Annotated in this window: 107 protein-coding genes and 2 pseudogenes (1 of these 109 cut by a window edge); 52 read left to right on the plus strand and 57 right to left on the minus strand. The window is 71.2% G+C overall.

Annotated features, from left to right (window positions below):
• Positions 1-185: 185 nt before the first annotated feature.
• The 4 genes from ACGFNH_RS28310 to ACGFNH_RS28325 form a co-directional block, all read right to left on the minus strand.
• On the minus strand, positions 186-371 hold the full coding sequence (locus ACGFNH_RS28310; protein WP_393658470.1) for a CsbD family protein: 186 nt from the start codon (positions 369-371) through the stop codon (positions 186-188).
• A 498-nt stretch (positions 372-869) separates the two neighbouring features.
• Entirely contained in the window at positions 870-3,971 is a 3,102-nt protein-coding gene (locus ACGFNH_RS28315; RefSeq protein ID WP_393658472.1) for an AAA family ATPase, read from the minus strand.
• Complete coding sequence (locus tag ACGFNH_RS28320) at positions 3,968-5,131, minus strand: exonuclease SbcCD subunit D (RefSeq protein ID WP_393658474.1); 1,164 nt, start codon at positions 5,129-5,131, stop codon at positions 3,968-3,970. The genes ACGFNH_RS28315 and ACGFNH_RS28320 overlap by 4 nt, the downstream gene beginning before the upstream one ends.
• 326 nt (positions 5,132-5,457) lie before the next feature.
• Positions 5,458-5,871, minus strand: a complete 414-nt coding sequence (locus ACGFNH_RS28325; protein WP_393658476.1) for an organic hydroperoxide resistance protein — start codon at positions 5,869-5,871, stop codon at positions 5,458-5,460.
• Positions 5,872-5,975: 104 nt separating this feature from the next.
• Here ACGFNH_RS28325 and ACGFNH_RS28330 point away from each other — a divergent pair, with 104 nt between their 5' ends.
• Complete coding sequence (locus tag ACGFNH_RS28330) at positions 5,976-6,467, plus strand: MarR family winged helix-turn-helix transcriptional regulator (RefSeq protein WP_393658478.1); 492 nt, start codon at positions 5,976-5,978, stop codon at positions 6,465-6,467.
• Positions 6,468-6,597: 130 nt separating this feature from the next.
• Here the strand turns inward: ACGFNH_RS28330 and ACGFNH_RS28335 are convergent, their stop codons facing one another.
• Complete coding sequence (locus ACGFNH_RS28335; RefSeq protein WP_393658480.1) at positions 6,598-7,224, minus strand: YigZ family protein; 627 nt, start codon at positions 7,222-7,224, stop codon at positions 6,598-6,600.
• Positions 7,225-7,283: 59 nt separating this feature from the next.
• Between ACGFNH_RS28335 and ACGFNH_RS28340 the strand changes: the two genes are divergently transcribed.
• Positions 7,284-7,691, plus strand: a complete 408-nt coding sequence (locus ACGFNH_RS28340) for a CoA-binding protein (protein ID WP_393658482.1) — start codon at positions 7,284-7,286, stop codon at positions 7,689-7,691.
• A gap of 65 nt (positions 7,692-7,756) precedes the next feature.
• On the opposite strand, the gene ACGFNH_RS28345 is transcribed toward ACGFNH_RS28340, so the two are convergent.
• From ACGFNH_RS28345 to ACGFNH_RS28365, 5 genes are all read right to left on the minus strand, one after another.
• Positions 7,757-8,866 carry a methyltransferase domain-containing protein gene (locus ACGFNH_RS28345; protein ID WP_393658484.1) on the minus strand — a complete coding sequence of 370 codons (1,110 nt, stop codon included), beginning with the start codon at positions 8,864-8,866 and terminating at the stop codon, positions 7,757-7,759.
• Between the two features lie 584 nt (positions 8,867-9,450).
• Positions 9,451-9,690 (minus strand): hypothetical protein, encoded by a 240-nt coding sequence (locus tag ACGFNH_RS28350; protein WP_393658486.1) that lies wholly within the window; start codon positions 9,688-9,690, stop codon positions 9,451-9,453.
• A gap of 129 nt (positions 9,691-9,819) precedes the next feature.
• Positions 9,820-10,824 carry a transcriptional regulator gene (locus tag ACGFNH_RS28355; RefSeq protein ID WP_393658487.1) on the minus strand — a complete coding sequence of 335 codons (1,005 nt, stop codon included), beginning with the start codon at positions 10,822-10,824 and terminating at the stop codon, positions 9,820-9,822.
• Positions 10,825-10,852: 28 nt separating this feature from the next.
• Positions 10,853-11,059, minus strand: a complete 207-nt coding sequence (locus ACGFNH_RS28360; RefSeq protein ID WP_393658488.1) for a helix-turn-helix transcriptional regulator — start codon at positions 11,057-11,059, stop codon at positions 10,853-10,855.
• 90 nt (positions 11,060-11,149) lie between these two features.
• Positions 11,150-11,410, minus strand: a complete 261-nt coding sequence (locus ACGFNH_RS28365; protein ID WP_393658489.1) for a hypothetical protein — start codon at positions 11,408-11,410, stop codon at positions 11,150-11,152.
• A 261-nt stretch (positions 11,411-11,671) separates the two neighbouring features.
• Between ACGFNH_RS28365 and ACGFNH_RS28370 the strand changes: the two genes are divergently transcribed.
• A complete protein-coding gene (locus ACGFNH_RS28370) occupies positions 11,672-11,896 on the plus strand; it encodes a hypothetical protein (RefSeq protein WP_393658491.1) in 225 nt (74 codons plus the stop codon).
• A gap of 215 nt (positions 11,897-12,111) precedes the next feature.
• On the opposite strand, the gene ACGFNH_RS28375 is transcribed toward ACGFNH_RS28370, so the two are convergent.
• Together ACGFNH_RS28375 and ACGFNH_RS28380 are read right to left on the minus strand one after the other, a co-directional pair.
• Positions 12,112-12,666 (minus strand): YbaK/EbsC family protein, encoded by a 555-nt coding sequence (locus tag ACGFNH_RS28375; protein WP_393658493.1) that lies wholly within the window; start codon positions 12,664-12,666, stop codon positions 12,112-12,114.
• Positions 12,667-12,744: 78 nt separating this feature from the next.
• Positions 12,745-13,317: a helix-turn-helix domain-containing protein gene (locus tag ACGFNH_RS28380; protein WP_393658495.1), complete on the minus strand. Its 573-nt coding sequence runs from the start codon at positions 13,315-13,317 to the stop codon at positions 12,745-12,747.
• A gap of 109 nt (positions 13,318-13,426) precedes the next feature.
• Between ACGFNH_RS28380 and ACGFNH_RS28385 the strand changes: the two genes are divergently transcribed.
• A complete protein-coding gene (locus ACGFNH_RS28385; protein ID WP_393658497.1) occupies positions 13,427-14,293 on the plus strand; it encodes an EamA family transporter in 867 nt (288 codons plus the stop codon).
• 308 nt (positions 14,294-14,601) lie between these two features.
• On the opposite strand, the gene ACGFNH_RS28390 is transcribed toward ACGFNH_RS28385, so the two are convergent.
• From ACGFNH_RS28390 to ACGFNH_RS28475, 18 genes are all read right to left on the minus strand, one after another.
• A complete protein-coding gene (locus tag ACGFNH_RS28390) occupies positions 14,602-15,378 on the minus strand; it encodes an acyltransferase (protein ID WP_393658499.1) in 777 nt (258 codons plus the stop codon).
• A 267-nt stretch (positions 15,379-15,645) separates the two neighbouring features.
• Positions 15,646-16,050 (minus strand): gas vesicle protein K, encoded by a 405-nt coding sequence (locus ACGFNH_RS28395; protein WP_393658860.1) that lies wholly within the window; start codon positions 16,048-16,050, stop codon positions 15,646-15,648.
• Positions 16,051-16,209: 159 nt separating this feature from the next.
• A complete protein-coding gene (locus ACGFNH_RS28400) occupies positions 16,210-16,443 on the minus strand; it encodes a gas vesicle protein (protein ID WP_393658501.1) in 234 nt (77 codons plus the stop codon).
• Complete coding sequence (locus ACGFNH_RS28405) at positions 16,433-17,287, minus strand: GvpL/GvpF family gas vesicle protein (RefSeq protein WP_393658503.1); 855 nt, start codon at positions 17,285-17,287, stop codon at positions 16,433-16,435. Before ACGFNH_RS28405 ends, ACGFNH_RS28400 begins: the two co-directional genes overlap by 11 nt.
• A 6-nt stretch (positions 17,288-17,293) precedes the next feature.
• Positions 17,294-17,713: a gas vesicle protein gene (locus tag ACGFNH_RS28410; RefSeq protein ID WP_393658505.1), complete on the minus strand. Its 420-nt coding sequence runs from the start codon at positions 17,711-17,713 to the stop codon at positions 17,294-17,296.
• 29 nt (positions 17,714-17,742) lie between these two features.
• Positions 17,743-18,993 carry an SRPBCC family protein gene (locus tag ACGFNH_RS28415; protein WP_393658507.1) on the minus strand — a complete coding sequence of 417 codons (1,251 nt, stop codon included), beginning with the start codon at positions 18,991-18,993 and terminating at the stop codon, positions 17,743-17,745.
• Positions 18,986-19,618, minus strand: a complete 633-nt coding sequence (locus tag ACGFNH_RS28420; RefSeq protein ID WP_393658509.1) for a hypothetical protein — start codon at positions 19,616-19,618, stop codon at positions 18,986-18,988. Before ACGFNH_RS28420 ends, ACGFNH_RS28415 begins: the two co-directional genes overlap by 8 nt.
• A 54-nt stretch (positions 19,619-19,672) precedes the next feature.
• Positions 19,673-19,930, minus strand: coding sequence for a gas vesicle protein GvpG (locus ACGFNH_RS28425; RefSeq protein ID WP_393658511.1), 258 nt, complete (start codon positions 19,928-19,930; stop codon positions 19,673-19,675).
• A 15-nt stretch (positions 19,931-19,945) separates the two neighbouring features.
• The gene (locus tag ACGFNH_RS28430) at positions 19,946-20,659 is read right to left on the minus strand and encodes a GvpL/GvpF family gas vesicle protein (RefSeq protein ID WP_393658513.1); all 714 of its coding nucleotides are present in this window, start codon (positions 20,657-20,659) and stop codon (positions 19,946-19,948) included.
• A 3-nt stretch (positions 20,660-20,662) separates the two neighbouring features.
• On the minus strand, positions 20,663-21,118 hold the full coding sequence (locus ACGFNH_RS28435; RefSeq protein ID WP_393658515.1) for a gas vesicle structural protein GvpA: 456 nt from the start codon (positions 21,116-21,118) through the stop codon (positions 20,663-20,665).
• A gap of 86 nt (positions 21,119-21,204) precedes the next feature.
• A complete protein-coding gene (locus ACGFNH_RS28440) occupies positions 21,205-21,519 on the minus strand; it encodes a gas vesicle protein (RefSeq protein ID WP_393658517.1) in 315 nt (104 codons plus the stop codon).
• Positions 21,520-21,857: 338 nt separating this feature from the next.
• The gene (locus tag ACGFNH_RS28445; RefSeq protein ID WP_393658519.1) at positions 21,858-22,028 is read right to left on the minus strand and encodes a hydrophobic protein; all 171 of its coding nucleotides are present in this window, start codon (positions 22,026-22,028) and stop codon (positions 21,858-21,860) included.
• 288 nt (positions 22,029-22,316) lie between these two features.
• A complete protein-coding gene (locus ACGFNH_RS28450) occupies positions 22,317-23,267 on the minus strand; it encodes a YihY/virulence factor BrkB family protein (RefSeq protein WP_393658521.1) in 951 nt (316 codons plus the stop codon).
• 130 nt (positions 23,268-23,397) lie between these two features.
• The gene (locus ACGFNH_RS28455; RefSeq protein ID WP_393658523.1) at positions 23,398-23,934 is read right to left on the minus strand and encodes a hypothetical protein; all 537 of its coding nucleotides are present in this window, start codon (positions 23,932-23,934) and stop codon (positions 23,398-23,400) included.
• Positions 23,935-24,024: 90 nt separating this feature from the next.
• Positions 24,025-24,570, minus strand: coding sequence for a gamma carbonic anhydrase family protein (locus ACGFNH_RS28460; RefSeq protein WP_393658525.1), 546 nt, complete (start codon positions 24,568-24,570; stop codon positions 24,025-24,027).
• 334 nt (positions 24,571-24,904) lie between these two features.
• Entirely contained in the window at positions 24,905-25,555 is a 651-nt protein-coding gene (locus ACGFNH_RS28465) for a class I SAM-dependent DNA methyltransferase (RefSeq protein WP_393658527.1), read from the minus strand.
• 153 nt (positions 25,556-25,708) lie between these two features.
• Complete coding sequence (locus tag ACGFNH_RS28470) at positions 25,709-26,380, minus strand: DedA family protein (RefSeq protein WP_393658529.1); 672 nt, start codon at positions 26,378-26,380, stop codon at positions 25,709-25,711.
• A gap of 372 nt (positions 26,381-26,752) precedes the next feature.
• The gene (locus tag ACGFNH_RS28475; protein ID WP_393658531.1) at positions 26,753-27,205 is read right to left on the minus strand and encodes a DUF4442 domain-containing protein; all 453 of its coding nucleotides are present in this window, start codon (positions 27,203-27,205) and stop codon (positions 26,753-26,755) included.
• A gap of 241 nt (positions 27,206-27,446) precedes the next feature.
• Between ACGFNH_RS28475 and ACGFNH_RS28480 the strand changes: the two genes are divergently transcribed.
• Entirely contained in the window at positions 27,447-28,751 is a 1,305-nt protein-coding gene (locus ACGFNH_RS28480; protein ID WP_393658533.1) for an MFS transporter, read from the plus strand.
• A gap of 31 nt (positions 28,752-28,782) precedes the next feature.
• On the opposite strand, the gene ACGFNH_RS28485 is transcribed toward ACGFNH_RS28480, so the two are convergent.
• The 3 genes from ACGFNH_RS28485 to ACGFNH_RS28495 all read right to left on the minus strand — a co-directional run bounded on the left by ACGFNH_RS28485 (position 28,783) and on the right by ACGFNH_RS28495 (position 33,322).
• A complete protein-coding gene (locus ACGFNH_RS28485; protein WP_393658534.1) occupies positions 28,783-29,640 on the minus strand; it encodes a spermidine synthase in 858 nt (285 codons plus the stop codon).
• 420 nt (positions 29,641-30,060) lie between these two features.
• On the minus strand, positions 30,061-30,903 hold the full coding sequence (locus tag ACGFNH_RS28490) for a patatin-like phospholipase family protein (protein ID WP_393658536.1): 843 nt from the start codon (positions 30,901-30,903) through the stop codon (positions 30,061-30,063).
• 1,156 nt (positions 30,904-32,059) lie between these two features.
• Entirely contained in the window at positions 32,060-33,322 is a 1,263-nt protein-coding gene (locus ACGFNH_RS28495) for an MFS transporter (protein ID WP_393658538.1), read from the minus strand.
• Positions 33,323-33,422: 100 nt separating this feature from the next.
• On the opposite strand from ACGFNH_RS28495, the gene ACGFNH_RS28500 reads away from it, so the two are divergent.
• On the plus strand, positions 33,423-34,508 hold the full coding sequence (locus ACGFNH_RS28500; RefSeq protein WP_393658540.1) for a DUF5937 family protein: 1,086 nt from the start codon (positions 33,423-33,425) through the stop codon (positions 34,506-34,508).
• Between the two features lie 196 nt (positions 34,509-34,704).
• On the opposite strand, the gene tuf is transcribed toward ACGFNH_RS28500, so the two are convergent.
• The 3 genes from tuf to ACGFNH_RS28515 form a co-directional block, all read right to left on the minus strand.
• A complete protein-coding gene (gene tuf / locus ACGFNH_RS28505) occupies positions 34,705-35,877 on the minus strand; it encodes an elongation factor Tu (protein WP_393658542.1) in 1,173 nt (390 codons plus the stop codon).
• 91 nt (positions 35,878-35,968) lie between these two features.
• On the minus strand, positions 35,969-36,193 hold the full coding sequence (locus tag ACGFNH_RS28510) for a hypothetical protein (protein ID WP_393658544.1): 225 nt from the start codon (positions 36,191-36,193) through the stop codon (positions 35,969-35,971).
• A 98-nt stretch (positions 36,194-36,291) separates the two neighbouring features.
• Positions 36,292-37,041: a DNA alkylation repair protein gene (locus ACGFNH_RS28515; protein ID WP_393658546.1), complete on the minus strand. Its 750-nt coding sequence runs from the start codon at positions 37,039-37,041 to the stop codon at positions 36,292-36,294.
• Positions 37,042-37,090: 49 nt separating this feature from the next.
• Here ACGFNH_RS28515 and ACGFNH_RS28520 point away from each other — a divergent pair, with 49 nt between their 5' ends.
• From ACGFNH_RS28520 to ACGFNH_RS28550, 7 genes and pseudogenes are all read left to right on the plus strand, one after another.
• On the plus strand, positions 37,091-37,876 hold the full coding sequence (locus ACGFNH_RS28520; protein WP_393658548.1) for a TVP38/TMEM64 family protein: 786 nt from the start codon (positions 37,091-37,093) through the stop codon (positions 37,874-37,876).
• A 144-nt stretch (positions 37,877-38,020) separates the two neighbouring features.
• Positions 38,021-38,893 carry an undecaprenyl-diphosphate phosphatase gene (locus ACGFNH_RS28525; protein WP_393658550.1) on the plus strand — a complete coding sequence of 291 codons (873 nt, stop codon included), beginning with the start codon at positions 38,021-38,023 and terminating at the stop codon, positions 38,891-38,893.
• A gap of 258 nt (positions 38,894-39,151) precedes the next feature.
• Positions 39,152-39,334: a hypothetical protein gene (locus tag ACGFNH_RS28530; protein ID WP_393658552.1), complete on the plus strand. Its 183-nt coding sequence runs from the start codon at positions 39,152-39,154 to the stop codon at positions 39,332-39,334.
• Positions 39,335-40,083: 749 nt separating this feature from the next.
• Positions 40,084-40,827 (plus strand): ATP-binding cassette domain-containing protein, encoded by a 744-nt coding sequence (locus tag ACGFNH_RS28535; RefSeq protein ID WP_393658554.1) that lies wholly within the window; start codon positions 40,084-40,086, stop codon positions 40,825-40,827.
• A gap of 6 nt (positions 40,828-40,833) precedes the next feature.
• Entirely contained in the window at positions 40,834-42,066 is a 1,233-nt protein-coding gene (locus ACGFNH_RS28540; RefSeq protein WP_393658556.1) for a hypothetical protein, read from the plus strand.
• On the plus strand, positions 42,063-42,647 hold the full coding sequence (locus ACGFNH_RS28545; RefSeq protein ID WP_393658558.1) for a hypothetical protein: 585 nt from the start codon (positions 42,063-42,065) through the stop codon (positions 42,645-42,647). The genes ACGFNH_RS28540 and ACGFNH_RS28545 overlap by 4 nt, the downstream gene beginning before the upstream one ends.
• Positions 42,648-42,737: 90 nt before the next feature.
• A pseudogene (locus tag ACGFNH_RS28550) lies at positions 42,738-42,939 on the plus strand (sugar phosphate nucleotidyltransferase); the annotation flags it as partial.
• 166 nt (positions 42,940-43,105) lie between these two features.
• Here ACGFNH_RS28550 and ACGFNH_RS28555 read toward each other — a convergent pair.
• Together ACGFNH_RS28555 and ACGFNH_RS28560 are read right to left on the minus strand one after the other, a co-directional pair.
• On the minus strand, positions 43,106-43,732 hold the full coding sequence (locus ACGFNH_RS28555) for a flavin reductase family protein (protein ID WP_393658560.1): 627 nt from the start codon (positions 43,730-43,732) through the stop codon (positions 43,106-43,108).
• An 80-nt stretch (positions 43,733-43,812) separates the two neighbouring features.
• Positions 43,813-44,760, minus strand: coding sequence for a LysR substrate-binding domain-containing protein (locus ACGFNH_RS28560; RefSeq protein ID WP_393658562.1), 948 nt, complete (start codon positions 44,758-44,760; stop codon positions 43,813-43,815).
• A 128-nt stretch (positions 44,761-44,888) separates the two neighbouring features.
• Between ACGFNH_RS28560 and ACGFNH_RS28565 the strand changes: the two genes are divergently transcribed.
• The 15 genes from ACGFNH_RS28565 (at position 44,889) to ACGFNH_RS28635 (ending at position 60,723) form a co-directional block, all read left to right on the plus strand.
• Positions 44,889-46,076, plus strand: a complete 1,188-nt coding sequence (locus tag ACGFNH_RS28565; RefSeq protein WP_393658564.1) for an ABC transporter substrate-binding protein — start codon at positions 44,889-44,891, stop codon at positions 46,074-46,076.
• Positions 46,073-47,503: a 2-hydroxymuconic semialdehyde dehydrogenase gene (locus tag ACGFNH_RS28570; protein WP_393658566.1), complete on the plus strand. Its 1,431-nt coding sequence runs from the start codon at positions 46,073-46,075 to the stop codon at positions 47,501-47,503. Before ACGFNH_RS28565 ends, ACGFNH_RS28570 begins: the two co-directional genes overlap by 4 nt.
• Positions 47,504-47,515: 12 nt before the next feature.
• The gene (locus tag ACGFNH_RS28575; protein ID WP_393658568.1) at positions 47,516-48,313 is read left to right on the plus strand and encodes a 2-keto-4-pentenoate hydratase; all 798 of its coding nucleotides are present in this window, start codon (positions 47,516-47,518) and stop codon (positions 48,311-48,313) included.
• Positions 48,310-49,077: a 2-keto-4-pentenoate hydratase gene (locus tag ACGFNH_RS28580; protein WP_393658570.1), complete on the plus strand. Its 768-nt coding sequence runs from the start codon at positions 48,310-48,312 to the stop codon at positions 49,075-49,077. The genes ACGFNH_RS28575 and ACGFNH_RS28580 overlap by 4 nt, the downstream gene beginning before the upstream one ends.
• On the plus strand, positions 49,074-49,580 hold the full coding sequence (locus ACGFNH_RS28585) for a RidA family protein (protein WP_393658572.1): 507 nt from the start codon (positions 49,074-49,076) through the stop codon (positions 49,578-49,580). Before ACGFNH_RS28580 ends, ACGFNH_RS28585 begins: the two co-directional genes overlap by 4 nt.
• A gap of 5 nt (positions 49,581-49,585) precedes the next feature.
• Complete coding sequence (locus tag ACGFNH_RS28590; RefSeq protein ID WP_393658574.1) at positions 49,586-50,158, plus strand: 3-hydroxyanthranilate 3,4-dioxygenase; 573 nt, start codon at positions 49,586-49,588, stop codon at positions 50,156-50,158.
• Positions 50,159-50,237: 79 nt separating this feature from the next.
• Complete coding sequence (locus tag ACGFNH_RS28595; protein ID WP_393658576.1) at positions 50,238-51,239, plus strand: amidohydrolase family protein; 1,002 nt, start codon at positions 50,238-50,240, stop codon at positions 51,237-51,239.
• Positions 51,236-52,225 carry a branched-chain amino acid ABC transporter permease gene (locus ACGFNH_RS28600; protein ID WP_393658578.1) on the plus strand — a complete coding sequence of 330 codons (990 nt, stop codon included), beginning with the start codon at positions 51,236-51,238 and terminating at the stop codon, positions 52,223-52,225. The genes ACGFNH_RS28595 and ACGFNH_RS28600 overlap by 4 nt, the downstream gene beginning before the upstream one ends.
• Positions 52,226-52,227: 2 nt before the next feature.
• A complete protein-coding gene (locus tag ACGFNH_RS28605) occupies positions 52,228-52,992 on the plus strand; it encodes an ABC transporter ATP-binding protein (protein ID WP_393658580.1) in 765 nt (254 codons plus the stop codon).
• Positions 52,986-53,696 (plus strand): ABC transporter ATP-binding protein, encoded by a 711-nt coding sequence (locus tag ACGFNH_RS28610; RefSeq protein WP_393658582.1) that lies wholly within the window; start codon positions 52,986-52,988, stop codon positions 53,694-53,696. The genes ACGFNH_RS28605 and ACGFNH_RS28610 overlap by 7 nt, the downstream gene beginning before the upstream one ends.
• A complete protein-coding gene (locus tag ACGFNH_RS28615) occupies positions 53,696-54,604 on the plus strand; it encodes a branched-chain amino acid ABC transporter permease (protein WP_393658584.1) in 909 nt (302 codons plus the stop codon). Before ACGFNH_RS28610 ends, ACGFNH_RS28615 begins: the two co-directional genes overlap by 1 nt.
• A gap of 112 nt (positions 54,605-54,716) precedes the next feature.
• A complete protein-coding gene (locus ACGFNH_RS28620) occupies positions 54,717-55,628 on the plus strand; it encodes an acetaldehyde dehydrogenase (acetylating) (protein ID WP_393658586.1) in 912 nt (303 codons plus the stop codon).
• A complete protein-coding gene (gene dmpG / locus ACGFNH_RS28625) occupies positions 55,625-56,674 on the plus strand; it encodes a 4-hydroxy-2-oxovalerate aldolase (protein ID WP_393658588.1) in 1,050 nt (349 codons plus the stop codon). The genes ACGFNH_RS28620 and dmpG overlap by 4 nt, the downstream gene beginning before the upstream one ends.
• 346 nt (positions 56,675-57,020) lie before the next feature.
• Positions 57,021-57,782, plus strand: coding sequence for a DeoR/GlpR family DNA-binding transcription regulator (locus ACGFNH_RS28630; RefSeq protein ID WP_393658590.1), 762 nt, complete (start codon positions 57,021-57,023; stop codon positions 57,780-57,782).
• A gap of 757 nt (positions 57,783-58,539) precedes the next feature.
• Entirely contained in the window at positions 58,540-60,723 is a 2,184-nt protein-coding gene (locus ACGFNH_RS28635; protein ID WP_393658592.1) for a BREX system ATP-binding domain-containing protein, read from the plus strand.
• 89 nt (positions 60,724-60,812) lie between these two features.
• Here ACGFNH_RS28635 and ACGFNH_RS28640 read toward each other — a convergent pair whose 3' ends face one another.
• Both ACGFNH_RS28640 and ACGFNH_RS28645 read right to left on the minus strand, forming a co-directional pair.
• Entirely contained in the window at positions 60,813-62,102 is a 1,290-nt protein-coding gene (locus ACGFNH_RS28640; protein ID WP_393658594.1) for an AAWKG family protein, read from the minus strand.
• The gene (locus tag ACGFNH_RS28645; RefSeq protein WP_393658596.1) at positions 62,099-62,539 is read right to left on the minus strand and encodes a hypothetical protein; all 441 of its coding nucleotides are present in this window, start codon (positions 62,537-62,539) and stop codon (positions 62,099-62,101) included. The genes ACGFNH_RS28640 and ACGFNH_RS28645 overlap by 4 nt, the downstream gene beginning before the upstream one ends.
• Before the next feature lie 664 nt (positions 62,540-63,203).
• On the opposite strand from ACGFNH_RS28645, the gene ACGFNH_RS28650 reads away from it, so the two are divergent.
• From ACGFNH_RS28650 to ACGFNH_RS28680, 7 genes are all read left to right on the plus strand, one after another.
• Positions 63,204-63,872 (plus strand): hypothetical protein, encoded by a 669-nt coding sequence (locus tag ACGFNH_RS28650; RefSeq protein ID WP_393658598.1) that lies wholly within the window; start codon positions 63,204-63,206, stop codon positions 63,870-63,872.
• A gap of 809 nt (positions 63,873-64,681) precedes the next feature.
• On the plus strand, positions 64,682-65,716 hold the full coding sequence (locus tag ACGFNH_RS28655; RefSeq protein ID WP_393658600.1) for an aminotransferase class I/II-fold pyridoxal phosphate-dependent enzyme: 1,035 nt from the start codon (positions 64,682-64,684) through the stop codon (positions 65,714-65,716).
• Positions 65,717-65,786: 70 nt separating this feature from the next.
• On the plus strand, positions 65,787-66,809 hold the full coding sequence (locus ACGFNH_RS28660) for a polyprenyl synthetase family protein (RefSeq protein WP_393658602.1): 1,023 nt from the start codon (positions 65,787-65,789) through the stop codon (positions 66,807-66,809).
• Between the two features lie 3 nt (positions 66,810-66,812).
• Positions 66,813-67,856, plus strand: coding sequence for a UbiA family prenyltransferase (locus ACGFNH_RS28665; protein ID WP_393658604.1), 1,044 nt, complete (start codon positions 66,813-66,815; stop codon positions 67,854-67,856).
• A gap of 10 nt (positions 67,857-67,866) precedes the next feature.
• Positions 67,867-69,552 (plus strand): prenyltransferase/squalene oxidase repeat-containing protein, encoded by a 1,686-nt coding sequence (locus ACGFNH_RS28670; protein WP_393658606.1) that lies wholly within the window; start codon positions 67,867-67,869, stop codon positions 69,550-69,552.
• Positions 69,553-69,649: 97 nt separating this feature from the next.
• Positions 69,650-70,939, plus strand: a complete 1,290-nt coding sequence (locus ACGFNH_RS28675) for an FAD-dependent oxidoreductase (protein ID WP_393658608.1) — start codon at positions 69,650-69,652, stop codon at positions 70,937-70,939.
• Positions 70,940-70,990: 51 nt separating this feature from the next.
• Positions 70,991-71,851, plus strand: a complete 861-nt coding sequence (locus ACGFNH_RS28680) for a TauD/TfdA dioxygenase family protein (protein ID WP_393658610.1) — start codon at positions 70,991-70,993, stop codon at positions 71,849-71,851.
• Positions 71,852-72,216: 365 nt separating this feature from the next.
• Here ACGFNH_RS28680 and ribA read toward each other — a convergent pair whose 3' ends face one another.
• Entirely contained in the window at positions 72,217-72,867 is a 651-nt protein-coding gene (ribA, locus tag ACGFNH_RS28685) for a GTP cyclohydrolase II (protein ID WP_393658612.1), read from the minus strand.
• Between the two features lie 224 nt (positions 72,868-73,091).
• Here ribA and ACGFNH_RS28690 point away from each other — a divergent pair, with 224 nt between their 5' ends.
• Entirely contained in the window at positions 73,092-73,877 is a 786-nt protein-coding gene (locus ACGFNH_RS28690) for a creatininase family protein (protein ID WP_393658614.1), read from the plus strand.
• Positions 73,874-74,587 (plus strand): annotated as a pseudogene (locus ACGFNH_RS28695) (RibD family protein); the annotation flags it as partial. The gene ACGFNH_RS28690 and the pseudogene ACGFNH_RS28695, both read left to right, overlap by 4 nt.
• Before the next feature lie 99 nt (positions 74,588-74,686).
• Here ACGFNH_RS28695 and ACGFNH_RS28700 read toward each other — a convergent pair.
• From ACGFNH_RS28700 to ACGFNH_RS28720, 5 genes are all read right to left on the minus strand, one after another.
• On the minus strand, positions 74,687-75,685 hold the full coding sequence (locus ACGFNH_RS28700) for a lysylphosphatidylglycerol synthase transmembrane domain-containing protein (RefSeq protein ID WP_393658616.1): 999 nt from the start codon (positions 75,683-75,685) through the stop codon (positions 74,687-74,689).
• Positions 75,685-76,551, minus strand: a complete 867-nt coding sequence (locus ACGFNH_RS28705) for a methyltransferase domain-containing protein (RefSeq protein WP_393658618.1) — start codon at positions 76,549-76,551, stop codon at positions 75,685-75,687. Before ACGFNH_RS28705 ends, ACGFNH_RS28700 begins: the two co-directional genes overlap by 1 nt.
• Positions 76,548-77,669, minus strand: a complete 1,122-nt coding sequence (locus tag ACGFNH_RS28710) for a glycosyltransferase family 4 protein (protein WP_393658620.1) — start codon at positions 77,667-77,669, stop codon at positions 76,548-76,550. The genes ACGFNH_RS28705 and ACGFNH_RS28710 overlap by 4 nt, the downstream gene beginning before the upstream one ends.
• The gene (locus ACGFNH_RS28715; RefSeq protein WP_393658862.1) at positions 77,666-78,064 is read right to left on the minus strand and encodes a 6-pyruvoyl tetrahydropterin synthase family protein; all 399 of its coding nucleotides are present in this window, start codon (positions 78,062-78,064) and stop codon (positions 77,666-77,668) included. Before ACGFNH_RS28715 ends, ACGFNH_RS28710 begins: the two co-directional genes overlap by 4 nt.
• Positions 78,065-78,186: 122 nt before the next feature.
• Positions 78,187-79,182, minus strand: a complete 996-nt coding sequence (locus tag ACGFNH_RS28720; RefSeq protein WP_393658622.1) for a zinc-binding alcohol dehydrogenase — start codon at positions 79,180-79,182, stop codon at positions 78,187-78,189.
• Positions 79,183-79,292: 110 nt separating this feature from the next.
• Between ACGFNH_RS28720 and ACGFNH_RS28725 the strand changes: the two genes are divergently transcribed.
• The 13 genes from ACGFNH_RS28725 (at position 79,293) to ACGFNH_RS28785 (ending at position 99,829) form a co-directional block, all read left to right on the plus strand.
• Positions 79,293-80,078 (plus strand): CDP-alcohol phosphatidyltransferase family protein, encoded by a 786-nt coding sequence (locus ACGFNH_RS28725; protein WP_393658624.1) that lies wholly within the window; start codon positions 79,293-79,295, stop codon positions 80,076-80,078.
• A gap of 393 nt (positions 80,079-80,471) precedes the next feature.
• Complete coding sequence (locus ACGFNH_RS28730) at positions 80,472-81,062, plus strand: carbonic anhydrase (protein WP_393658626.1); 591 nt, start codon at positions 80,472-80,474, stop codon at positions 81,060-81,062.
• A gap of 71 nt (positions 81,063-81,133) precedes the next feature.
• On the plus strand, positions 81,134-82,615 hold the full coding sequence (locus ACGFNH_RS28735; RefSeq protein WP_393658628.1) for a SulP family inorganic anion transporter: 1,482 nt from the start codon (positions 81,134-81,136) through the stop codon (positions 82,613-82,615).
• Between the two features lie 698 nt (positions 82,616-83,313).
• A complete protein-coding gene (locus ACGFNH_RS28740; RefSeq protein ID WP_393658630.1) occupies positions 83,314-85,122 on the plus strand; it encodes a BTAD domain-containing putative transcriptional regulator in 1,809 nt (602 codons plus the stop codon).
• A gap of 5 nt (positions 85,123-85,127) precedes the next feature.
• Positions 85,128-87,428: a TOMM precursor leader peptide-binding protein gene (locus ACGFNH_RS28745; RefSeq protein WP_393658632.1), complete on the plus strand. Its 2,301-nt coding sequence runs from the start codon at positions 85,128-85,130 to the stop codon at positions 87,426-87,428.
• A 118-nt stretch (positions 87,429-87,546) separates the two neighbouring features.
• Complete coding sequence (locus ACGFNH_RS28750) at positions 87,547-89,550, plus strand: TOMM precursor leader peptide-binding protein (RefSeq protein WP_393658864.1); 2,004 nt, start codon at positions 87,547-87,549, stop codon at positions 89,548-89,550.
• Positions 89,551-89,564: 14 nt separating this feature from the next.
• On the plus strand, positions 89,565-91,193 hold the full coding sequence (locus ACGFNH_RS28755) for a SagB family peptide dehydrogenase (RefSeq protein ID WP_393658634.1): 1,629 nt from the start codon (positions 89,565-89,567) through the stop codon (positions 91,191-91,193).
• 31 nt (positions 91,194-91,224) lie between these two features.
• On the plus strand, positions 91,225-93,915 hold the full coding sequence (locus ACGFNH_RS28760) for a lantibiotic dehydratase (protein WP_393658636.1): 2,691 nt from the start codon (positions 91,225-91,227) through the stop codon (positions 93,913-93,915).
• Positions 93,912-94,994, plus strand: a complete 1,083-nt coding sequence (locus ACGFNH_RS28765; RefSeq protein ID WP_393658638.1) for a lantibiotic dehydratase C-terminal domain-containing protein — start codon at positions 93,912-93,914, stop codon at positions 94,992-94,994. The genes ACGFNH_RS28760 and ACGFNH_RS28765 overlap by 4 nt, the downstream gene beginning before the upstream one ends.
• Positions 94,991-96,127 (plus strand): metalloprotease, encoded by a 1,137-nt coding sequence (locus ACGFNH_RS28770; RefSeq protein WP_393658639.1) that lies wholly within the window; start codon positions 94,991-94,993, stop codon positions 96,125-96,127. Before ACGFNH_RS28765 ends, ACGFNH_RS28770 begins: the two co-directional genes overlap by 4 nt.
• A gap of 5 nt (positions 96,128-96,132) precedes the next feature.
• Entirely contained in the window at positions 96,133-97,086 is a 954-nt protein-coding gene (locus ACGFNH_RS28775; RefSeq protein ID WP_393658640.1) for an ABC transporter ATP-binding protein, read from the plus strand.
• Between the two features lie 38 nt (positions 97,087-97,124).
• Positions 97,125-97,880, plus strand: a complete 756-nt coding sequence (locus ACGFNH_RS28780; protein ID WP_393658641.1) for an ABC transporter permease — start codon at positions 97,125-97,127, stop codon at positions 97,878-97,880.
• The gene (locus tag ACGFNH_RS28785; RefSeq protein WP_393658642.1) at positions 97,877-99,829 is read left to right on the plus strand and encodes a TOMM precursor leader peptide-binding protein; all 1,953 of its coding nucleotides are present in this window, start codon (positions 97,877-97,879) and stop codon (positions 99,827-99,829) included. Before ACGFNH_RS28780 ends, ACGFNH_RS28785 begins: the two co-directional genes overlap by 4 nt.
• 139 nt (positions 99,830-99,968) lie before the next feature.
• Here the strand turns inward: ACGFNH_RS28785 and ACGFNH_RS28790 are convergent, their stop codons facing one another.
• Positions 99,969-100,145 (minus strand): thiazolylpeptide-type bacteriocin, encoded by a 177-nt coding sequence (locus tag ACGFNH_RS28790; protein WP_003968635.1) that lies wholly within the window; start codon positions 100,143-100,145, stop codon positions 99,969-99,971.
• A 202-nt stretch (positions 100,146-100,347) separates the two neighbouring features.
• On the opposite strand from ACGFNH_RS28790, the gene ACGFNH_RS28795 reads away from it, so the two are divergent.
• The gene (locus ACGFNH_RS28795) at positions 100,348-101,577 is read left to right on the plus strand and encodes an amidohydrolase (protein ID WP_393658643.1); all 1,230 of its coding nucleotides are present in this window, start codon (positions 100,348-100,350) and stop codon (positions 101,575-101,577) included.
• 279 nt (positions 101,578-101,856) lie between these two features.
• Here the strand turns inward: ACGFNH_RS28795 and ACGFNH_RS28800 are convergent, their stop codons facing one another.
• Together ACGFNH_RS28800 and ACGFNH_RS28805 are read right to left on the minus strand one after the other, a co-directional pair.
• On the minus strand, positions 101,857-102,849 hold the full coding sequence (locus tag ACGFNH_RS28800) for a helix-turn-helix transcriptional regulator (protein ID WP_393658644.1): 993 nt from the start codon (positions 102,847-102,849) through the stop codon (positions 101,857-101,859).
• A gap of 211 nt (positions 102,850-103,060) precedes the next feature.
• Positions 103,061-104,101 carry an AraC family transcriptional regulator ligand-binding domain-containing protein gene (locus tag ACGFNH_RS28805; RefSeq protein WP_393658645.1) on the minus strand — a complete coding sequence of 347 codons (1,041 nt, stop codon included), beginning with the start codon at positions 104,099-104,101 and terminating at the stop codon, positions 103,061-103,063.
• Positions 104,102-104,258: 157 nt separating this feature from the next.
• Here ACGFNH_RS28805 and ACGFNH_RS28810 point away from each other — a divergent pair, with 157 nt between their 5' ends.
• Positions 104,259-105,938: an FAD-binding oxidoreductase gene (locus ACGFNH_RS28810; RefSeq protein ID WP_393658646.1), complete on the plus strand. Its 1,680-nt coding sequence runs from the start codon at positions 104,259-104,261 to the stop codon at positions 105,936-105,938.
• Here ACGFNH_RS28810 and ACGFNH_RS28815 read toward each other — a convergent pair.
• From ACGFNH_RS28815 to ACGFNH_RS28850, 8 genes are all read right to left on the minus strand, one after another.
• A complete protein-coding gene (locus ACGFNH_RS28815; protein ID WP_393658648.1) occupies positions 105,913-106,359 on the minus strand; it encodes an SRPBCC family protein in 447 nt (148 codons plus the stop codon). The two genes, ACGFNH_RS28810 and ACGFNH_RS28815, sit on opposite strands and share 26 nt — an antisense overlap.
• Before the next feature lie 196 nt (positions 106,360-106,555).
• Positions 106,556-107,983, minus strand: a complete 1,428-nt coding sequence (locus ACGFNH_RS28820; protein ID WP_393658650.1) for an aminobutyraldehyde dehydrogenase — start codon at positions 107,981-107,983, stop codon at positions 106,556-106,558.
• Positions 107,976-109,289, minus strand: a complete 1,314-nt coding sequence (locus ACGFNH_RS28825) for a flavin monoamine oxidase family protein (RefSeq protein ID WP_393658652.1) — start codon at positions 109,287-109,289, stop codon at positions 107,976-107,978. The genes ACGFNH_RS28820 and ACGFNH_RS28825 overlap by 8 nt, the downstream gene beginning before the upstream one ends.
• A gap of 135 nt (positions 109,290-109,424) precedes the next feature.
• Complete coding sequence (locus ACGFNH_RS28830; protein WP_393658654.1) at positions 109,425-110,495, minus strand: ABC transporter ATP-binding protein; 1,071 nt, start codon at positions 110,493-110,495, stop codon at positions 109,425-109,427.
• Positions 110,496-110,500: 5 nt separating this feature from the next.
• Positions 110,501-111,412, minus strand: coding sequence for an ABC transporter permease (locus ACGFNH_RS28835; protein WP_393658656.1), 912 nt, complete (start codon positions 111,410-111,412; stop codon positions 110,501-110,503).
• On the minus strand, positions 111,409-112,323 hold the full coding sequence (locus ACGFNH_RS28840; protein ID WP_393658658.1) for an ABC transporter permease: 915 nt from the start codon (positions 112,321-112,323) through the stop codon (positions 111,409-111,411). Before ACGFNH_RS28840 ends, ACGFNH_RS28835 begins: the two co-directional genes overlap by 4 nt.
• A gap of 1 nt (position 112,324) precedes the next feature.
• Positions 112,325-113,452 (minus strand): spermidine/putrescine ABC transporter substrate-binding protein, encoded by a 1,128-nt coding sequence (locus tag ACGFNH_RS28845; RefSeq protein WP_393658660.1) that lies wholly within the window; start codon positions 113,450-113,452, stop codon positions 112,325-112,327.
• Between the two features lie 149 nt (positions 113,453-113,601).
• A protein-coding gene (locus ACGFNH_RS28850; protein WP_393658661.1) for an SRPBCC family protein crosses the window boundary here: on the minus strand, positions 113,602-113,908 show its end. Its footprint extends 839 nt past the window's final position; the window shows 307 of its 1,146 coding nt (coding positions 840-1,146); its start codon lies beyond the right edge, outside the window; the stop codon is at positions 113,602-113,604.

A 113,908-nucleotide genomic window follows, 5' to 3' on the forward strand; every position in this document is an offset into this window, starting at 1 on the left:
GGCTGGGGGGGGGCGGGGTGGGCCGGCCCGCGTGGGTGTTGGCGTGGGCCGGGGTGTGCGGCCCCCCCCCCCCCCCCGGGCGCCGGGGGGGGGGGGGGGGGGGGGGCCGGGGGGGGGCCCCCCGCCCCCCACGACTGACGCGACAGCTTTCCGTTCCGGCGCGTCCGGAGTGGACGGAGTGTGCGTCAGTCCTTGAAGACGTCCTTGGCGGCGTCCTTGGCCTTCTCGATCGCCTCCCGGGCGTCACCCTTGGCCTGGTCGCCACGGCCTTCGGCCTCCAGGTCCTCGTCGCCCGTCCCGCGCCCGACGGCCTCCTTGGCCTTGCCCTTCATCTGCTCGGCCTTCGCTTCGGCCTTGTCCTGCCCGCTCATGCCGGCACCTTTCGTCAGCGTTCGGTCTCTGCCAGGCACATGCCCGACATTTCCTTACGGAAACACACATTTACGGCAGGTGCACTCCAGGGCCGAGGCGACTGCCGACCGGCCTCGTGCCGCTCGCCTCGGCGGCTGAACCGGCGCAGCAGACGGCTGCCATCCGGCCCCCGGGTGGGCACCACCGCACCTCCCGGGCGGGGTGCCGCGCACATGACGGGTGCGCCGCGGCGGGCACCGCGGGCGGGGTTGTGCAGGCACCCGCCGGAAGGACCGTGCAGACCCCGGCCGGAAGGACCGTGCATGCCCCCGCCACAGCGGACCCTGCCCCGCACCGAGTGCCCCAAGTCCCCTCCCTCACTCCTCCGTCAAGGAAGCTCGCGCGCGAACCGCTGTGGTACGGGCCCACGCGACGAACCCGGCGCCGTGCGGGAACCCGGCGTCGTGCGGGCGGACCCTTGAGCCGTCCTGCGCAGCGGGGATCGCCGCGTTCCGCGATCAGCCCGCTGTGTGATGGCCCGCTGTGTGATGGCGCAGGGCCGAGCCCGTGCGGGTCTTCGTGACCTCGAGCTGGGCCGGGATCCTCATACGGAGGTCGGCCACGTGACTGACGATGCCGACCGTACGATCACGCTCGCGCAGGGAGTCCAGTACGTCGAGGACGTCATCGAGCGTCTGCTCGTCCAGGCTGCCGAACCCCTCGTCGATGAAGAGCGTGTCGAGCCGGGTGCCCCCCGCCTCCTCGGTGACCACATCCGCCAGGCCCAGGGCCAGGGACAGCGAGGCGAAGAACGTCTCGCCGCCGGAGAGGCTGACGGTGTCGCGCTCACTGCCCGTCCAGGCGTCGATCACGTGCAGGCCGAGGCCGGACCGGCCGCGGCCGCTCGTCCTGGCGTCGGAGTGGACCAGGGTGTACCGCCCGGAGGACATGCGCTGGAGGCGGGCGCTCGCTGCCGCGGCGACCTGTTCGAGACGCGCTGCGAGGACGTAGGACTCCAGGCGCATCCTGCGCTCGTTCTCGGCGGAGGTTCCGGCGGCGAGTCCCGCGAGGCGCGCCACCCTGTCGTACTCGCGCCGCAGCGGGGCGAGTCGGCGTGCGCCGGCTTCTGCCTCGGTGCCGATGGCGTCGAGTTCGGTGCAGCGCGTCGCGGCGGCCGACTCGGCCGCGGACGCGGTGCGCAACCGGCGTGTGGCGGCGTCGACCGCGGCCTGGGCGGCGGCGGTGTCGGCCGGCGGGCGGTCCGCGGCCGATGCGAGACGATGGTCGGCCAACTCGGCCATGACGGAGGCCTTCTCGGCCTGCCATTGGTCGAGGCGGTGCTGCAGCTCCCGCCACTGGGCTCCGTCGAGCACGGCCGCGGCCGCCGCCGCCGGCGTGTCGAACTTGGCCCGGTAGGCGACATCGGCGAGTCGCGCGTCGGCCTCCTTCAGCCGCCGCGCCGCGCTCTCGGCGGTGCGTACGGCCGTGGCGGCTTCGCCCATCAGCGCCGCGCGTCGCTCCAGCCGGGCCGCGCGGTCGGCGACGCTCGATGCGTCGCCCCGCGCGCGCTTCACCTCGCCTTCCGCCTCGGCGAGTTGAGCGTCCAGCACCTCGCGCCGGGACGCCCGCGCGGAGGCGCGGCGCCCGGCCTCCTGCTGCGCGGCACGCCGGAGTTCGTACTCCCGCTCGGCGCGCGCAAGGGCTTCGCGGGCGTCATGCGCGTCGGCGGCGGTGGCCCGCGCGTCCGCGTGGGACCGCCGCAGGGCCTGGACCTCGTCGCGGAGTCCGGCCACGGGGGTGTCGCCCGCGGCCGACCGCGCGGCGGTCAAGGACTCGCGCAGGGCCCGCACCCGTCCGTCGGCCACTTCCCGGTCCGCGTCGGCCTGTTGGTACATCTGGAGGGCGTGGTCCTCGGCGGCACGGTCCACATGGTCGTCGGCGGCGCGCGCCGGCTCGGGGTGCTCGGTCGCACCGCAGACCTTGCACGCCTCCCCCGACCGCAGTCCGGCGGCGAGTTCGGCAGCGATCCCGGCCAGGCGCCGTTCCTTGAGGTCGAGCCAGTGTTCCCGCGCGCCGGACGTACGGCTCCTGGCGCGCTCCATCTGTTCCTCCGCACGGCCCAGCCCGGCCGCGAGGCGCTCGTGTTCCTCGGCGGCCTCCAGCCGTTGGACGGCCTGGGCGACCTGGCCGCCGAGCTGTTCGGCACGGGTGGCGGCTTCCTGCGCGCGGTCGATACGCTGCCGGAGGCGGTCGCGCACCGGCTCCCACGCGGCGAGCCAGCCCTCGGCCTCCCGCAGGACGCCGTCGTCGGACCGTGCCTCGCGGTCGAGTCCGGCACGCTCGGCCGCCGTGCGGGCCGCCCGCTCCTCGGCGCGCCGCCCCGCGGCCAGTCCACCCAGCTCTTCGCGGAGTTCGCGTTCCAGGGCGGCGAGCCGGTCGGCACCGGCGTCGGCGAGACCGGTCGGGAGCGCATCGGCTTCACGGGCCGTCGGGAGCGCATCGGCTTCACGGGCCAGTGCCGACCGGCATTCTTCCAACACCGCGGCGGCGGACCGGTGTTCGCGCTCCGCCGCGTCGCGCAGTTCGAGTGCGGGGACGACCTTCTCCGCCGAGCGGGCCCGGTCCATCCGGGCTCGCACCCGGTCGGCCTCGTCCCGGTGCGTCTCGAGCACCGCGGCCCTGCGCCGGGCCTCGGCGTGTCGTTCTTGAAGCGCGGCGAGTTCCCGGACGCCTTCGGCGTGTCGCTGGGCCTGCCCATGGTCGACCTCGGCGGCGCGCACCGCCGCTCCGGCGATGGTGTCACGCTCGCGCGCGCTCGTACGGGCGATGGCCGCCCACTGCAGGACGGCTTCCGCCAATCCCGGTTCACCGGGGGCCAGTTCGGGCAGCGGGTGGTCGCGGAGGTCAGGGCTGTCGCCCGCGGCCTGCGTCATGCGGTGGGCGAGCGCGAGGAGGCGTTCGTCGCCGCTGCTCACCTTCTTCTCCGCGGCGCGCCGCAGCTCCGCGAGCCGCTCCTCTACGGCGGCGAAGCGGCGCGTGTCGAAGAGTCTGCCGAGCAGATGGGCGCGTGCCTCGGCGTCGGCCCGCAGGAAGCGCGCGAAGTCGCCCTGCGGCAGAAGGACGACCTGGCAGAACTGCTCCCGGCTCATGCCGAGGAGCTGCCCGATCTCCTCCCCCACCTCCTGGTGGGAGCGGCTGAGAGCCTTCCATTCCCCGCCCGGCCCGCCCGACCCGCCCGACCCCTCGGTTCCGGGGGCGATGCGCTCGCGAAGCCACGTCTGGGCCTTGTCCCGGGTGAGTCCCTCCCCCCGCTTCTTGGGCCGCAGCTGCTCGGGACGGCGCGTGATCTCCAACCGCCGCTCCCCGACGGTGAGTTCGAGCATCACCTCGGTGGGCGTGTTCGGGTCGGCGTGGTCGCTGCGCAGGGACTGCCCGCCCTGCCGGGCTCCGGGCACACCGCCGTACAGCGCGAAGCAGACGGCGTCGAGCACGGAGGTCTTGCCCGCACCCGTCGGACCGTGGAGCAGGAAGAGGCCGGCCGCCGACAGGTCGTCGAAGTCGACGTCCTCGGTGCCCGCGAACGGACCGAAGGCGGTGATCCGCAGGCGGTGCAGCCTCACCCGGCCACCTCGTTCAGCGTGTCGTCGGCGCGTACATCGTCCAACGCGCCGTGGAGTACGGCCCGTTCACATGCATCCGGATCCGCACCGCGCACATGCGCCACGAAGTCCTCGGCGATCTCACGGTCGTTACGGCCCTTGAGTCGCTCCGCATAACCGGTGTGCGGGTCCTCGGCGGACCGCTCGGGCGCGAACACAAGGCTGAGGACGTGCGGGAAGCGCTCGGCGAGCCGGGCCATCGGCTCGTGCGGGCGGACGGGGTCGGTGAGCGTCGCCTCGAGCCAGGCCTGTTCGTACGGTGCATACCGCGCGTCGGCGAGGAGTTCCTCGACGCGGCCGCGGATCCGGGCGAGGGGGCGGGGTACGGGACAGTCGATCCGCTCGGCCGTGAACGCGTCCCCGGCCCCGAGGTCGACGAGCCACATGCCCTTGCTCTGCTCACTCTCCGAGAAGGAGTAGGCGAGGGGCGAACCGGAGTAGCGGATGCGCTCGCTGATGGTCTGACAGCCGTGGAGGTGCCCCAGCGCCACATAGTCGATCCCGTCGAAGAGCCCGGAAGGGACAGCCGCCACCCCGCCGACGGTGATGTCGCGTTCGCTGTCGCTCGGCGCGCCGCCCGCGACGAAGGCGTGGGCGAGGACGATCGAGCGGGTGCCGGGCGGGCGGGCATCGAGGTCCGCACGCACGCGTTCCATGGCGGCGCCGAGGACTGCGGTGTGTCCGGCCTTCCCGGCCCCCAACGCCTCGCGCACCAGGGCGGGTTCGAGGTAGGGCAGGCCATAGACGGCGACGGCGCCGTGCTCGTCGTTGAAGACGACCGGCTCGGCGCACCGGGCCGGGTCGGTCCGCAGGTGGATACCCGCACGCACCATCAGGCCGGCGCCGACGCCGAGACGGCGCGCCGAGTCGTGGTTGCCGGAGATCATGACCGTGGGTACGCCGAGTTCGGCGAGACGATGGAGTGCGCTGTCGTACAACTCGACGGCGGACAACGGCGGTACGGCCCTGTCGTACACATCACCCGAGACCAGTACCGCATCGACACACCGGTCCCGCGCTGTCTCGACGAGGTGGTCGACGAACGCCTCTTGCGCGGCGAGGAGGGAGGCCCGGTGGAAGGACCGGCCGAGATGCCAGTCGGATGTGTGCAGCACTCTCACCAGCGGACACCGACCTGCACGCGCTTCCTTTCTCCACCCCTGCGGCCGGCACCGCCCGTTCGGGCCCGGGAACCGGCACCGACCACCGTAACCCGGCGGGACCCGCGCCGATCACCGACCTCGGATTTTCACCCGCGGCCGCACCGTCCGGCGCCCTCTCGCCCTGGCCGAACACGAGGGGCAACAGGGCCGGAGCCCGGCCCGTGTCGGCAGGACAGGGGGCCGGGCTCCGGAGGGTGTGGAGCGGATGGGGCGGCGCGGCGTCACGCGCGCCCGAGGGGAGAGGCACGCCCGAGGGGATACGCACGCCCGAGGGGAGATGCGGCCTACTCGATGACGAGCCGGACGTCGATGTTGCCCCGGGTGGCCTTGGAGTACGGGCAGTAGGCGTGGGTCTTCTCGACCAGGTCGCGGCCCGCCTCGCCCTGGAGGTGCTCGGGCAGCTCGACGCGCATGACCACGGCGAGACCGAAGCCACCGTCGGTGTCCTTGCCTATGCCGACCTCGGCGGTCACGGAGGCGTCCTTGACGTCGATCCGCTCCTCGCGGCCGACGGCCCCCATCGCGCTGGCGAAGCAGGCGGCATAGCCCGCGGCGAAGAGCTGCTCGGGGTTGGTGCCCTGTCCGTTGCCGCCGAGCTGAGCCGGGAAGGCGAGCGGGAGGTCGATCTGGCCGTCGGAGCTGACGGCACGACCTTCGCGGCCGTTGGCGGTGGCGACAGCGGTGTACAGCGCGTCCATGAGTTCCATCCCTACTTGTCACGAGTCCGTGGAAACCGACTGGGATGACTACAGCACACAATTAAATTGTGCGCAACTCAATGACGCGCGGTAGTCTGGTCGCCATGGAGACGCCGCCCACCGCACCCGAGGAGGAACTCCTCCGCCTCGACAACCAGATCTGCTTCTCGCTGCACGCCGCCTCACGCGCCTTCAACAGCGTGTACCGCACCGTGCTCAAGGATCTCGGCCTCACCTACCCTCAGTACCTGGTCATGCTGGTGCTCTGGGAGCACGGCGAGCTTCCGGTCAAGAGGATCGGCGAGCATCTGCGCCTGGACTCCGGGACGTTGTCCCCCCTGCTCAAGCGCCTGGAGTCGGCGGGATACGTCGAGCGGCGGCGCAGCGCCGACGACGAGCGCTCGGTCACGGCCCGCCCCACGGCGTCGGGGACCGAGCTCCGCAAGCAGGCGCTGGACGTACCGCGCAGGATCGCGGCGGCGACGGGGTTCTCGCTGGACGAGATGCGCGAGGTGCGCGCGCGGCTGCGTGCGCTGACGGAGACGCTGGACGCCGCGGACCTGGACGCGGTGTCCGGCGACTGCGCCGGCCTCTGACCGGACGCGCCCGGCCGCCGGTTCGTACGCGACCGGGGAGAACGCCATGCCTGATACATACGGGACCGCACGCGGATGCCTACGTATTCGGCAACTCAGTACCCCCCGGGCTCCCCGCACGGCGGGGGCGTCAGACCGTTCCGTAGGCCTCGCCGCCGAGTTCGAGGACCGCCGTGCCCGATGTGCTGTCGGCGAGCCAGGACCGGAAGGCGTCGACCTCCGCCTCGGGCAGCCCGACCTCGATGGCGACCTCGTTCGTGTACCGGACGTCCCGCACCTCGCGACCGGTCGCCCGCAGATCGTTCTCCAGCTTTCCCGCCCGCTGGTGGTCCACGGTGACGGTGGCCAGCCGGAAGCGCCTGCGGGTGATGGTGCCCAGCGTGTCGAGCGCCTCGCCCACAGCGCCGCCGTATGCCCGGATCAGCCCGCCCGCGCCGAGTTTGACGCCGCCGTAGTACCGCGTCACGACCGCGACGGCGTACCGGACTTCGCGGCGCAGCAGCATCTGCAGCATGGGAACCCCCGCGGTGCCGCCCGGCTCCCCGTCGTCGCTCGCCTTCTGCAGACCGGCGTCGGCGCCGATGACGTACGCCCAGCAGTTGTGCGACGCGGTCGGGTGTTCCTTGCGGATGCGCTGGATGAGGTCCTGCGCCTCGCGCTCGGTCGCGGCCGGGGCGAGCGTGCAGAGGAAGCGCGACTTGTTGATCTCGATCTCGTGCACGCCCTCGCGCGCCACCGTCCGGTACTGCTCCTGCATCTCCTCACCCTATGCCGGGCGCCGGGAATGGCGTCGCCGGGCCGTCTGTTGACGGGGGCATGTACGCAGACGCAGCGACGATCCGCAGGATTCTGACCGCCTCAGGCGACACCTGGGCGGTGGTCGGGCTGTCGACCAATGAGCACCGCGCCGCCTACGGGGTCGCCCGCGTGCTCCAGCGTTTGGGTAAGCGCGTGGTACCGGTGCACCCGAAGGCGGAGACGGTGCACGGGGAGCAGGGGTACGCCTCGCTGGCGGACGTCCCGTTCCCGGTGGACGTGGTCGATGTGTTCGTGAACAGCGAGCTGGCCGGGGCGGTGGCCGACGAGGCGGTCGCGATCGGCGCGAAGGCCGTCTGGTACCAGCTCGGGGTCGTGGACGAGGACGCGTACGCGCGCACCCGCGCCGCCGGGCTCGACATGGTCATGGACCGCTGCCCGGCGATCGAGCTTCAGTCCCTGGGTTAGCGGAACGAAGAAGCCCCGGCCATCCTCCACGGAGGGGAAGAGGACAGCCGGGGCGGTTCGAGGGGTTACACGTTGCAGGGCTGGATCACGCGTTCCGGCGTGCTCAGCCACACGCTGTGTCCGTCAGGGCCCACAGTGAGGCCGAACTCCTTCACGTCCGGGGCTCCGATGTCGACATATTCCTTAAGAGACCTCTCGACGTCGGCCCACAGGTCCCGCGGACCGTACAGCCACACAGGCTCTCCGGATCCGATGGTGGCTCCTGACCCCTGTCCGTCGTCGAGCCAGACGCGGACGCCGATGTCTTCCCGCTGACGCACCATCGACACGCCCGGCATGCGGGCGCCGGCGTAGAGCGTGAACGGCAGGGCGGCGATGCGCCCGGGGTCGAGTTCCGTCGACCTACAACGGCCGGTGGCCTCGTCGATCGGTGCGCCTGCCTGTGCCCGGTGGGAGCGCATGGGCATGTACGAAGCGCCGCCCCGGAATGGGCCTACAGCGGCGCCGTCCGATTGGACAGTCAGCTCCACGAGAGCGCCGCTCCCGAACTCTCGGATGAGCGGTGCGACCAGGATGCCTCCGGGCCGCAGTTGCTCGATGAGGGCGGACGGTACGTGTCGCAGCGCACACGTCGCGATGACCCAGTCATACGGTGCTCCCTCCGGCCAGCCCTGCTCGCCGTCAGCCTGCACTACGGCCGGCGCGTAGCCGGCTGCCGCGAGGTTCTTCCTGCCGGTCTCTGCAAGGGCCGGATCCAACTCGACGCTGAACACCTGGCCCTCACCGAGACGCTCGGACAGGAGCGCCGCGACGAACCCCGATGCGGTGCCGATCTCCAGAACCCGCTGCCCGTCCCCCACGGCGAGCAGTCCCAGCATGCGCGCGACCATGGACGGCATCGAGTTGGACGACGTAGCGATCCCGGGCCCGTCCTCCTGTCCGTCGTCCACCCGGATGACTACGGGCTCGTCGCTGTAGACCAGCTCCCACCACGCGGCGTCGGTCTTGACCGGCTCGCACCGGGTCGGACGCTGCCGCCAGATCTGCGGCGGGATGAACAGGTCGCGCGGGACCGCGTCCCACACGCGCCGCCACGGGTCGTCGAGTAAGCCGCGCTCATCGAGGTTCTTGACCAGCGATCGGTGACCGGTGGCCCGCTTCTCGGGGTCCGTCATGACGTCAGTCTCCTATCAGGATCCGTCGCCGTCAGGGGACGGCGGGTTCGGCGGCGGAGTCCACGGCTTGATGGGTGCGGGGCTACCGCCGTGCTTGCCGTCATCCGTGCTTGGCATGCCTACTCCTCTGTGTGAGCTGCGGTGCGAGACTTCCCCGCACCGTTGTTGCCTCGCTGACGGGAGCCCTGACCGCCGACCTCACCGGAGGCCGGGGCCCCGCCCTCACCGTCCGCCGCCCAACAGCGGCGGGACACGGGAGCTATGTGGTGGCCGGCTCCGACGTGTCGTCGGTCAGCTCGTCCATCCGGTCTTCAAGCGCCTCCAGCCGCTCCCTGCGGTTCTCCGCCACGCGGATCACATCCTCCAGGGCCATCAGGGCACTGCCGGCGGTCGCCAGGATGGTAGGCGGCAGCCACCGTGGGTGGGGGCGAGCGTTACGCGAGCCTCCGTCAGAGCCTCCTGAGCCATGGTGACTTGGGCCTCCTCGATCTCGTCAGCGATGGCTGCGAGCGCACTGTCCGGGCCGGCGTTCAGGAAGGACTCCTGACCTGCCGGGCCCTTCCAGGGGAGTCGGCGCATGTCCTTCATGCCTCGCTCCCCTCGGGCAGTTCCCGGATGAACTCCGACGGGGCTTCCCATTCGGGGCCGCCGTGGAGGGGGCGGATGTACGTCCTTCCCCAGAGTTCACCCATGACGTGGCCCTTCGTCGACGACCGCACGTCGACCGCAACGGGGCGTTCCGCGTCGGGCACCCGGAGCTGGTCCAAGGCGTCGGACAGCTCACGGCGCCGCTCGGATTGCTCCTCTGTTTGCCTCGTGGCCATGGGGACCCCTGCGGGTTTCGTCGCTGTAGCGGACACGAATGACCGTACGGCGATGACGAAACGTCAGGCCAGGCACGCAGCATGGCAGTTCGCGACTCTCTGCCGCGGAACTGCCACGGTACGTAGTAGCTAGCCGGTGATCCCCAAGTGAGCCGCCATGGTGCGCATGTCCTTCGTCAGGGTGCGCTTCCTGTGATGCAGGATGTCCGCCATGACGTAGCGGGCCATCGCCTGGTGCTTCAGCCACTCCGGCGACGTACGGAGCATCAGGTTCAGCTCATGCATGGCGTCCTGGTGAGAGCCCAGAGAGACGTGGGCCTTCGCGACGTCGAGACGGTGGCGGTCCCAGTTGTTCGCGCTGGGCTTCCCGACGTTCTTCAGCGCCTTCCGGCCCAACACCCCGTCGTCCGCGTGCCGCAGGACGCCCCGGGCATCGCCGATCAGGGACAGGTCTTCCACGGCCTTGATGCCGGCCGTCACGGGCCCGAACGTCGACCAGTGCGCCCGAAAGTCCACGTGTTCCATGTCCAGGGCACTGGCGGCCGTTGCAGCCATGCGCCGGGCCTCCTGCGCGGTATCGGATCGATTGTTCCGGATCGATGCGGAGGCGACACGGAGCGACAGCTCTCCCCAGAGGGCCAGTTGCTCCGGCGTGGAGGAGGAAACGCGAGGTTCGATCTCATCGGCTGTCGACGTCGCCAGGTGCTCGCACTCGTCGAAGCGGTCCTGACGGAGGAGGAGCCAGCTCATGCCGACAACGCCGTAAGCAGCCATGAGCCTCTGCCCGGTCTCCCGGGCGTCCTGAATGCCCCGCGAGATCGCGTGGTAGGCCAGGTCGTACTGCCGGACCTGAGTCAGGTACTTGCCGGCCAGGAAGTACGCCTGAGCCCGGACCGTCAGGGCGACCCGGCGGGCCTCGTCGTCCCCCGCCACTGCCGTAGCAGCCTCCACGCCGCGGAGGATCTCGGGCAGCCTCTTCGCCACCGAGTCGTAGCGGTCCGACTGATACAGCGCATGGGCGTCGTCGATGTCTCGTTGAGCGGTACTGAGGTCTGCCGCCTCCCCCGCGTCCGCCACGGTGTCGGCAAGTCCGACGGGCGGCATGAGCGCGCGGCGTAGCTCCACCAGCCGCATGCGGGATCCCTCTGCCTCCCGCACGGGTTCAGGCGCGCCGGAGGCGAAGAGGTCGGACGTCGGGATGCCCAGCGCGCGGAGCGAAAGCGTAGAGCGTCTCGACGCGAGCACTGCCGCCCTGCTCGACTTTCCGGACGACGCCCGGGGAGACGTCGGCAGCAGTGGCCAACTCCTCCTGCGTCATGCCTGCGCGGCGTCGGTGGGCGCGTACGTTTTCCGCCAGTTCCGAAGACATGGGCTCACCTACCTCTCAGCCAGAGTACGCCTTGCCGGGAACGCAGAAAGCCCCTGCCGTATGTTCCCGACGGGGGCTCTCGTGGCTGTGCTAATGGACCTTCTGCGCGGTGATCTCGATTGGGTAGGTGTTCAGGGTGTCCCCCGAGTGATGACGGTCGTGCCAGTTGCGATAGTTCTCGTGGTCGACGACCTCCACTTCCGTGTCGTAGGTGGTGCCGCTCTTGTACTGCTCCAGCGCCCCCATCTGTCGACGGCCACCACGAAGGCAGGTCCGATCACTTGCTGAGCGGTGATCTTCATGCGTTCCCCGCTCCCCTCTCAGATCGGGCTTGAAGAAGCGCAGCCCCACACACGGGAACTTTCCTCCGCGGCGGGGCTGATGTCTGAACTACGCCCTGTTGCATACGAGTTGACGCACACTAAGGTGTTGCTTTCTGACTCCTCTACCTTCGGAGGCTCCATTGCATTTTCGCCACTCCGACGCGGACCAACTGCCAACCGGCCGGTTGCGGGCTCCATAGCCCGACTGCGCGTCGCTGCTGCCGCATCCCCACTCACCATCATCGGGTCGTGGGCTGCCTCAGCGGGCGAATTTGATAATGGAGGAACGGTGTCGGTCAACTCGACCCATCAGGCGTGTGACCATCCGGCGCGTGATATCGCCATCGTCGCTCTGGGCTCCATCGTGGTGGCCCTCGTCGCCGCCGTCGTCATGGTTGCGTTCAATGCTCGTGCGCTGGCTGTCTTCGCCGCCAGCGGTACCAGTCTCGCCGCTTCACTGGGCGTCGGGATGAACATCCTTAGCCACGTGAAGCGCGGCGCCCAGCCCAAGTAGGGCGGTCCTTCCTGGGCCGCCCTACTGGCTTACCCAGCGATCTTCTGGCGTCCTTCAACCCCTTCGCGGTGAGGCACATGCGGGAGGAATCGAACCTCTGTGGAGGGTTTTCGAGGCCGCTGCTCCAACACGAGCTGGGGACTTGGCCCTTTGCTCTCCGGCCATCGAGATCCCGCTGCTGCACTGAGCGCGGCTGCGCCCGCCGGCGTGGGTGATCAGCCGGCCAGGCCGTCGAGCACGGTCGCACCGGGGAGGGCGGCGAGCGCCTTGCCCGGGACGAGCAGCTTGCCGCGACGGCTCCCGCTGCCGATGACGACGTACGGCACGTCGACGACCGCGGCGTCCACCAGCACGGGCCAGTCGCCGGGCAGTCCGATGGGCGTGATGCCGCCGTACTCCATGCCGGACTCCCCCACCGCCGTGTCCATGGGCGCGAACGACGCCTTGCGCACGCCGAGATGGCGGCGCACCGCACCGTTGACGTCCAGGCGCGTGCTGGAGAGCACCATGCATGCGGCCAGGGTGACGGTCTGGCCGCGCTTGCCCGCGACGACGACGCAGTTGGCCGACGCCTCGTGGAGTCCGGGCCCATAAGCCTCGGCGAAGACGGCGGTGTCGGCCTTCTCCGGATCGGTGTCGACGTACAGGAGTTGCCCCACGGGGACCGCGCCGCTCCAGGAGCGGATGCCTTCGGCGACGGCCGGGTTGAGCTCGTCAAGCGTCTCGGCAGCGGGCCGGACGGAGTCGAAGTTTCCGATGGGAGCGCGCATGTCCGCCACGCTAACAGCCAACTGTGACGGTTTCCGAGACCATGATCACGGGCCGCGGCGCCACAAGGGAGGGCTGCCTCAGCGCATCGGCGGGACGGAGACCGTCATGGTCATCTCCAGCGGTTCCTCCCCGTCGTTGCGGTAGGTGTGCGAGCCGCTGGCCTCGAAGCTGGCCGAGGCACCCATGGGCACGTGGTACTCCTCCGCGTCGACGACCAGGGTCAACTCCCCCGCCGTCACATGCACCATCTCGAACGTGCCGCTGGGGTGGGGATCCGAGCTGCTGCCCTCACCGGGCATGATGCGCCAGACCCAGAGCTCGAGCGGGCCGGGGTCCTGGGTGCCGGCGAGCAGGGAGACCGAGCTGCCGGCGTCGGTCGACCACATCCGTACGGCCTGCTCGGCGGGGACGATCCGGACCCTGGGTTCCTCGTCGTAGTCGAGGAGGGTGGTGATGCTGACGCCGAGGGCGTCGGCGAGCTTCACGGTCGTCCCGACGCTCGGGTTCGTCCGCGCCTGCTCGATCTGGATGATCATGCCCCGGCTCACTCCGGCACGGGACGCGAGCGCTTCCAGGGTGAAGCCCCGCTCGGTGCGCCAGTGCTTGAGATTGCGCGCGAGGGACTGGGTGAGGTGGTCGAGGTCCGTCACGTGTCGCCGCTCCACCGTTCCGTTCAATATTCTGGATGACAGAGTCCACTGTGCTGTACTACCGTGTGCTGTACCCCGGCGTTCACTCCACTGTACTGCGAGGTTTCCGATGACAGCCGTCTTCGCCCTGGCCACCAGCCTCCTGTGGGGACTGGCCGACTTCGGCGGCGGGCTGCTCACCAAGCGCATCCCGGCCCTCACCGTGGTCGTCGTCTCGCAGATCCTCGCCACGGGCGTGCTCGGCGCGATCGTCGTCGCGACCGCCGCGTGGCACGAGGCCGGGCCGCAGTTGTGGTTCGCCGCCGCGGCGGGCGTCGTGGGCCCGGTGGCGATGCTGTGCTTCTACCGCGCCCTGGCGCTCGGCCCGATGGGCGTCGTCTCACCGCTCGGGTCGCTGGGTGTCGCGGTCCCCGTCGGGGTCGGGCTCATGATCGGCGAGCGGCCGGGGCTGCTGCAGGTCGCCGGAATCCTGGTGGCCGTGGCGGGTGTGGTGCTGGCGGGGGGTCCGCAGCTCCGGGGCGCGCCGGTGCAGCGCCAGGCCATCCTGCTGACGCTGGTCGCCGCCTTCGGGTTCGGCTCCGTCATGGCACTGATCGCGGAGGCCTCGACCACCGTCACAGGCCTCTTCCTCGCGCTCTTCGTGCAGCGGGTGACCAATGTGGTGGTCGGTGGCACGGCGTTGTACGCATCCGTGCGGCGCGGGGGCAGGGCTCTGCCGGAGGACGGCGGCTGGCAGGCGATACGCACCTCGCTGCCCGCGCTCGGATTCGTCGGGCTCGCGGATGTCGCGGCCAACGGCACCTATGCCATGGCGGCCGGCTATGGTCCGGTCACCGTCGCCGCCGTGCTCGCCTCCCTCTACCCCGTGATCACCGCAGTGGCGGCGCGCGGCTTCCTCAAAGAGCGGCTGCGGATGGTGCAGGCAGCGGGTGCGGGGCTGGCCCTTTTCGGCACTTTGCTTCTGGCGGCGGGCTGAGCGAAGCCGGGGGCGCCGGCGTCGGGACACTCGCCGAGGTGGGTGGGCGGCCGGTGCGTCGCCGGACGGTGGGCACGCCGGGTCGGGTCAGCCGGGGCGGGTCGGGTCAGCCGGGGCGGGTCGGGTCAGCCGGGCCAGCCAGGCCGGGGTCGCGTGGTGGACCGGGACCCCGCACACCCTCGTGCGGTCACAACTGCCGTACGGCGTACACCGCCAGGGCGATGCCCTGGATCACCACGGCGATCGCCAGCAGGATGCGCAGGTTCCGGTTGCTCATCGCCCGCATCTCCTCGCCCGGCCCCGCAGCCTCAGCGGTCGGCCGACAGATCCAGTGTGCCCGGGTCCGCGGGCAGCCCGTCCAACTCGGTCAGCGCGATGAGCTGCTCCGGCGTGATGCCTTCGGGGATCGGCACGGGCGGCGGGGTGCGCAGTGGGGGCTGCCAGCCCGACTCGGGGTCCCAGCGGCGGACGACGCGGGCGGGTGCCCCTGCGACAACGGCGCGGGCGGGCACATCACCGCGGACCACCGCACCGGCCGCGACGACCACATTGCGGCCGAGACGGGCACCGGGGAGTATCACCGCTCCCGCGCCGAGCCAGCTTCCGGACCCGATCTCGACGGGGGCGGTGCGCGGCCACTGCCGGCCCACCGGCTGATCGGGATCGTCGTAGCTGTGGTTGTCGCTGGTGACATAGACGTACGGGCCGCAGAACACGTCATCGCCGAAGACGACGGCCCGGGAAGCCACGACATGGCTGCCGCGACCGAGGACGACTCCGTTGCCCAGTCGCAGCACCGGATCCGGACCGAGATCGACCCCCGGCATCATCCCGGCGGTCAGCGTGACCTGCTCGCCGATGATGCAGTGATCTCCGAGATGGATCCACGGCTCGCCGAAGAGCGTCCCCTGCGGGAAGGCGAGCCGGGTCCCGTTGCCTATCCGGCCGAAGCGGTGGCGTCCCGGACGCTCGGCCGTCACCGCTCCCGCGTTCTGCATCCAGCGCCAGCCGCGGTGCACCGCACGCGTGACCACGCGTCGGCGCCAGGCGGCAAGCGATGAGAACGTGTTCCGGTTCTTCGGCACCCGCTCACGGTACTCAGCCACGCGTCGGGCGGCGTACGCGCTGTGCTGTGATCTTCGCCCCATCCGGGGCGCGCGGTGCACAGGCCCAGGCGTTCGGGACGCCGGGCTCAAGGACGCGGTCCCCCGCCGGGCTCAAGGGCCCGGGTCACCCGCCCGGCAGGACTCGGTGGCGCCGTTGCCCGCCGCGCTCTCCGACGCGGGGCCGGGGTCGGCCAGGGGGGCGCCCACCTGTCGCGCGCCGGCCGGCGGTGTCAGGACTGCGGGATGTCAGGACTGCGGGAGCAGGGATCCCAGGGGGCCCAGGTCCAGATTCAGATCCTCGAGCGTCAAGTCGTACCGGTCGCAGAGCGCCGACATCCGGTCCTGAAGCGTCATCAGCGTCATACCGATGCGCTCTTCCTGCTCATCCGTCAGATCGCCCTGGTCCACACGGTGCAGAGCCGTCCGCTCCATCAACTGCCGGAGCAGTTCCACGATGGTGAGCACCAGCTTGAGGAGGTCCCGCTCGACGGTGTCGGGATCGGTCTTCAGCCGCTGCGCCACACCGCCCCCACCGCGGTCGTCGGGACCGGCGGGCAGCAGGTCGAACGCCCGGGCAGCGGCAGTGGCGACCTCATCGAGCCGGGCGATACCAGTGCCCTCGGTCGCGCCTGTCAGCTCAGAGGTGTCCATCACGATCTTGTCCCTTCGTCGTTCCGCTCGCGGTCCAACGGCACCTGTCGCACGCCCCGTTCGCCATCCCGGCGGCATCGCATCCGTGGGCCGCCGAGCAGGGCGCCGCCGGGCAGCTCCTCCTTGCCGGACTGCCGCCGTCACCAACGGTCACCGCGGTCACCATGGCGCCGGGCCGTCCTCGGTGACCGAACGGATCACCGCCCGCAGATTGATATGGACGAGATCCACATCCGCCACGGACAGCACCAGGTCCCCGGTCAGCACGGCCCCGCCATTGAGGAGCCGGTCCAGCAGGTCGATGAGGGCCACCTGCGGACCGGCCGGGTCGCGCTCGAACCCGGAGCCCGCCTCGATCCCGGAACCCGCGGGGAAGGTGAGGTCAGCGGACATGTCCATCCCCTGCCCCGCCACCGTCCACCGGAGTGGCGAACGAGTACGGCGCCCACGGTCCGGTCACATCGACGCGCGCCCCGGACAAGGTCCTGCCTTCCTCCGCGACCGCCGCCCGGAACTCCTCGCTGCGCTCCAGCGGCACCAAGTACGCGTCATTGGCGATGTTCTCGCCCGCTCCCTCGGCGAGTGCCCCCTGCTGGGGACGGTGCGCCACCCGGCCCGCCGCGAACGACGCAGCGACGGCGGCGACGCGGTTCGCCGCTTCTCCCGCGGCGCGGTACGCGTCCTTCCGGCTGCTGCGTTGCGCCCGGCGCCGCTGGAGGTAGGCGCGGCCGGGGCTCACCCGGCTCTCCGCTTCGGAGCCGTTCGTGGGCGCGGAGGCCGGTGCGGCCGTCTCCGTCCGCGGCTCGACCGGTTCCGCGTACACCTTGACGCCCCACTCGACATGCCCCTCCAGCCGTTCCAGTGTGGCGGCGAAGGCGTCCCTCGACTCCTGGAGCATCCCGGCCACCCGCGCGTCGTCGCGGTAGACCGTGGCCAGGCGCAGTGGGAGGACCGCCGTGCGCTCCACGAGCGCGCCGACGACAGCGTGATGGGAGCGCGCGATCGCCTCCAGCCGGCTCAGGTCCTCCAACTGGGCCTTGAGACCGGCCTCGTCGAATTCGACCGCCGGGACGCTGCACACCACGGCCGTCAGACCGTCCGCGCCGACCGTCCGCATCGCGGCGCCGCCGTGCCCGGTCAGCCGGGACGCCGCGTCCTCCAGCTCCGGAACGGTTCGGCCGACCGCGTAGACATAGCTGAGAAGGTCCGGGCCGGCGGCGGGTACGTTGCTGCTCATCGCGCGTCAGCTCCCCTGCTGCGGTTCCGCGGCCTGGAGCCGAGCGATCTCCGCACGCAGCCGCTCGTTCTCCTCGGCGAGCGAGGCGCCGTTCCCGGCTCCGCTCTCCACCTGGGGCTTGGCCCCGCCCTCCACCTTGCGCTGCCCGGTGCGGGCCCGGGAGGAGAGGGACGGGTCGTGCTCCCACCAGTCGATCCCCATCTCCTTCGCCTTGTCGACGGAGGCGACCAGGAGCCGCAGCTTGATGGTGAGCAGTTCGATGTCGAGCAGATTGATCTGGATGTCACCGGCGATGACGACACCCTTGTCGAGTACCCGCTCGAGAATGTCGGCGAGGTTGGCCGACGAGCCTCCCCCGCCGTAGGGGGCAGCCGCGCCCCGGGCGGGGGACGGCCCCATACGGCCGGCCAGAGAATCGGACGCCATGAGAGGTCAGCCTCCTTTCGTGCTCGGGTTCATCGGCGGGCCGCGGCGGTACGGCGGCGGCGGCGCGGCGGCTCGGGGTCGGCCTCGGGTTCTTCGTCCTCGTCCGCCTCGGCCTCCTCGTGCGCGTCGTCCTCGTACGCGTCCTCGGATTCCGGTTCGTCCTCGAACTCCTCGTCATCGGCGTCGGCGTCGGCATCGGCATCGTCCGCCTCGTCCGCCTCGTCCGCCTCGTCCTCGTACGGCTCCTCGTACGCGTCCTGCTCGACCCGCTCGTCGTCGGAGGGTTCGTCGTCCTCCGGCTCGTCGTCCTCGTGGGAACCTTCCGGCGAGTCCTCGTCGAGGTCGTCGTCCTCGGTGAACTCCTCGCCGTCCTCGTCCTCTTGGGTGTGTTCGTCGTCCGCCTGCCCGTCCGGCTCGTCCTCGGTCTCCTCGGCGCGCTCCTCGTCCTCGACCGCTGTCTCGTGGTCGACGACGACCTCGCCGTCGCGGATCTCGCCGCGCCAGCCGTCGGTGGCCTCGCCGCGCATCATGATGAACTTGCGGTAGAGCTTGAGGTCCAGCCGGGCCCGCCGCCCCTGGGCGCGCCAGATGTTGCCGGTCTTCTCGAAGAGTCCCTTGGGGAAGTACTCCAGCACGAGCAGCACGCGGGTGAGGGAGTCCCCGAGGGGATGGAAGGTGACGACCCCCTTGACGGTGCCCTTGGCCCCCTCGGTGGTCCACACGATCTTCTCGTCGGGGACCTGCTCGGTGACGTTCGCCTGCCAACTCCGCGTCGACTTGGCGACCTTCACCTTCCAGTTGCTGGTGGTGTCGTCGGACGCCTCGACGCTGACGACTCCCTTGGCGAAGGTGGAGAACTCCTGGAACTGGGTCCACTGGTCGTACGCCTCGCGCACCGGCACGCCGACGTCGATGTCCTCGACGATGACGACGCTCTTGGACTTGCCTCCGCCGCTCTTGCCGCGGCCCTTGCCGAACAGCCCCTTGACCTTCTCCTTCAGGGCGTCCTTCACATGGGAGGTGCCGACCTTCAGCGCCGCCTGGGCCGGAGACTTGCCCTCCGCGAGGGCCTGCCCGCCCTTGGCGAGGCCGCCTACGAGGGAGCCCGGCCCCTGGGTGGGGTCACCGGCCTTCCGGATGGTGTCGCCGAGTTTGTGGCCGAGTCCGGCGACCGCGTGCTCGGCGCGGGCCTGCAGATAGCCGCGCAGCTCTTCCTTGAGCCGGTCGGTCGCGGGGCTCTTCACGATTTCGTCCCGCATCTTGCCGAGGGTGTCACTCATTGCGGCTCCCACGGGACTTGGCCGCCTTCTTGGCTGTGCCCGAGGCGGTCTTGCGGGCACCGCTCGCCGCCTTGCGGGTTCCGCCGGAGGCGGTCTTTCCCGCGGTGGAGGTTGCGGTGCTCTTACGGGGCCGGGGGGCTGCCGCCGCCTTGCGGCGCGGCGTGGACTCCCGCTCTCGGCGCGGCTCTTCGTCGTGTTCGGCGCGCCGCGTCTTCTTGCGCGCGGCGCCGCGGTCGTCCTCGTGCCCGGCGTCCTCGTGCTCGGCGTCATCGTCGTCGTACGCAGAGTCGTCGTCCGCCGCGTCGTCGTCCGCCGCGTTCCCGCCGCCGACGTCGCGCAGACTCAGCGTCCGCTGGTGCAGCGACTCGGCCAGGCTGTTCGCGCGGCTGGTCAGCGCCGTGGTGGCGGCCGACTTCGTGGCGTCGAGAAGTTGCTGCCGCGCCTGGCTGCTCAGACCGCTGAGCGCGGGTGAGTTGGCGAGCAGCTTGCCGAGCTGCTGCGGATCCAGGCTGAGCTTCTTCCCGGCCAGGAACATGCCCAGGCCGATGGCGAGTTTCGCTTTCTTCGTACGCCCGAGGAGGTAACCCCCCACGAGCGCAACGGCTATCTTTCCGTTGGTCATCATGTTTCTCATCTCTCCTTCTCCGGCCCTGGTTCGGGGGGGTGGTGGCCGGAGTGGTCAGGAACGGGCGTCCAGCTCTCGACTTCGTGCCTCGAGCCACTCCAGGTGGTCGAGCAACTCGTCCTCACGCCGGTCGAATTCGGCTTCGTCGATGCGGCCTTCCGCCAGCTCCTGCACCAGTTCCCGCAGTTCCCGCTGCACAGGGGCCGGATCGTAGTACTCGCGCTCCGCCGCGAGGATCACCTGGTCCATCACCCATCCGGCGCCGCGTACGGGCGCGAACGGGAAAGTCAGGATCTGCGTGATGAGTCCCATGGCCCCGGCCTCCGGTCAGACGAAGCTGTACGGAGGCAGCGGCCCGTGCAGCGTGAGGTCGTAGGCGGAACCCCGGCGCTGGGCCTCGTCGGCCACTGCCTGGGAGAACTCACCGGCGCGCTTGCGCTGCACCAGGAAGGACACATTGAGGAAGTGTTCGCGGGTCGGCTCACCGGCGGTGTAGGTGACGGCGGCCGGCGCCGCCGCGTCCACGACCTCCAGTGCGGCGCTGTCGTTGCGCCGCTCGACCTCCTGCGAGATCAGCTCGCCGAGGGCGACCTTGTCGTCGTGCGCGTCCGGGTGCTGCCGGGTGCGCTCGTTGAGCGCCTGGATCTCCTCGGACTCACCGACGATCTCGCGCAGCAGTTCGTCCTCGTCACGGGCGACCTTCAGGTTGTACTCGACGCAGCCGTCGAGCTGCTGGAGACGTTCGGCGTAGCCGGCGGCGTTCTCCTCCAGCGCCTCGGCCACGGCCTCCTCGTCGGGGGCCACGAGGCCGAAGCGCATGGGGAGGACGGCACCGTCTTCGAGCAGGCGTTCCTGGACCGCCTGGTGGGCGACCAGGTCACGCCGCTTGGCCCGCAGCTCCTCGGGCGCTTCGCTCACCACGGCCCGGTGCGAGCCGGAGCCCAGCGTCCTGACCTCGCCTCCCGACTCGCCCACGCCGTTGAGTCCGTCGAGGCGCAGCGGGTGGTCGGCCGCGGTGATCGCGTAGATGTAGACGGCCATGGCTTATGCGTCCTCTTCCTTGCGACGGGGGGTGCGGCGGCTGCTGGAGGACTTGGTGGTGCGGCGCGCCGGGCGCTCCTCTTCCTCGGAGTCCTTGCCGCCCTGGAGCGAATCGGTGATCGCCTCGACGGCACCGGTCAGTGCTCCTTTCGACTTGCCCTTGGCGCCGCTCTCGGTGAGCTGGCCGGTCAGGTCGGTGAGCTGGCTCGGGGCCTTGCGTCCGGATTCGAGGTCGAGTCGGTTGCACGCCTCGGCGAAGCGGAGGTAGGTGTCGACGCTGGCGACGACCACCCGTACATCGATCTTGAGGATCTCGATGCCGACGAGGGAGACCCGGACGAACGCGTCGATGACGAGGCCTCGGTCCAGGATGAGTTCCAGGACGTCGTAGAGGCCCGATGTGCCGCCGCCGCTGCCGGTCGTCGCCGGGGTGGAGCGGGATTGCTGCATGACGGTCACGGTTCTTCCTTTCGTTGTGGGCTTGTCCTGCCGCACTGAACGGGTTGTCCGTGTGGTGGATGTCTGTCTTGTCGCGGTCTGTCTGCCTAGCCGCGTCGGCTCTCGCGGTCGAGTTGGCCCCGCGCGTACCGTCGTACGCGCTCGTATCCCAGAAGCTCGCCGCCGGGGTCGAGCAGAACATGGTAGGTGGCCATGACACTCGTGGTTTCGGGGATGCGCTCGATTTCCACGACCTCGACGTCCACGGCCCAGCCGTCGTCGTTGGGCTTCAGGGCCGATATCGAGTCGGGCACCATCCCGAGGAGCTCGGAGAGCTGTTGCGCGGCTTTCCGCATCGCGACAGCAGCCGAGGCACGTTCACCCTCTTTTCTTTCGCTGCTCTTCCGCTCGGCGGTAGGCATAAGGACCTTCCTTCACGTCGGCCGGAATACGGCCTTGCGGTCTTCTCTGTTGGAGTCCGCCTGCCCGCCACCGCTGCGCGTATGCGTTCGAGTCCATAATCCTCGGAACGCAAGGTCACAGTCGCTGCGCGCGGACCGGCGTAGGCTCAACCATCCGGCGTGCCAAGGGCGTTGGCGGCGCCGGCCTTGAACCGGGAATGCGCGGAACATACACCGGGAATGGCCTTCCGAGTGCGCTCGTCCGTGTCATGGGTTTCACCAGAAATCAATGCGCCAGGGCTGGCGCACGGAAATATCGCTCTCCGAGCACCAGCCCCGGCCGATGACGATACGCAGTTCTACCAGCGGTACCAACGGCCCCTGCGACCACCGGCCGCAGTGGGCCGGACCACAAATCCGAGCAGCCATACCACAAGCACGATGACCGCAATCCACCACAGGGCCTTGAGCGCGAATCCTGCCCCGAAGAGGAGCAGGGCCAGTAGAAGAACGAGAAGAAGCGGGACCATGTGTATCAACCTCCGGCACTCCGAGTGCCCTGCGATGAGTTACCCATGCATACGATCAAGAAATTGTTCCTCCGGGTAATGCGGGCATGATCCGGGTGCGGAATACCAACGCTCAGCCACGGCGGCGTGATTGATGGTGACCTGCGTCACATCTGTGACGCTCCTCACCGAGACCGCTCACCGGCTCGGTCCGAAGTCCCGGGCAGGCAAGGGCCCCAGGTCACGTCAGAGGTCCCGGGCGGACAGAGAACAGGCGCGGCCCGGCATCGCGAGTCGGGCAAACGGCGGTCAGCGCCGGCTGAGCTTCGCCAGCTCGGCGTTGAACTGAGCGCCGGTCAGGAGCGCCAGATGGGACACCCAGAGCCACACCAGGAACACGACCATCCCCGCGAGAGCTCCGTAGAGGCGGCTGTAGGTGTCGACGTGCGTGGCGTAGAGGGCGAATCCCGCCGAGCAGACGAGCCACAGCACGACGGCGAGTGCGCCGCCCACGGCGCGCCGTCGTACGCCGCGCGTCTCGGCCGGCCCCGTGCGGAACAGCACCAGGACCAGAACTGCCGCCAACCCCACCAAAAGCGGCCATTTCACTACATTCCATGCCGCACCTCCGGCGCCTTCCACGCCGGCGGACCGGCCGAGCACACCGACAACCTCGTCCGTCAGCATCAGCACCATCGCGCTGGAGATGAGCAGCGCCAGCAGGACGACCGCGGTGATCACGACGCGTGGTGCGGTCTTCCACACCGGACGCCGGTCCTCGACCCCGTGCATGGAGTGCAGGGCGCGCCGGAAGACGGCGAGATAGCTGCAGGCGGACCAGAGGGCGCCGATCGCGCCGAAGGTGATCAGCAGCCAGAGGGCGGAACCGCGGTCCGCCATCCCTTCCAGGGTCTGTTCGATGACGTCCCGCGATACGGCGGGGACGACGGCCCCGACTTGGTCGATGAGGCCGTGGACCGCCTTCGCGTCCGCGGCACCGATCAGGGACACCGTGACGAGCAGTGCCGGAAAGATCGCCAGCATCGCGTAATAGGTGAGAGCGGCGGCCCAGTCGGTCACGTCGTCGTGCCAGACGGACGCCGGGGTCCGGCGCAGTGCTGTCAGGCAGTCCGCCGCAGCGGGAAGGCCGGATCGGCCGTTGGCAGGGGCGGCGGCCGGGGACGTCGGTGTCACGTCGGATTTGTCTCCGCCGGACTCCGGTCCCGCGGCCGCCCCCGGGCCGGCGTTCGAGGTCCGCATGTGGGCTCCCTTACGGACCATGCCGTGCTGTCTCGAAGCGAACTGCGTTCGCGGGTTGGTTCACAACCGAGGCGCGGGTCGGTTCAGGACCCGGGCGCGGGTCGGTTCACAACCAGCGCGCAGGGTCGGTTCAGGACCCCAGACGCCCGCCGGTCAGTCGCGCGAGCGTGCTGCGACGGCGCTTGGCCCGCTGCCGTACGAGGACCGAGGTGGCGCCGACGAGTGCGACGCCGGCGCCCCCGGCGGCGGCGATGGCCTTGCGGGCCCTGATCAGTTTCCAGGCCGTACCGGCCGTCGCCCCGGCCTTCTTGGGCGCCGATGCCAGCGTGTGGCCGGCGGCGGTGGCCTTGGTGCTCGCGGTGACCGCGGTGCGCCTGACCGTGGTTCCGGCGGCGCTCACGGCCGCCGAGGTCTTGCGCGCCGCCTGGGTCTTGGCCTCACCCGCCCGCGTGACGGCCTTCCGGGACGTGCTCTCCGTCCCCGCCTTGGCATCCTTGGCCGTGTCCTCGGCGGTGTCGCGCGCCTTGTCCGCGGCAGCCTTCGCCTTCGCGGTCGACGCCTTCGCGGTCGACTTCCGGGCCGCGGCGCTCGTCGAGGTCTTGCGGGACCCGGCGGTCGCCGAGGTCTTGCGGGCAGTGCCGTTCGCTGTCGTCTTCTTCTCAGTCATGGTGTCCGCCTTGCCGCTCGGGTCGGCAACAAACACGGACGGTTCCGGCACCGGGGAACGGAGTGAGCGCGCCACCGCCCTCCCGCGGCCTCAACCCGCCGTCGTGTCCCCGCCGATGGCGTCACGGTGTGCCGCGGCCAGGTCCACGTACGCGGTCGCGTTGAACGTGACGCCCTCGCGCTCCTCGTCGGTGAGTTGGCGCTTCACCTTGGCGGGCACTCCGGCGACGAGCGAGCCCGGCGGCACGTGCATGCCCTGGGGTACGAGCGCCTGGGCGGCAACCAGCGAACCCGCTCCGATGACGGCCCCGTTGAGCACCGTCGCCCCCATGCCGATGAGCACGTCGTCCTCGACGGTGCAGCCGTGCAGGACGGCGTTGTGCCCGACGGAGACGCGCGCACCGATGGTGGCCGGGAAACCGGGGTCGACATGCACCGTGCAGTTGTCCTGAATGTTGCTGTCGGCACCGAGGGTGATGGTGTCGCCGTCCGCGCGCAGGACTGCGTGGTACCAGACGCTGGCCCCGGCTCCCATGGTCACGTCACCGATGACGACGGACGTGGGCGCGACGTACGCCGACGGGTCGATCTTCGGTTCCTTGCCGCCCATGCCCGCGATCAGTGCCTCGTGCGTCATCGCCCGTCCTCGCCTCGTTCCACTCTGTCTCGTCAGGGGGCACGGTAGACCGGCGAAGGGCGGCCCGGAGCGCGGGTAGACGAAGATCACAGCACAGGCCGCGCGGCCCGGCAGGAGTCGGGCGGCGGACCTGCTGCCCGATGGTTCGCCCGATCGTCCGACGGTGACTCTCCCTGCTCCATGGGGAGCAGGGAGATCTGTCGGCTGCGGAGTGGCACGGCTGGGCCCGCAACAACCGAGGAACGTGGGCCGCGGCGGGCGCGGCGGGCGTGGGAAGAACCGCCGTACGGTCATCAACGGCATTCTCCTGGCGGCATCCTTCACGGGCGGGCGATCACCTGGGGCGGCTGCCCTTGCGCATCAGCAGATGGCCCCGGCGGTACCGTTCCTCCTCGTACGGCTCACGCAGCATCCGGCCGACTTCGGCGAACCCGGCTTCGCCGGCCAGCCCCGCGAGGTCGTCGATCGGCCACCGGTAGGCCGTCGCCACTTTGTGGTCGAACGCCGTGGCCGGCTCCCCCTCCGACTCGAAGAAGGCGAGCAAGAGGTGGCCGTCAGGCGCGAGGATCCGCCCGAACTCGGCGAAGTACGTGGGCATGTCCTGCGGTGGGGCATGAATGACCGAGTACCAGGACACGATGCCGCTCAGCTCGCCGTCGGCCAGGTCCAGGGCGTCCATGGAACCGACCTCGAACCGCAGGTCCGGGTACGCCTCGCGGGCAAGATCGATCATCACCGGCGACAGGTCGATGCCGAAGACTTCCAGACCGAGGTTTCGGAGGTGCGCTGTCACACGTCCAGGGCCGCATCCCAGCTCGACGACGGGACCGGCATCAGTGGTCCGCGCAAGCTCGGCGAATGTGGCAAGCACCGCATGATCCAGCGAACGAGCCTCAAGGTCATTGCGGGCCAATCCGGCATAACGGACGGCCATGGCATCGTAGGCATCCGCAGTCGCACGGAGGTGTGAGGACGGTTCGGTCACAGACGACGGTTCAGTCACAGGCGGGGACACTAGACCGTCCCCCGTCGCGCTGACGACCGACCCATCGGACATGTCCTGGCCGGGGGGGTGGCGGCCCGCACCGGCCGGAGTGGGCCCGCCCGGCGCGAGGCCGGAAGGGGTGGGCGGCCGGCCTCAGTCCGCGGCGCGGGCGGGCTCCTTGCCGGAGACATCGCCCTCGATCCCCTCGCGCTCGAACTGCGCCGCCGCCTTCTTCGCCCGGTTCTTCATGACCAGGAAGGAGCCGACACCGAAGAGCAGCGCCACGCCGAACCCGACCCAGGAGAACCGCTTCAGCCACGCCTCGGCGACCACGCCGACGGAGTAGATCACCGCGGTCGTACCGCCCGCCCAGACGATGCCGCCGAGCACATTGGCGATGAGGAACTTCCAGTACGGCATGCGCAGCACGCCCGCGAGCGGTCCGGCGAAGATCCGCAACAGGGCGACGAAGCGGCCGAAGAAGACCGCCCACATGCCCCACCGCTCGAAGGACCGCTCGGCGGAGGCGATGTGATGCGGGCCGAAGTGCTTGGGGAACTTCCCGCCGAGCCACGTCAGCAGGGGCTTGCCGCCCTTGCGGCCGATCGCGTAGCCGATGGAGTCGCCGACGATCGCGCCCGTGGTGGCGCAGGCGCCCAGGATCACGGGGTCGATCTCACCGTGCTGGGAGGCGAGCAGCGCGGAGCTGACGAGGATGATCTCGCCGGGCAGGGGGATGCCGAGGCTTTCGAGGCCGATGACGACGCCGACGAGCACGTAGATGCTCAGTGCCGGCACGGTCTCGAGCCATTCCTGGACGTGCAAGCCGGATCCTCCCCGTTGCCTCGAACAGCTGCCCGGCGAGCAGCGCACGGACGGTCGCCGGGCAGCCTACTTGATGACGGGAGACTCCCGCGTGAGCCGTACGCCGGCCCGCGCAGGGATCGGTCGACATGTCAGGCGGGGAGGCAACCCTCCCGCCGGGTGGTCGCTGTTCACCGGACCTGCCGGGGTGAACAGGCGATGAGGGCGGCGATCATGCGGGTTGTACCGATCCGGCGCCCCGGCCGGCCCCGGACGACGGACGCGCCGGGGACCGCCGACATACCGGGACGAGGGGCGCGACAGGATGTGGGACGTGCTTCGGATCACACGCCTGAGGACCACATGCCCGAGCGGATCACCCGGGGAAACAGGTCACGCGTTGGGGCGCAGGGTCCACACCACGGTCATCTCGCCGGTCACGGCGCCGTCCTCGCGCGTGATCTCGATGCCCACCGGAAACTCGGGGCGCCGGCCCGCGTCGAGCTCGGCGACGACATCGGCGACCGGCCGGCCGAGGGTGGCAGTGGCGGTGACCGGCCCCATGGCCAGCTTCTTGTACCCGATCTCGGCCCGTACGGCGAGGGGCACGGCCCGCGTGAGCTGTTCGCCGAAGGCGGCGAGCACGATGGCGCCGCTGGCCGACTCGGCAAGCGTGAACATCGCGCCGGCGTGGGGTCCGCCGACGTGGTTGTGGAAATCGGTCTGGTCGGGCAGCCGCAGAACGGCACGCTCCGCCGTGGTCTCGAGGAACTCGAGGTTCAGGGTGCGGGCCATCGGAACGGTGGCCGTGAGCATCTCGCCGATCGACGGCAGGGTCTCGGACATGCGGGCAACGTTACCAGCGAGTAGCAAAGCTGTGGAGGGGGCCACGGCAGGGGATTCGCGGCCTTCCTCTTGTTACGGGCCATGGGGCTCATCCGGTCCCATGGCATGGGGCTCATCCGGTCCCATGGCATGGGGGTCACCCGGCTGCTCCGCATGGCGCCCTCCCGCACCCGCTCCGCCCGAAGCAGGCGGACACGAAACCGAGTTGCCATCGGGGCCGCGCGCGAGCAACAGTCCTGCCGTGAGCTCACCCACTCCCCCGTCCCGACGCCCCGCCTGGGCCGGACGGAACTACACCCTGCTGACGGCCGCCGCCGTGATCACCGGCATCGGGCACTCCGGGGCCATGATCGCGGCGGCATTCGCGGTGCTGCAGAGCGGGGGCGACGGCACCGACGTCGGGCTCGTGGCCGCCGCCCGTACGGTTCCCCTGGTCGCCTTCCTGCTGGTCGGCGGCGCGGTCGCGGACCGGCTGCCGCGGCACCGTGTCATGGTCACCGCCAACGCGGCCACCTGTGTCTCGCAGGGCGCGTTCGCCGTACTCGTTCTCTCCGGCGACCCTCAGCTGTGGCAGATGGCACTGCTGTCGGCGCTCGGCGGCACCGGGCAGGCGTTCTTCGCGCCGGCGGCGGAGGGCATGGTGCTCTCCAGCGTCTCCGGCGAACAGGCGGGCCGGGCCTTCGCCTTCTTCCGGATGGGCATGAACGGCTCCAACATCGGCGGAGCGGCGCTCGGCGGAGCGCTCGTCGCCACCGTCGGACCGGGCTGGGTGCTGGCCATCGACGCGGTCGCCTTCGCCCTCGCGGGCGGACTGCGCGCCTTTCTCGACGTCAGCCACATCCCTGAACGGCAGCAGGGCGGCGGGCTGCTGCACGACCTCCGGGACGGCTGGCGGGAAGTCATAGGGCGGCCCTGGCTGTGGAGCATCGTGGGCCAGTTCGCGGTGATCAATGCGGTGATCGCCGCCGCAGAAGCGGTCTACGGCCCGCTGGTCGCCCGCGACCACCTGGGCGGCGCCGGTCCGTGGGGCCTGGCGCTCGCGGCGTTCGGCGCGGGCACGGTCTGCGGGGCGCTGCTGATGACCCGCTGGAAGCCGGATCGCATCCTGCTCGCCGGCACCCTGGGCGTCTTCCCGCTCGCCCTGCCGTCGGCCGCACTCGCCGTACCGCTTCCCGCCCCCGCGCTGACGGGCGTGATGCTCGTCGCCGGTGTCGCGGTCGAGGTGTTCGCGGTGACCTGGATGATGGCCCTGCACCAGGAGATCCCCGAGGACAAGCTGTCGCGGGTCTCCTCGTACGACTGGTTCGGCTCGGTCGCCATGGTCCCGGTCGCGACGGCTCTGGCGGGCCCCGCGGCGGACGCGTTCGGTCGTACGGCCGCGCTCTGGGGATGCTCGGTGCTGGTGGTCCTGCTCACGGCGGCCGTGCTGACGGTTCCTGACGTACGGAACCTGCGGCGGCGCCCGGACACCGGGTCCGAGCCGGCCCGCGCGAAGGACGGCCCGGCCGGAGCGACGGAGCCGTGTGCGGCCCCGGCCGACCGCTGAGGTGGGACGGGCAGATGGTGTGGCGGCGCCGTCAGCCGATGCTGAACGCGCCGTCCGGCGGCTCCGGTGAGGGGACCGCGTCGGCGTCGTGGACCGGGCGGGCTCGCGCCCGGAGACGGGCCAGTGCGGGGCCGTGCTCCACGCGCGCGGGGAAGGCGTCCGCGGCCGTCCGGCGGGCAAGCTCCGGCACCGGCAGTTCGGCGTCCGAGGCGACCAGTACGGCGTTGCCGAAGCGCCGACCCCGCAGGACGGCCGGTTCGGCGATAAGGGCCAGATGCCCGAACACCTCGGCCAGGGTGGCGAGTTGGGATCCCAGGAAAGCGAAGGGGGCGGCATCGGCGAGGTTCGCCACGTAGACACCGCCCGGGCGGAGGACGCGGGCGGCGCGCCGGGCGTACTCGACCGAGGTGAGGTGGGCGGGCACGCGAGAGCCGCCGAAGACATCGGCGACGAGGACGTCCGCCTGATGCGGCCGGGCGTTCTCCAGCCACGTCCGGGCGTCCTCGTCGCGGAGCTCGATCCCGCTCTCCGGCGGCAACGGAAGGACGTCGGCGACGAGTTCGAGCAGGGCATGGTCGGCCTCGATGACCGTCTGCCGTGCGCCGGGGCGGGCGGCCGCCACGTAGCGGGGCAGGGTGAGAGCGCCTCCGCCGAGGTGGACGACGTCGGCTGGGCGTTCTGCGTCGGGCGCGCTGTCGAGCACGGTGTCCAGCACATGGGCGATGCGCCGTACGTACTCGAACTCCAGATGCGACGCGTCGTCCAGATCGACGTACGACTGGGGCGCTTCGTCGACCGTGAGCAGCCAGGCCCGCGGCCGGTCGACATCGGGCATCAGCTTGGCGGTCCCGGAGTCCACGGCCCGCGTCACGGGAATCGGCACGTCCACGACTCCATTGTCACCGGGGAGCGTGGGGCGGTGGGGTGGGGGCCGGGTGGGATGGCCTCGACCGCCGTACGGGCCGTGCCTGCCCGGACCTCTCATACCTGCCCGGACGCCTCGTGTCTGCCCGCATTCCCGACATGCCGTGCGCCTCATGCACGTCGCACGCCCCGGGGCAGGCGTAGGCCTCGGGCACGCCGTACGTTCCGGGCACGCGGCGGTGCCGACGGTCCTGGTCCGGGAGCGAACACCCCGGGCCGGATGCGTGCCGAGTCCCGTGTCGTTCAGCGGCGGAACTCCGACGCGGGAATCGGGGTGGCGCTCTCCTCGGGGCTCCTGTCCGGTCGGCGTGCGCACACGGCTCTCGAACTCCCCTTTCCTCTCCACCCTTTGGCCTCGACGTCCGTCAGGTCGCGGCCGTACGGATCAGCCGGTCCACACCGCCGCCACGGCCTCCGCGTGCCCGGCCGCTCGGGCGCGGCCCGCGCGAGCGGCGGGTGCCCGGCGCGCGGGGTCGAGTGGGTTGCGGCCGATGGCGTCACGGGCGGCGCGGTCCGGGGTGAGCAGCACGACGCGCGCCCCGGCGGCCGTGAGCTTCGCCGCCTGGGCCCGGGCGCTCGGAATGGGGCCACCGCCCTGAGCCATGGGCGCGAGGATCACCACACGTTCGTGCTCCGCGGCGAGGTCGACGTTGGCGGAGGACCGCACGCCTCCGTCGATCCAGCGGTTGCCGTCGATGGTGACCGGCGGCCACACTCCGGGGACGGCGCAACTGGCGGCCACCGCATCGACCATCCCCACGCCGCTGGAGCGGTCGAAGGCCGCGAACTCCCCCGTGGCCGCGTTCACCGCCGTGATCACCAAGCAGCGATCGGGCCAGTCGTGCGAGACGAGCCGCTGCTCGATGACGGCTCGCCGCTCGGCCTCCGCCGGCGTCTTCGCGGCCAGGGCGAGGCGGCCCATACGGGCGCCGAACGCCGCGGTGTCGCGCGACCGAAGGACGCTGAGGGCATAGCGGGCGATCGTCGTGGGCCCCATGCGGGCCGCGATCTCGCCCGTGGGGTCGGCGAGTTGACGCGCGTACAACTCGTCGAGCGTGAGACGGCCGGAGGTCAGCTGGGCGCCGACGATGGAGCCTGCGGAGGTCCCGATCACCGCGTCCGCCGTGCTCAGATCCACTCCGGACACGGCGAGTCCGGCGAGCATGCCGATCTCCCAGCCGACTCCGGTGAGGCCACCACCGCCGAGCACCAGCGCCGTCGTCGCCACGTGTCGTACCTCCCTCTCGCGGCCGCTTCCGACCCTGCTTTCTCGGCAAACCCCGCCGAGCCCTGCCGCCCTGCCCTTGCGCCCGCGCAGCATGGCACCGGCGCCCGCAATCCGGTAGGCCGCGCCGCCTCCGCCTCCGCCTCCACCTCCACATCCGCCATCGACACGCGCCACCTCCGCATCCGCATCCGCCATCGAGCAGTACGGGCGCGGCAGTTGACACCCCTGGCGCCCGCGGAGCAGCGCGCAGCGGCAGGCATCCTCCGGCGCGGCTCCGCACGCCACCACGAGCCGCCAGGGCAGGCGGCAATAAAGCGGCAACCCGATGACAAGCCGGAAGAAGCTGGGCGTGGACAACCCGGGCTACACTCCGATTCCACACCATCCAGGCTCTTTTCCTCTACGTTTCCGCATGCATCGGAGAGTGGAGGGGGCGGCCGCCGGGTGCTTTCCTCGGGCCACTTGTGATTGCCGAGGAAGAGACTGAGACAAGGCAGGTCGACGAGGACACCGCAACCTTTCGAAAACGGAGACGGAAACTGGGCACTCCCAAGGGTCCGGCAGGTGGCGGCCACGTGCCCGCGTCGCCGGGTCCATGCTCCGGACCGCACTCCCCCGGCAGCCATCGGTATGGCGAGAAGCGCGCGATCACGACGCGAGTGCCTCGCCCACGAACGGCCGCTGACCGTTGGGCGGGTGATATCCCCCGTAGTCGCCCGCCCCGGTTCGCGGTACGCACCGCCTGCCACCGCCCGCTCCAGCCGGCGGTGGCAGGCGGGTTCGAGCGAAGTGTCCGGGCATCCCCCGGCAGGCGCTTCGGAATGCAGCCGGTGGAGCGCGGACCGGATCCCCCAGGCTTTCGGCCCTGCGGACACGGAGCAGAAGTGAACGGGCCGCGGACGCTTTCCGAAAGGCCCGCGCGCATGGCCGAGTCACGGGAGGGAATTCCCGAGCTCCCCCTGACCCTTCTCCCTTTCCCGTAGATCCTTCCCGTTTGACCCTTTCCTGTGGACCCTTGTCTGCAGAACCTTGCTGTCGATGTGTTTCGAGGTGGAGGCAGTCGATCGCCTTGCCGAAGGAGGCACGGGGAAGGCAACGGTGGGCCCGGCTCTCCGGTGCACGGCCAGTCGGTGGTCGCCGGAGGCGATCGCCGAGCTTACGAACTCACTCGCGCCCGGCCGCAGCAAGCATGCTGAGCCGCGTTCCTTGATCCTTCTCGGTGGCAACGATCCTTCTCGGTGGCAACGGCGGTGGCGGAGAGGAGCGTCGCAGCGGCGAAGCTGCCCCAGAGGGCGGCCGAGCCGTGGGGTGCGAGAGCGGTGATGACCACCGGGGAGACGGCGAGGCCGAGGCCCGTGGAGAACTCGAAGCGGGCGAGGACGCGCCCCAGGACATGGGCAGGGGCGAGGACGGTGACGAGCGCGGTGGCGCTGCCGGCGTAGAGGATCTCGCCGAGCGTGCAGAGCACGGACACAGCGGCGACAGCCGGAGCACCCCAGCCGTGTCCCAGTGAGGTGGCCACGAGGAAGCCGAGGTAGGACGCGGTGAGTACCACGCCGGCGAGAGCCAGCACGGTTCGCCGGGAGAAGCGGGACATCAGGACGGTGACCGGAATCTGCAGGGTGACCACCAGCACCGTGTTGGCGACGAAGATGGCTGCCGACCACACCGGGGATGCGTGCAACTGTGTCACCAGGATCAAAGGGAGCGCGATCTCAGGGACGTTGAGGCAGAAGGCGTAGACCACGTTCGCGGCCAGGAGGGCGCGCATCCGGGGTGCGGGCCCGTCGTCCAGGTCCTTGGCCGGGGTAGCGGCCGGATGCACGCTCAGGTGCATCGACCACGCCAAGGCCGCCGCAGTGAGACAGGCGAGTCCGGTGACGGCTGCCAGCGCCTGCAACGCGGTGGTGCCGCCCGCCAGGCATGCGGTGGCAAGGAGCGCGCCCGCGCCCATGCCGGCGTTGCGCAGGGCGCGGCCCCCCGCGAGGGCGGCGTCGCGTTCCCGGCCGTGGGCGACCGTGGCCACGAGAGCTGCGTGCGCGGCCGGCCATGCCTGGTTGCCGATGCCGAGGCAGAGGGCCGCCATCGCGAACAGCCAGACGTGCCCCGGCGGGGTGGCCAGCAGCAGCGCCACACCCAGCACCCGCACCAGCATCGACGCTGCCACGACGGTGCTGCGTGCGCCCCGGTCCAGCCATCGGCCCACCGCGGGCATGCACACCAGACCCACGACGACGCCGACCGTCATGGCGATGCCGGTGGCCGGCGCGGACAGCCTCAGCACCGTCACCCCGTAGAGCAGCAGAAAGGGCCGAAGCAGGCCGGTGCCGAGCGCGTCCACGGCCAGGGCCACGGCGTAGCGGGGGCCTCCGGAGGCACGGACGAGTGCGCGGGGCCGGCTCTTGGTGGTGGTTGCCATGGCGCCAACGGTGCGTTCGACCGCCGGACCGGGTGCGTCGGTTGACGGACACCGTCAACCGACGCCCGTCGCCGGCCGTCCGGTCAGTGATGATGAGGGGGTGACGTTGAGGATCGACATCAGCGGCCCGCCGTCCGAGCAACTGCGGTTCGCCGCCTCCCCGCTGGCCGAGCTGACCGCGATGCTGCACGTGCTGGCCGAACCCGGGCATCATCCGCAGCTCGCCGGCTGGGCCGGGGAGGTCTGGGCCGGGCTGCGGCCGGAGCTGGCCGAGCGGTTGCGGGAGGCGGAGTTCCTCTGGCGTTCCTCACAAGCCGACTTCCTGCTCCCCGCCCGACCTCGGCCGACTCTCGCCGAGGAGTTGGACGACGTGGACCGGATCGACGACGCAGCGTATGCGACCGCCGCGCTCGTCACCACGTGCGGCAGCAACCGGGGCCACGTCGCCACGCAGTCGCCGCTCACCGACGCGACTGCGCGCGAGCGGGCCCTGAACCTCGCCCAGGCCCGCGGCGCGCGGCAAGAGGCCTTCGCGGAACGTCTGCTCGCGGACCCGACCGCTGTGCGAGCGCGGGTGCGCCACACCCTCGAACAGTGCGCCGAAGCCTTCTTCGACGCAGCCTGGACGGACGTCGCCGTGCAGCTCGCCACCGACCTGCGCCTGAAGAACGACCTGCTGAAGCGCCAGGGCATCGGGGCGGCACTCGCATCGGTCTCCGGCGCAGTCACCCTGGCACCGGACGGCGACTGCATCCTCGTGGACAAGCTGCAGGACAAGGCGACCGCCGCCCACAGCGACGGGGTCACCTTCATCCCCAGTGTCTTCAGCCGCCCGCACCTGGTGGCGGTCCACGCGCCGGGGTGGCAGCCGGTGGTGCAGTACCCCGTGGGCGAGCCGAGCCCATCAGAGCCGGTGTCGCTGGAAACGGTCACACTACGGCTGGAGGCACTCACACATCCGGTACGGCTGCGGCTGCTGCGCACCCTGGCCCGTGGCCCGCACACCACCGGTGAGCTGGCCCACGCCTGGGAACTCTCGCTCCCGGAGGTTTCCCGCCACCTCACTGTCCTGCGCCGCGCGGGCCTGCTCACGGCCCGGCGGCATGGTCGTTACGTCCGTCACACCCTCAATGTGCCCGATCTGACGGCGCTGGGCGCCGACCTGCTGGCGGCCGTACTGCGCTGAATCATCCGAGGGCCGGGGACCCGTACCGGACCACGCCGCAGCCGGTCCAGCTCCTCGCCGTCCCGACCGTACGAACCACCGGGTCCCCAGTGGCCGTACGAACCACCGGGTCCCCAGTGGCCGTACGAACCACCGGGTCCCCGGCGGCTGTTGAGCCGCCGGGGACCCTCACCGGGGGGCTTGCGCCCGCGGCGCGTCAGTCCGCGACCGTGCGCACCGTGCCCGCACCCACCGTGCGGCCTCCCTCGCGGATGGCGAAGCCGAGGCCGGGCTCGAGCGGCACCTCGCGGCCGAGCTCCACCGTCATCGTGGCGGTGTCCCCGGGCCTGACGACCGCGGCATCGCCGAGGTCGACGTCGCCGACGACGTCCGCCGTGCGGATGTAGAACTGCGGCCGGTAGCCCGTCGCGACCGGAGTGGTCCTGCCGCCCTCGGCCGCCGACAGCACGTACACCTCCGCCGTGAAACGGCGCCGCGGCGTGACGCTCCCCGGCGCCGCCACCACGTGCCCGCGCCGTACCGCGTCGCGTTGCACACCGCGCAGCAGCAGCGCGACGTTGTCACCGGCCTCCGCGGACTCCATCGGCTTGCCGAAGGTTTCCAGCCCGGTGACGACGGTCTCGATGTCCGCGCCGAGCACCTCGACCCGGTCGCCGACGCGCACCTGACCGCGCTCGACCGCCCCGGTGACGACCGTGCCGCGCCCGGTGATGGTGAGCACGTTCTCGACCGGGAGCAGGAACGGCGCGTCGGTGTAGCGCTCCGGCGTCGGCACGTAGGTGTCGACAGCGTCCAGCATCGCCTCCACGGCACCGGTCCAGCGCGGGTCGCCCTCCAGCGCCCGCAGCCCCGAGACCCGTACGACGGGCGCGTGCTCCCCGTCGTAGCCGTGCGCCGACAGCAACTCCCGTACTTCCAGCTCGACCAGGTCGGTCAGTTCGGGGTCGCCCGCGTCGGCCTTGTTGAGGGCGACGACGATGTGCTCGACGCCGACCTGCCGGGCCAGGAGGACGTGCTCGGCGGTCTGCGGCATGACGCCGTCGAGCGCGGAGACGACGAGGATCGCACCGTCGAGTTGGGCGGCGCCGGTCACCATGTTCTTGATGTAGTCGGCGTGGCCCGGCATGTCGACGTGCGCGTAGTGCCGGGTGTCCGTCTCGTACTCGACGTGGGCGATGTTGATGGTGATGCCGCGCGCCGCCTCCTCGGGCGCCCGGTCGATGCGGTCGAACGGCACGAACGTCCCGGAGCCCCGGGAGCTGAGGACCTTGGTGATCGCGGCGGTCAGGGTGGTCTTCCCGTGGTCGACGTGGCCCATGGTGCCGATGTTCAGGTGCGGCTTGGTGCGCACGTATGCCTGCTTGGACATGGTTCTTCCTCGGAAGTGAGCAGCGAGAGCGGGACCCCGGGAACCTGGCCGACCCTCCCCCTGCGGGGTCCGCCGGACGTTCCGGGAAGGGTCAGCTTCGGGCGCCGCCGAGGGGCGCCGTGACGATGGCATCCATGGCCACCGCGGCAGCGGAGGCGGCGGCTGCCGCGGCAGCGGCCACGGCCGCCACAGCGGCGTCCGCGGCCCGGGATGCGAGGCAGGCGATGGCCGAGGAAGCGGTCGCCGTCACGGCGAGGGCAGCCTTCGGCGCGTCCGCGACTGCGGACGGGAGCGCGAGGAAGGCGTGCCGGAACATGCCGCCAATGATCGCCGCCGGGCTCCGCGGCGTCCAACGAATTTGCGCGGAGCGCTCGTTCGGGCCGGCAGGGTCAGATCGTGCAGCCCGATCCGGACTCAGATGTTTTTCAGCGCCTCGCGGACGGAGAGGGGCGCCAGCCGGTCCCGGGCGGACTCGACGAACGAACGGACCGCTTCAGGGTCGGTCTTGGCGTACTCCCGCAGCGCCCAGCCGATGGCCTTGCGGATGAAGAAGTCGCGATGGTCCGCCTGGCGCAGGCAGTAGCCGAAGAGCCGCTCGGTGTCGGTGGCCCCTTTGTACCGGAGCTGGTGCAGAAGGGCGGTACGGGCGATCCACAGGTTCTCGTCGGCGATCCAGGTGTCCATCGCGGCCGCGAGCCGGGGGTCGGCGGCGACGAGCGGGCCGACGACATGCGCGGCGAGCGTGTCCACCGTGTCCCACCAGGACCTGGTGGCGACGAGATGGCGGGCGACCGGCAGGAAGCCCGAGGAGCAGCGCTTCACATGGCGGCGCAGATAGTCGGCCGCGAAGTACTGGTACTCCCGCTCGGGCAGCTCCCAGCAGCGCAGCGCGATCGCCGTGCAGTCCTTCTCGTCCGGGCGCGGCGTGCCGGCGAGGACCGTACGGGAGAGGGCCCTGCGCTCGGCGGTCGGTATGCCGAGGAAGGGCGCGATGTCCTTCATGTACGCGGCCGCGCCCACGGCCCGCTCGGCATCGGCAGCAGCCGCGTACGTCTCGGTCAGCCGCGGGAGCAGCGCGTCCGCGAGGCCGCTCTCCGGGATCTCCGGGGCCTCCGGGCTCCGCGGGCCGTCGGGCTTCTCCGGCCCCGCTGTGATGCGTCGCATGTGTCCCAACATACGGCGGGGCACCGACAACGTCGGTTACTCTCCCCGGATGTCAGCCCCCACCATCCGGAGCCCGCGGCATCCGCGCCCGGGCCCGGCCGCGGAGCCGCCTCAGCCCGTGCCCGCGGGCCTCGCCCCGGCGCCGCCCCACCTCACGACCCCGGGGGCGGCCGGACGCTGGGCCAGGGGACTGCTGTCACCGTGGGCCCGGCTCGCTCTGCTGCTCGTGCTGCTCTCCGCGGCGGCGGTCACCGTCGTGCTCGCCGAGCCGCAGCAGCTGCTGACCGAGGGCTGGCCGCGCGCCTCCGGTGGCGCCGCCGTGGTGCTGTTCGCGCTGGCCTACGGCGTGTGCACCGCGGCGCTCGTACCGCGACCGATCCTGAACCTCGCCGCCGGGGCACTGTTCGGTGCGCCGTTCGGGCTGGCCGCCGCGGTGGCGGGCACGGTGATCGGTGCGGGCATCGCGTTCGGCCTCGGCCGGGTGCTCGGTCAGGACGCGCTGCGGCCGCTGCTGCGCGCCCGCTGGCTGGTCGCCGCGGACCGGCAGTTCAGCCGGCACGGCTTCCGTTCGATGCTGGCCGTACGGCTCTTCCCCGGCGTTCCGTTCGCCGCGGCCAACTACTGCGCCGCGGTTTCGCGGATGGGCTGGGCTCCGTTCCTGATCGCCACCGGTCTCGGCTGCATCCCGAACACGGCCGCGTACGCGATCGCGGGCAGCCGGGCCGCGACGCCCGCCTCGCCCGCATTCCTGATCGCCGCCGGCTTCATCGCCGTGACGGGGATCGCGGGCGCCGCCGTCGCGTGGCGCAAACGCGGGCGTCTGCGCAGGCGCTGACGGTACGGGTGCGCCGAACCCGGGTCCGTCAGGGCTGTTGAGGCGTATCCGGTGACCCCGGCGGTCATGGCCGTCACCCGGAGGCCATAGCATCTAGGCGAACTCTCCCGACGATCACGAGCACAAGGACGAGCGCACCCCGTCATGACATGGTTCGAATCATTCATCCTCGGGCTCGTCCAGGGGCTGACCGAGTTCCTGCCGATCTCCTCCAGCGCCCACCTGCGGCTGACCGCGGCGTTCGCGGACTGGCACGACCCCGGCGCCGCCTTCACGGCGATCACCCAGATCGGCACGGAGACCGCCGTACTGATCTACTTCCGCAAGGACATCGCACGGATCATCAGCGCCTGGTCGAAGTCGCTGTTCGACAAGGAGATGCGCGGCGACCACGACGCCAAGATGGGCTGGCTCGTGATCATCGGCTCGATCCCGATCGGCGTGCTGGGCGTCACGCTCAAGGACCAGATCGAGGGTCCGTTCCGCGATCTGCGGCTCATCGCCACCACGCTGATCGTGATGGGCATCGTGCTGGGCGTCGCGGACCGGCTGGCCGCCCGGGACGAGCAGGGTGCCAAGCACCGTGCCGTACGGGAGCGCAAGACACTCTCCGAACTCGGCGTCCGGGACGGACTGATCTACGGCGTGTGTCAGGCCATGGCGCTGATCCCCGGTGTCTCCCGGTCGGGTGCCACGATCAGCGGCGGTCTGCTCATGGGCTACACCCGCGAGGCCGCGGCCCGCTACTCCTTCCTCCTGGCCATCCCTGCGGTCCTGGCCTCCGGTGCGTACGAGCTCAAGGACGCGGGCGAGGGGCATGTCTCGTGGGGGCCGACGATCTTCGCGACCGTCGTGGCGTTCGTGGTCGGCTACGCGGTGATCGCCTGGTTCATGCGCTTCATCACCACGAAGAGCTTCATGCCCTTCGTGATCTACCGGATCCTGCTGGGGATCGCGCTGTACATCCTGGTGGGAACTGGCACGTTGAGCCCTCACGCGGCCGAGACGGCGGGCTGACGGTCCGATTCGCGGTGAGCGGGCTGCCCGATCATTCGACATTGGTCGGTCGTAGCCCACCCAGGTGACCTAACGCGGAACAAGATCGTCTCCCACTTGTCTCCCACTCGCACGGGATCGCCACGGCGACAGCGCCGAAGGTCCACCGCGCGCTCGGGGAAGAGGGCGCGATCTGCAACAGGGCCGGGTCTCGGCAGCTTTGTCTCACGGACCGACGGCCGGGGCCGAATGTCGCACTGCGGCCCTATGATCCTGGGCATGTCCGACACTCCCCGCCCTGGCTCAACTCGCCTGTCCGCTGCGGAGTTGAACGCCAGGATCCGCGACCTGTGGGCCCGCGCCGATGGCCGAACGCTGTCACCCGCGCAGCGCGAGGAATACGCGCGGCTCATCGTCCAGTGGGCAGCGGCCGAACGCCGCGACGTCGTACCCGCTGCCTAGGGTGCGGGCGGGCGATGGCCTCTTCGAAGTCCGGCGCCCCGTTGTCGACTGTGGCCGGCCGATCGCTATGGCCGCAGTGAGCGAGGACCCCATAGCTGCGCGACCCGGGCCGGCCGATGCCTCAGCGATCCGTTGCATCCTCGCTACATGACTTACTGAGGCGCCTACCGCAGCGGGTGTTGACCTCTGATCTTCGAAATTGGCCACTCCACCACAACGAACAAGCCATTCCGCTTTTTCGCCTGCATCGCCTGAGCCGGCATTCGATGCCGCACAAGCCACCGGATTGCGAGCCTGAATGGCCAATCGATGGAGTCGGCGTCCCGGAATGGAATCCTCCAATGCTCAAACCCTGCCCACCAGATGATCCAAAGTCGATTGCGCCGTACTCGCAGGTAGGTAAGAATCCTTGAGTGATCATGAGCAAGTGACCGAATGCGTGGGCACGCAGAACCTTTCTGCGCGCCGAGCAAGGGGGAAGCGATGCGTCTTCAGCGGAAGACTGAAGCAGTGATAGCGGGACGCCGAGGGCGAGTTCGTCTCCCATGCGGACAGCTGACTCCCGGGCAAGGAGTCCCGGCACTGGCAGGACAATAACCGCGATGGCGTTTCGACCAGCGTCAAGTTCCAGGGTTGCAAGGTTCAGAGCAACTATACGTTCAGGTACGCCGGAATTCAGTTGAAGAAGTCTTTCTCGGCATGCCGGACCATCGCATCCGGTTACCCTCCATCTTTTGACTGGAAGTCCTGTGCCCCTACGTTTCACAGACTGCACCTTCGGCTATCGCTCCGGCGCGCTCGTGCTCGACTCCCTCGATGTGGAGTTCCCCCCTGGCTGCACCGTGTTGCTCGGGCCGAACGGGGCGGGCAAATCCACGCTCCTGGCACTTGGCGCGTCCGTCCTCGCACCATCGCAGGGCCATGTCCGTTGGGGGCCGCTCGACAGCGTGCGAAGGCGGGACAGGCGCGACTACCGGCAGCGCGTGGGCTGGCTTCCTCAAACGATCAAGCCCGTGCCAGGGCTGACCGTCCGAGAGCAAGTTGCCTATGCCGGCTGGCTCAAGGGCCTCTCCAAGGGGCAGGCCTGGGCCGGATCCGTCGAGGCGCTCGACCGTGTACGCCTGACCGACCTCGCCGACCGGCGCAGCCACCAACTGTCCGGTGGACAGCTGCGCCGTATGGGTATCGCGCAAACGCTGGTGCACGAGGCCGAAGTGGTCCTGCTCGATGAGCCCACGGCCGGCCTCGACCCTGTGCAACGTGGCGTCTTGAGGGACCTCCTCGCGGAGCTCTGCGACCGCGTCGATTTCGTCGTCTCCACGCATCAGACGGAAGACCTGGCCGACATCTACGAAACCGTCGTCGTCCTGGACCGAGGCCGTGTCACCTATCACGGCAGTACCGAGCAGTTCTTTGCGCGCGCGGCGCGCGGCATTCCAGCGGAACGCCGCGCCGAAGCGGTGTATCGCGACCTTGTGCAAGGGGAGGTCTGAAACGCGATGCGCCTCAAGACGCTTCTCCGGTCCGGCCCCGCTCTGTGGGTCGCTCTGGCCCTGGTTCCTGCCCTGCTGTGGGTCAGTGTCCAGAACCTCGACTCGACCATTGCCTACTGGGAGTCCGCCAGTAGCCAGTCCACGCTCGTCCTCGGCTTCGTCAGCGCCGCGTGCGGCGCCTGTGCAGCCTGGGAGAGTTCACGCCTCGAGGCCGCGCTCATCTACAGCTGGGCCCCCTCCAGGGGACGCTTGCGCATCGCGGCCGAGCATCTCGCTCCGGTCGCTGTTCTCGGCCTGTTGGGCATTTTCGTCGCTCTGGCCGTCTTCGCAGGGCCTGCGATGGGTGGACCGGGGTTCCCGAACCCCGCCGTACTCGCCACCGCGTACCTCGTCGTGCTCAGCCACATCGCCGTCGGCTACCTCGTCGGCCGCAAGGCGCCTCAAGTCCTCGGCGCCGCCGGCATGCTGATCACCGGCTACTTCTGGGGGTTCTGGCCGGCCGCACTCGGTGAACCGTCCTGGTTGCGGCACCTGAATGGCCAAGGAGTCGGCGACTGCTGCTCACTCGACCAGGAAACGTCGCTACGCAGCCTCGGAGCAACCGCCGCCTTCAGCATCGGTCTCATCGCGGCAGCCATGATCCTCCTCGCCCTGCGTAACGGAAGGCTACGAGTCCTGGTGGCCGCAGCCACAGGGCTTGCCGGTATCGCGATCGCCGTGATGCTGGCGGTTCCGCTCGGATTCAATGGAGCCCAAGCCCGCGAGGCCTCGGCACTTCAGTGCACCGGCCGCCAACCGCAGGTCTGTCTGTGGCCCGAGCAGCGTTCCCGGAAGCGGGAGTTCCTCAAGTGGGCTCATTCGGCGGCGGACCGCCTTCGTGCCGTGGGCATCGACCCTCCCGCCCGCGTGGAGTACGGGAGGGTCGAACCTGTCCGTAGCGAGGTCCCTACAGACACCGCGGCGACCCTTCTCCCCACCGACTCGCCTTCGTGCAATGCGAGCGACGACGCAGAGACTGTGATCTATCCCTGGCTGGCGTTGACAGCGGGCGAGGATGCGAGCTCCCTCCAAAAGCGCTGGCCGCCGGAGGCCGTGGCCCTCGCACAGCAGGTGCGGAAGCTACCTCCCCGCGCGCAGAAGACATGGTTCGACCACAACATGCGCGCTGTGCGCGACTGCACCGTGAAACCGCGCCTGTCCCCCTCCTCATACGCGACCACGAGGAAGAGCGCTCCGTGATCTGGTGGCTTCGGGCGCATGCGATCTTCGCCTGCGCCGCGACTGTGCTCTTGTGCTTCACCATTGCTCCGCTCCTGGGCTCTTCGGCGCTTCCGGTGCCGTCGCTCTTCGGAGGGCTGTCGGCAGGCATACCCGTCCCCCTCGTTCTCCCCGTGTTCCCGGCGTGCGTCCTGCTCTACGGACTCAGCCGCGGGCTCGCAGAGATGGACGCCACTGCGGTCCGTCCCATGACGACCTGGTCCGTCTCGATGCTCACAGCCGCGGGCGCAGCAGCCGCGCTGCTCGGCATCGCCGAAGCTCAGCTCCTCGATTTCCCGCTCGGCCTCGCCGTGGCCAGGAACACGCTCGGCTACCTGGGAGTCGGGTTGATCGTGCAGCGCATCGCCGGTGACCGCCACGGGACGATTGCCGTAGCCGCACTGCCCCTCATCTGCGCCTTCATCGGGCTCGGACCGGGCGGCCGACCGTACGCCTGGACCTGGCCCCTCCACACCGCCGACTCTGCACTCGCAGGAGTGGCCGCTCTCCTGCTTTTCGTCACGGGCCTCATGACCGCAACCAGTCGGCCACGTCCCTCGTGAAGACACTGGAGTCGCGGAGCGCGCGCTGCCGGTCCCGTGTGCGTTGGTAGCGTCGGAGCGTGTCATGCCGGCCGGACTGAGAGAGACGGGATGCCCCCGACAATGCGTAGGGGCAGCGGTCACCGCCGCTGGACTGGGCTCTCTGCCGCTGCCCCTGAACAAGGCAACTCCGAAGGAGATGCTTCCGGTCGATGACAAGCCGGTGATCGAGCACACCGTGCGCGAGCTTGTGCACTCCGGCACCACCGATATCACCATCGTCGTCTCCGGCGGCAAGAGCCTGAGTCAGGACCGGTCCACGTGCTGGACCCACGGGCGGCGGCCTCCGCGGGCTGAGCCCCCGCTCCCCGTACGACGACGTCCACGGTGCGCATGCCGCGCGCACCGTGGACGTCGTCGTATGTGAGGTGTGATTCCCGGGCGAGGAGCCGCCGCCCTACCAGAGCAGCGAGCGTCCCTCAGCGGGTGTCGCCGGGCCGGTGGCCGTCCCAGTCCGCGTAGGGGATGCGGGAGATCTCGAGCAACTCGCCGAGCGCGCCCCACTCGTCCTTCCCGAGCCGGGACAGCGGACGCAGCTTCGTGATCTCCGGGTGCCGGCCGTCCATCACGTCCTCGGACACGGCGGCGTGCAGCACCCGCCCCAGGACGACCGTGGAGTCGCCGAGACACAGGGTGCTGTGCAGTGCGCACTCCAGGGCCACCGGCGAGTCGGCCACGCGCGGCGGCTTCACGCGCAGACTGGGCTCGGTCTCGACGCCCGCGGCCTCGAACTCGCTGATTCCGGGCGGGAAGTCGGTGGCGGTGGCGTTGATCTTCTCGAAGAGCGGCTCGGGAGCGAGGTTCACCACGAACTCACCGGTCTCCTCGACGTTGCGCAGGGTGTCCTTCCGTCCGACGGACGTGAACTGCACGATGGGCGGCGCCACGCAGGCGATCGTGAAGAACGAGTGCGGGGCGAGGTTGGGGGTGCAGCCGTCCCGCGAGACGGTGGAGACCCACGCGATGGGGCGAGGGACGACCACGGACGTCAGGAGCCGGTAGAAGGAGTTCCTGTCCGTGGCGGCGGGGTCCAGATCGATGCGCATGCCGCCAGTATCCATGACCGGCATCCCTGTCCGGCCCGGCACGCGAGGTGCACGCGCCGGCCGTCTGCGGCGGGCGGCCGTCAGGTGTCGCCGGCCTTCACCAGATCGGTGATCTCGGCGGCATGAGCGTGGAGATGGTCCAGCATCATCCTTGCCGAGGGCACGAGGGATCCGCGGGCGGGCAGGGTGACGCCGACCGAACGGCGCACCGTGGACAGCGGGATGGGCAACGGGACCAGGTGATCGTCGGTGCGCACCAGCGACTCGGGCATCGCGGCGATCATGTCCGTCGTCCGCAGCAGGGTGCGTACGGTCATGATCGAGGTGCACTCGGTGCGATTGCCGGGGAGCGGCAGCCCCTCGGCGTGGAAGACCTGCTCCAGTTCCTGTCTGAGCGCGGTCTGTTCCAGCGGGAGCACCCAGGGGAACTCCATCAGGTCGCCGAGCGTGAGGCCGTCGCTGCCCCGCGCGGGGTGGTCGGTGCGTACGACCAGCCTGACCGGCTCGCTGTAGAGGGTGATCTGGCGGAGTCCGGGCTGGTCGTCGATGGGGTTGAGCCTGCCGAGGATCAGATCGATGTCCCCTTCGAGGAGCCGGGGGACCTGAGAGTCGAAGGGTGCCTCCTGGACGATGACGGTGATCCCGGGCCGGCTCTCCTTGAGCGTGGCGATGGCCCGGGGCAGCAGGACGTTCGACCCGGCCAGCAGGGTCCCGATGGTCACGGTGCCCACCTCGCCGTCGGCGAGCCCGGTGATGCGCTCCCCTGCGCGGCGCAGCTCGGCCAGCACGGAGCGTGCGTGCTCGAGGAAGGCCTCCCCGAAGAGGGTGGGCTGCACTCCGCGCGGGCCGCGGACGAACAGGTCGACGCCCAGGATCTGTTCGACCTCGCGCAGGCTGCGGGTGAGTGCGGGCTGGGCGATGCGCACATGCTCGGCGGCGTGGGAGACGCTGCCGTGCTCGGCGATGGCGACGATCAGCGTCAAGTGCCGTAGTTTCAAGCGCCCGTTGAGCAGATCGATGGTTCGCACACAGCCCCCTATAACACAACCGATATACCTTTCACGGTAATCGGTATTAGACGGGCATGGCTAGGGTTCGCATCATTCCTTTATCCGGAACGCGCCGGACCACGTACGACTCGTGGAGAGGGAGAGCGATGCGGCGGAGAACGCTGATGCTGGGAAGGGCCGCTCTGGCCGGGCTGACGGCCTTCGCGGGGCTGGCCGCGTGCGCAAAGGTGAACGACACCGGCGGCGAGGACGGCGCCATCAAGGTCGGCGTGCTCCTCGATGTCACGGGCCCCGGCGCAACCCTGGGCGTCCAGGAGAAGAACGGCATCCGCATCGCCGTCGACGAGATCAACAAGGCGGGCGGCATCGACGGGCGGAAGGTCGAGACCGTCTTCGCCGACAGCCAGAGCAAGCCGGACATCGCCGCCCAGCAGGCGAGGCGCCTCATCGACGACGGCGCGCAGACGATCATCGGCACCTCGCTCGCCTCCACCTGCATGGCGGTCCGGCCGCTCGCCGAGGCCCGCAAGGTGACCCAGTACTGCATGTCCGGCGCCGATGTGCCGCTCGGGGAGCGCGTCTTCGGCGCCTCCTTCGACCCGTCGTTCTACCTCGGCGAACTGCCCGCCCGGTGGATGAAGGACAAGGGCTTCACCAAGGCCGCGTGCATCGCCACGAGCGACAAGTCGGGCGAGGACTACGACCGCCTCTTCCGCCGCGGGGCGAAGGCGAACAAGGTCGGGGTCGTGGCCACCGAGACGTTCGCGCCCGGCGACACCAATGTCGACACCCAGATCACCAACATCGCGGCCGAGCGCCCCGAGGTGCTCTACGGCTGCGTCACCGGCGCCAACATCGCGCCCGTGGTCAAGGCCGTAAAGGCACAGGGGCTCAAGGCGCCCGTCTGGGCCGGGACCGGCGCCACCAGCCTCGCCACCGCCGAGCTGGTCAAGTCCGACCTGCCTCCCGGCGGCGTCTACTCGATGGGCACCTGGATCCAGGTGCCCGATGAGATTCCGGACGACCTGCCGATCGGGACCGGGATCAGGAAGTTCGCGCGCACCTACGAGGAGCGGCACAACGCCCGTCCCGACTGGCCCGCTGCCGCGGGTTACGACGCCGCGAAGCTGATCGCCGGGGCGTACGAGAAGGGCGCCCGCGACGGTGCACAGGTCGCGGAGAAGCTCCAGGCGGTCACTCACCACCGGGGCCTGCTGTCGGACTACTCCTTCAGCGCGAAGGACCACCGCGGCACGACGCCTCCGGAGATCGTGCTCCGGTTCACCGAGAAGGGCCGGTTCACCGTCGCCGGGAAGGTGGAGGTCGACCGGTGAGGTACGCGCACTACGTATCCGGGGCGTTCCGTAACGACGGCGAACCGTTCCCGCTGATCGACCCGTCCAGCGGCAAGCGTTCGGGCACCGTCCCGGCCGCGTCCGAAACCCTGGTGGACACCGCCGTGACCGCGGCCCGCGAGGCGCTGCGCGGTCCGTGGGGGCAGCTGGGCACGGAGGAACGCGCCCAGGTGCTGCACCGGATCGCGGACGGGATCGAGGCGCGGTTCACGGAGTTCGCCGAGGCCGAGGTCGCCGACACCGGCCGGCCGCGCGAGCTGGCCGAGACGGTGGACGTGCCGCGGGCCGTCCGGAACTTCCGGGCGTACGCGGATCTGCTCCACGGCCGGCCGGAGCGCGCGTACACGGCCACCGCCCAAGGCGACGGCTCCGGCGGGGCGCTGAACTACTCGGTCCGGCGCCCCCTGGGGGTCGTAGCGGTGATCGCGCCATGGAACCTCCCTCTGCTCCTGCTGTCCTGGAAGGTCGCCCCGGCCCTGGCGGCCGGCAACACGGTCGTCGCCAAGCCGTCGGAGGAGACGCCCGGCACCGCGACGCTGCTGGCGGAGGTGATCGACGCCGCCGGTGTGCCGCCCGGTGTGTTCAACCTGGTGCACGGCCACGGGCAGGGCGGCGCGGGTGAGTTCCTCACCTGCCATCCCGGGGTGGACGGCATCGCGTTCACCGGCGCGTCGGCCACCGGCACGGCCATCATGCGAGCGGCTGCCGAACACCTCACCCCGGTCTCGTTCGAACTGGGCGGAAAGAACGCCGCGTTGGTGTTCGAGGACGCCGACCTGGACGCGGCCGTGGCCGGGACCGTGCGGTCCTCCTTCACACACTCCGGCCAGATCTGCCTCTGCACCGAGCGCGTGTACGTGCAGCGGCCGGTCTTCGAGGAGTTCGTGGCGGCACTGGGGAAGAAGGCGTCCGAACTCCGCGACTACGGCCCCATGATCTCCGCGGCGCACCGGTCGAAGGTGCTGTCCTACTACCGGCTGGCGGTCGACGAAGGCGCCAACGTCGTAGCAGGCGGTGGCGTACCCGCCTTCGGGGACGGGCGGGACAGCGGCTTCCACGTCGAGCCCACCGTGCTGACCGGCCTGCCGCAGAGTGCCCGCACCGTGCGCGAGGAGATCTTCGGCCCGGTGTGCCATGTCGCGCCGTTCGACACCGAGGAGGAAGCGGTCCGGCTCGCCAACGACAGCCCGTACGGCCTGGCGGCGACGGTGTGGACCCGGGACCTGTCCCGGGCCCACCGGGTCGCACCGCGGGTCGAGGCCGGCGTCGTCTGGGTCAACTGCTGGAACCTCCGCGATCTGCGGACCCCCTTCGGCGGGGTCAAGGCCAGCGGCATCGGGCGTGAGGGCGGCGAGTACTCCCTCGACTTCTTCTCCGAGCCCGTCAACGTCTGCATAGGGATCTGAGGGCGGCCCACCATGACCGAGACGATGGACTCCGCTCTCGACGCGGCGGCGGAACGACTGCGCGACGCCCACGCCACCGGCCTGCCGTGCGCCCCCGTACGCGACCTGATCACCGGCCTCGACTCCGCGTACGCCGTACAGGGGCGGCTCACCGACGGCTGGCTGGCGCAAGGCCGGAGGCCGGTCGGCCGGAAGATCGGACTGACCTCGCCCGCGGTGCAGCGCCAACTCGGGGTCGACAGCCCGGACTTCGGGATGCTCTACGCCGATATGGCCGTGCCCGACGGGGAGGAGATTCCGCCCGGAGCGGTGACCCAGGCGAGGGCCGAAGCCGAAGTGGCCCTGGTGCTGGAGGACGACCTCACCCACGAACGCCACACCCTCGCCGACCTCCTCCGGGCCACGGCGTTCGCCCTACCCGCCATCGAGGTGGTGGGCAGCCGGATCCGCGACTGGGACATCACCGTCGTGGACACCGTGGCCGACAACGCCTCCAGCGGTCTGTACGTGCTGGGCACGCGGCCCGTGCCGCTACGCGCACTGGATCTGCGCCTGGCCGGCATGGTCATGGAGCGCCGCGGCGACCAGGTCTCCACCGGGACCGGCGCGGCCTGCCTCGGCCATCCGCTCAACGCCGCGCTCTGGCTCGCCGACACCATGGTGCGCTTCGGGCGCCCGCTGCGAGCCGGGGACACGGTGCTCACCGGTGCTCTGGGCCCGATGGTGGACGTGGCTCCCGGCGACGTCCTGGAGGCCCGTATCGACGGACTCGGCGATGTCCGGGCCGCCTTCGGAAAGGAGTCGGCATGACCGGAGCGACCCCGGCCGGCATGGCGGAGGCCCTGGACGAAGCCGCCCGCGCACGCCGGCCCATCCCCCCGCTCACCGACACGGCACCGCTCGGCGTCGACGACGCCTACGGCGTGCAGCGCATGACACTGGAACGGCGCCGCGCCCGGGGCGAGACCGTGGTCGGCGTGAAGATGGGCTTCACCAGCAGGGCGAAGATGGCGCAGATGGGCGTGGACGACCTGATCTGGGGCCGGTTGACCGACGCGATGGCCGTGGAGGACGGCGGCGTCCTGGACACCGGCGGCCTGATCCATCCACGGATCGAACCGGAGATCGCCTTCCTGCTGGGGCGCCCCCTGTCGGGCCGGATGAGCCCCTTCCGAGCGGCCCGTTCGGTCTCCGCGGTGGCGGTCGCGTACGAGGTGCTCGACTCCCGCTACCAGGACTTCCGGTTCACCCTGCCGGACGTGATCGCGGACAACGCCTCGGCCGCGGCCTTCGGTATCGGCCCCTGGCACGACCCGGTGGACGTCGGCAATCTGGGCCTGCTCCTGGAGATCGACGGGCGTACGGCGGAGACGGGCTCGACCGCGGCCGTACTCGGCCATCCGTACCGTTCACTGGCCGCCGCGGCCCGGCTCGCCGAGGCCGCGGGCATGGAACTGGAGCCCGGCTGGATCGTGCTCGCGGGCGCGGCCACCACTGCCGTACCGCTGCCGCGCGGCGCCCATGTCAGGGTGACGTCCGCCGGTCTGGGCCGGGTGGAGGTGACCACACGATGAGCGACGCGATCACCGTGGCGGGGGCCGCCAGGCCCCGGGGCCGGTTTCCGCATCTGCGCAGGGCGGGCGACTTCGTCTTCGTGTCCGGGACGAGTTCGCGGCTGCCGGACGGCACGTTCGCCGGGGCGTCCGCCGACTCGATGGGCGTCACCGAGGTGGACATCCGCACCCAGACGCGCGCCGTGCTGGAGAACCTCCGTACGCTGCTGCGCGCCGCCGGAGGAGATCTCGGCGACGTCGTCTCCATCAGCGCGTATCTGGTGAACATGAACGACTTCGGCGGCTACAACGAGGTCTACGCGGAGTACTTCGACGAGAGCGGCCCGGCCCGTACGACGGTCGCCGTCCACCAGCTTCCGCACCCGCACCTCGTCGTGGAGATGAGCTGCGTGGCCCATGTCCCGGTCTCCCTCAGCAGCGGCCGGGCCCCTGGCCCCGGCCACGACGGAACGAGCACCCCAGCCCCGGACCGGGAACGGTCCGGGCCGGTGAGTAAGGAATGAGCGCGATGACCCTGCCGAAGTTGTCCCACGGACAGCCGTTCAACTTCGACCGCTGGATCGAGGAGCACCGGGACCTCCTCAAGCCGCCGGTCGGCAACGTGCAGATCTGGGAAGGCAGCGACCTCATGGTCACCGTCGTGGGCGGGCCGAACCAGCGCACCGACTTCCACGACGATCCCGTCGAGGAGTTCTTCTACCAGCTCCAGGGCAACATGGTGCTGCGCGTGATGGAGGAGGAGGGACGGCCTCCCGTCGACGTACAGATCAACGAAGGCGACGTCTTCCTGCTGCCGCCGCACGTCCGGCACTCTCCGCAGCGTCCCGAACCGGGGAGCATCGGCCTGGTCGTGGAGTTCACCCGGCCCGTCGACCGGACGGATGCCTTCGAGTGGTACTGCGTGAACTGCCACCGGCTCGTCCACCGCGCCGAGGTCCACGTACGGTCGATCACCGCCGATCTGCCGCCGGTCTTCGAGGCGTTCTACGCCAGTGACCGGACCTGCTCGCACTGCGGCACCGTCCACCCGGGGCGCGAGTGGCCCGACGCCGCGCGCCCCGTCACCGTTCCCCGCGCCTGACCTTCCCCCTTTCACGCCACCGCCCGCCCGGCCGACCCGGGCACGGCGGTCCGCGGCGTGCCGCACAACTGGAGGTTCCGTGACTGTCATCGACGTTCACGCCCATGTGTTCCCCCGTCTTTCCCAGGCCGAGGCCCGCGTGCTCGGAGGCCCCGTGGAGCCGTGGCTGCGCGTGCTCGGCGACGGCACCGGGATGATGATGAACGGCGACCAGGAGTACCGCCCGGTCCGCGCGCCGCTGTGGGACGCGGAGCAACGCCTGGCCGACATGGACACCTTCGGCGTCGATACGCAGGCGATCTCCTCGACACCGCTGCTGTTCGGGTACGGGGCCGAACCCGAGCGCGCCCGCGAGTGGTGCGAACTGGTCAACGACCGGATCCTCGACTACTGCGCGCAGGCCCCGGACCGGCTGCTGCCGCTCTGCCAAGTGCCGCTGCAGGACGTGGCGTTGGCGGCAGAGATGGCGACGAAGGCGGCCGCCGCCGGTCACCGCGGAGTGCACATCGGCAACCATGTCGGTTCCCTTGACCTGGACGACGCCGGTATCACCGACTTCCTCGCGCACTGCGCGGAGCAGGACATCCCCGTACTCGTGCACCCCTGGGACATGCTCGGCGCTGAGCGCATGAACCATCACATGCTCGCCTGGCTCGTCGGGATGCCGGCCGAGACGCATCTGAGCATCCTCGGGATGATGCTCTCCGGAAGCTTCGAACGGCTCCCCGAGTCGCTGAAGTTGTGCTTCTGCCACGGCGGCGGCAGCTTCGCCTACCTGCTGGGGCGGGCGGAGAACGCCTGGCACCACCGCCACGTCGTACGGTCGGACTCTCCCAAGCCGCCGTCGGCCTACGTCCGGCGCTTCCATGTCGATTCCGCCGTCTTCGACCCGCGGGCACTGCGCCTCCTGGTGGAAGTCATGGGCGCGGACCGGGTGATGCTCGGCACCGACTACCCCTTCCCCCTCGGGGAGCAGCAGCCGGGCGAGGCGATCCGGAACTGCGCCGAACTGAGCGAGTTGGAACGGGACCTCATCCTCGGCGGCAACGCCATGAGGTTCTTCGGAACGGAGGCGTCGTGACGGCGACCCTCGCCCCGCCCTCGACCCCGACGCCCGATGCGGCACGGCGCTCCCCCTGGCCGCTCGTGGGCTGCGTGGCGCTGTTCACGCTTGCCGCGCCGCCGCTGTTCGCCGCCTACGCCTTCTTCGACGTCCTGGTGCTGACCGGAATCTGGGGCATCGCGGCCCTCGGTACGGGACTGCTCTCGGGCTACGCCGGTCAGGTCTCCCTGGGGCAGGGAGCGATCCTCGGACTGGGGGCGTACGCGGCGGCCCTCGCGGTCACCGAGTGGCGGCTGCCCGAACCGCTGGGCATCCTCCTGGCGATCGGCGTCGCCCTGGTCGTCGCTCTCATCACAGCCCCGCTGCTGCGGCTGCACGGCTTCTATCTCGCGCTCGCCACCCTGGCGCTCGGCCTGATCATCACCCAGGCGTTCACCAACCTCGGCAGCCTCACCGGGGGCGTCAGCGGCAGGAGCGTGCCCGCGCTCTCGGTGGGCGGGGTGGCCCTGGACTCGCGTGAGGCGTCGTTCTGGACCGGCTGGGCCGTACTCACCGTGGCACTGGCCGGCATCGGCAACCTCATGCGCTCCCGCTACGGGCAGGCGTTCGGCGCGATCGAGCAGGACGAGGCGGCGGCCCGCGCGCTGGGCATCCCGGTCTTCCGGTACAAGACGGCGCTGTGGCTGATCGCCGCCGCGCTCACCGCGGTCTCCGGCGCTCTGTACGCCCATCATCTGCAGTTCCTCTCGCCCGACCAGTTCGGCATCGACGCCTCGGTGCAGATCGTCGCGGCAGTGATCATCGGCGGTACGGGACTCCGACTCGGGCCGGTGCTCGGCATGTGGCTGCTGCAGGCTCTGCCTCAGGTCACCCGCGATCTGGGCATCTCCACACCGCTGGCCACCGGGGTGTTGATGATCGCCGTGATGGTGTTCTTCCCCGGCGGCCTCTCCGAAGCGCTGCTGCGGCTGGGCCGCCTGGGCCGGGCGCGGAAGGAGACCTGACCGTGCTGCACGTCGACGTACTCACCAAGCACTTCGCCGGGCTCACCGCCCTCACCGATGTGAGCTTCCAGGTCGCGGGCGGCCGTGTCGCCGGGCTGATCGGCCCCAACGGCGCCGGGAAGACCACCCTGGTCAACTGCCTCACCGGGGCGCTGACGCCCACCTCCGGCACAGCTCGGTGGAAGGGCCGCGTCATCACCGGCCGCTCACCCGAACAGGCCGTCGGCATCGGCGTCACCCGTACCTTCCAGCAGGCCCGGCTCTTCCCCGGCCGGAGCGTGCTCGACAACGTCATGGCGGGCGCTCACAGCACGGGCAGGGCGGGCATGGTTGCCGCCACGCTCCGGCTGCCCGCGGCCCGCCGCGACGAGGCCAGGATGCGGGCCGCCGCGTTCGAGGCCCTGGACGCGGTGGGCTGCGCGGACCTGGCGGGGGTGCCCGCCGGAACGCTGGGCGCCGGGCGGCAGCGCCTGGTGGCGCTCGCCAGAAGCCTGGCCACCGGGCCGGAGTTGCTGCTGCTCGACGAGCCCGCGGCCGGGCTCAACGACACCGAGACCGAGCGCCTCGCGGTGAACCTGAGGGCGGTCGCGACCGACCGCGGGCTGACCCTGATCGTCATCGAGCACCATCTGGCGTTCGTCATGGCACTGTGCGACGAGGTCCTCGTCCTCGCCGAGGGCCGGCTCATCGCCCACGGAAGTCCGAGCGAGGTACGCGCCGAACCCGCCGTGATCTCCGCCTACTTGGGAGAGGACGTCCCATGCTGACAGTCGAGGGGCTGCGCGCCGGATACGGCGGAGTGGAGGTGCTGCACGGCGTCGAGGTGACGATCCGGCCCGGTTCGGTCGTGGCGCTGCTGGGTGCCAACGGGGCGGGCAAGTCGACGACGGCGCGGGCGATCGCCGGACTGCTGCCGGTGACCGGCGGCCGGGTGATGCTGGACGGCACGGAGATCCACCGCCGCCCCGCCCACCGCCGGGCGCGGTCGGGCATCACGCTCGTCCCCGAGGACCGCGGGCTGTTCCCGGGTCTGTCGGTCCTCGACAACCTGCGGCTGGGCGCCCGCCGCGCGCACGGGGACGGATCGGCGGAGGAGTCCCTGCAACGGGTGTTCACGCTCTTCCGGGTCCTCGCCGAACGGCGTGACCAGGTGGCGGGAACCATGTCCGGCGGGCAGCAGCAGATGCTGGCCATCGCCAAGGCCCTGATGGCACGGCCTCGCCACCTCGTCCTGGACGAGCCGAGCCTCGGCCTCGCTCCCCGCATCGTCGACTCCATCCTGGCCACGCTGGGCGTGCTGGCGTCCGAGGGGCTGGGGGTGCTGCTCATCGAGCAGAACGCGGTCCGGGCCCTGCAGTTGGCGGACGAGGCCGTCGTACTGGAGCGGGGCCGGGTCACGCTGACCGGGCCCGCCGACCGGCTGGCCGACGACGAACGCGTCCGCGCCAGCTATCTGGGAGGAGCCGTCTGATGGACCGCTTCGTGCAGTTCACCGCGTACGGGCTGACGCTCGCCTGTGTCCTGGTCCTGCTGGGCCTCGGCTGGGTGGTGATCTACCAGGTGTCCGGGGTCCTCAATCTGGCGCAGGGGTCGTTCCTGGTCGTCGGAGGTCTCACCACCACCTCGCTCGCCGGCCCCGCCGGCCTGCCGCTCGCCGTACTGGCCGGGATCGCGGCGGCCGGCGCCCTCGCCGTGGGACTCGACCGGGTCCTGCTGAGACCGGCGCGGCCTTCGGGGCCCGGCGGGCCGATCATCGTGACCCTGGGCGCCGCCCTGGTCATCGCCGAAGGCGCCCGCAGCATCTGGGGCGTGGATCCGCTCCTTCTGACGCCGTATCTGCCGCGCGAGCCGGTGAACGTCCTGGGCGCGCCCGTGCTGCCGCACGCCCTGCTGCTCTGGGGCGGCACGGCGGTCGTGGTGGCCGGGCTGTATCTGCTGTTCGAGAAGACGCTGCTGGGGCGGGCGCTGCTGGCCTGTGCCCAGAACCCCGACGGGCTGCGGCTGTCCGGGACCGATCCGCTGGGCCTGCGCACGCTGGCGTTCCTGATGGCCGGGGTCCTGGCCGGGATCGCGGGGGTGCTGCTGGTACCGGTCACGCCGATCGGCTGGGAGAGCGGACTGCTGCTGGGCATCAAGGGATTCATCGCCGCGGCCCTGGGCCGCTGGACCTACCCCGGCGCCGTCGCCGGCGCCCTGGTGCTCGGCCTCGCGGAGAACTACGCGGCCGGATATCTCTCCAGTGCCTGGAAGGAGAGCGTGGGGCTCGGACTGATGCTGCTGATCCTCATCGGGCGGGCGTACGCGAGTGGGGACGGCGGCGAGGGGCTGAAGAGCCGGTTGCTCGCGGCGTTCCGACCGCCGGCCAAGGCCGCGTCATGAGGCGTGGCGTGCAGGCCCGTACCAAATCCGTATGCGGTTGCGAGAACCGAGCGGTGGGAACCGGCGTCTCCCCGGCGAGCGCACGGGCAGTCACCTACATCGAGGGAGTGGGATGAGCGCCAGGACGAAGGTCGCGATCATCGGGTCGGGGAACATCGGCACCGACTTGATGATCAAGCTGATCCGGCTGTCGGAGACGCTCGAAGTCACGGCAATGGCCGGGATCGACCCGGACTCCGACGGTCTCGCCCGGGCGCGCAGACTCGGGATCGCCACGACGCACCTGGGCGTCGGGGGTCTGGTGGCCATGGACGCGTTCGACGAGGTGTCGCTGGTCTTCGACGCCACCTCGGCCACGGCGCACCGGCACAACTCCCCGGTGCTCGCGGCGCACGGCAGGACGGTCGTCGATCTGACACCCGCGGCCATCGGGCCCTACGTGGTCCCGCCGGTGAACCTCGACGCCCACCTGGACGCGCCGAACCTCAACATGGTGACGTGCGGAGGGCAGGCGACCGTGCCGATCGTGGCCGCCGTTTCCCGGGTCACCCCGGTCCGCTACGCGGAGATCGTCGCCTCGATCGCGTCGCGCTCGGCGGGCCCCGGAACCCGAGCCAACATCGACGAGTTCACCGACACCACCGCCCGGGCTCTGGAGGAGGTCGGGGGCGCGGCGAAGGGCAAGGCCGTCATCATCCTCAACCCGGCCGAACCGCCCCTGATCATGCGCGACACCGTTTACTGCATGGTGGGGAACTGCGACCACGATGCCGTCGTCTCGTCGGTGGAGAAGATGGTCACCGAAGTCGCCGCCTACGTACCGGGATACCGCCTCAAGCAAGAGGTGCAGATTCGCCCGGTCGCGCCGGACGATCCTCTTGCGGACATCAGCGGTCCGGGTCATCTGGTGTCCGTATTCCTCGAAGTCGAGGGCGCCGCCCACTACTTGCCGGCCTACGCCGGGAACCTCGACATCATGACTTCGGCGGCAGTGCGTGTCGCGGAAAGGCTCGCTACCCGATGACTCATCAGATCTACGTCCAGGACGTGACGTTGCGCGACGGCATGCACGCCGTCCGGCATCGCTTCACGCTCGGTCAGGTCCGCGAGATCGCCGCCGCGCTGGACGCCGCCGGGGTGGACGCCATCGAGATCGCCCACGGTGACGGCCTCGCGGGCGGCAGCGTCAATTACGGCCCGGGGGCGCACCGTGACGAGGAGTGGATCGCGGCGGCCGCCGAAGTCGTCACCCGCGCGAAGCTCACCACCCTGCTGCTGCCCGGTGTCGGTACCGTCGCGGAGCTGATGCGGGCCTGCGCGCTGGGCGTACGGTCGGTGCGTATCGCCACACACTGCACCGAGGCCGACATCTCCGCACAGCACATCGACGCGGCCCGCAGTCTCGGTATGGACGTCGCCGGGTTCCTGATGATGTCGCACATGGCGGAGCCCGCCGAACTGGCCCGGCAGGCAAAGCTGATGGAGTCCTACGGCGCCGGCTGCGTCTATGTCACGGACTCCGGCGGCCACCTCACGCTGGACGGCGTACGGGACCGGGTCCGCGCGTACCGTGACGTCCTCGCGCCGGAGACCGAGATCGGCATCCACGCCCACCACAACCTCGGTCTCGGGGTCGCCAACTCGGTGGTGGCGGTGGAGAACGGGGCGCGCCGGGTGGACGCCTCGCTGGCCGGGCTGGGCGCGGGGGCGGGCAACTGCCAACTGGAGGCGTTCGTCGCCGTGGCCGACCTGCTGGGGTGGCAACACGGCTGCCGGGTCATGGAGTTGATGGACGCGGCCGACGACATCGTGCGCCCCCACCAGGAACGCCCGGTCCGCGTGGACCGGGAGACCCTGTCCCTGGGGTACGCGGGGGTGTACTCCAGCTTCCTGCTCCATGCCGAGGACGCGGCGGCCCGCTACGGCCTGGAAACCCGTGACCTACTGGTGGAGGTGGGGCGGCGCGGTATGGTCGGCGGCCAGGAGGACATGATCGTGGACGTCGCCCTGGACCTGATCCGGGCCCGCTCCGCCGCGCGCACCGGCGAGCATGCCGAAGGAGACGCCTGAAGGCGTGCAACCGTTGATACCCCGCTCCTGCACCCGTATCGCCGACGCCGCCGGCACACGCATCGACCCTGGCTCCGGCACCGCCTCGGCGTCCGCTCGGGCCCTGTCGTCCCGTACCGCGGGCACCGCGTTCTGCCCGAATGGCAGGACCTCTCGCCCACTGTGTGCCCGATCCGTATCAAAATTGTCCGCGAGGCAGCGCGCAGCAGACGAACGGCGTCACTTACCAGTAGTAACGAGCCTGGGCGGCGCGCGAGGCGCGCAACTCAGGGGGCTGCCCCCGGACGGGGGGCGCAGTCGCCGTCAGGCGACGAAGGTGAACCGACGATGAGCAAGGGGTGGGGCCTTGGACGCCGATGAGCGCAGACGGAAAGTGCTCGAGACCGCGCGACGCACAGGGGCCGTGGATGTCGGGCAACTCGCCGGGGACCTCGACGTCTCCAGGGAGACCGTCCGGCGCGACCTGCGGACGCTGGAGGACCACGGCCTGGTGCGCCGTACGCACGGCGGCGCCTACCCGGTCGAGAGCGCCGGGTTCGAGACCACGCTCGCCTATCGGACCACCCGGAACGTGCCGCAGAAGAACCGCATCGCCACGACGGCGGCGGGACTTCTCGGCGACGCCGAGACCGTGTTCGTCGACGAGGGGTACACGCCGCTGCTCATAGCGGAGGCGCTGCCGCGTGACCGTCCGCTGACGGTGGTCACGGCCTCCCTGACGGTGGCCGGCGCGCTCGCCTCGGCAGAGAACTTCACCGTTTTCCTGCTCGGCGGCCGGGTCCGGGGCGGCACGATGGGCGCTGTCGGCGAGTGGGCGTCGCGGATGCTGTCCGGGTTCGTGATCGATCTCGCGTACGTCGGCGCCAACGGAATCTCCCGCAAGTACGGTCTCACCACGCCGGATCCGGCGGTGAGCACGGTCAAGGGCCATGCCGTACGGGCCGCGCGGCGCAAGGTGTTCTGCGGAGTCCACACCAAGTTCGGTGCGGCCAGCTTCTGCCGGTTCGCCGACGTCTCCGACATCGATGTCATCGTCACCGACACCACCCTGCCGTCGGCGGAGGCCCATCGCTACGCGGTTCTGGGTCCCCGGGTGATCCGCGCCTGAGCCGGGGGGCGGACCCGGGGTCGTCGCCGCGGGCCGCCGGGGCCGTTCGCCGTCCCGCAGGGGAAACCGGAATGCGCCGGGGACCCGGAAGGAGAGCGGGTCGGCGAACAGCGGGCCGCCGCAGATGCGATCGGGCGGATCGGGAACCGATCTCCGCCCGACCCGACGGACTTCTGCGAATTCGCCGGTAGGCCCGAAGAGGACCGAATTCACCGGTGCCGATACGGCGATCGACACGATTCCACGGCCCGAGAAATGTTTTCCGCAACTCCATGAGTACCCTTGCCGCATGGTGGGGTAATACCCGAAGTGCCGCTCTGCCGCGGACGCATGGCGTGACGCAGGGTGGCGCTCGGTATCCGCGCGCCCTCGGGACGAGCATGCCCGTACCGAAATGCACGTGAGACTCGGCACAATTCCCCGGAGCCGCGAGCGCACCCGCTCCCCGCGGGGCGGTCATGTACCTGACCGATCGCGTGGGAGCAACGCCCGGCCCATGACCGATTGCCGCCTGCCTGCCGGGCACAGCCGCGCTGCTGGCGGGCGTGACGCCACCCGAACGCCCGGACACCGACGCCCGTTTGTTCATTCCGGAGGCCCAATTCCTCTGCTCGACAGGACAATTGATGCTTGACACCGAGTGAGTTCCGGTTGGAATGATGACCCGTCCGGGTGCAGATTGAGCGAAGCGCTCACCCCGGAATTCGATACGGTTGACCCGGCAAATCCTGGAAGGCATGAGGTGCAGAGCCACGCGATGCGATTCGGTCTCCTGGGCCCGGTTGAGGCATGGCACGAGAATTCCGCTCTGGAGCTCGGGCCGCCGAAGCGCCGGGTCCTTCTGATCCGCCTTCTCCTGGAGAACGGGCGGCCCGTCTCCGTGAGCCGGCTCTGCAAGGATCTCTGGGACGGCCGCCAGTCGTCGGGCACCATGTCCTCCCTGCACGCCCACATCAGCAGACTGCGCTCCGTCCTCGAACCGGAACGCACCGGCCGCGGGCAGGCGACTGTGCTGGTCAACGGAAGCACCGGCTACTCGCTCCGCGTCCCGGCCGAGGCCCGCGACAGCGTGCGGTTCGAGGAACTGGTCAACACGACCCAGGAGTTGGTGCAGCAGGGCCGGACGGACGAGGCCGGCCGCCGGCTCGACGCGGCGCTGCACCTGTGGCGCGGCCCGGCTCTGAGCGACGCGGCGGAATACGGCTTCGCCGCCCAGTACATCACCCGTCTGCAGGCGACCCGCCAGTTCGCCGAGGAACTGCACGCCACGATCCTCATCGAGCAGGGCTGCCTGGAGCAGGCGATCGCCGTCGCCCGTCAGCTGACGGAGACCATGCCGCTGCGCGAGATGTCGTGGTCCCTGCTGATGCGTGCCCTGTACGGCGCGGGGCGGTCCGCCGAGGCGCTCCAGCACTACGAGTCGTTCCGCACCATGCTCGCGGAGGACCTTGGCGTCGATCCCGGCCCGGCGCTGCGCGAACTGCACCTGGCCATCCTGCGGCACGACACGGCCGCCATCGGCGGCCCGCGCCGGCGCCCGTCCGTCATGCTGCGCGGCCAGGGGGAGTTCGGGGGCCCGCGGATCGTGGGCCGGGGCGAGGAGACAGCACGACTCGACGCGCTGCTCGACGCCGCGTCCGCAGGCCGCTCGCAGTGGGCCGTCGTGTCCGGTGAACCCGGATCGGGCAAGACGCGCCTGCTCGAGGAGTTCAGCACGCGCGCCGGCGAGGCGGGGTTCGCGGTGGCCTGGGCGCGCTGTTCCCCTGCCATCGGCGACACCGGTGCCGACGATCCGGCCTTCCATCCCGCCGCCCAGCTTCTGACCTCCCTGCGCCGCGCCGGGCGCCACGACCACGGCCCCGGCCCCGGCCACGGTGCGAGCGTCACCTCCCTCCCACCCGCGGCCGGCGGGGGTGCCCCGGAATCGCCGACCGCCTTCCCCGAGCCGCACGCCGCGCGTTCTCCGGACGATGCCGTCGTACGTGATCTGGCGTCCGCACTGGCGAAGGGCCCTACGGTCTGCGTCCTCGACGATGTGGGCCGGGCCTCGCCCGACGTACTGCATATGCTCGGCCGGTTCCTCGTCCTTCTGCGGGACGCTCCTGTCCTGGTCCTGTGCGCGATCCGTGACGCGGACGCGCCGGAAGCCGCCGGTCTGCTCGCCGAGTTGGCGAGACACGGTGCCACCCGGATGCACCTCGGCCCGCTGACCGTCGCGGACGTGGGCGAATTGCTCGACGCGGAGGCGGCCGGAGGCGGTCCGGACGAGGCAGTCGCACTGCAACAGCGCAGTGAGGGCAACCCCTTCGTACTGAGCGAGCTGCTCAAACTTCCCCCGGGGCGTCGCACGGGGCCGACCGCACAGGTGCCCGCAGCCGTCTCGAGCGTGATCCGTGCTCGCCTCGCCGAGCTGGAGCCGCCGGTGCGCACCCTGCTCGTGAACGCGGCCGTCGACGGAGAGTTCCTGGACATCGAACTCCTGGCCGCCGTCCAGAACTTGTCCCTGGAACGGCTGCTGCGGCTCGTGGACGCGGCCGGGACCGCCCGGTTCCTCGTCTGGGACGAGGACGGCGGCGGTTCGGGGAACTACCGCTTCCCCGATCTGCTCCGCGAGACCGTGCTCAGCACGCTCTCACCCGCGTCCCGGCAACTCCTGCACCAGGCGCACGCCCGCTTCCTGGCCACCCTGCCCGGACGTCACCCGGCGCGGATCGCCGACCATCTGGCGTCGGCGGGGCCGCTGATCCCCGCCGAGGCGATGGCCAGAGCGGCGCTGCGCTCGGGCAACCACTGCGCGGACCACGGACTGACCGACGCGGCCCTCCTCTGGTTCGAGCGGGCCGCCATGGTCGGCACGAACCATCCCGCGCTGCGTGACGAGGCACTGTGCGCCGCCCGCCGGATCGCCCCTGACCGAGCCGAGGCGCAACTCCAGCTCTGAAGCTCCGGGCGGGAACGTACCTCCCGTACCCCGGGGCCATGCGGCCGCCGCGATCCTGCCCGCCCGGGCCGTGCGACGTCCCAAGGATCCTATGCCCCGGCCTGTTTGCGGTCGTGCCGGCAGGCGTACGTCGTGGCAGGCGGGGCGGACGTCCGGTCGCGCCGCGAGTGGCGGACATGCCGGAGGGCACGCATCCCAGCCCTCCCGAGCTGCTCGTCGGCGGACTTCCGCCACCGGTCGACGGCCGTGGTGCCGATCCTCTTCCAGGTGGCCGGATCCTCCAGCGCCCCGTAGGACGGGTCGCCACCGTGGAAGCCCTCGGACGCCACCTTGTGACTGCCCGTCATGAGTCCGAGCGGGCTGTCGCGTCCTTCCACGCCGCCGTCGTACCGCACCTTGGCGATGTTGTGCAGCCAGACGTTCTGCGTGACTTCCATGAGGAGGTCGTGCAGCCACCTCAGCGGGTTTCCACTGAACTCCTGCCATACGGACCAGGAGTCGTAGAGGACCGCCGCCGCGGCGCGCAGATCGTCGCGGAACCTCCGCAGGTCGTTGCCGTACCGGGAATCGACCACACCCGCCATCGGCAGATCCTCGCTGTACCTCCGGTACGTGCGGTGGAGTCCGTGGACGAGCTCCCGGAACTCGGCCGCCGCATCGCCACGTCGCGCGGCGTCGTCCGTGCCGGGCTCGAACTCCCAGGTGTCCAGGTCCCGGTGGCGCTCACGGAAGAACCGCGCCGCTCTGTCGATGGCATCGGCAGCCTTGGTGAACGAATCGAGGGACACGGCGTCGAGGGGGTCCACCGTGGTGCCGCTCCATGAGAAGCCGCGTGTGTTTCCGGTGCCGAGCAGCCTCTCGAGGGCCTTACCTCCCCCGTGGCTGTACTGGGCCAGGGAGCCGCTGCTCCACGTCGGCCCCGCATCGGGTCGGTCCGGATCCCGCCCTGCCGCGCCGCGGATGTCCGTGCTGCTCCCGACGGAGCCGTCCCGGGGAACCTCGTGCGAATCCGAGGTGCCGAGGAGCGTGATGCGGGCGGTCTTCATCGCGACCTGGGTCCCGGGCGGCACCGACTCGACGGGTCCCTCGCACCCGGAGTAGAACGGGACCACGATCTCCGTGTTCTCGATCCGCGATCCGGAGTTCCGACTCTGCCATGCCTCCAGTTCCTTCGCCGCGTCGAGGACTGCGTTGTGCGGCTCACCGTCGTGATCGGAGATCTCCACCGACATCAGCGGAATGCCCGCGTTGCCGATCAAGGAGTCGAAGACCCTGTCACGGAAGGGCATGTGATAGCCCGTCAGAAGCTTGACGGCGAGGTGCCAGTAGTCGCCGACCGAGTCGGCCAGAGGTGAGGGGCGGGATGCGTTCTCGGTCACGGACAACGGCTCCCCCGGCCGGTGGGCCGACCCTCGCCGAAGGCCGGGCTCGCTCCCGAAAGGGCGAGCAGCGTCTCGATCGTCTCGTCGCGCCCTGGGTCGATCTCTCCTGAGACGCGCTTCCGCTCCTCGCAGACCGTCGCGACCGAGCGGACCGTCGGTACGATCGCCCGGTCGAGCTCCCGACCCGTCCCGTCGGGGCCGCGCGCCATCGATCCGAGAGCGAGGAGCCTGACCCGGCCGTCACTGTCGTCGTGCTCAGCATCGATGACGGCGTCACGGAAGGGGGACCTCGGTGACGGTGCGCGCGGACCGTCCTGGCCGGTCCTGCGGAGTTCCTCCCCGACAGGGACGGCCCATCCGTCGCAGAACCGCTCGATCCCCTCGGGGCCGGCGGCCGGCCCGACCGCCTCCGGGCTCGGGTCCTCCTGGGGCATCAACTGTCCTCTCCTGTGGGCCGATACGCGATCGAGGCCGGGGGCGCCTGGGCGATGCGCGATCCAGGCCGGGCGCCGCCCCTTGTCGGCAGGGGGAGATACACGTGGGACGGAAGTGATCGCGTCTGTCACCGACGCGGGGCCGTCGGTGACAGACGCGAAGCCGCTGACGCGGCGCCGGCTCCGGGGAGTGCCGCCTCGCCGACGCCAGCGGCCGACCTTTACCGATTCCCCCATGGCACCGGTTCCGCTCCACTCCGCCGACTGCGGTGAGTAGGACCGTAGACCCGCCTGTTTGTGTACGAGGCATCCCCGCATGCGGGCTGCTTGCGTTGTCCTTGCCACCGCAGGATCCTTCCGCCCCTGTGCCTCGCGGCTCGTCATCCCTCGTGCCCGCTTCCCCCACATCCACGACCGTTCCCGCCTGTTTCCGAAACGAGGAAAGGCCATGTCGTCGGCCCGGAATCGCCGATGAGCGGAGAATTCCGTGCCCGAATCCCGCGCGACATGGACCGGGTTCCGCCGAATCGGATCACCGCGGCAGGACCGACCCCCTACGAACCCCCGGTCAAATTCCCGCGGAATCGAACCGGTTGAGGATCGACAGCGTCTACGGGTGTGCAGCGCATTCCAGTGTTGCCCCACCGACCGAGGAGAAAAGCGCATGCGTATTCGCCGCTCTCGTCCCGCCCGTATCGTCACCGCGGCCGCCGCCGCGAGCCTTCTGGCCCTCACCACCGCGGCATGCGACGTGGGCGGGGGCTTCAGCACCGAACCCCGCCCGGCCGGTGGCTCGGACCAGGGCTCCGATTCCACCGACAAGGAAAAGGACAAGAAGGGGAGCGAATCCGGAAGGGCGAACGGCGAAGCCAGCGACACCCGGGCCGGCACCGCCAGCGAGAGCGGAGTCGGCAACGATCCCAGCGGGCCCGGCGACAAGCCTTGTGGGAGCCGCGACGTCTCGGTGTCGGCCAAGGAGCGCACGCAGGCCGGCGGATTCGTTCTCATCAGCGTCAAGGCCCGCCCCGGGGTCACCTGTGTGTTGCCCGCGGAACTCCCGGCGATCGGCTTCGACTCGGGCACCCAGGCCGGGCCGGCCGAGCAGAGCGTCGGCGATCCGGTCAGGCTGAGCCACTCCATCACCGCCTACGCGGGACTGAATCCCAAGACCTCCAACGGCGACGGGGGTGCGTCGTTCGACGGCTTCGACGCGTCGTTCGCCAAGGACACGGTGCACCTGACGATTCCCGGCGGGATCACCGTCGACGACCCCATCGTGTCCAACTGGCACAACACCGAATACAGCGCGGTCCCCGGCCGCGGCACGTCCTGAACTCCGCCACGGCCGTGCGGCGGTCACCGGCGTAGCGCGAATGCGCGCCTGTGAAGTACAGGAGTCCCCCCGGCGGCGCGCATGCGGGGTACTCGGTGCCACCGGGATGCCCTGCCGGTCGAATCCGGTCGATCGCGGTCGATCCGGGTCGGCCGCCCCCGGTCAGGGTGAAGGTCCCCGGAACAGGACGCGGCCCGGAACAGGACGCGGACCCCGGGCAGGAACGTAACGCCCGCGCCCGGGGCGGACGCTGCGCGGGACCGCGGCCCGCACCTTCCCGTTTCCGGAACCTGGGTGCCGGAGTCCGGCCCGAGCGCCCATACGGCCGGAGCGCCTCGACCTGCACCGTCGCGCAAACCCCGGGCGGGTGCCCGTCACCCGCCTCCGTGGGCCGTGCCCGTTTCCCCGCAATAGCCTGACCGCGTACACCGCGCATTGTTCCGTGGAACTCAATTTCCGTGCCGGGAACGGAACTTCATTGTGCGCGGAATTGGGGACGGCCGGACCGGCGAATCCTCGACAACACTGACGGGGCATGCCATCATGCGTTCCACGCTCCGCAGAACTCACCTGCGCGTCGGCGATAAGGCGCGACTGACCACCGCAGCCCATCATCCGGGAGAATTCACCACCGGCTCCGCAATGCCCGTGACCGATGCCGCAAGTCCTTCTTGCACCCTGTGAATTCGATGGCCCCCACCGGGACCGGCAATGTCCCGTAACGCACATTGGACGGCACGATGTCTCACCATGACGACCGCTGGAATCGCATGCAGCCGGTATCGACACCGGGCACGACACTCCATCAGATGTCGTTGAACGAAATGCACCACCGGCCCTCGCCGGCGGTGCTGCGGGCCATCGCCGTCACGGCCGGGGAGGCGCAGCGCACCCTTGACGCCCTCGGTTCCGGTCTGTCCCGGGCGATCGCGGGGCATCTTGACGTACCCGCCTCGGACATCCTCGTCGGACCGGGCTCGGCCGCGCTGCTCCAGCAGTTGTTCTCCACTCTGACCGGGCCGGAGACCGACTCCCTGATCGCCTGGCCGTCGTGGGAGGCGTATCCCATGATGGCCGGCGCGGCAGGCTCCCGTACGGTCCGGGTACCGCTGGACCGGCAGGTGCACGACCTCGATGCCATGGCGGACGCGGTCACCGACCGGGTGCGCCTCGTCATCGTGTGCAATCCGAACAATCCCACGGGCACCACTGTCGATCATGCCTCGCTGGAGCGTTTCCTCCGCCGGCTCCCGCCACACGTCACCGTGGTGATCGACGAGGCGTACCGGGACTTCGCCGACGACGACCGCATCGCCGACTCCCTCGCCTTGTACCGGAGCGACGAACGGGTCTGTGTCGTACGGACCTTCTCGAAGTCCTACGGCCTGCTGAGCCTGCGGGTCGGCTACCTGATCGGGCATCGGCGCACCCTCGCGCCGCTTCGCGTCCTCCAGGCGTTCTTCCGGGTCGGCGCCGTCGCCCAGAGCGCCGCGATCGCGGCCCTGGGCGAGTCCGGGGAGGTCCGGGAGCGATGGGCGGCAACCGCCCGGGACCGGGAACAGCTGCGCACCGCTCTGCGGGAGCAGGGCTGGGAGGTGACCCCGAGTCAGGCCAACTTCCTCTGGTTGCCGATGGCATCCGACGTCGAGCGCTTCACCCAGTTCTGTGCCGACAACGGGGTGCTCGTCTGCGGCAAACCGGGCGAAGGAGTGCGGGTGACCGTCGCGGAGCCGGAGGCCAACGCGGCGTTCGCCACCCTGGCCGGCCGCTTCCGGAAAGGCGCACCGGCCCCAGGCGCGCCCGACAGGGACGTGCCGGGCTCCGGTGCCGCCCCCTCCCCCTGAACTCCCCTCCTCCTCCTGCCGGTCCGGGTGTTCCGGGCGCCGGCACGATCCCCCACCGGAAAGGGACTCCATGATCCCGCCGCACCCGGCGACGCACGTGCCCGGGCACCATCTGGCCCCCGCGCGTACGACGCTCGCACTGCTGCAGCGCGAACTGCACACCCGCTGGCAGCCGGATGAGGAGCGGGTGCACCGGATATCCCGCTACGCACTCGTCCCGGCGGGCAAACTGCTGCGCCCGTTGCTCCTCGTGGAATCGGCCGCGGCGCTCGGCAACCCCCGCGAGCCCTTCCTGCCCGCCGCCCTCGGCGTGGAGTATCTGCACGTCGGTTCGCTGGTCCACGACGACGTCATCGACGAGGACGCGCTCCGCCGTGGCCGCCCCTCCGTCGCCGCTCTCCACGGCAGCTCCGACGCCATCGTCACCGGGGACTCCCTGATGATGCGGATGTTCGCGGCCGTCGCCGAGTGCACGGAGTACGGGCTTCCCGCCTCCCGGGTGCTCGACGCAGTACGGATCCTCGCCCAGGCGGGCATGGACCTGTGCAGCGGCCAGGCGATGGAGGGCCGGCTGCGCGGCGACCTCGGATGCGGACTGGACGCCTACTTCTCCATGACCGCGCTGAAGACCGGGGCGCTGTTCCGCGGAGCGTGCCGTGCCGGCCGGGCTCTGGGCGGCGGGTCGCACGAGGACGACTGCACCCTGACGGGATACGCCCACCACCTCGGGCGTGCCTTTCAGATGCACGACGACCTGCTGCCCCACATCAGCGACAGCAGCGCCACCGGCAAGCCGGATCTGAGCGACATGGCCAACAGCCGCCCCACGTTTCCCGTTCTGCTCTGCCACGAGATGAGCGGACCGTCCGGGCGCGCCCGCCTTTCGGCCGCCCTCGCCGGACGCCTGCCGACCGCGGAGGCGCACGAGGTCGTCCGGGAGCTGCTCCACTCGACCGGCGCCCTCGAACTGGCGCGGGAGCGGTCGCGTACGGAGACCGACCTCGCCAAGGAGTATCTGACGCGGCTTCCGGTGACCGAATCCGCCGAGATCCTCGCCTCCGTGGCCGACCTGGCCGTCGACCGGGAGAACTGACCGATGGCCGGGCGCCTCGGCAGGGGCTTATGGGCGCATGTGCAGACCTGGCGCCCCTACACCCTGTGGTATCCGGGTCTGGTGGGCGTTGCGGGAGCCGCACTGGCCGGCGGTTCCCCCTCACCGGGCGCGCTCGGGGTGGCGTGGGCGGCTCCGACACTGGGCTGGCTCGGCGGGCACTATCTCGGTGACTTCTTCGACCGCCGTCTCGACGCCATCGGCAAGCCCCAACGCCCCATCCCTTCGGGCCGCTTGAGCCCTCGGGCCGCCGTGATCTGCGGTACGGGATGTGCGGTCGGCGCCGCTGTCGTCACGGTCCTGGTCTCCTGGCTCGCGCTGGTCCTGGTGGCCGCGGCCATGGCGGGTGTGGTGGCGTACGCCAAGGTGTTCAAGGCCCGCGGGCTGTCCGGCAATGCCGTACGGGGAGCGCTGACGGCGATCACCGTGCTGCACGGCGCGCTCACGGTCACGGGCCAACCCCCCTGGCGCGTACTGCCGTTCGCCCTCGTCTTCGCGGTCCATGACACGGCGTCGAACCTCGTCGGCACCCTGCGCGATGTGGCGGCCGACCGTGCGGGCGGATACCGCACGCTGCCGGTGCTCCGCGGTGTGCGTCCCGCCGCGGTCACAGCGGCCCGGCTGTACGCGGCGGCCCTGGCCCTCGCCTCGGCCTGCGCCTGGCTGGTCCCCGCGAGCCCCGTGGGCTGCCTCGCATTGCTGCTGCTCGCCGGCGGATGCGGCGCCGCCGCGTATCTGCCGCTGCTGCGCCCCGGGCGGGAGATCACGCCGCCCCGGGCCTTGGCGGCGCACGAAGTCCTGGTGTCGGAACGGCTGGTGCTTGCTGCGGCCGTGGTCGCCGGAGGCATCGGCCCGACGGCGGCGCTGTCCCTGCTCCTCCCTCTGCTGGCCGTGACCGTTCTCGCCCAGAGCCGGATGCGCGCCCGGTACGAGCTCGCTCCCTCAGGGGTCCCGGAAACCAGCGAACCGGCGGGCCTCGCCGGGCTCCCCGCCCCGCATCACACGCCGGCCCACGACGGAAATGGGTGAACTCCCTTCCATGGCGACCTCTCCCCTGCCTTCCCGAATCCGTACCGCAGTCACCGCCGGGACGGAGTGGCTGTTCGCCCGCCGCCGCCCGGACGGTGTCTTCGCTCCCGCAGGAGACCGGTTCTCGCCCGGCAACACGGCGGTGGCCCTGATGGCACTGCGGCTGACCGGTGCACGCGACGGGCGTGCCGACGACGTGATGACCCGCGGGGTCACCCGGCTGATGGAGACGCAGCGTGGGGACGGCGGATGGGCCATGGCCGGGGTGCCCACGGAGCTGCTCGCCACAGCGCTCGCGACGGACGTCCTCCAGGTCGTGGGCGGCAGCCGGGCCGCCGGTGCGGTGAAGGCGGGCCGGCGCCGGCTCACGGCACTCGGCGGCGAGGAGGCCCTGCCCGAGCCGGCCATGGTGGGACTCACACGGCAGTTCGCCGTACTCGCCGGCCGGTACCCGTCGCACACCCTGCCCCGTCTGCCGCGGGAACTGCTGCTCCTGCCCGGTTTCTCACGGCGCCTGCTGAGCCTGCGGCTGCCGATCTTCGCGGCCATGACCCTGGGGCAGTCGGCACAGCGTCGACCACGCCCAGGGCTGGGGTGGCTGGACTCCCGTACCCGGTCGACCGCGCTGTCCGTGGTGCGTCATGTGTACGAACACGGCGGCGGCACCGGTGGATTGAGCACCGATCCCTGGCTCACCGGCCTCGTCTGCATCGGCGTGACCCGTTCCGGCCTGGCACCCGAGATCGCCGCGGCCTCCGCGGACTGGCTGCGCTCGGCGGCGTCGGCGGACGGCTCCTGGGACCTGATGCCCCTGGATCTGACGTGGTCCGGCTTCGCCACCGCGGCACTGCTCGAAGCCGGCCGCGGCGCGGATCCCCGCCTCGCGACGACCCGGGCCATGCTCCGCGTCCGTCATCGCACACCGCCGTTCCGCGCACTGGAATGCCCGCCGGGCTACTGGGGCTTCTCCGACGAGCACTCCTGGCCGATGGCGCTGGAGACCGCCGAGATCTCCTCGATCCTGCGGCGGCTTCCAGGAGGCGAGGGCGACAGGCACGCACGGGAGGGCGTGGACTGGCTGACCCGGATGCAGGACTCCCAGGGGTCGTGGAGCCTGGCCGTACGGAACAGCAGACCGGGCGGATTCGGGCCCTGTCCCCAGATGACCGCCAAGGCCGTTCTGGCTCTGCTGGACCACGGAGCCGACGGGAGCGATGCGCGTGTGGAGCGCGCACTGCGATGGCTGACGAAACGCCAGGACCGGGACGGCTCCTTCGAGGCACTGTGGTACCGCGGCGGGACACCCGGCACCGCCACGGTGCTGGAGGCGCTCTGCCGGGCCCGCGGCGCCGGGCACCCCGCGGCCCGGCGGGCCCGCGACTGGCTGATACGCGCCCGGCAGGCCGACGGATCGTGGGGCACCGGACGCGGCCAGGAACCGGGCACGGTCGAGGAGACCGCCTGGGCGCTGCACGCCCTGCTGGCGGCGGGCATTGACCCGGAGGACGACGTGGTCACCACGGCCGCGCAACGGCTGCTGGCGGCACAGATGCCGGACGGCGGCTGGCAGGGCGGCCCGGTGAACGAGTACATCCGCTTCTGCGCCCGCTACACGGACGACGTGATCGCCGCCAGCCTCGCCGTACGCGCCCTGGCGCGGCTGCGCGGACCGGTCCCGGAGGCTGACGGCGCATGAGCGTGCAGGGCGGGACCGGGCAGTGCGCGACCCGGCAGCGCGAAAGCGGGCAGCGCGTCAGCGGACGGTGCCTGAGGGGAACGGACGGAGCGGCGGCATGAGCGGATCGGACACCTCCCGGTACGACGTGGTGGTGTGCGGCGCCGGTGTCGCCGGGCTCGCCACGGCCCGTGCCATGAGTGAACTCGGCCTGCGCGTCCTGGTGGTGGACAAACAGCACCGCCCGAGGCCCGTGGCGAAGGGCGAAGTGCTGCAACCGGGGGCGCTGCGCGTCCTGCGGCGGTGGGGTACGGCCCGTGCCCTGGAGCGGCGGAACGCCGTACGGCTCGGCAGGCTCGTGGTGCGCGGCCCCGCGGGTGAGGCACTGATGGCGCTGGACTACGGCCGGTTGCCGGAGGGGGACCGGTCCCTGGTCGCGCACGACCACCTCACGATCCTCGACGCGCTGAGCGAAGACCTCGGCCCCCGGGTCGAGTTGCGCCGGGGCGTCCTCGTCGAAGAGGCACTGCGCGACAGCGCAGGGCGCGTCATCGGTGTCCTGCTGGCCCAGGAGAACCGCCGCAGTACGGTGCACGCGGACCTCGTGGTCGCGGCGGACGGCATCGCCTCCCGGCTGCGCCGCGCCGCCGGCATCGACGGCCGGCGCCTGGACTATCCGCACCGCCTGCTGTCCTTCGAGATCACGGGCGCGGCGTGGCGACCCGAGGACTTCTCCGCGTATCTCACCGCCCGCGGGCTGCGGTTGGCCTATCCGTTGCCCGGGGGACGCGTACGCCTTTACGCGCAGGTCACCCCGGAAGAGCTGCGCGGGCTCGACAGCGCGCAACTGGCCGCGTGGGCAAGCGAGATGCTCCGTGGGACTCCCGCACTGGAGCCATTGGCGGGACCACTGCGAGAAAGTCTGCCGACGCGTCAAATACTGCCGGTCTTCCGGCTGCTGACGCCGCGTCTGTCCGTCCCCGGTCTGGCGCTCGTCGGCGAGTCCGCCTACGCCGTCCACCCCATGGCGGCCCAGGGCATGAATACCGCCATCACCAGTGCCGACTGCCTGTCGGGCCTGCTGGCGGAGCATCTGGACCGGAGCGGCGCGCTCTCCCCCGGTGTCGTGGACGGCGCACTGCGCGACTACGAGCGGCGGCAGGTTCCGGCCCTCGCCCACACGGCGCGCACCAGCGACAACGCGGCCCGCATGGTCACCGATCTGTCCTGGCGGGGTCGGCTGCTGGGGAGGCGCGCGGTCCGGCACACGGGCGCCAACCCCCGGCTTCTGCGCGCCGTCACGTACAACATGGCCGGTCTCGGTCCGGTCCGGCTCACTCCGCTGGACCGGCTGCACCAGATCGGCCTCCTGCCCGACCCCCGGGCCCACCGCGTACCGGACGCCTGAGCACCGGGTGTCCGCGCCCCGCCATTCGCCATCCTTGAGGAAAGGTGTGCTGTGACCGAACAGCCGCTGCACGTACGCCGGATGTCCGCCGCTCTCGGCGCCGAGATCCACGGGGTCGATCTGACCGAGATGACCGATCCCCTCTTCGAGCAGATCCATGAACTCCTGCTGGAGCACCTGGTGCTGTTCTTCCCGGGGCAGTCCCGGCTCTCCCCGGAGGCGCACATCGCGCTGGGCCGCCGCCTCGGGGAACTGGAGATCCATCCGTTCCTTCCGAAGGCGCAGGGGCACCCGGAGATCGCACTCATCGAGTCCGACAAGGGGGGCAAGGCCGATGAGTGGCACATCGACGTCACCTTCCGGACGAACCCTCCGATCGCATCGATCCTGAAGCTGGTCACCTGCCCGCCGGTCGGGGGCGACACGATGTGGAGCAACCAGTACCTGGCGTACGAGACGCTGTCGGAGCCGTTCCGCGAACTGCTGGAAGGGCTCACCGCCGTCCATACGCTGCGGGCACCGGAGGTCGGCGAGGTGAGCGCGGAGCATCCGGTGGTCCGCGTCCACCCGGAGACCGGAAGGCGGTCCTTGTACGTCACCCGCATGTGGACCTCGCACATTCCGCAGCTCAGCCGGAACGAGAGCGATGCCGTGCTGCAGTACCTCTTCGAGCATGCCGAGTCGCCGCGGTTCCACTGCCGGTACCGCTGGGAGCCCGGCGCCGTCGCCCTGTGGGACAACCGGGCGACCCAGCACCTCGCCATCAACGACTACTCCGGGTACCGGCAGGGCCGGCGCGTCACGGTCCTCGGGGACCACCCGGTCTCGGAGGCGCCGCGCAGGAAGGACTACGAGAGGGCCGGGGACGAGCGCTACTACCCTCGCCGGGTCAACGCGAAGGCGGGCTACTGATCCACCGCACCACCCGCGCGGCATTCCGCGCGGGGCGGGGCGCACCGGGTGGGGCGGGGCGCACCGGGCGGGGCAAGGAGCACCTGGGCGGGGCCGAACTCCCACCCGCGCAGCGCCACTTGATGCACCCTCACGCAACCCCCGGGCGCCGGTGGCCCGGCCGTGCTGCGGGCGCGCCGCCACGCCGACCGGCCACACCCATGCCGATGGCCCGCACCACGCCGACGGTCGCACCACGCCGACCGGCCGCTCGTGCGTGACCGGTCGCATCACGCCGACCGGTCACGCACGAGCGGCCGCCCACAGGTGCGCGCGCCGTGGGCGCCCCCTGCCTCCGCGCGGCCCCGGCGCGGAGGCGCCGGGGGCTACTCCCCCGCCGCGTTCAGGTGCGGCAGGTAGTGGTCGAGGCGCTCCCGCTTGGTCCGCAGATAGCGGATGTTCTCCTCGTGCGGCGGCATGAGCAGGGGGACCTGCTCGGCGACCTTGATGCCGTGCCGCAGCAATGCCTCCCGTTTGCACGGGTTGTTGGACATGAGCCGTACGGAATCCACATCCAGGTCGTGCAGGATGTCCGCCGCCACGCGGTAGTCGCGGGCGTCGACGGGGAAACCGAGGGCGAGGTTGGCCTCGACCGTGTCCAGCCCCTCCGTCTGCAGCTTCATCGCCTGCAGCTTGGCCAACAGCCCGATGCCACGGCCTTCATGGCCCCGGAGGTAGACGAGGACGCCCCTCCCCTCGGCCGCGATGGCGCGCAGCGCCGCCGACAGTTGATCTCCGCAATCGCAATGCATGGACCCGAAGGCGTCCCCGGTCAGGCACTCGGAATGCAAACGGGTCAGCGTGCGCTCTCCGGCGACGTCGCCGCATACCAGCGCCACTTGCTCCTCGCCGCCATCACGGTCCAGGTAGCCGATTGCGCGGAAATCCCCGTGCACGGTGGGCAGTCGGACATTTACCACGCGAACGACACCTGACGGACCAGGGCCTGGGTCGGTCACGACATCCATTGCTGTCATGCGGAGATGCTACCCCTAATGTGGGCCGTGCGGGACCTGTATGAAGAATGAAGTCACAACACTTCAACGAGTCGCGGGGTTCGTCGCGTTCGCCCCTTGGGAGAGATCGCCGATGCCGCGTACTCTGCTCATACGGATGTCCGCTCGGAAGTCCGTATGCGTCCCCGCATTCGAGCCGGATGGCGGCCGCATACACGTATCGAGGAACGAAAGGCCGGAATGGCATGAGCGGTTCGGGAACGCACGGGACGACCTCCGGGGGTCTGTTGCCGCTGACCACGACCGAGGAGGTGAGGGAGCGACGCGCCGCTGTCGCCGTGCTTCCCATCGGCAGCTTCGAACAGCACGGAGCATTCCTCCCGCTGGTCACGGACACGGTCGTGGCGTGCACCATCACCAGGGAGATCGCAGCGGTATATCCGGTTCACCACCTTCCTCCGCTCACGATCTCCTGCTCGCAGGAGCACGCCGACTGGCCGGGCACGGTCTCCCTTTCCGCCGCGACCCTCCACACCGTCGTACGGGATATCGCGGACTCGCTCCGCCGCTCCGGCATCGAGTCCCTGATTCTGGTGAACGGACACGGCGGAAACTACGTACTACGTAACGTAGTTCAGGAATCTGCGGGGTCCGGGATCCGCATGGCGCTATTCCCCGGATCGCCCGACTGGGATGCCGCGCGGTCACGCGCCGGTGTGGAGACGTCGTCGTTCAGCGATATGCACGCGGGAGAACTCGAGACGTCCATCCTTCTGCACGCACATCCCGAACTCGTCCGCCCCGGATATGAAACCTCGGATTGCATCGCCGACGATCGCAGGCATCTGCTCACGCTCGGTATGGCGGCCTATACGGAATCGGGTGTCATCGGCCGTCCTTCGAAGGCGTCGGCGGAAAAGGGAAAGGCACTTCTGGCGAGCCTTGTGGAATCCTTCGGTGAGTACCACTCCCTTCTCTCCCGGCCCGGTGCCGGTTCCGCCGGCCCCGAGCACCCCGAGGTGAACCGATGACCACCGGCAGCGCGCAGCGCCCCGACGATCCGCTGGGGGCGGCCGAGGCCTGGGACCGCCTGCTCGGCATACGGTCCGATGCCCAGGCCGCGTCCGCCGGACTCGTCCGGTCGGCGGACGGCACCTGGCGATGGGAGCGGAACGCCTCGCCCGAAGCGGCCGAGCTGGCCGACCGCTATGTGCCACTGTGCCTGGCCGGCCCGCGACTGGCCTTCGCCCAACTCGGCCAGAGCCTCGACGGTTTCATCGCCACCCGCACCGGCGACGCTGACTTCGTCACCGGCGAGGAGGACCGCTGCCACCTGCACCGTCTGCGCGCCCTCGTCGACGCGGTCGTCGTCGGTGCCGGCACGGCCGTCGCCGACGACCCCCGGCTCACCGTGCGCGCCTGCGCGGGCACCCATCCGGTCCGCGTCGTCCTCGACCCGCACCGCCGCGTACCCCTGGATCGCCAGGTGTTCACCGACGGGGCCGCGCCGACGCTCTGGGTGGTGGGACCGGACCACAGCGGCCCAGCGCACGGCGGTCCGGAGGACGGCAGTCAGGACCAGGACGGAAAGCGGGACGTTCCGGACGGCGTCCACGTCCTCACCCTGCCGGACCGTGCTGCGTTCGCACCCCGGCGCCTGGTGGACACGCTCGCCCGGCGCGGCCTCGGCCGGCTGCTGGTCGAGGGCGGCGGCGTCACTGTCTCGCGTTTCCTCCATGAACAGGCCCTCCACCGTCTCTACGTCACTGTCGCCCCGGTCCTCATCGGCGACGGCGTCCCCGGGCTCCGCTTCGACGGCACCCCGGTGATGCGCGACGCCCTACGCCCCGCGGTGCGCCGCTCCGCTCTCGGCGAGGACACGCTCTTCGAACTCGAACTCCGGCCGCTGGGTACGGAGTCCGGCGAGCCATCGGCCGGCGAGCACGCCGGCACCGGGAAGGCTCGCGACGAAGGTGAGCACGCCGTACACCACGGCGACCGTCAGCCCCTGGGTCGCGCCTAGGCCCGCCGCACCGAAGGCCCACGCCGTGACGCCTTCCCGCGGCCCCCAGCCCCCGACGTTCAGCGGCAGGGCCATGGCGAGCAGCGCCAGCACCATCAGGGGCAGCAACTCGGCCGCGGGCGCGGCGGATCCGGCGACCCGGGCGGCGAGCAGGAACGTCGCCAGATGCCCGGCGAGAACCGCCGCCGACGAGACCGCCACTCCGGGCAGGCTCTCGCGGCCGAACAGCCCCTGGCGCGCCTCCGCCACCGCGGAGCCGACCGCGCGGCGGACACGCGACATCCCGGGCACCAGCCGGAGCCCCACGGCTGCCGCGACCACGATCGCGGCAGCCGCCGCGAACGCCAGGGCCGCGACGGGGGCCACCACGGCCCGCACATCCTGAAGGGCCGGGGACGGAGAGGCGAAGAGCACCGCGGCACCGACGCCGATGAGCACGACCTGGCCCGCGGTCCGTTCCAGCACCACCGCCCGTACGCCCCGGCCGACGTCACCGGCGTCCTGTCCGTGCCGTACGGCGCGGTGCACATCGCCGAGGATGCCGCCGGGCAGCGCCGCGTTCAGGAACAGCGAACGGTAGTAGTCGGCCACGGCCTGACCGAGCGGGAGCCGCATCCCCATGGCCCGGGCGACCAGGCACCAGCGCCAGGCGCTGAACAGCGTGGTGATCAGGCCGAGCGCGAGCGCGGCCAGCAGCGCGGCGGTGTCGATCCTGCGCAGCCCGTCAACGAACGCGTCGCTGCCCAGCCGCCACAGCAGGACGACGAGGATCCCCACGCCGACGAGGTTCCGGATCCTCGGCCAGGCCGCACGCATCACCGCGCCTCCCCGGACGTCCGGCGGGGCAGGGCGAGAAGATCGCTGTGGTGCACCACCACCCGCAGCCCGCCCGCTTCGCACGCCGCCAGGCGGCGCTGCAGATACGCGACGGCGGACGCGTCGAGGTCCGGCCGCTCTTCGCAGGCCGCACCCACCCAGCCCCGGAGCCACTCGGCCGCCAGCGCGGACTGATCGGCGCCCAGGTGCCAGGGGCTGCTGTGCACGCGTACGTCCATGCCGTGCCGCGTGAAGGCTTCGGAGGCCGTGGCGACGGCGTCGGGGCCGAGCAGGCGGCGGGTGTCGTCGCTGCGCCGCTGATGGGCGTTGAACGCCTCGCCGATCTCGGCGTCGAGCGGGTCGGCCGGCGTCAGCTCGACGCGTCCGACCACGGAGAGCGCGAGCAGCGCCGGGCAGCCGGCACCGGCGCAGGCCGCGACGAGGCCGTCCACCTCGTCCGTGGTGAGCACGTCCAGCAGGGCCGACGCCGTCACCAGCGCGGTGCCGGAGAGGTCGTCCGCGGACAGCCGGGCGAGGTCGCCCTGGCGTGTGGTGACCGTGACGCGACTGCCGTCGGCGGACGCGCCGGGCATCCGTGCCACCGCGTGCTCCAGCAGACCGGGGTCGCGGTCGTGCAGCACCCATCGCTGGGGGCCGGGCAGCCGGGGGGCGAGCCAGCGTCCCATCGAGCCGGTGCCGCAGCCCAGATCGCGGATCACCAGGCCGGCGCCCGGCTCCCACCGCGGCAGGCCCGACAGATGGCGGCGCAGCGGGACGAGGAGCCCGCTCGCGCGGGCGGCGGCGTCCGCGCTCTCCCGCAGTTCGAGCCACTCGGGGGCGTACGGCGGTACTTCGGTCCTGGTCATGCGGACCTCCGGGATGCTTGCGGAAGCCGCTCCAGCACGGCGGCGAGATTGCGCGACGTCATGTCCCACCCTTCCAGAACGGCCCGCCTCCGGCGCGCGGAGACCTTCAACTGCCTGCGCAGATCGGGCTCGTCGAACCAGCGCCGCAACCCGCTGCCGAGGCCCTGCAGATCACCCGGGGGTACGAGGAGGCCCGGCACGTTTCCGTCCGGCGCGCGCCCGACGGCCTCCGGGAGGCCGTCCACGGCGGTGGCCAGGACGGGGATGCCGCGTGCGAGCGCCTCGGTGACGACCATGCCGTACGTCTCGGCGTACGAGGTGAGCACCAGGAGGTCGGCCGCGGCGTAGCTCGCTTCCAGTTCCTCGCCGTGCTGCGGGCCGATGAGACGCACCCGGTCCCCGAGCCCGAACTCCGCGATCAGGGCGCGCAGCCGGACGACGTACGCGGGGTCCTGGCCCAGTCCGCCGACGCAGACGCAGGACCACGGCAGGTCGGCGACCGTCGCCAGCGCGCCGACCAGCCGGTGCTGTCCCTTGCGCGGCGTGACCGACGCGACGCACAGCAGCCGCGACGCGCCGTCGGTGCCGGGTGCCTGGGGCGCGGGGTCCGCGCCTGGGGCGGCGACATGGACCCGGTCCGGGGCGAGCCCGTGGTGCGCCACGAGCCGGCGGGCCGCCCAGGTGCTGGTCGCCACGACGGACGACACGGCGCGCAGGGTCCTGCGTTCGCGGGCGTCGAGGTCCGCGGCGGTCGCGGGGGCCAGTCCGGTTTCGTCGCCGAGCGGCAGGTGCAGGAGCACCACCAGGTGCAGCCGGGCGGCTTCGGGGACGACGATGTCGGGCACGGCGCAGGCCACGAGCCCGTCCAGCAGGACGACGCTGCCGTCCGCCAGCCCGCCGAGGATCCCGGCCAGTTTCGCGCGGGCAGCCGCCCCCGGCTCCGGCCACGCGCCCGGCACGGGGTGCTCGTGAACGCGCCAGCCGGCGCGGGGCAGTTCCTGGCACACCCGGCGGTCGTAGGTGTTGCCGCCGCTGGGGGCGGCAAGATCGTCGACGTCACCGGGCAGGACGAAGTGCACCGTGGGCACGGCCGTCGGGGTGGCGTCGGCGGGGTTCACAGCGAGCGCTCGTAACTCGCCCAGGCGATGTGGGACTCGTGGAGGGTGACCTGGAGGCCGTCCAGACCGCGGGCCCCTTCGCCGAGCCCGCCGGCGTGGATGCGGTCGGCGATCCGATCGGCGACGACCTTGGCCAGGAACTCCGTGGAGGTGTTGATGCCCGCGAAGTCCGGTTCGTCGTCCAGATTGCGGTAGTTGAGGTCGGCGGTGATCCGGCCCAGCTCCTGGGAGGCCAGCCCGATGTCGACGACGATGTTGTCCTCGTCCAGCTCGGTCCGTCGGAATGTGGCGTCCACGAGGAACGTCGCGCCGTGCAGGCGCTGCGCGGGCCCGAAGACCTCGCCGCGGAAGCTGTGGGCGACCATGATGTGATCGCGGACGGTGACGCTGAACAACGGATGACCCTCCAGGTCGTGCGGAGAAACGCCCCGGCCGGGGCGTACGGGTTCGGGCCGGCCCATGTCCGGTCCGTGCTCGCTTCTCGTGCCCATGGGTACGGGCCGGAGCGGAGATCTGCTCAGCCGGATTCCGGGCCGGTTTCGTACCGGACGCGGTGGCACAGCGCGGGGAGGTCGCCGGAGGCCAGACGCGGCATCACCTGCGGGAGCTCCTCGAAAGCGGATTCCCCGGTGATCAGTGCGTCGAAGGCGGGATGGCCGGCGAGCAGGTCGAGGGAGAGCGCGAGCCGGTCGGCGTAGGTGCGCCGGGACGCGCGGGCCGGGGAGACCGTGCCGACCTGGCTGCTGCGCACGACGAGGCGGCGGGAGTGGAAGGCCTCGCCCAGCGGGAGACTGACCCGCCGGTCCCCGTACCAGCTCAGTTCGAGGACCATGCCTTCCGGGTCGAGGAGTTCCAGGGAGCGGGCGAGTCCGGCCTCGGTCGCACTGGCGTGGACGACGAGGTCGCATCCGCCCGTCGCTTCCCCGGGCAGTGCGAAGTCGACGCCCAACGCCTCGGCCAGCTCGGCACGGGCGGGGTTGGCGTCGACCAGCTGGACCCGGACGGCGGGGAAGCGGGCCAGCAGCGCGGCGACGCTCGCGCCGATCATGCCGGCCCCGATCACGGCGACCCGGTCGCCGATCATGGGTGCCGCGTCCCAGAGGGCGTTCACCGCGGTCTCCACCGTCCCCGCCAGCACCGCGCGCTCGGCGGGGAGGGTGTCCGGCAGCGGGGTCACCGCACTGGCGGGTACGACGTAGCGGCTCTGATGCGGGTAGAGGCAGAAGACCGTACGGCCGAGGAGCGGCTCCGGCCCTTCCTCGACGACTCCGACGCTGAGGTACCCGTACTTGACGGGGGCGGGGAAGTCGCCGTCCTGGAAGGGGGCCCGCATGGTGCCGTACTGGCTCTCGGGCACACCACCGCGGAAGACCAGCGTCTCCGTCCCGCGGCTCACTCCGGAGAACAGCGCACGCACGACGACGTCGTCCGCACCGGGTTCGGGAAGATCGACGGCCCGGATCTCGCCGTCCCCGGGAGAGCGGAGCCAGAAGGCGCGGGCGGCGCGATCCATCAGCAGCCTCCTTGAACGCTGGAGCGACGGCTCCCGTTGTTAGTAGTCACGAAGTCCGCAGGAACGGTACGCGGCACTGATCGACTTGTCACACAGCTCGGGGAGGCGCAATGGCCGTTTACGGCGGGTACGAAACCCGGCCGTTCCGGCAGGAAACAACCGCGGGAATGGGCGCGCAGCTCCTGCTCCTGGCCCTGCTCTGGCTGGCGGTCGGCCTGGGGCCTGTGGGGTGGCTGACCGGCTCGGTCTTCGCGGTCGCCATGTGGGCGGTACTCACGCTCGCCCTGCGTCGTTCGGGAACCCGGTCCTTCGGGCCGGCCAACTCCGTCACGCTGGCCCGCGCGACTCTCGCGGGCGGCGTGACCGCGCTGGTCGCCGACTCCCTCGGGGGGCGGCCGCCGGTCACGGTCCTGGTGGCGCTCGCCACGGCGGCCCTGATCCTCGACGCGGTCGACGGGCAGGTGGCCCGGCGCACCGGGACATCGTCACGGCTCGGGGCGCGCTTCGACATGGAGGTCGACGCCTTTCTCATCCTCGTGCTCAGCCTCTATGTCTCCTTCTCGCTGGGCCCGTGGGTGCTGGCGATCGGCATGATGCGGTACGTATTCGTCGCGGCGGCCTGGGTGCTGCCGTGGATGCACGGGGCGCTGCCGCCGAGCACGGCGCGGAAGACGGTGGCCGCGCTTCAGGGCATCGTCCTGGTCGCGGCGGGCAGCGAACTCCTGCCGTACGCCGCGACGTTCGGGATCGTGTCGCTCGCCCTGGCCCTGCTCGTCTGGTCCTTCGGACGCGACATCATCTGGCTGTGGAGGACGAGGGACGTGCAGACGGTGGCACTGACCATGGTCGGGGGCGAGAAGCGGGAGACCGTCACGGTGGGGCGCAGCGCCGCCTGATGACGGTCCGTCGGCTCTGATGCAACCGGCCGTGAGCCGGAGTCATCACCCGGCGGCGTATGGCAAATCCCGCATCGCACGCACACGGAAGACGTAACGCGCGCGCTGTAGACGTTCCGGCGAAGAGGCATCCCCGGTGTTCCGCCGGGGATGCCTCTTCGTGTGCGCGGGGCGCCCCGGCACCGTGCCCGACCTCGTACGACCGCCTTGCCCGACCTCGTACGACCGCCTTCTCCCCGGCCCCGAACACCCCGCCCGTCTCACCCTGTGAGCAGCTTCAGGTGGGCTTCAGGTGCGCTTTGGCACGGTGATCGACATCGGCCTGAAGGAGCACTCCAACGGAGCACTCCTCCGGCCCGGTTGCCACTGTCACCGACACAAGGGGAGACCGACGTGCAAGCACTGATCGACCACGCCAGGAGCTTCGCAAGCCGCGGCGAGGAGTTGAGCCATCTGGAGGCCGGGCAGTCGCCGGGCACGCTGTTCATGAGCTGCTCCGACTCCCGGGTCGTCCCCGCGCTCATCACCGGTGCCGGGCCGGGCGAGTTGTTCGAGCTGCGTACGGCGGGTGGCGTCATCCCCCGCTACTCCGCCGAACGTCCGTCGGGTGAGGCGGCCACCATCGAGTACGCGGTCGAGGTGCTCGGCGTCTCCGACATCGTGGTGTGCGGCCACTCGGGCTGCGGCGCGGTGACCGCCCTGGTCACCGGCGCGGATCTGGAAGGCGTACCGGCGGTGCGGGGCTGGCTCGACCGTGAGCCGACCGTGACCGCCGCGCCGCAGGTCCCCGGATCCGCCGAGCCCGACATCGCCAGGGCGGTGCAGGAGCACATCCTGATCCAGCTCGAGACGCTGCGCGCCTACCCCTGCGTGTCCGCCCGGCTCGCCGACGGCCGGCTGCGCCTGCACGCCTGGTTCTACGAGGTCCACACCGGCCGTGTCAGCACCCACCGCGGCGGCAGCGAGGAATTCCTGCCCCTGTGAGCCCTGGTGCGCACGCCGCGCCCGACCCGTCATCGCTCGATGACGCAGATGACAGAACCGAGAGGTCCTTGATGCTTCCCCCCTCCTTTGGACGCGATCTCAGCGCGTCAGTCGTCGTGTTCCTCGTCGCCCTGCCCCTCTGCGTGGGTGTGGCCGTCGCTTCCGGTGTCCCGGCCGAGACCGGACTGATCACCGGGATCGTCGGCGGCATCGTCGTCGGCCTGCTGCCCGGCAGCAGTATGCAGGTCAGCGGTCCTGCCGCCGGTCTCACCGTGCTGGTCGCCGAGGCGGTCCGCGAGTTCGGTCTCGGTGCGCTCGGCGTCATCGTTCTGGCTTCCGGACTCGTCCAACTGCTGCTCGGATTCCTGGGCTTGGGCCGCTGGTTCCGTGCGGTCTCGGTCTCCGTGGTCGAAGGCATGCTCGCCGGCGTGGGCCTGGTGATCATCGCCGGGCAGCTCTACGCCATGGCGGATCAGTCGTCCCCCTCCAGCGGGCTCGGCAAGATAGCCGGACTGCCCGGCCTGGTCTCCACCGTCTTCGGCTCGCCCCACGCCCTGGCCGCCCTCGGCGTCGGCGCGGGAACCGTCCTGGTGATGCTCCTGTGGCAGCGGATGCCGCAGCGGGTCCGCATGGTCCCCGGCGCGCTGGTCGCCGTGGTGCTGTCCGCCGGCGTCACGTGGCTGTTCGACCTTCCCCTGAAGAAGGTCGAGGTGCAGGGCCTGCTGGAGTCGGTCGACCTTCCCGGTGGCGGCGACTTCGGCGCCCTCGCCCAGGTCGGTGTCATCGGAACCGTCGTCGCCTTCACCCTCATCGCCTCGGCCGAGAGCCTCTTCAGCGCCGCCGCCGTGGACCGGCTGCACAACGGGCCGCGTACGGACTACAACAAGGAGCTGATGGCCCAGGGCGCGGGGAACACCGTGTGCGGTCTGCTCGGCGCCCTGCCGATGACGGCTGTCATCGTCCGCAGCGCGACCAATGTCAACGCCGGTGCGAGGACCAAGGTTTCGCGTGTCCTGCACGGTGTCTGGCTGCTGCTGTTCGCCGTCTTCCTCCCCGCCGTCCTCGGCATCATCCCGCTCGCCGCGTTCGCCGGAGTGCTCGTCCACGCGGGCTGGAAGCTGCTGCCGACGGACCGCCTCGTCCCCATGTGGCGTGAGCACCGGACGGAGGCCATGATCATGGTGGCCACGGCGATCGCGATCGTGACGGTCAACATGTTCGAGGGCGTCCTCATCGGGCTGGGCCTCTCCATCGTCAAGCTCGCCTGGGACACCTCCCACGTCCGCGTCCGGACCGCCGACACGGGCAGCGGGACGGTCCGCGTCTCCCTCACCGGCAACGCCACGTTCCTGCGCCTGCCCGTCATCCTCGACTCCCTGGAGGCCCTGCCCGCCGACCGCCCGGTCGAGCTGGACCTCTCCGGGCTGCGCCACCGCGACCTGGCGTCCACCACCGCGCTGAACACCTGGGTGGAGCGGCACAACGACGCCGGGTCCCGGGTGCGTGTCACGGAGAAGGAGGAGACGAAGGAGCCCGTGGGCGCCTCGCTCTGAGACGGCCGGCCCCGGACGGAGCGTTCCTGCTCCCTCCGCAGGTGCCCCGTCCAGCGCACCGAGCCCGCCGGCCCCCGCACCTCGTACGGCACGAGGCAGCGGGGGCCGGCGGGCTTTTGCGTACGTGCTCCTGCGCGGACGGCTCGCGGCGTCGCCGACGCGAAGCCGGTGATGAACGCTCCGTGATCAACGGCGCCGCCATGGCTGCCACCGCGCGGCCTCTTCCTCCCCGCCCCGCGCCGTCCTCCGAAGGCCAGGGACCGTCCTCCCGGGCGCCGTTGGGACGAACGCAAGCACTGTCAGCATGCTGCCCCCACCCGTGCAACAAGCTGTCAGCCTTCTGTCTGTTACGCCCACTCCCCCGCTGGCAGGGTCATGCGTGCCCGCTAGTTGACCAGCTAGGCAAGGGGGAGAAAGTGACCGGAGTATCCAGCAAGCCAACGCTCTCGGCGCGGACAGCGCTCGTCCTGGGACTCGGTGCGACCGCCTTGTGCACATCAGCCGGTGCCGCGGCGGCGACCTCCTTCGAGGGTCCCCCGTCGTCGCCGCGGCACCTCTCCCGGGCCTCCGCGGACGTGATTCCACAGCGCCTGCTCGACACGTTCTGTGACGTTTGGGACAGGGCGGCCGACCGTCTCTCCCGCCCCTCCGCGCCGGCGGAGTTCCGCGTCTGCGTCGACGGCCGGCAGTAGGCGGCGATGCGATTTCAGCTGCTCGGCCCGCTCAGCATCACCGACGGGCCGGAATCCGTCGTGCTCGCTCCGTCCAAACCCACCATCCTGCTCGCCTCCCTGCTGCTCCACGCCAACTCCGTTGTCTCGACGGAGTATCTGCTGCGGACCGTCTGGGGCGAGGTCCAGCCCGCGACGGCGAAGGCCGCTCTCCAGACGTGCGTGCTGCGGCTGCGGAGACTGTTCACCAAGTACGGGGTGACCGAGACGCCCATCGAGGCGGTGCCCGGCGGCTACCGGATCATCGCGGGCGAGCAGAACCTCGACCTCATCGGGTTCCGCGAAGGCGTGCGCCGCGCAACGCAGTTGACCCGCGATCCTGAGGCGGAGCTCGACGTCCTGAGGAACGCCCTTGCGCTGTGGCAGGGGTCGCTGCTGGCGAACGTACGGTCCGACGTCCTGCACCGCGACGAGGTCCCGCGGCTGACCGAGGAGCGTCTGCGGTCCGTCGAGCGGGCCTGCGATCTCGAACTGGCGCTGGGCCGTTGCGGCGAGGCGCTGGTCGAGCTGTGGAGCGCGACGCGAGCCCACCCGGGCCACGAGCGGTTCCGGGAGCAGCTCATCGAGTGCCTGTACCGGACGGGGCGGCAGACCGAGGCGCTGGCGGAGTACCGGCGGGTCAAGGGGTACCTGCTGGACGAGCTGGGGGTGGACCCCTCCCCCGCGCTGCAGCGGCTGGAGCTGGCCATTCTCCGCGGCGACGATCTCGGCCCGGCCTCCGACAAACGCCCTTCCGCGCAGGTCCTGGCGCTCACGGCGGAGCGGGTGCGGGAGGAGAAGGTGCCCGCGGCGGCCACCGCACCTCCCTCCACGCCTGCCGTCCTGCCGTCGGTGCCCGCGGTGCCGTCGTTCAGCGGGCGTTCCGCGGAGGTCGCGGCCATGACGGCCCGGCTCACCGAGGAGAGAGGCGGGCCGGCCACGGTGCTGGTCTCCGGCGCCCCGGGCATCGGGAAGACGGCGCTGGCCTGCCATGTCGCCCAGCTCGTCCGCGAGCACTTCCCCGACGGCCGGCTCCTGGTACGGATGACCGGCCCCGGCGGCGAACCGCGCGGTGCCGCCGAAGTGGCTGCGGAGCTTGAGGAGTTGAGGGTGCGGACCGGCAGCGGCGACCGTGTCCTGCTGGTCCTCGACGACGTACTCACCGCCGGCCAGGTGCGCCCGCTCCTGCCGTCCGCGCCGGGCGCCGCCGCCATCGTCACCAGCCGCCGGGGCCTGGCGGGCCTGGTGGCGACCCACGGCGGCTCGGTGCACCGGCTGGGCACGTTCGAGGAGGCCGAGTCCCACGAGCTGCTGCTGTCCGTCCTGGGGACGGACCGGGTGAACTCCGAGCCCGAAGCGGCAGCGCGACTTGCCGAGATCTGCGCCCACTACCCCCTGGCCCTGCGGATCCTGACCGCCCGGCTGCTGACCCGCCCGGGGCTCAGCCTTGCCGACAGCGTCCGCTGGCTGGCCGACGACCCGATGGCCCGGCTCTCCCTGACCGACGACCCCGGCATGTCCGTCGAGCAGGTGCTCGGCGAGGCGCTGGACCGCCTGGGGCCGGGCCTGGCCGCCGCCTTTCTGCGGATCGGCTCCCTGGCCCACGACAAGGTGCGGGCCGAGGACTCCGCGGAGGCGCTCGGTCTCCCGGTGGCCGCGGCCGAGGAGGCACTGGAGCGCCTGGCCGATGCCGGACTGCTCGAAGAGGGGCCGCCCGGTCCGTACCGGATGCATGAGCTCCTCCGCGTCTACGCGTGTAGGACGCCCCACCACACCCAGACCACACAGAAAGTGTGACCCCCATGGCTGCAGAAGCGTTCGAAGCGCTGGCCGGGACCCGGCCGCGCGTGAACCGGGACGTGCTCTTCACCGAGACGCCCGGAGGCGTGCTCTTCCACAACGCCGACGGCGGATTCCATCTGACGGGGCGTACGGCGTACCGGTTCGCGTCCCTCCTCGTCCCGCATCTGAGCGGCCATCACACCCTGGCCGCCATCTGCGACGGCTTCGGCCCGGCTCAGCGGACCATGGCCGCCGAGCTGGTGAAGACCCTGTACAAACGCGGCTACGCCCGCGACATCCCGGCCGGGAATGCCGAGCCGGAGCCGGGGCTCGAAGCGGACGTGACCCGAAGATTCGCCGCGCAGATCGCCTACGTCGACCACTACACCGACAGCCCCGTCGAACGCTTCCGCCGCTTCCGCGACACCAAGGTCGCCGTGCTGGGCGGCGACGCGGTGGCCCAGTGGTGCGCCCTGAGCCTGGTGCGCAACGGCTGTGCGCGGATCGGCGTGCTGCGCGACTTCCCCGAGGTGCGCGCCGAGGCGGACCAACTGGCCGCCAGGGGCTGCCCGGTGGACGTCGAGCGCCTCGACGGCCCCGGCACCCCGGCGGAGCACGGGCCCGACCGCACGGGCGCGCACCTGGGCTGGGACGACCTCGCGGACTACGACGTCGTCGTGGTCACCGGCACCGGCGCCGCCCGCCATGTCCACCGGCTGCTGTCCGACGGAGTGCCCCCTGGCCGCACCGTGATCCCCGCGTGGGCCTTCGGCAACCGCTCCGTCATCGGCCCTCTGAGCACCCCGGGCTCCAGCGGTTGCTGGTCCTGCGCCCTGCTGCGCCTCGGTGCCAACGTCGACGCGGGGGCGGCGGCCGACATCTGGCGCGAGGTCGCCGTCGGGCGTCCCGTCCCCTCCCCGGTGGACGGAGCGCTCATCGGACCGGTCGCGGCCATGTCCGGCAACCTCCTCGGCTACGAGGTCTTCCGCCTCACCACCGGAGCGCTCCCCGCCGAGACGGACCGTCAGGTCCTCGTCCAGGACCTGGAGTCGCTGGACGTCGTCGCGGAGCCGCTGCACCCCCACCCCGAGTGCGCCCTCTGCCCGCCCGCGGCAGGCGCCGCCGAGGAGGCCGGACAGGTCCTGGCGACCGGGCCTTCACTGCCCCGGACCCCGACCGTGGAGACGGCGCGTGACGCGGAAGGACTCGTCGACGACCTCAACCGCACCAGCGACGCCCTGGTCCGCCCCCTCGCCGGAGTCTTCACCCGCTACGACGACGAGGAACTGACGCAGACCCCGCTGAAGGTCAGCCGTGTGGAGATCGCGCTCGGCCACGGCCCTCGGCGGACGATCGCGGCATTCGACGTGCACCACCTGGCCGGTGCCCGTATGCGTGCGCTGTACGCGGCTGCCGAGGCCTACGTCGATCATGTGGTGCCGGTGACCGACCTGGTCGCGCCGCCCTCCCCCCAGGAGGAGCGGTCCGCGTCCGGCCGGGCGGTACTGAGCCCCGCCGCGCTGACCACCGGCGGCGGTACGGGTGCCACGGAGGCCGACGTGACGGCGTGGACGACCGCCTCCTCGCTGCTGACCAAGGAAGAGGTGCTGGTCCCGGCGGCCGCGGTGCGGACCTTCGGCTCGTACAACCGGGCGCGGCTGCATCTGGCCACACGCGCGGGTGCGGGCGCGGGCGCGAGCCCGCAGGAGGCGGCGGGCCGCGGTCTGCTCTCCGCCCTGTCGCACGACGCGCTGCTCCATGCCGTGCGCGGCACCGCCCGTGTCAGCCCGGTCGCGGAGGACGGGCTCGAAGAGGCGATCATGAACGCGGAGTTGGTGTTCCTGCTCAAGTCCGCGCGCAATCTGGGCGTCGCGGTGGAGCTGCTCGATCTGGGTGAGAGCGAACGCTCGGGCGCGTACGCCGTCCTCGCCCGCGAGACCGGCGGCGAGGGCGCGGCCCGGTGGGCCGTCGGCTGCGAGCTGTCCCGGGCGGCCGCGGCGTCTGCGGCGCTGCGGGACCTCCTGGGCGCGGTGCAGCTCGCGGCCGAGACGGACAACGGGACGGACGGCGATGAGAGCGCCGTCGACACCGGCGACCCGCTGCTCGGCGACCTCGACGCGGGGACCGTCGCCGTCACCGACGCACCCGTGCCCGCCGATTCCTCCACCGCCTCGTGGGACACGGTGCTCGACCGGCTGCGCGCGGCCGGCCGGGACGTCCTGGTCGTGCCCACGACACCGGCGGACCTGCCGGCCGGCGGCATCCGAACAGCCCGCGTGCTCCTCACCGTTCAGGCCCCGGGCGGCACCGATGCACACTGATTCCGTGCCCCGGGACACCGGGCGCACCGCGGAGGGCGGGTCCGCGGCGGCGGAGGCACGACGCGCCCCGGGAGCGCCGGGCACCCCCGCCGGCCGCGAGGACGCCGCGGCGTCCGGTGTGCCCGAACTCCTCGCCCCCTCCTGCGGGCAGTTGGCGAAGCTGCTGCGTGGGGACCTCGCCGCCCACGGCAGCACGACTGCCGTCGACATCGGGCTGCTGGGCGTACGGAACGCCTTCGCGCCCGATGCCCCCAGTCCGATCGCCGCTGCCCGAACCTCCGCTCCGGAGCGGGGAGTCGGGGACGACCACACTCCTGCCGAGGTCTCCGGCGGCTCCCCGGCCGTACCCGTCCACCTCTACGGGCGGCACGCCGTCGCCGGGCCCTTCCCGCCCGCCGGGCAGGCCGCGGCACACCCGCGCCCCTGCCCCCGCTGCCTCACCCGCCGCTGGCAGTCCGTGCGGTCGATCGCGCTCCGCGAGGCGCTCGAACTCGGCGCCGGCACCCGGGCCGCCGGTGCGTCGCCGTACGTCACGCCCTTCGCCGCCACCGCCCTCGCCGGTCTCATCGCGGCCCGGGGCGAGGGCGCCGGCGAGGACTCCGGCCCCTTCCCGGCCGTCCATCTCGTCGACCTCCAGACCCTGGAGGTCAGGCGCTACCCGCTCGTCCCGGACCCCGAGTGCCCTCGGTGCGGACGGTCCGAGGAGGACACCGCGGAGGCGGCCGCTCTCACACTCCGGCCGGCGCCCAAGCACAAGCCGGGCACGTTCCGCGTACGGGACCTGCGCACCTACGACCTGCCGGTGGAGCCGTACGCCAATCCGGTGTGCGGCGCCCTGGGCCCGTCCGTCGTCCACGATGTGTCCTCGACGTCGACGTCGGCCACCATCGGCTGTTTCTCGATGCGTTCGGGCGAGTATCTGCGCGAGACGTTCTGGGGCGGGCACGCCGACACCTTCGCGGACAGCGTGCGCATCGGCGTCCTGGAGGGCCTGGAGCGGTACGCGGGCATGCGTTCCCGCGCGAAGACCGCGACCGTACGGGACTCCCTCGACGGGCTGCTGGCCGCGGGCGAGCATGCCCTCGACCCGCGTGAATGCGGCCTGTACTCCGAGGAGTTCCACCGGGCGAACCCCTATGTCACGCCGTTCTCGCCGGGTCGGGAGATCCCCTGGGTCTGGGGCTGGTCCCTCCGCGACAACCGCCCGGTGCTCGTCCCCGAAGTGCTGACGTACTATCACGCACCCGGTGTCGAGAACCGGTTCGTGCAGGAGAGCTCCAACGGCTGTGCGTCCGGCGGCTGTCTGGAGGAGGCCGTCTACTGCGGCCTGATGGAGATCGTCGAGCGGGACGCCTTCCTCCTCGCCTGGTACGGGCGGGCCGCGCTCCCGGAGATCGACCCCCGCACCAGCACCCGCGCCTCCACCCGTCACATGGTCGACCGGCTGGAGATGTACGGCTACGAGGCCCGCTTCTTCGACACCCGGATCACCTTCCCCGTCCCCGTCGTCACCGGCGTCGCCGTCCGCCACGACGGCGGGCTCGGCCGGATGTGCTTCGGAGCAGGAGCCGGCCTCGACCCGGAGGCGGCACTGGCCGGGGCGCTCTGCGAGATCGCCACCGACGCGGTCAACCTCCAGGGCAGGACCGAGCGGGACGAGCCGAGGCTGCGCGCCATGGCCACCGACTTCGCCAAGGTCGAGGCACTGCACGACCACCCCCTGGCGTACGGCATCCCGGAGATGGGCGACCACGCCCACTTCCTCATCGGCGAGCCGGGTGCCCCGCGCCCGCCGAAGCGGCCGATGGCCGAGCTCTACGGGAACGGCTCGGTGCCCACCCCGTCGGCGGACGTCCGCGACGACCTGGACGTGTGCGTCCGCTCCGTGACGGACGCCGGATTCGACGTGATCGCGGTCGACCAGACCATGCCCGAACAGCGGGACCTGGGACTCACGACGGTCTCCGTCATCGTCCCGGGCCTGCTGCCGATCGACTTCGGATGGCAGCGGCAGCGGGCGCTGCGCATGCCACGGCTGCGCACGGCTCTCCGGGAGGCCGGGCTGCGCGACCGCGACCTCGCCCCCGAGGACCTCAACCCGGCCCCGCACCCCTTCCCCTGACCGAGGAGCACACCATGGGGTACGCCCATGACTACGCCGCCGCGATCCTGCGGCGCAACCGGGTCGGCATGGAGCCCGTCGGCTTCGTCCCCGACTGGCCCGACGGACCGCGCAAGACCAAGTACTACCCGGGGGTGGACAGCCTGCCGCTGCCCACCGGCGACTACCCGGCCGACGCCACACTGGAGCGCGGGCTGGATCTGTCCGGCGCCGAACCGCCGGGCGGCGAGAGACCCTTCGACCTGGACGCGCTCTCCGGCATGCTGCTCGACTCGTACGGCCTGACCGGGCGCCGGCTCGGCGTACAGGCCAACAGCGATCTGAGCGCGCTGCCGTTCTACCCGCTCGCCAACTGGTCGCGGGGCACCGCGTCCGGCGGCGGCCTCTATCCCCTCAGCATCTACTGGGTCTCGGGGCCGAGCGGCCCGCTGCCGCCCGGGGTGCACTACTACGCCACCCGCCACCACGCCATGCAGCGGCTGCTCACCGGCGATGTGTCCGGGGAGGTGCGGGCGGCGCTCGGGGAGGGCGCACCGGGCGCCGGTACGACCGACCAGTACCTCGTCGTCGGCGTCAAGCACTGGCAGAACGCCTTCAAGTACAACAGCTTCTCCTTCCACGTCGTGAGCATGGACCTCGGCGCGGCCGTGCAGACCTGGCGCATGTGGGCGCGGGCCCGCGGGCTGTCCGTCGAACCCGCGCTGTGGTTCGACGAGGAGCGCCTCGCACGGCTGCTGGGGGTGCGCACCGAGGAGGAGGGTGTCTTCGCGGTGATCCCGCTCCGCTGGGAGGGCGCCGGCGAACGGTCCGACGCCGCCCTGCGTCCGGCTTCGGTGGTGCCGGCCGACGGCGCCACCGCCTCGGTGCGCCACCGCGACGTCGAACGGTCGCGCACGGTCCTCACCTTCGAGGCGATCCTGAAGATGCAGGCCGCCACCGCCGAGAACGCCACCGCACGCCCCGCCCCCGGAGCCCTCGCTCCCGCCGCCGCCCCGCCCGCGGGCGAGGGCGAGCGGCTTCCGCTCCCGGCGGCCGAGCCGCCGGCCACCGATGTGCGCACCGCGCTGCGGAACCGCCGCAGCAGCTTCGGCCGCTTCGACGCCCAGCGCCCCGTCACCGCCGCACAGCTCGCCACCTGCCTGGCCGCCGCGCACTCCGGTGCCCGGCTGGGCGGTGACACCGCCCACGCGGAGGATCCGCCGCTGGCCAAGCTGTACGCGGTCGTGAGCCATGTCGAGGGCGTCGCGCCGGGCGCGTACGCCTACGACCCGGACACCCACGAGCTGGAGAAGGTCAAGGACGGGCCGCTGGGCCTGTTCCTGCAGAAGAACTACTTCCTGGCCAACTACAACCTGGAGCAGGCCGGGGCCGTGCTGGTCTCGACCATCCGTACGGACGCGGTGCTGGACGCCGTGGGAGACCGCGGCTACCGCCTGGTCAACGCCACGATCGGGGCGATCGCCCAGACCCTCTACACCGCCTCATCCGCCATGGATCTGGGCTGCGGTGTGGCCCTGGGCTTCGACAACATCTCGTACATCGAGGAACTCGGCATCGAGGACACCGGTGAGGCTCCGCTGCTGATCATGATGATCGGCAACGAGCGGCCGGATCCGGCCGACTTCCGGCACGAGATCGCCTGAGCGGATGCGTACCGGAAGGAAGGAACTCCCCATGCTGAGCCGCCGGTTCATGCTCCGCGTCGCCGGACTCCCCGTCGAGTCCGTGCACGGCCTGCGCTGCCCTGAGAGCCGCCGCTGGGCGGACGACGTCCTGGCCGAGGACGCCCGGCTGCGCGCGGAGGGCGAGTCCGTCGGCGACCGCCTGCACGCGATGGTCGGCGGTTGTACGGACGAGACCAAACGCCGCGCGCTGCTGTCCCTGCGCCGCGAGGTGTTCAACAACCGCCTGCCGCGCGACCCCGGCGCCGCCCTCGCCCTCGTCTCGTCGCTCGACGCTTCAACGGCCCGGGCGCTGGGCGCCTGGTTGGAGGACCGGCGGGAGTGGAAGGCCCGCCGCGCCCAGGGCGCCGGTCTGCTCGCGGCCGACCTGGGGCGCTCCCGGGAAGAACTGCGGCGCCTCGCGGGCGAGGAGCGGCTGCGCAAGGGGCTGCTGCTCGCCTCGCCGTCGCTGGACGCGCAGATCGACGACTTCGTGGCCAAGGCGGGCTCCCGCCCCGACAAGCGGCAGCGCAAGATCGAGCGGTCCCTCGTCGCGTACCTCTACCGGACGGCCTGCAAGACCAGCCCGTTCAGCACCTTCACCGGTGTCGCGCTCGGCGCGTTCACGGCGGCCGAGGGGCGGGCGGCCGGTGACCGTACCGTGCGGATCGACGCGGAGTGGACCAGCCATCCGCAGCTCAACGTCGTCGCGCTGGGCCGGCTCGCCGAGGCCGTCACCGACCACCGGGAGCGGCGTGCCGACCTGCCGGTCTCCCTCGCCTCGGGCTGGGGCCGGGACGACGACCGGGTGCGCTATGTCCGCCGCCTGGTCACGGCGGGCGACGACGACACCGCCGTCACCTTCGACTCCGTCAAGGACCGGCTGTTCTTCCTGCGCCGCAGCGGCACGCTGGAGCGGATGCTCTCGCTCTTCGAGCAGCAGCCGGTGCTGCGCTACGGGGAGTTGGTCCGCTGGCTGGCCGCGGAGCAGGGGGCGCCGGAGGAGGAGTGCGAGCGCTATCTGGAGGCGCTGCTCGGTCTCGGGATGATCGAGGTTCCGGGGCTGCGCACCGGCGTCCACGACATCGACCCGCTGCACGCCTTCCAGGACTCGCTGCGGGGTCTCGACCGGCCCTGGGCGCGGGAGCTGGCGCAGGCGCTGGACGGCCCGGCCTCCTGTGTCGAGCGGTTCGCGCACGCCGAGCCGTCCGAACGGCGCGGTCTGCTGGAGGAGTTGCGCGGCGGGCTGCGTCAGATCCAGGAGGACCTGGGCACCGAGCAGGCGAAGGTGCCGCAGACCGTGCTCTACGAGGACGCGGTCGCCGGCCGTGACGTGGCCTGCGATCCGGCGGCCTGGACGGGGCTGGCGGAGGGACCGCTGCGGGCGGTCGAGCGGGTACTGCCCGCATTCGACCTGACGCTTCCTCAGCGGATCACGCTCAAGGGCTTCTTCCTGGCCCGCTACGGACAGGGCGGCCGCTGCGACGACCTCCTGAAGCTGGTGCACGACTTCCACGAGGACTTCTTCGACCAGTACCTGTCGTTCACGGCGGGCCGGAAGGCGTACGACGCCGAGGGACGGTACGTACCGGAGGAGAACTGGCTCGGCCTCCCCCAGATCAAGGCCCTCGACACCGCCCGGCAGGCGTTCTCCGGGCAGATGCGAGCCCTGTGGGACGCGTGGAGCGGCGCTGCGGCCCGGGGCGAGGCAGGCGGGGAGCTCTTCCTCGACGAGGCGTTCCTGGACGAGGTCGCGGGTGAACTCACCACCGTCACCCCGGACTTCGCGACGCTCAGCCATCACGTCCAGCTCTCCGACGGGGCGCAGGGGCCGCTGTTCGTGCTCAACCGCTCGTTCGGCGGGCTGTCGTTCCCGTTCAGCCGCTTCACCCACTGCTTCGACGGCCTGGACGAGGAACTGCGCGCCCACGCCGGGGCGATCGAACCGGACGGCGTGGTGTTCGCCGAGGTGAGCGGCGGGTCGGTGACCAGCAATCTCAATCTGCACGGCCGGCTGACCGACCACGAGATCGTGTGCCCCGGCGAGACCGGGACGCTGCCGCCGGAGTGCCAGATCCGTCTGGACGACCTCTTCATCGAGCACGACGAAGCGGCGGACCGGCTCGTTCTGCGCTCGGCGCGGCTCGGCCGCGAGGTCGTCCCGGTCTACCTCGGCTATCTCGTACCGCTCGCCCTGCCCGAGATCCCGCGCACCCTGCTGCTGCTCTCCCCCACGTCCATCGCGCCGCTCGATGTCTGGGGCGGGATTCCGGAGGGCGAGCCGGAGGACGGGGTGACCCGGCGCCCGCGGGTCCGCCACGGCAATGTGGTGCTCAGCCGCCGCCGCTGGAGCGCCCCTGCGTCCGTCCTGCCGCTGCGCACGCCCGGGGTGAGCGACGAGGACTGGTTCCTGGAGTGGCACCGGTGGCGGCGGGCCCACGGTCTGCCCGACCGGGTCTTCGCGACCGTGTCGGACGGTGGCGGGCGCGGCGCGACCGGGTCCAAGCCGAGCTGTGTCGACTTCGACAGTTTCCTGTCGCTCACGGCGTTCGAGGCACTGCTCAAAAGCCCGGGGGCCCGCGTGGTGTTCCGGGAGATGTTGCCCGAGGAGGACGGCCTGCACGCCGTCTCCGACCGCGGCCGCCACGTCGCGGAACTTGCCGTGGAGACGGTGTTCTCCACCCGAGGGAGTGATGAGACGTGACGACCGGCACCGGAAGCAGCGCGAGCACCGGCACGGGTACCGGAAGCGGGGAGGGGCGCGGCGCCTGGCAGGCGACGCACATCTTCTACGCCGCCAATCCCCGACCCATGTTCCTTCAGTGCATCCGGCCCCTCGTCGCCGCACTCGAGGCGGACGGGCTGCTGGCGAACTACTTCTTCATCAACTACTGGCTGCAGGGGCCGCACGTGCGGCTGCGCATCCGCCCCTCCTCCCCCGAGGCGGAGCCGGAGGTGCGGCGCCGGACCGAGGAGGCCATCGACGCCTTCCTCGCCGAGCGTCCCGCCCTCTACGAGGTGGACTCCGGCTTCCTCCGCGACTTCTACGACGCGCTCTTCCAGATCGAGTTCCCGGAGGCCGACCGCGGCACGTACCTGGACGAGCAGGGCCGGATGCGGCTGCAGCCCAACAACTCGCGCTGCGCCGTTCCTTACGAGCCGGAATACGCCAAGTACGGCGGCCCGGCCGGGATCGAGCTCGCCGAGTGGCACTTCCGCCACTCCAGCGATCTGGTCATCGACGCCTTCCGCACCAAGAACCTCCATCTGCGGACGGTGCTGCTCGGCACGTCCGCCCAGTTGATGATGGTGATGTCCGGTTGCTTCATGCCCGAGGACGACCGGCTGTCCGGCTATCTGGAGAGCTACTACCAGTTCTGGCACCGGGCGTTCCCCGACACCGGTTTCATCGGGACCGACGAGTACGACCGCAACTACGCCGAACTGGCGCCCGATCTGGCCCGCCGTTTCGCGCACATCCGCGGGGCCGTCGCCTCGGGAGAGCCGGGCCGGCTGCCCGCGTTCGTCGACGGCTGGGCGGCCCACTGCCGTGAACTGCGCGACCGCGCGCACGACTTGGCGGTCCGGGGAGACCTGGTCTTCCCGACGGCGGACGGGGAGCTCGTGCCGTTCACCGATCCGGACCAGGCACTGCCGCGCCTGCTCTCCCCCTATATGCACATGACCAACAACCGGCTGCATGTGACCATCCGCGACGAGGCGTACCTCTCGCACGTGCTCGCCCGCGTCCTGCGGGAGTTCACCGTCGGGGCCGGCACATGACCACGACCCAGGCCCAACTCGCGGAGTACCGCCCGGCGCTGCGGAAGAGGATCCTGATCAGCAGCGGGCTGCTGCACGGTCCCCGCACCGTCCACCTCATCAAGGACGCCGACAGCGGCCGGTCCTTCGAGGTGGGCGTCAAGGAGCACTTCCTCATCTCGCGCATGGACGGCAGCCGCAGCCTGGAGGACATCGGGACGGACTACGCGCAGGAGTACGGCCGCAGACTGGGCGACACCAACTGGCACCGGATCCTGGGGATGCTGGGCAGCCGGGGCCTCCTGCAGGACACCGAGCGCGCGCCCGTCACCTCCATCTCGGCCGGCCCCAGGGTCAGGAACAAGCGGAAGCACGCCCGCAACAGCTTCATGCGCGGCGACCGGCGGCTGGTCACGGACGCCGATGCGACCACGGCGCGCCTCCACCGGGCCACCGGCTTCCTCCTCGCGCCGTACGCGATGGTGCCGCTGCTGCTCATGGTCGGCGCCATGGAGGTGGTGATGCTGCTGCACATGGGCGAATTCGTGCTCGGCGCATGGGGGTTGCTGCGCAATCCCATCCTCCTGGCGGGGGCCGGCTGCCTCATGTGGCTGAGCACGACGTTCCACGAACTGGCCCACGGCGTCACGGCCCGGCACTACGGCGGTCATGTCACCGAGATCGGACTGCGCTGGCGGCTGCCGCTGATCATGATGTATTGCGAGGTCGACAACTACCTCTATCTGCGGACCCGCGGCCAGCGGATCGCCACCGCCGTGGCCGGGGCCGTGATGAACCTGCTGTTCCTGCTGCCGTTCTGCGCCGCGTGGCTGTTCGTCCCCTCGGACGATGCCACCCACGACGCCCTTGCCGGGCTGGTCTTCCTGGGCAGCGCCCAGGCCCTCGCCATGCTCGTCCCGCTGCCGCCGCTCGACGGCTACAAGATCGCCGCCCAGCTCGCCGGTGCCACCCAACTGGCCGCCTCCAGCCGGGCCTACCTCGTCCTGGCCGTCCGTCGCGACCCGGCCGCCACCGCCTACCCGCGCCGCGCGCGTATCGCCTACACGGCCTACGTGCTCGGCACCGTGCTCGTCATCTGCGCCCTGCTCGCAGCCGTCGCAGCACTCGTCCTCTTCCTGCTGACGACCCTGTGAATCCGATGACCACCAAGGAGAACGCGGTGAACACCACCCCTGCCAAGGGCACGCAGCCACCCGAAGCGGCGGCCGTGCTGGACGATGTGCGCAAGACGTACGGCGGTGTCCGGGCCGTGGACGGAGTCTCGCTGGCCGTGCGCCGCGGCGAGTTCTTCGGCCTGCTCGGCCCCAACGGCGCGGGCAAGACGACCCTCGTCGAGATCATGGAAGGACTGCGGAAAGCCGACTCGGGGACGGTCACGATCCTCGGCCACCACCCCTGGCCCCGCGACGTCCGGCTGCTGCCGCGCCTCGGCGTGCAGACCCAGGCCTCGGCGTTCTTCGTCCGGCTCACCGCGCGCGAGCACCTGGCGACGGTGGCGGCCCTCTACGATGCGCCGCGCCGCTCGGTGGAACGGACCCTGGCCATGGTCGGCCTGACCGAGCACGGCGCCCAGCGCGTCGAGGACCTGTCCGGCGGGCAGCGCCAGCGTCTGGCGATCGCCTCGGCCCTGGTCCACGAACCCGAACTCATCTTCCTCGACGAGCCCACCGCCGCCCTCGACCCGCAGGCCCGGCGCGCTCTGTGGCAGGTGCTGCGGGACCTCAAGAGCGCGGGCCGCACCATCGTCTACACCACCCACCACCTCGACGAGGCCGAGGAGTTGTGCGACCGCGTCGGCATCATGGTGAACGGACGGATCACCGCTCTGGACACCCCCGGCCGTCTCGTCGCGGCGGGCAGCCCCATGACGCGGCTGCTGGTGCCCGCCGACCGGCTCACCCTCGACCAGGCGCAGGCCATTCCCGGTGTCCAGCAGGCCACGCTCGAAGGCGACACGGTCGTCCTGGAAACCCTCGACTCCGGACCCGTCCTGTCGGCGGTCGACGCGATCGCGGGACTCCAGGGCGTACGGACCCGCACCGCCACTCTCGAGGACGTCTACCTCGAACTCACCGGAACCCCCCAGGGCTGAGCCCGGTACGAGCGCACGAAAGATACGGAGGCACCACCATGAGCGCATACTCCGCGCTGAGCCAGGCCGGCTACCGGGCCCACGTCCGGGACAAGACCACCCTCTTCTTCGTCTTCGCCTTCCCCCTGCTCTTCCTCATCGTCTTCGGGCTGATCTTCAACGGTCAGTCCGTCGACGAGACCGGGCGGGCCTACATCGACTACATCGCCCCCGGCGTCATGTCCTGGGGCATCGCCAACGCCGCCGTGTTCGGCATCGCCTTCGTGCTGATGCAGTGGCGCCGCGACGACCTCCTCCGCCTCATCCGGATGACGCCGGCCCCGCTGACGGCCGTCTTCGGCTCCCGCTACGTCCTGGCCATCGCCATCGGACTGGTCCAGGCGGTGATGTTCGTCTCCGTCGCCCTGCTCCCCGTCTTCGGGCTGAAGCTGGCCGGGACTTGGCCGCTGGCGGTGCCCATCCTCATCCTGGGCATCACCGCGTTCCTCGCCATCGGGGCCATCGTGGGCTCGTACGCGAAGACACCCGAGTCGGTCGCCGCCGTCGCCAACTGCATGATGGTGCCGATGGCCTTCCTCTCGGGCTCGTTCTTCCCGCTCGACCGGATGCCGCACTGGTTGCAGACCCTCTCCCGGATCTTCCCCCTGCGCTATCTCAACGACGGCGTCTCCGCGGCCATCACCGGTGACGGCGGCAAGTCGGACATGCTCCTCGCCTGTGCGGCACTGGGTGGGTACACCCTGGTCTTCGGCCTCATCGCGATGAAGACCTTCCGCTGGAGCGACAAGTCGTGACGCAGACCGGCGCGCCCGAGGCGGCGCCCTTCTCGGCGGGCGAGGCCCTGCTGCAGCGCGAACTCGACCGCCGTTACCAGGAGTTCGCGCGGGAGGGGAAAGGCGCACTCCCCGCCCCGCTCGTCGTACCGCTCGGTGCCGCCGACACCCTCGGCGACGGCAGCACGGATCCGCACGCCGGTGTACGGCCCGGGGCGAACGTCCACCTCTCCTCCCGCGCCGTCCTCATCGGGCCGTGGGGCGAGGGTGCGGCGGGCCGCGCCTGCGGGAACTGCCTCGCCATGCGCTGGCAGCGGCTGCGCAGCCGCTCCGAACGCGAGGCCTTGGAGCTCGGGTTCCGGCCGCACGGCGCCGCCGCCTGGCCGGTGCTGACCGACTACGCGCTCGATGCCGTCTGGACGGCCTACCGCGCCGTGCTGGACGGTCCGCGCGAGACCGCCGCACAGGTGGCCGCCGACCGCGAGCTGTGCCAGGTCACCCGAGTCGACCTGGGCACCCTGGCCGTGGCGACCTTCCCCCTGCTGCCGGAGCCACTGTGCCCGCGCTGCGTGGACGTCCGGCCCGACACCCCCGAAACCGTCCGGCTGCGGCCGGTCTCCCGCCCCAAGCCGGACCCGGACGCATCCCGGCTGCGGCCGCTGGACTCCTTCCCGCTGCCCACCGCCGCGCTGGCCAACCCGGTCTGCGGCGCGCTGGGTTCGGGCATCTGGATCAACCCCGCGTCCACCACGACCGCTCCGGTCGCCGGGTCCAACTTCGTCCGCGGCTACGCCGGCCTGAACGACGTCACCTTCAGCGGCCAGGCCAACAGCTACGCCACCAGCCGCACGCTCGCCTACCTCGAAGGACTCGAACGGTACGCGGGCACCCACCGGCGGCGCGGCACCTCCCCCGTCCACGACTCGTACCACCGTCTGCGGGCCGTCCACGGCGAGGCGGTCCTGGACCCGGCGGAGTGCGGCTTCTACGCCCCCGAGACCTACGCCGGCGACTCCCTGGTGAGCCCCTTCGACCCCGACCGCGCCATCCCGTGGGTGTGGGGCCACTCGCTGCGCGAGGACCGGCCCGTCCTCGTACCGGCCCGGCTGGTGCACTACAGCGCCGGCGTGGAGGCGGACAACTTCGTCTTCGAGTGCTCCAACGGCTGTGCCACCGGCGGCAGTCCGGAGGAGGCCACGCTCTTCGGTCTGCTGGAACTCATCGAGCGCGACGCCTTCCTGCTCGCCTGGTACGGCCGGGCCCGGCTGCCGAGGATCGACCTCGGCTCCTGCCGCAGCGGCACCATCCGCACCATGCTGGACCGGGCCGCCCTGCACGGCTACGACGTGTACGCCTACGACAACCGGATGGACCTCGGCATCCCCGTCGTCACGGCGGTCGCCGTGCGCCGGGACGGCGGCCACGGCACGCTCGCCTTCAGCGCGGCCGCCGGTCTCGACCCCGAGGCCACGGTGGACTCCGCGCTCTCCGAGGTCCTCACCTACATCCCGCATCTGCCGTACCAGGTGGCCGACCGCCACGACGAACTCCGGGCAATGGCACAGGACTTCACCCGCGTGAAGCACCTGAAGGACCACGCACAGCTCTACGGGCTGCCGGTGATGGCCCGTCACGCCCGCGAATATCTGGAGCCCTCGGCCGTCCTGCCGCTCGCGGAGACGTTCGCCGACTGGGAGGCCGTACGCCCGCGCACCGGGGACCTGCGCGACGATCTGCTGTTCGTGCGCGACGCGTTGGTGCGCGCGGGCCATGACGTCATCGCCGTCGACCAGACCAGCCCCGAGCAGGAGCGCATGGGTCTGCACACCGTCAGCACGACCGTACCGGGGCTGCTGCCGCTGGACTTCGGATGGACCCGGCAGCGGGCGCTGCGGATGCCGCGGCTGTGGGCGGCGCTTGAGAAGGCGGGCAGGACGGGCGCCAAGGAGGTGCCGCATCCCTTCCCGTGAGGACCGCCGCGCACCCCGTACGTCCGGCGCACAGCGCGAGCCGGGCGTACGGTCCGCCGTGCTCACCGTGTTCCGCACACGCAGCGCGCCCGGCACTCCCGCTGGAGCGGGGGTGCCGGGCGCGGTGAGCTGCGCGAGATCAGGCGCTGCAGGAGGTGGTGCTCGTGGTGCTGGAGCAGGTCGAGGTCGAGGAGCACGACGTCGAACCGGCGAGCACGACCTCGGAGGCGTCCGAGTAGTCCGAGATCTCGAAGGTCTCCGACTCCAGCTCCAGGATCTCGTCGGCGAGGGTGGCGAGCTCAGTCTTCGGGGCCATGGTGATCTCCCTTGGTCACAGGGGCCCCGCCGGCTGTTCCGGCGGTCATCCCCTTGGGGTGGCCCCATTCCATCCGCCCGCACTGGCAGATCGGCACGGCTTCCGCTGTCACTTCGCTGACACCTGCTGTCAGCGGAAGGGCCCGCTCCCTGAAGGTCCGGACAAGCAGGCTCGCACGAGGAGAAAGAGGGGTGTGCAACGGATGGACGTTCCACCGGACGTACTGCGACCCGCTGTCGAGCTCTGCCTCGATCTGCATGCCCATCCCGAACTCTCCGGCGACGAGTGCCGGACGGCGGGCCTGTTCGCCGACCGCCTGGAACAGCAGGGCTGTTCGGTCACGCGGAAGGTCGGCGGCCACGGTGTCGTCGGGGTGCTGCGCAACGGCAGCGGGCCCACCGTGATGCTGCGCACCGAACTCGACGCCCTGCCGGTCGCGGAGAACACCGGGCTCTCCTACACCAGCACCGTGCCCGGCGTCATGCACGCCTGCGGCCACGATGTCCACGCCGCCGCGCTCGCCGGAGCCACCGCCCTGCTCGCCCGGGCGCGCGAGGACTGGCGCGGCACCCTCCTCGTCGTCGGTCAGCCGGCCGAGGAGACCCTCAGCGGGGCGCGGGCCATGCTGGAGGACGGGCTGTACGAGCGTTTCGGCACACCGGACGCCGTCCTGGCGCAGCACACCGCGCCGTTGCCCGCCGGGACGGTGGCGCACGGCCGGGGGCCGGTGATGGCCGGGAGCGCGACCCTCGACATCGTCATCCGGGGCCGCGGCGGCCACGCCGGGACCCCGCACCTCGCGGTGGATCCGGTGGTGACGGCCGCCGCGGTGGTGCTGCGGCTGCAGGGCGTGGTCTCCCGCGAGACGGCCCCGGCCGAACAGGTCGTGCTCACCGTCGGCTCGCTGCGCGCCGGGGAGCGCGGGAACGTCATCCCCGACCGGGCCGAACTCGGCGTCACCGTACGGGCGTTCTCCGAGCCCGTGCTGCGGCGGGTCACCGACGCCGTCGAGCGGATCGTACGGGGCGAGTGCGCGGCCTCCGGCTGCCCGGAGGACCCGGTCGTCACCATCACCTCCCGGTCCCCCGCCCTGGTGCCGGACCCTGATCTCACGGAGGCGCTGCGCGCCGTCCATACGGCGGGGTTCGGCGCGGGGCGCGTGATCCACTGGCCCGGTGCGACCGCCACGGAGGACTTTCCGTGGTTCGGGGAGCACGGGGCCGCGCTGCACGGCGGTTCCGGGGTGCGCACCGCGTACTGGATGCTCGGGGTGACGAGCGCGGCGCAGTGGCGTTCCGCGCTCGCGGGAGGCGATCCCGTTCCGGCCAACCACTCCCCGGAGTTCGCGCCCGACCTCAGAACGGCCCTGCCCACGGGCATCACGGCAATGACCGATGCGGCTCTGCACCTTCTACGGGAGGCACCACGATGAGCACGGATTTCGTCGAAGTGATCGCGGTCCGCAGCGACATGGCAGCGCCCGCCGCGGCGACCACGGCCATCAGACTCGTGGGGCTGCTCCCCCCGCACTGGGCGTGTACGCCGCATGTCGAACGCGACCGGGTCCGGCTGAAGATCCGGCTCGAGGGAACGGGCGGCAGCAGCGCGGTGCGCAATGCGGTGTCCAGGGTGCTCGAGGACAATGCGCTGCGCGGCTGGCGCGAGGAGGTCCGGGAGGCCTTCCGCGGCCATGCTCCGGGCGGCCCGGTCGTCAGATCCAGCCCCGCTCACGGGCCAGCAGGGCAGCCTGGGCCCGGCTCGCCGCGCACAGCACCCGCATGAGATCGGCGACGTGGCGGCGGTAGGTGCGCACCGAGACGCCCAGTTCGCGGGCGCCCGCCTCGTCCTTGCCGACGGAGCACATGAGCACCAGGACGCGCTGCTCGGTCTGGGACAGCCCTTGCGAGGTCGTGTCGTCCGCCGCGTCCGTCCCCATGGGCAGGTCCTCGGCCTGGTCCCAGATCTTCTCGAACAGCGCGATGATGTTGGCGACCAGGCCGCCCTCGTGGGCGAGCAGCGCGCCTCGGGAGGTGTCCACGGGGTCGACCGGGACCATGGCGATGCGCCGGTCGTAGACCAGGATCCGCTCGGTGATGTCCTCGGCGACCCGGATCAGTGCGCCCTGGGAGACCAGTTCGCGCAGGTAGCCGACGGTGGGACCGTGGTCGAGCGCCTTGCGCAGCACGACGCTGCGGATGCGCACGCCGCGGCGGAGACATCGCAGGTCGAGCGGGCGGGCCTGCTCGACGTTCTCCGGCTGCAGTTCGGTGTAGGGCTCGACGGAGAGGATCTCGTCCCGGGCGAAGAAGGCGAGGTCGGCGATGCGGCTGCGCACCTGGTCCAGGTCCTCGAGCTGCTCGATGCCGTGCCGGCACGCGGAGTGCAGACCCTGCTCGGCCCGCAGGCCGTCGATCACATGCCGGAACTGGGTGACCCGCTGGAGTTCCTGGTGCAGCTCGTGGAGCCGGATGTCCATGAGCCGGCCCAGCGCGATGTCGGGGTCCGTGGGCGAGATCAGCTGTCCGGAGGCGCGGAGCAGACCGAGCCGGCAGAGCCGGTCGAGGGCGACCTGCGCGGTCTTGGGATCGGTGTGCAGCAGCAGTTGGATGTCGTCCGCGGGGGTGCCGGGATTGCGAAGGAAGTGCCGGTATATCTCCTCTTCGTCCGGACCGACCCCGAAGGCGGACATCTCGTTGGTGCCCACGCTCGGCCCCCTTGTTCCTCGTTCGGCTAGGAAGCAGCGTAGGTGGTCGGAACGCGCCTGTGACCTTTCAGGACGGAATTGTGTACGAGATGTGGTTGAACACCGCACAACCGGCACCGGACGCTCCGCCCCCGCCCGGCTCGTACGGCCCCCGCGCACCCGTGAACTCCGGCGATACACATGGCCCGCACCGCACCGCCCCGCTCTCCTCTCAGGGAGCCGTCAGCCTCCGCCGGTAGGCCCCCGGTGTGGTGCCCTCCCACCGCGTGAACGCCCGGACGAAGGCGGGCGCCCCGCTCAGTCCCAGCTCGTGGGCGATGCGCTCCAGCGTCCGGTCCGTGGTGGCCAGCAGGCGCCGGGCACGGTCGTGCCGCGCCGCGTCCAGCAGATCGCTCCAGCACGTGCCCTCCTCGCGCAGCAGCCGGCGCAGGGTGCGCTCGCTCAGGTGCAGGGCCTCCTGGACGTCCTCCGGCCCGACCCGGTCCAGCGGCGCCTGGTCGAGCCAGCCGCGCACGCGCCGGCGGACGGTGACCGGGGCGGCGAGGGCCGACAGGAGCCGGTCGGCGTGGGCACGGTGGAGAGCGGCCAGTTCGGGATCGCCCGGGCCGCGTACCAGATCGAGTTCCCGGTTCGTCACGGTGACGGTGTTCCGTTCGGCCCCGAAGGCGACCGGGCACCGCAGGATCCGCTCGTAGGGCCCGGGGTCGCCGATCCGGTCATGGACGAAGGAGACAGCCGCTGGAGCCCAGCCGCCGCCGGCGATCCAGCGGGCCGCCGTGACCGAGGCGGCGACCACGGCCTCGACCTGCTGCGGGTGCATCGCCCCTTCGGGAACGGAGGGGCGGTAGACGAACTGCGAGCTGCGCGCGCCGCGCTCCAGACGGAGCGCACCGGCCTCGCTGACCACGGGCAGGTAGCGGACCGCCTGCGCCGCGGCCTCCGCCAGGCTGGTGCAGGTGAGGACGAGATGGCCGAGGACGTGCAGGGCCGACGGCTGCAGGGCGTCGCCGATGCGCAGCCCGATGTGGGGCCGCTCGGCGGGACCGATCACCCGCTCCCATACGCGTCTCACCTCGGCGAAGGGCAGCCGTTCCGCCGACGAGGCCCAAGCCCGGCCCCCGTACGCGCGCGCGTCCCGGTCGCGGGCGGCCTCGTCCGCCGCGTCCGTTCCGTCCCCCTCCGGGGCGGTCCCGTTGCTGATCACGGCATTCGCGTAGGCGGCAGCCACGGTCGGGGCCTCAGGAGTCCGCATGGCGGTCAGTCAACGTGGTGTGGCCGACGGCGTCAACGGACTGACCTGGAGAGTCAATGCCCCTGCGCCGCCGCACGGCTACCGTCTCCCACCCCCGGGGTGACGCTCGCGGTGGACACGCACGCGACGCAGCGTGCGACGGACGAAAGGTGGAGGCATGGCCGACAGGCGGCGCAGGAAGTTCTGGGGCTGGGGCTACGAGGACGAGCAGCCCGGCCGCGCCGAGGTGGAGGAGACCGCCGCATTGGCCCGCGACATGCTCGGCTTCGGCGGCACCGAGGTGCGCACGCCCCCGCGACTGGAGGACATCCACCTGCCGGACTCCCGGCTGAAGGCCCCCGCCTCCCTCTCCGGGATCGTCACCGCCGACCCGTACGAGCGCGTCTCGCACGCCTACGGGAAGTCCTACCGGGACGTGGTCCGCGCCTTCCACGGCGAGTTCCCCCACCCGCCCGACCTCGTCGCCCTCCCCCGCGACGAGAAGGAGACCGCGGCCGTGCTGGAGTGGTGCGCGGAGGCGAACGCCGCCGTGATCCCCTACGGCGGGGGCACCAGCGTGACCGGCGGCGTGGAGCCGCTGGTCGGCGACGCCTACGCGGGGACGGTCACCCTCGATCTGGGCCGGCTCTCCGGCGTCGTGGAGGTGGACCCCGTCTCGGCGTCCGCCCGCATCCTGGCAGGCACCACGCTCCCCGACGCCGACGCCCAACTCCGGCCGCACGGCCTGACGTTGCGCCACTACCCCCAGTCGTACGTGCACGCCACCGTGGGCGGGTCGATCGTCACCCGCGCCGGTGGCCACTACGCCACCGGCCGTACGCACATCGACGAGTTCGTGCAGTCCGTCCGCGCGCTGACCCCGGCAGGTCCGTGGGAGAGCCGCCGGCTTCCGGCGTCGGGTGCGGGCCCGAGCCCGGACCGGATACTGATCGGCTCGGAGGGCGTCCTGGGCGTGGTCACCGAGGCGTGGCTGCGCGTCCAGGACCGTCCGCTCCACCGCGCGTCGGCGAGCGTGCGCCACCGTACGTTCGCCGAGGGCGCCCGCGCCGCCCGAGCGGTGGTGCGATCCGGTCTGCAGCCCGCCAACTGCCGCCTGCTCGACCCGGGCGAGGCCCTGCTCAACGGCGCCGGCGACGGCACGTCGGCCGTGCTCATCCTGGGCTTCGAATCGGCCCGCCACCCGCAGGAGACGCTGCTCTCGCAGGCGCTGGAGTGCGTACGCGAACACGGTGGTGAGCCGGTCGGCGAGCCCCGGATCAGCCGCCCGGAGGACGCGGACGCGACGCAGCGGGGCGGGCAGGCGCCCGAACAGCAGTGGAAGGACGGCTTCCAGGCCGCCCCGTATCTGCGGGACACGCTCGTGGCCACCGGCATCCTGGTGGAGACCTTCGAGACGGCGGTGACGTGGAACCGCTTCGACGAACTCGACGAGGCCGTGCTGCAGGCGGCGCGCCGGGCGGCCGAGGCCGCCTGCGGCACCAGCGTGGTGAACCGCCGGCTCACGCACGTCTACCCCGACGGTGCCGCCGTCTACTACACCGTCCTCGCCCCGGCGCGCCGCGGCAGCGAGACGGCCCAGTGGGACGCGGTCAAGGCGGCCGTGTCCGAGGCGATCCTCGGCGCGGGCGGCACCATCACCCACCATCACGCCGTGGGCCGCGACCACCGTCCCTGGTACGACCGGCAGCGCCCCGACCCGTTCGCCGCCGCGCTGGACGCGGTGAAGGGAGAACTCGATCCGCACCGGATCCTGAACCCGGGCGTCCTGCTCCCGGCACCGGAGCGATCGGGCCCTTCCGCGGCGCACGTTCTCACGAGGACTCGACTGCTGCCTTGATCCGCGTGCCGAAGGCGGGCGCGTCCTTGCGTGCGGCGCCCAGGGCAATACCGACGAGGAGCTTGCCGATGCCGTGCCCCTCGAGTTCGTTGAAGATCCGTACGCGGGTCTTGCCCGGGCCGGCGGATTCGAGGTCGTAGCCGCCCTCGCGGGCGGTCACGATGTTCTTCGACACCTCGGTCCAGCGGATGGTGCGGGGCGCCTCGAACGCGCTGATCCGGAACTCCCGGGCGGTCGTCATCCCGGCGTCCTTGACCTTGCTGCGGTAGACGGTGTCCACCCCGGTCGGGCCGTCGGTGGTCTTCGCCATTTCCAGCACCCGGGGGCTGAACTTGGGGTCGTTCTCGCCGTTGGCGAGGAAGGCGAAGACCTCCTCGATGGGGCGGTCGATCTCGACGGTGGCCTCGAACTGCCCTGCCATGGATGCTCCCTGATCGCACGTGGGGTCGGTGACGTGCGGCATCGTCGCAGACGTCCGCGGGGAGACCCGGCAGTTCGGCCCGGGACACCCGGAGGTCCACCATGACGGCGGCGCCTCCGGGTGTCTTCACGCCCGAGCGCGGCGGGCCCGGCCCGCCGCACCGCGTGCCTGGTGTCCCGCGGCGTGGCACCGCGGCTCAGAGCATGACGTGCTTGACCTGGGTGTAGTCCAGCAGTCCCGCCATGGACAGATCGCTGCCGTAGCCGGAGTGCTTGACGCCGCCGTGCGGCATCTCCGAGACCGTGGTGCCGTGGGTGTTCACCCAGACGATCCCGGTGTGCAGTGCCCGGGTGGCCCGCATGGCGCGGTCGAGGCCGCCTGTCCACACGCTCGCCGCGAGGCCGAACCGTACGCCGTTGGCCATCCGCAGCGCCTCGTCCTCGTCCGAGAACCGCTGCACCGTGACCACCGGACCGAAGATCTCCTCCTGCACGATCTCGTCGTCCTGGCGGAGACCGGTGACGACCGTGGGCTCGTGGAACCAGCCCTGCCGCGGCACCGGGGACCCTCCGGTGACGACCTCCGCGTGGTCCGGCAGACGGTCCAGCAGATCGTGCACCGAGGCGAGTTGGACGGCGTTGTTGAGAGGCCCGTAGTCCGCGGACTCCCCGGGCGCCCCGGTCCGCAGCTTCTCCGCGTGCGCGGTGAACGCGGCGACGAACGCGTCGTGGACGGCGTCGTGCACCAGGAAACGGGTGGGCGCGGTGCAGTCCTGGCCCGCGTTGTAGTACGCGACGGCGGCCAGGTCGGCGGCCGCGGCCTCCAGGTCGGCGTCCTCGTGGACGATGACCGGCGCGTTGCCGCCCAGCTCCAGATGCACCCGCTTGAGGTCCGCCGCCGCCGCGGCCGCGATCTCGCGGCCCGCTCGGACGCTGCCGGTGACGGCGATCAGCCGCGTGGCGGGGTGGCCGGTGAGGGCCCGCCCGGTGTCACGGTCGCCGCATACGACGTTGAGCACGCCGGGAGGCAGGTGCTCGGCCGCGATCCGCGCGAGGACGGAGGAGGAGGCGGGGGTGGTGTCGGCCGGCTTCAGCACGGTGGTGTTCCCCGCGGCGAGTGCCGGGGCGATCTTCCACACCGCCATCATCAGCGGGTAGTTCCACGGGGTGATCTGGGCGCAGACACCGATGGGTTCACGGCGGAGCAGCGAGGTGCGCCCCTCGGTGTACTCGGCCGCGGCAGCGCCCGGCAGGTTGCGGGCGGCCCCGGCGAAGTAGCGGACGGTGTCGACGATGGCCGGCAGCTCGTCGTTCCGGAACAGTTCCGGTGGCTTGCCCGTGTCCCCGACTTCTGCCGCCACCAACGCGTCGGCGTGCTCCTCCATGCCGTCGGCGATGCGCAGCAGGGCCTGCTGGCGCATCGCCGGGGTGGCGACGGACCAGTGCTCGTACGCCGCCGCTGCGACCGCGCACGCGTGGTCGACATCGGCGCGGTCCGACCGAGGCGCGCTGCGGTGGGCCTCGCCGGTGGCCGGGTCGGCAAGCTCCATGGTGGAGCCGGAGTTGGCGGGCAGGTCGGCCCCGCCGATGTGGTTGAGGACGGTGTCGCTGCGGATGTCAGCCACGTTTCAGCGCCTCCTCGGCGGCGGCCCGGCCGGTGCGTACCGCGCCCTCCATGTATCCGGCGACCCACTGGTCGGATCCGCAGACGTAGAAGGGCGGTTCGTGGGTGCCGTGCAGGGGGCCGACGGCCATCACGTCCCCGGGGACCCACTGGGTCACATAGCCCTGGGTCCACGGGTCGGTGCCCCACAGGCGCAGATACGAGGCGAGCGGCTTGTGGGCCTCGGCCCCGTACAGGTGGGCGATGTCGTCGAGCAGTTCGCCCTCCCTGAGGTGTGCGGGCATGCCGAGCAGCACGCCGTAGCGCTCGGGCGGGATCAGGGCTGAGAGGATTCCGGTGTTCTGCGGCCAGGTGCTGCCGAGCACGCCTTCGCACTCCGAGAGGCCGTTGAAGTCCCTCAGGCGCCAGAACGGGTGCTCGTACGCGGCGACGAACTTGGCCGTCACCGCCTGCCGTTGGCGGCGCAGCGAGGCGATGCGCTCGTCGGAGACGCCGGTGACGGACAGTGAGCGGAGCGGGCCGACGGGGAGGGCGCTGACGACGGCGTCGGAGCGGAGGGTCTCGCCGTTCACCAGGCGTACCGTGCAGCCGCCGGGCCGGACGTCGACGGCCGCGACCGGCGATCCCAGCCGGACCCGGTGTCCCAGCTCCCCGGCCATGCGCAGCGCGACAGTTGCCGAGCCCTCGGCGACGCGCAGGCCCTCCCAGTCGTCGTAGTCGTAGTGCTGGCTGCCGGGTACGGCCGCGTTCTTGCGGAGGGCGGCGAGCAGCGAGGTCCGCTCGTAGGAGCCGCTGGCCAGGGCGAGTTGGCCGATCTCCCAGAGACGGACGACGGCCTGGGTGGCGCCCTGCGAGCGCAGCCAGGCGGCGACGGAGATCCGGTCGAGGGCGGCCGCGTCGGGGTGGGACCACGGGTCGTCGGGGTCGACACTGCGGGCGAGGGCGACGAAGTCGGTGGTGACGCGATGGTGGCGGACCTCGTCGCCGGGGCCGAACCAGTGGGGAGGGTCGTCGGCCGAGATGCCCTCCGGGGTGGCGCGGGCCATGTTCCCGGGCTCGGCGACGTAGCTCGGTACGAGCGTGAGGCCGAGCTCGGCGGCCAGTTGCAGATAGGAGGTGTGGGCGCGGCCGACGACTTCTCCGCCGAGCTGTACGAGCCGGCCGTCGGGCAGGACGGACTGTTCGACCCGTCCGCCGACCCGGTCGCGGGCTTCCAGGACGAGCACATCGGCTCCGCCTGCGACCAGGTCGCGCGCGGCGGCCAGGCCGGCGAGCCCGGCGCCGAGCACGATGACATCGTGATGCATGGGGCGTTCCTACGGTTGCGTGGGGAGCGCGTGCTGCCGCGGCGGGTCACGCGCCCAGGGGCTTCTCGGTCCATCGGCCGCGGTCCCGCCGGGCGGGGCCATGGAAGGCCCCGCCCGCGGGGACCGCGCGTGCCGTCAGTGAAGGACCAGGCAGTGCTCGGGCTTCCAGCCGATCTGGACGTCCTCGCCGCCGGTCCAGCGGTCCTCGTTCCGCGACCGGTCGGTGTTCTGCTCCAGGACGGACACCGTGACACCGGGGGCGAGGTCGATGAGGTACGTGGTGGTCGGCCCGGAGTAGACGGTCTCCCGCACCACTCCGTTCAGCAGGGTCATGCCGGGCTCGAAGTCGGAGAGCCAGATCTTCTCGGGCCGTACGGACAGGCTGACGCTGCCGCCCTCGGTCAGGCCGTCGCGGGAACCGACGGGGAAGGAGGGGCCGCCGTCGAGCACGACCTCGCCGGAACGGTAGGTGCCGGGAACGAGGTTGGAGGTGCCCATGAAGGAGGCCACGAACCGGCTGGCCGGGCGCTCGTAGACGTCCTCGGGCGTACCGCACTGCTCGACACGGCCCTCGTTCATCACCGCCACGCGGTCGGACATCGTCAGCGCCTCGTCCTGATCGTGGGTGACGAAGATGAAGGTGATGCCTACCTCGCGCTGGATCTGCTTGAGCTCGACCTGCATCCGGCGCCGGAGCTTGAGGTCGAGTGCCGCCAACGGCTCGTCGAGCAGCAGGACTTGGGGGCCGTTGACCAGGGCGCGGGCCAGGGCCACACGCTGGCGCTGGCCGCCGGAGAGGGTGCGGGGCTTGCGGTCGGCCAGCCCGTCGAGCTGTACGCGCTCCAGCATGGTGTGGACCCGCTCGCGGATCTCGCCGCGCGCGATGCCCTTCCGCTTCAGCCCGAAGGCCACATTCTCGGCGACCGACAGGTGGTCGAAGAGGGCGTAGCTCTGGAAGACGGTGTTGACGTTGCGCTTGTCGGGCGGGAGCGCCGTCACGTCCTCGCCGCCCAGCAGGATCGTGCCGCCGGTGGGGTCGGTGAAGCCGCCGATCATGCGCAGCGTGGTCGTCTTGCCGCAGCCCGAGGGGCCGAGGAGGGAGAAGAACTCGCCGGGCGCGATGTCGAGGGTGAGGTCGTGGACCGCGTAGGAGTCCGCATAACTCTTACTGACGTTGTCCAGCCGGACGGCGGGTGCTGTGTCCATGGGTGTCACTTCCCGGAGAGCAGATCGAGGCCGCCGCGACGGCCGAAGAGGCGTGGGATGGCCAGGGCCAGGGCGATGAGGCCGATGGAGCCGGCCAGCATCAGGGTTCCGACCGCGTTGATGGTGGGCTGCACGCCGAACCGGATCGCGGAGTAGATGCGTACGGACAGCGGCTGGGGGTCCACGCCGGTGGTGAAGTACGCGAGCACGAAGTCGTCGAAGACGAGGGCGAAGATGAGCACCGCGGCGGCGAGGATGCTCGGGAGCAGGGCCGGCAGGGTGACCAGGCGCAGAGCCTGCCAGCGGGTGGCCCCGAGGTCCATCGCGGCCTCCTCCACCTCCGGGTTGAGGGCGGCGATGCGGGAGCGGAGGATGACCGTCACATAGGAGATGGAGAAGGTGATCTCCGCGAGCATCACGGTGCCGGTGGACAGCGTGATGCCCATGCCCTTGAAGAGCAGCATGGCGGCGACACCGGTGACGATCTCCGGGGTGATCAGCGGTACGAGCATGATCAGTCCGGCCAGCGAGCCGAACCTGCTGCGGGAGCGGACCATGCCGAGCGCCAGGGCGACGCCGAGGACCAGGGAACCGACCATGGCCACCAGGGAGACCTGGAGGCTCATGCCGAGCGACTCGATCAGGGCGTCGTCGGCGAAGAAGTCCTTGTACCAGCGGAGGCTGAAGTCCTTGAACACCGTCAGCGACTTCTGGGAGTTGAAGGAGAACAGGACGACGACGCCGATGGGTATGTAGAGCAGGGCGAAGAAGGCGGCCGTGACGGCCATGGCGAAGCGGGGCCTGCGGTCGGTGCCGCGGCGCCGGGGCTTCGTGGGCGGACGGCTGGTGGCGGGGCGCTCCGCGGGCTTGCCGTCGGGAGCGGAGTGGTCGGGCCGGGTGGCCTGGCGGACCGTCATTGCGTGGCCTCCGCTTCGTCCTTGCGGGTGCGGCGCAGATAGCCGAGCATCCCGACGAACAGCACGGCCATCATGAGCATGGTGAGTGCCGAGCCCAGCGGCCAGTTCTGCCCCTGGAAGAACTTGTCCTGGATCAGGTTGCCGATCATGATCTGGTCGGGGCCTCCCATGAGCTGGGCGCTGACGAAGTCGCCCATGGCGGGCAGGAAGACGAGGACGGCACCGGCCGCGGCCCCTTGCCGGGTGGCGGGCAGGGTGACGAAGAAGAAGGTGCGCAGAGGCCCGCCGTAAAGGTCGCGTCCGGCTTCGATCACGGAGATGTCCATGCGTTCCAGAGCCGCGTACAGCGGGATGATCATGAAGACGATGAAGCCGTAGACGAGCCCGACGATGACGCCGGGCCCTGTCTGCAGGATGTGGGTGTCGCCGTCGGCGAGCCCGACGGAGCGCAGCGCCTTCAGCAGAGGGCCGTCGTCGGAGAGGACGACGGACCAGCCGTACATCCGCACCAGGTAGTTGGCGAAGAACGGGACGACGATCGCCGCGATCAGCAGGTTCTTGAAGCGGCCGCCGTACATGGCGATGGCGTAGGCCACCGGATAGGCGACGACCAGGCAGATGAGGCAGGTGGCCAGGGCGTACCCGAGGGAGCGGATCAGCACGTCGCGGTACGCGGGGTCGGCGAGCGCCGTGATGTTGTCCAGGTTGAACCCGAATCGCGGGTTCCCCAGGGGGTCGGTGGTGCCGACGGCGAGGGTGGCCACGAGCACCAGGGAGGCGATGAGGAACCCGATCATCCAGAGGGTGCCGGGCACCATGAGCCAGGTCCACAGCCGCGCACCGGCGGCGGAGTGTCCGTTGCGGGGGCCGCGGGGGCGGGCGGCCCCGCGGTCTTTGGTGGATCGATCCATGTCAGCCGGCCTTCACGTGGGTCCAGGCGGTATCACGGGCCTGCTCGTCCGCGGTGCTGCCGTTGCGGAAATAGAGGTCGGCCTTGAGATCGTCGGCGGAGACGATGCACTGCGGGAACTGCTTGACGATCTCGGCGTAGATGTCCTCGGTGCCGGCGACGGGCATGGGGTAGCCGATGTACTCGATGTTCTTCTTCACGTTCTCCGGGCGGAGCATGTAGTCGATGAAGAGCATCGCCGTACCGGGGTGCCGGGCGTTGGCGGGGATGGCGTAGCAGTCGGAGTTGAGGGGAGCGCCTTCCTTCGCGACCTCGAATCCGAAGACGTCGGGCTTCTTGGCCTGGCTGAGCATGGTGGCCATGTCGCCGCTCCAGGCCTGCGTCATGGTGGCGTTGCCGTTGAGAAGGTTGTTGTAGCTGTCGCTGGAGAAGCCGCGCAGATGGGGGCGGAGACTCTGCAGGGTGTCGGTGATGCGGTCGAGGTCGTCCTGGTCGCCCGTACCGACCTTGAGTCCGAGCTTGAGGGCTCCCATGCCGAGCACCTCGTCACGGTCGTCGAGCACGAAGACCCGGCCGCTGGCCCGCTTGTTCCACAGGTCGCCCCAGGACCCCTCGAGATCGTTGCCGATCCGGTCCTTTCGCCAGCCGATGCCGGTCTTGTACATGGTGAAGGGGACGGTGTGCGCCGAGTGCTTGTCGTACCAGGGGTTCGCGAAGTAGTCGTAGCGGTCGAAGATCCGGTCGGCGTTGTCGAGCCGGGAGTGGTCGATCCTGCGCAGCAGGTTGCCGTCGGCCAGGCGCTGGGCCCATTTCGCGGTGGGGAAGATGATGTCGTAGCGGTTGCCGGCGTTGAGCTTGGCGACCATGCCTTCCATGGAGTCGTAGTTCGACTGGATGACCTTGACGCCGTACTTCTTCTCGAACCCGTCGAAGACCTCCGGGGAGACGAAGTCGGCCCAGTTGAAGTAGATGAGATCGCCGTCGGGCCTGACCTTGATCGGCCGGTCCGGGTCTCCGTTGGCCGCGGGGTCCTTGGGAAGGAATCCGCAGCCTGCCAGGGTGAGGCCGACCGCCGCGGCGCTGCCGCTCAGAAAGGCGCGTCGTGACGGTGGTGGTGCCTCGGGGGACATCGGTGGTCCTCTCCGTAGGGGGCAAGCACTGATGCAGGGCGTGGTCGGGGCGGCACGGACGCCCTGTCTCCGTGCTCGACCTGTGAGCCACCGGACGGTGGTATGCGCAGTGCCGTACGGGTACGGCCTAACGGGGAGCGGGTCATCGCTCACGCACCGTCGAGATCGGCTCGGACGCGGCCGGCGAACCAGCCGACTGCCGCCTCACGCCGTGACAGAGGCCCCGGTTCGAAGCCTGGCGTTGTCAGCCCATTCTGCACACGGGTCACGAGTTCGACATCCTCGTCATTGGTGATCCACCCGATATGGATGTTGAGCCGTCGGGCGATCCGGGTGCGCAGACCCGCACCGCGGCGCGTGTAGAAGGCGCCGGGTACGGCCACGCGGTCCACCGCCGTGGGAATGGCGGTCCATGCGAGCACATGGTCGGGGTAGAAGTCGATAAGGGTGTTGGGG

The organism is Streptomyces sp. NPDC048639, from assembly GCF_043199075.1.
Classification (GTDB): Bacteria; Actinomycetota; Actinomycetes; order Streptomycetales; family Streptomycetaceae; genus Streptomyces.

Coding starts and splice junctions, on each gene's coding strand:
- ACGFNH_RS28310 (WP_393658470.1), bottom strand. CDS start 371: ATGAGCGGGCAGGACAAGGCCGAAGCGAAGGCCGAGCAGATGAAGGGC.
- ACGFNH_RS28325 (WP_393658476.1), bottom strand. CDS start 5,871: ATGGACGCGCTGTACACCGCTGTCGCCACCGCCAACGGCCGCGAAGGT.
- ACGFNH_RS28330 (WP_393658478.1), top strand. CDS start 5,976: ATGGAGACGCCGCCCACCGCACCCGAGGAGGAACTCCTCCGCCTCGAC.
- ACGFNH_RS28335 (WP_393658480.1), bottom strand. CDS start 7,224: ATGCAGGAGCAGTACCGGACGGTGGCGCGCGAGGGCGTGCACGAGATC.
- ACGFNH_RS28340 (WP_393658482.1), top strand. CDS start 7,284: ATGTACGCAGACGCAGCGACGATCCGCAGGATTCTGACCGCCTCAGGC.
- ACGFNH_RS28345 (WP_393658484.1), bottom strand. CDS start 8,866: ATGACGGACCCCGAGAAGCGGGCCACCGGTCACCGATCGCTGGTCAAG.
- ACGFNH_RS28350 (WP_393658486.1), bottom strand. CDS start 9,690: ATGGCCACGAGGCAAACAGAGGAGCAATCCGAGCGGCGCCGTGAGCTG.
- ACGFNH_RS28355 (WP_393658487.1), bottom strand. CDS start 10,824: ATGCGGCTGGTGGAGCTACGCCGCGCGCTCATGCCGCCCGTCGGACTT.
- ACGFNH_RS28360 (WP_393658488.1), bottom strand. CDS start 11,059: ATGTCTTCGGAACTGGCGGAAAACGTACGCGCCCACCGACGCCGCGCA.
- ACGFNH_RS28375 (WP_393658493.1), bottom strand. CDS start 12,666: ATGCGCGCTCCCATCGGAAACTTCGACTCCGTCCGGCCCGCTGCCGAG.
- ACGFNH_RS28385 (WP_393658497.1), top strand. CDS start 13,427: ATGACAGCCGTCTTCGCCCTGGCCACCAGCCTCCTGTGGGGACTGGCC.
- ACGFNH_RS28395 (WP_393658860.1), bottom strand. CDS start 16,050: ATGGACACCTCTGAGCTGACAGGCGCGACCGAGGGCACTGGTATCGCC.
- ACGFNH_RS28400 (WP_393658501.1), bottom strand. CDS start 16,443: ATGTCCGCTGACCTCACCTTCCCCGCGGGTTCCGGGATCGAGGCGGGC.
- ACGFNH_RS28405 (WP_393658503.1), bottom strand. CDS start 17,287: ATGAGCAGCAACGTACCCGCCGCCGGCCCGGACCTTCTCAGCTATGTC.
- ACGFNH_RS28410 (WP_393658505.1), bottom strand. CDS start 17,713: ATGGCGTCCGATTCTCTGGCCGGCCGTATGGGGCCGTCCCCCGCCCGG.
- ACGFNH_RS28415 (WP_393658507.1), bottom strand. CDS start 18,993: ATGAGTGACACCCTCGGCAAGATGCGGGACGAAATCGTGAAGAGCCCC.
- ACGFNH_RS28420 (WP_393658509.1), bottom strand. CDS start 19,618: ATGATGACCAACGGAAAGATAGCCGTTGCGCTCGTGGGGGGTTACCTC.
- ACGFNH_RS28425 (WP_393658511.1), bottom strand. CDS start 19,930: ATGGGACTCATCACGCAGATCCTGACTTTCCCGTTCGCGCCCGTACGC.
- ACGFNH_RS28430 (WP_393658513.1), bottom strand. CDS start 20,659: ATGGCCGTCTACATCTACGCGATCACCGCGGCCGACCACCCGCTGCGC.
- ACGFNH_RS28440 (WP_393658517.1), bottom strand. CDS start 21,519: ATGCCTACCGCCGAGCGGAAGAGCAGCGAAAGAAAAGAGGGTGAACGT.
- ACGFNH_RS28445 (WP_393658519.1), bottom strand. CDS start 22,028: ATGGTCCCGCTTCTTCTCGTTCTTCTACTGGCCCTGCTCCTCTTCGGG.
- ACGFNH_RS28450 (WP_393658521.1), bottom strand. CDS start 23,267: ATGCGGACCTCGAACGCCGGCCCGGGGGCGGCCGCGGGACCGGAGTCC.
- ACGFNH_RS28455 (WP_393658523.1), bottom strand. CDS start 23,934: ATGACTGAGAAGAAGACGACAGCGAACGGCACTGCCCGCAAGACCTCG.
- ACGFNH_RS28460 (WP_393658525.1), bottom strand. CDS start 24,570: ATGACGCACGAGGCACTGATCGCGGGCATGGGCGGCAAGGAACCGAAG.
- ACGFNH_RS28475 (WP_393658531.1), bottom strand. CDS start 27,205: ATGTCCGAGACCCTGCCGTCGATCGGCGAGATGCTCACGGCCACCGTT.
- ACGFNH_RS28495 (WP_393658538.1), bottom strand. CDS start 33,322: ATGGCAACCACCACCAAGAGCCGGCCCCGCGCACTCGTCCGTGCCTCC.
- tuf (WP_393658542.1), bottom strand. CDS start 35,877: ATGTCCAAGCAGGCATACGTGCGCACCAAGCCGCACCTGAACATCGGC.
- ACGFNH_RS28510 (WP_393658544.1), bottom strand. CDS start 36,193: ATGTTCCGGCACGCCTTCCTCGCGCTCCCGTCCGCAGTCGCGGACGCG.
- ACGFNH_RS28515 (WP_393658546.1), bottom strand. CDS start 37,041: ATGCGACGCATCACAGCGGGGCCGGAGAAGCCCGACGGCCCGCGGAGC.
- ACGFNH_RS28520 (WP_393658548.1), top strand. CDS start 37,091: ATGTCAGCCCCCACCATCCGGAGCCCGCGGCATCCGCGCCCGGGCCCG.
- ACGFNH_RS28525 (WP_393658550.1), top strand. CDS start 38,021: ATGACATGGTTCGAATCATTCATCCTCGGGCTCGTCCAGGGGCTGACC.
- ACGFNH_RS28530 (WP_393658552.1), top strand. CDS start 39,152: ATGTCCGACACTCCCCGCCCTGGCTCAACTCGCCTGTCCGCTGCGGAG.
- ACGFNH_RS28540 (WP_393658556.1), top strand. CDS start 40,834: ATGCGCCTCAAGACGCTTCTCCGGTCCGGCCCCGCTCTGTGGGTCGCT.
- ACGFNH_RS28555 (WP_393658560.1), bottom strand. CDS start 43,732: ATGCGCATCGATCTGGACCCCGCCGCCACGGACAGGAACTCCTTCTAC.
- ACGFNH_RS28565 (WP_393658564.1), top strand. CDS start 44,889: ATGCGGCGGAGAACGCTGATGCTGGGAAGGGCCGCTCTGGCCGGGCTG.
- ACGFNH_RS28575 (WP_393658568.1), top strand. CDS start 47,516: ATGACCGAGACGATGGACTCCGCTCTCGACGCGGCGGCGGAACGACTG.
- ACGFNH_RS28580 (WP_393658570.1), top strand. CDS start 48,310: ATGACCGGAGCGACCCCGGCCGGCATGGCGGAGGCCCTGGACGAAGCC.
- ACGFNH_RS28585 (WP_393658572.1), top strand. CDS start 49,074: ATGAGCGACGCGATCACCGTGGCGGGGGCCGCCAGGCCCCGGGGCCGG.
- ACGFNH_RS28590 (WP_393658574.1), top strand. CDS start 49,586: ATGACCCTGCCGAAGTTGTCCCACGGACAGCCGTTCAACTTCGACCGC.
- ACGFNH_RS28610 (WP_393658582.1), top strand. CDS start 52,986: ATGCTGACAGTCGAGGGGCTGCGCGCCGGATACGGCGGAGTGGAGGTG.
- ACGFNH_RS28615 (WP_393658584.1), top strand. CDS start 53,696: ATGGACCGCTTCGTGCAGTTCACCGCGTACGGGCTGACGCTCGCCTGT.
- ACGFNH_RS28620 (WP_393658586.1), top strand. CDS start 54,717: ATGAGCGCCAGGACGAAGGTCGCGATCATCGGGTCGGGGAACATCGGC.
- dmpG (WP_393658588.1), top strand. CDS start 55,625: ATGACTCATCAGATCTACGTCCAGGACGTGACGTTGCGCGACGGCATG.
- ACGFNH_RS28635 (WP_393658592.1), top strand. CDS start 58,540: ATGCGATTCGGTCTCCTGGGCCCGGTTGAGGCATGGCACGAGAATTCC.
- ACGFNH_RS28645 (WP_393658596.1), bottom strand. CDS start 62,539: ATGCCCCAGGAGGACCCGAGCCCGGAGGCGGTCGGGCCGGCCGCCGGC.
- ACGFNH_RS28650 (WP_393658598.1), top strand. CDS start 63,204: ATGCGTATTCGCCGCTCTCGTCCCGCCCGTATCGTCACCGCGGCCGCC.
- ACGFNH_RS28655 (WP_393658600.1), top strand. CDS start 64,682: ATGTCGTTGAACGAAATGCACCACCGGCCCTCGCCGGCGGTGCTGCGG.
- ACGFNH_RS28660 (WP_393658602.1), top strand. CDS start 65,787: ATGATCCCGCCGCACCCGGCGACGCACGTGCCCGGGCACCATCTGGCC.
- ACGFNH_RS28665 (WP_393658604.1), top strand. CDS start 66,813: ATGGCCGGGCGCCTCGGCAGGGGCTTATGGGCGCATGTGCAGACCTGG.
- ACGFNH_RS28670 (WP_393658606.1), top strand. CDS start 67,867: ATGGCGACCTCTCCCCTGCCTTCCCGAATCCGTACCGCAGTCACCGCC.
- ACGFNH_RS28675 (WP_393658608.1), top strand. CDS start 69,650: ATGAGCGGATCGGACACCTCCCGGTACGACGTGGTGGTGTGCGGCGCC.
- ribA (WP_393658612.1), bottom strand. CDS start 72,867: ATGACAGCAATGGATGTCGTGACCGACCCAGGCCCTGGTCCGTCAGGT.
- ACGFNH_RS28690 (WP_393658614.1), top strand. CDS start 73,092: ATGAGCGGTTCGGGAACGCACGGGACGACCTCCGGGGGTCTGTTGCCG.
- ACGFNH_RS28700 (WP_393658616.1), bottom strand. CDS start 75,685: ATGCGTGCGGCCTGGCCGAGGATCCGGAACCTCGTCGGCGTGGGGATC.
- ACGFNH_RS28705 (WP_393658618.1), bottom strand. CDS start 76,551: ATGACCAGGACCGAAGTACCGCCGTACGCCCCCGAGTGGCTCGAACTG.
- ACGFNH_RS28720 (WP_393658622.1), bottom strand. CDS start 79,182: ATGGATCGCGCCGCCCGCGCCTTCTGGCTCCGCTCTCCCGGGGACGGC.
- ACGFNH_RS28725 (WP_393658624.1), top strand. CDS start 79,293: ATGGCCGTTTACGGCGGGTACGAAACCCGGCCGTTCCGGCAGGAAACA.
- ACGFNH_RS28735 (WP_393658628.1), top strand. CDS start 81,134: ATGCTTCCCCCCTCCTTTGGACGCGATCTCAGCGCGTCAGTCGTCGTG.
- ACGFNH_RS28740 (WP_393658630.1), top strand. CDS start 83,314: ATGCGATTTCAGCTGCTCGGCCCGCTCAGCATCACCGACGGGCCGGAA.
- ACGFNH_RS28745 (WP_393658632.1), top strand. CDS start 85,128: ATGGCTGCAGAAGCGTTCGAAGCGCTGGCCGGGACCCGGCCGCGCGTG.
- ACGFNH_RS28755 (WP_393658634.1), top strand. CDS start 89,565: ATGGGGTACGCCCATGACTACGCCGCCGCGATCCTGCGGCGCAACCGG.
- ACGFNH_RS28760 (WP_393658636.1), top strand. CDS start 91,225: ATGCTGAGCCGCCGGTTCATGCTCCGCGTCGCCGGACTCCCCGTCGAG.
- ACGFNH_RS28770 (WP_393658639.1), top strand. CDS start 94,991: ATGACCACGACCCAGGCCCAACTCGCGGAGTACCGCCCGGCGCTGCGG.
- ACGFNH_RS28775 (WP_393658640.1), top strand. CDS start 96,133: ATGACCACCAAGGAGAACGCGGTGAACACCACCCCTGCCAAGGGCACG.
- ACGFNH_RS28780 (WP_393658641.1), top strand. CDS start 97,125: ATGAGCGCATACTCCGCGCTGAGCCAGGCCGGCTACCGGGCCCACGTC.
- ACGFNH_RS28790 (WP_003968635.1), bottom strand. CDS start 100,145: ATGGCCCCGAAGACTGAGCTCGCCACCCTCGCCGACGAGATCCTGGAG.
- ACGFNH_RS28795 (WP_393658643.1), top strand. CDS start 100,348: ATGGACGTTCCACCGGACGTACTGCGACCCGCTGTCGAGCTCTGCCTC.
- ACGFNH_RS28805 (WP_393658645.1), bottom strand. CDS start 104,101: ATGCGGACTCCTGAGGCCCCGACCGTGGCTGCCGCCTACGCGAATGCC.
- ACGFNH_RS28810 (WP_393658646.1), top strand. CDS start 104,259: ATGGCCGACAGGCGGCGCAGGAAGTTCTGGGGCTGGGGCTACGAGGAC.
- ACGFNH_RS28815 (WP_393658648.1), bottom strand. CDS start 106,359: ATGGCAGGGCAGTTCGAGGCCACCGTCGAGATCGACCGCCCCATCGAG.
- ACGFNH_RS28825 (WP_393658652.1), bottom strand. CDS start 109,289: ATGCATCACGATGTCATCGTGCTCGGCGCCGGGCTCGCCGGCCTGGCC.
- ACGFNH_RS28830 (WP_393658654.1), bottom strand. CDS start 110,495: ATGGACACAGCACCCGCCGTCCGGCTGGACAACGTCAGTAAGAGTTAT.
- ACGFNH_RS28835 (WP_393658656.1), bottom strand. CDS start 111,412: ATGACGGTCCGCCAGGCCACCCGGCCCGACCACTCCGCTCCCGACGGC.
- ACGFNH_RS28840 (WP_393658658.1), bottom strand. CDS start 112,323: ATGGATCGATCCACCAAAGACCGCGGGGCCGCCCGCCCCCGCGGCCCC.
- ACGFNH_RS28845 (WP_393658660.1), bottom strand. CDS start 113,452: ATGTCCCCCGAGGCACCACCACCGTCACGACGCGCCTTTCTGAGCGGC.